The sequence below is a fragment of the Chryseobacterium sp. WLY505 genome, from assembly GCF_030846215.1.
Lineage (GTDB): Bacteria > Bacteroidota > Bacteroidia > Flavobacteriales > Weeksellaceae > Chryseobacterium.
Map to the genome: position 1 here is coordinate 115,344 of NZ_JAVCWI010000002.1, position 115,343 is coordinate 230,686.

The window sequence follows — 115,343 nt, forward strand, 5'->3', positions numbered from 1 at the left end:
GCTCATGGGGATTGATGTCTTCCACGCGGTTTTCCAATGCCAGGTGCATTACAGAAGCAAGATTGCTTTTGATGCTGCTGCAACGGAAAGGATATGAAGAGTTATTCATACGGTAAATCTGGTCGAAATAAAGAGTAGCCAGCTGGGCTTGTTCTTCCGTCAGGAAAATAACCGGCTTGCTCCATTCCTTGAACATCGAAGTTTTTTTAAACAGGTTAAATTCTGAATTTCCGTTAAAAAACTCCTGATTAAACAAACAGAAATATCCTTCCTGTACATCACTTTCGCACTCCCATGAATACGGGATACTGGGAGAAGGGAAAAATAAAGCAGGACCATCTATATACAGTTGATGCGCACCATAATGAATAGTTCCTTTTCCAATGATAAAGCTTATTTTATAATAATCACGACGGTTGTAAGGACTTTTGAAGCTACAATATCTCCTCATGGAAATATTGAAATGGGATTTTCCGGTTTCAAAATTCTCAGAATCAAATATTTTAATCTGATCTTTACGGATGCGTCTGTAATAATCTTCTATCGTTTCCAGCTGATCACTCATAGGTAAAAATTATAAAAATCAAAGATAGGGAAACTATTGCTTGCTTAAAATAATTTTAAATGAGATAATAGAAATAGTAATCATAGCTTTGCTCAATATTATCAATACTAAGGTAACTAACCATTTATTATAAACTATCTGTGCACATCTGTGAAATCTGCGGGCGAAAATAATTAAATTAACTTTTATTAATTTCCATTTCCAAAATATGCGATGGCAGTTGAAAAGGGCCAGTCTTTGAGCTTTCTACAGCTATAAAACCAGACTCTTTTAAAAAAACTGCAAGCGGATCATGATCTAATATATTGATCCATATAATATCCGTAAAGCTTACTGCTGATCTGCATTTTTTCCAAAGAGACTGTCTTGTTTCCGGAAAATCAAACTCTGAAAGAATTACAAAGCTGATTTCTGTAGCTCTTTTCCCTTCAGGGATTCCCGGGTGTAAAGAACCGCTTTTTATAATGCTGTATCCGATTGGCTTCTGATCAGCATAGGTCATAATCAGTTGGTTGGAGAGATCATTCAGGTCATTGATCATCTTTCTCGGATCTATTTCGTGCTGAATATATTTTTTGATGTCTTCCTCACTTACAAACTCTTTATGCAAGGTATAAACGGAAGAATCGATAATGGTTATAAGATCAGAAATTCCCTCTTCAGAACCCACTGTAAATTTTGAAATGATATCCATGAAATTTTTTTATTCAAAATTATAAGATTAATCCATTCAAAAAGGATACAGTTCACTAAAATATAATCGGTACAGAAAGGTATTTTTGTAAATTTGTTCAGTACAGTGTTGTGTTATGATGAAACCTTATAAGTATGAAATTTTTACGGATGAAATAGAGAAGCAGATCTACAGTGGAGTTTTACAGGAAAATGAAAGACTTCCTTCCGTTCGTGATATCAAAGAAAAATACAAACTGAGTACAAGTTCCGTACAAAGTGGATTTGAATACCTTATAATCAAAGGGTTGATCAGAAGTTATCCGCGGTCCGGCTATTTTGTCACAGGAATTCAGGAGGAGAATATTCCGGAAATAAAAACCAAGTTTCCGGCTGTAGTAAGGGATAAGGCATTTACAAAAAACATCATGCTTACTTCCAAAAGAACTTCAGAATTCAGTTCTTTCAATAGTGCAGCGCCGGGAGATCTTCTGATTCCGCAAAAGCTAATTCTCAGAACAATGCAGGAAGTCATTCGTGAGAAAGGAGCATCACTGCTCAGGTATTATCCTTCAAACGGACTGGAGTTATTAAGAAAACATATTGCAAAACAAATGGGAGCTTATGGCTGCATCTTAAATCCGGACGAAATAATTATCACTGATGGTGCTCTGCAGGCCCTTACAATTGCTTTGAAATCGGTTACAAAAGCAGGAGATGTAGTGGCAGTTGAGAGTCCATGTGTGTTTTCTGTATTGGAAGTGCTTGCTCATCTGGAGCTCAAGGTTATTGAGGTTCCTGTACATTATAAAACAGGCTTTGATACTGAATATTTTCAAAAGATCTGCAAGGAAAATAAGATCAGTGCTCTCGTAACGACTCCCAATTTTCATAATCCCACAGGTGTTGTAATGAATGATGGAGCAAAAAAAGAAATTCTGAGTATTGCAGAAACTCATCAGTTCTGTATTATTGAGAATGATATGTATTCCGATCTTTATTTTGAAGACGAAAGACCCAAGAGTATAAAGAGCTTTGATAAAAAAGGTATCGTGATGATGTATTCGTCATTTTCAAAGACATTGGCTCCAGGGATTCGTTTAGGCTGGCTATATGCCGGAAATTTTTATGCAAAATCCGAGAGAGTACGATTTGCGTTAGGGCGCACAGTTTCTCCCATTTACCAGGAACTGGTTCTGAAACTGCTGCAGGGAAGCAGTTATGAAAGACACCTTCGTGTATTCCGGAAAAAACTCAGTCAGCAGGCTGTTCAGATAGTGGATATTGTAAGAAAATCCTTTCCTGAAGGTTCTTATTTTCACAGACCGCGAGGAGGTTACAGTATTTGGGGGCAGCTTCCAGAGAATACGGATATGAAAAGATTTTATCAGTATTGTGAAGAACATCAGATTTTGTTTACTCCCGGACATACCTTTTCGTTCACTGATAACTACCAGTCTCATTTCAGGATTATTTTTGCCGAAAGAATTACCTCTGAAAGCATTGTTTTGTTAAAAAATGCAGGCAGGAAAGCAAAAGAACTGCAGTTTTGAACCATTAAAAATAAGTAAGTATGATAAGTAAATCAAATGGCTTTTCAATAAGCTTTTTTAAGAGAAGCTTGTTTGCTGTTTTTTTTGATTCTTATTGATTCTGAGTGGTTTATTTAAAAATTGATTACTTCTGCACATAAACCCCAGATATGTGGCTGATTTTCTACAATAATTTGATTTTATTTTAAAAATTAAATTGAATTTAAGAAAGACTCAGAAAAAATGATTAAATCCACTATTTTTTTTCGACACAATTAGGCTGGAATCACCATAAAACCTATATTTGCAGCCTAAATTTTTAAATAAATGAAAGAACTAATTGAAAAAATCAACGCAGAATTTGAAGCGTTCACAACTGAGGCAAACCAACAAGCGGAAAAAGGAAACAAAGCAGCTGGTACAAGAGCTCGTAAAGCAGCTTTAGAACTAAGCAAATTGTTCAAAGAATTCAGAAAAGTTTCTGTAGAAGAAGCTAAGAAATAATTCACCTTTAGCCGGCTTTTGAAGCCGGTTTTTTTATGCCTTAATAAAAGATATTTTAATATTAAATGTTCCAAGTTTTAAAATGGATTTTTCTAAAATTAAATATTTAATGTTAAATACTATTAAAGTATATTAAACTTCTGTTCTTCTAAGTGCTTCCAGGTCTATATTTGTGCTATTAATTAAAACTAATACAACACACAGCCATGAAGTCCTTTTATCTTCTGTTCATTTTCTTTTTCGGTTTTTTTTCCGCACAGAAATTAAGAGTAGTGGATTCCCAAAATGGAAACCCTATTCCCAATGCACGAATTATCCTGCAGGATCAGATCATTTACACCAATGAAGATGGTTTTGCTCCAGTAAACTCAGATGCTGTCAATTTTGAAGTCTCTGCTTCGGGTTTTCAAAAACAGAAAATATCCGTATTCAACGTTCAGGTAAAACTTAAACCTGTTTATAAAGATATTGGTGAGATCAAAATCATCGATGTAGATATCAAAAAAATATTTGAAGACATCAATAAAAATTATCATAAAAAATATTATGATGATCCTTCTCTTTATGACGTTGTATACAAGGAAAAAGGTTTTGATAACAATAAACTCTACTTTCTGGTCATTGCAGAAGCTAAGTTCTGGAGTAAAAATAACCAATATAATTTTAAAGATGGTCTACGTAAAAACTATGATGAAATCCTCCAGATGCAGCTGAATAACGTTAAATATCTGAAAAAAGTAAATACTGACAGTATTTTCACGGGAAAAACCAACGAGTTTTCTCATGAATATCTGGGAAACCTCTTCCTGGATTATGAACTTTACAGAACACTCCAGCATTTAAGAATGAAGGATTGTAAATATAACGGAAGGTTGATTTTTGAGGAAGGTGATGAACAGTTGATTACCTTTAAAATAGAGTCGGGAAGGGGAATTCAGATGAAAGGAGAATTTAAATATAATAAAGCAGACAAAGTGATTACTTATTTTGAAACGCATTATTATCAGACAGATTTTCCTACCATGAAGAAAATGACAACAGATGGAAGAGAATTTCAGTACAAACTTGGGGATGCCGCACTGATTTTTGATTTTTATAAGAAAGACGGTCTCTATGTACCTGCATTAACGAAGTTGGAAGGAGACGGTTTTACCGTTTTTTATAAAGATGAGACCCATGTAAGGAAATTCAGCCGTGAAATTATCTATACTACTTTTACCAAAACCGATAAGAAAGGACTTAATCCGAAGGTTGATTTTAATATCAGTATCTGGAATAATGTTCCTCTAAAAGAAGAGAAAGCCGGGACAACACTGCTCTCCAAAGAAGAACACGCGTTTCTCAATGAAAAATAAAGTGTCATTTCTAAAGGCCACAAGACTATCATATTGATGGTCTTTTTTTTATTAATTATAGCTGTTTTCGGAATTTTATTATTTCTTTTGGATGAAAACATTGATTATATAATTGAAAAGCCTCTTTTTTAGGCTTAATTTTTCAGTATCTCCCTAATTTCTTTTATCTTTAAACCAATCAATAAATAGTATGAGGATAAATAGATTTTTTGCAGTGCCTGCAGTAATGCTGGCTGCTCAGTTTTCATGGGCTCAGGTAAAGGTTGACCCAAAAGAAAGGCTTAACCCTATCGTAAAAAGTTTTGTAGATGAAGTAAATAATAATTCCCAGCTGGAAAATCTGGCTTCCGAACTGTTGGATGGGATCGGGCCGCGCCTTGTAGGAACTCCCGAAATGCTGGCCGCAAACGAATGGAGTGCCAATAAACTTCGTTCCTGGGGAGTAGATGCCAATCTTCAACAATTCGGAACATGGAAAGGATGGCAAAGAGGAACCACGCATGTTGATATGACGTACCCGCGCATAAAATCTCTTTCTGCAACACAACTGGCATGGAGTCCGGCTACTAGAAAAGCAATTGAGGCAGAAGTGATTATTCTTCCAAAAGTGTCTTCGAAAGCTGAATTTGATCAATGGCTTCCTTCTGTGAAAGGGAAAATTGTATTGATGGCACAGTATCAGAAGATAGGACGTTCTGATGAGCAGATTAAAGAATTTGCCACTCCTGAATTGTATGAGAAGCTGAAAGCTGAAAAAGATCAGGCGACCAAAGATTTTGCAGCGTATATAAAGAACATCGGATATGACAATAACACGCTTCCGGAAGCGTTGGAAAAGGCGGGAGCGGCAGGTATTGCCATTTCAAACTGGACCGGTATTATGGGAGCTAACAGAATATTTGGAGCGAAAACAACCAAAATTCCAATGATCGATATCGATGTGGAAGACTATGGAATGCTTTACAGAATGGCAGAAAAAGGAACTCAGCCTAAAATCAAAATTGATGCTCAGTCAAAAGTGCTTCCTGAAGCCAAAAGTTTTAATACAATCGGAATGATCAAAGGAAAGGAAAAGCCTGATGAATATGTGATTCTTTCGGCTCATCTTGACTCATGGGATGGAGCGCAGGGAGCTACAGATAATGGAACCGGAACAATTACCATGCTGGAAACCATGAGAATTCTGAAAAAGTATTATCCTAATAACAAGAGAACTATCGTTATCGGACTATGGGGAAGTGAGGAGCAGGGATTAAACGGCTCAAGAGGTTTTGTAGCCGATAATCCTCAGATTATTAAAGGTGTACAGGCTGCCTTTAATCAGGATAACGGAACAGGGCGCGTTGTCAATATCAGCGGGCAGGGATTTGTAAAGGCTTATGATTACGTAGGAAGATGGCTTGATGGCGTTCCAAAAGCAGTACGAGGGCATATTAAAACTGACTTTCCGGGAATGCCTGGCGGAGGAGGTTCTGATCATGCTTCGTTCGTGGCAGCAGGAGTACCGGGAATTTCTTTAGGTTCTCTGAACTGGGGCTATTTTGGATATACCTGGCATACAACGAAAGATACTTATGACAAGATCGTTTTTGATGAGGTTAAAAATAATGTGATTTTAACTGCCGCATTAGCTTATATGGCATCCGAAGATCCTGAATTCAGCAACCGTGAAAAAAGAGTAATGCCTCAGGATGAAAAAGGAGAGACTGTAAAATGGCCGGAAGTAAAAGAGCCTAGAAGAAGCTCTAAAGATTATAAATAGTTTTCTCTATTCGAAGCAATAAAAAAATGATATGATATTCTGATATCATATTCATCTTTGCCGTTATTGGCTAATAACATATATGTAATAATTAATGTTTTAGCCAATGATGGCATTTTTTATTATGAATTTTCTACAACATAAGATGTTGCGGGACTCTAAACCAAGGTAAGCAAGGGATAGATTAAGTATTCTTAATATGAATTATATATTTTAAATAGGATAATAAAAAGTATATTATTTTAATCAGGAATGAATTTCATAATAAATCTATAGAGAACGTGAGTTGATTAAATATTGAATAAACTTTTCCATTTTGCAACGGTATTGCGACTCAACTTAAAATGCAGCGCAAGCTGCGTATTATTAAGATAATTCTTTTTTTTGATATTCAAGAATTTTATAAATCGTTTCTTTATTGTAAGAGCGGTGTGACTGATTAGCCTTAAGGTTTTGGCTATAACTAAATATTATTTTATTAATTTCTATCACATCGAACGACGACAGATTTTTCTTCGCTAAAATTTTTGCACATGCATGTTTTTTCTCCGGATATTTCAGATCGACAAGATCACTGTAAATTTTTTTGTAATCAGGCGTCATTGAGGGAGATTGTTTATAATGATCCATTTGTAATGATGTTGATTTTATCAATTTATAGTCATTTTGGAGTTGTATCTGAAGACCAATAAATACCAGAGTTCATAAACTAACTAAAGAGGCGTCTCAACCAATCATAAGAATGCTTTCAATTTATGAAAATAATAAAGTAAACTGCTTTCGGACTTTACAATAGCTTTATTCTTTAATGCTGCTTATGACTCTAGTATCTGGTCTTGATATCAACTGTTTTTTTAAGCTAATAAAAAGTATATTATGTTTGTGTTTTCCTGTAAAAGTATACTTTCTGTTCTATATGCTGCAAAATTTTAGATACATCATTTATACAGCTTTTTTTCAATAGTAAAAAACTTAAAAAATCTACCATCAATACAGGGTAATTGCTTTTTAAAGTAATGTAGGGGTATTTGCTTGAAACCATGTGTGTTTCATTGTGATGTATGTGTGATGTATGTATTATTTAATACATCGCAAACCTTATTTTATACTTTTACGGCGAAACAAAAAGCAGTATGGAAAAAAAAATTGTATTAACCTTGTTAGTGTTATATTCTATCGGGATTTATTCCCAGGTCGGGATTAATACTATCAGCACTAAAATTACTCTGGATATAGCAGGAAATCCTACACAATCAGCTATAACGGACATTTGTATGGTATCAGGAATTACGGAGGCCCGGCTTAAAACAGAAAAGTATGCTTCTTCGGACCAGGGAGCTTTTGTTCTTGTTACCAACGCTGATATTGCTCCTCCGGTCAGATAGAGAATGTAGCTTCTTCAGGTTGCTTTTTCTTGATGTTAAAGTATAGACAAGCCTGATTGATGGAAATTTCGAAACTACCAGTTTTACCTTTATCAATATCTCTTCTAATGAAAAATTAGAACTCTGGATTCATTTCGATGGTTCTGCTGCTTGTAATGCACAGTCCGATTGATTGTTAAGGAGTTTTGATAGGTCATTAGTATGACTTTTAAAATACATAAACAATGAAAAATTTAATTATAATTTTAGTAGGTACTCTACTGATTTCTTCGTGTGCTGTAAATAACCCTCAAAAAGATATTCCTTATATACCGACAAGGAAATATTTTGTTAAAAATACATTTGATAATAAAGATTTTACTGAAAGAATAATTACTTCACAGGACGAGTTTGATCAGCTTTTTGGAACTGCAACAACGATGGGTGCTAATGGAAAACCAACCCCTATTGATTTTTCAAAAGAAAATGTTCTTGCTCTAATTTATCCCAGAACCAATCTGGAAGTGAAAATCACCCCTGTAAGTCTTCAGGAAAATGAACAGAATATTGTGTATTCTTATAAAGTGCTTGAGGGTACTCCACATGGTTTTATGACTATTCCCAACACCCTTATTATTATTCCCAAAGCCAATTCAAAAAAAATAATTTTTCATAAAATAAAATAATAATAAGGGGAAATATCTCCATATCAATTCAATATAGTATTGACAAAACCATATTTGAATATCCAATATGATCAGAGCGACTATAAAAAGAATATTCCAATTTTTAATGCTGGTCTTTGCCTGTCTGTCTGTTTTCACTGTCTTATTTTCACAAAATTATACTCCAGGGCAAATAGATAATGCATTAATCACTAAATCAGAAAATCTCAGAATAAGAGGACAAAAAAATGAGTTAATTGTTTTAAATCAAAAATATATTACTATTTCAAAAAATCAGAATTATCTGAAAGGGGAGATTTTAGGTTATATTAATATTGCCAATATGTATGCAACCATAGGTGACTATAAAAATTCTTTTTATTATTTACAGAAAGCTGAGAAAAAAATCAAAAAAATTAAGAATGCTTATTTATCTGCAAAACTTTACCAGGAATATGGACAAGTGAATTATGTTATTGGTTTATACATAAAAGCGCTGAAATATAATGCTCAGGCTATTTATTATGCTAAGATGATTTCCGGCCAGAAAGAAAAGGAAATATTATCTGGCATTTATGCAAACAGGGCAGATTTTCTGCATAATATTAAACAGGATGACTCGTCACTTATTTATTTGCATAAAGCATTGAAAATAAAATCAAGTCCTGTAATCAATTCATTAATAGCAGATTATTATATGGTCTATGAAAAAAATACGGATTCTTCTTCCTGTTATTTGAATAATGCCTTAACGTTATTGCAGAAAATGAATTACTGGAATATTCAAAGAGGGCAGACCTATTACTATTACGGTAATTTTCTTAATAAAAACAAAGAACATGAAAAAGCGTTACTGTATTATAAAAAATCTGTTGCCATTCTGGAAAAAACCGGGAGAGTGTATAATATTCCTCAGCTTTATAAAAAAATTTCAAGTACTTACGGGGTTTTAAATGATGAAGCGGAAGAAAAAGAATATCTTGAAAAGTATACTAAACTAAAAGATAGTTTGAACCGGGTCTCCAACGAAAGTGTAAACACATCAATTGATGAAATTATAAAAGAAAAAGAATCAGAAAATATTTCAAAGAAGACTATATTTTTAGTCTATAATATTGTAGTTTTTTGTCTTATTGTAATTTTATTCTTTGTTTATAGCCATTATCAAAAGAATAAAAATATTATAAAGCAGAAGGAACTGGAAACAGATGTGTTAAAGGAAAAGCTCAATCACTCTTGTGATTTTATAATCGATCTTGCTAAAAAAAATGATCCTAATTTTCTCAATAAATTTCAGGAAGTCTATCCGGACTTTGTTAGGGAATTGCTTACCATCAACTCTAATTTGTCAAAATCTGATTTAACTTTTTGTGCAATGATATGGTTGGGGTTTTCATCAAAAGAAATTGCACAATATACTTTTGTGGAACACCGTTCTGTTCAGAATAAAAAGCACAGACTGAGAAAAAAAATAAATATTTCTTCAGATGTTGATCTGTATCTGTTCTTTAAAAATTTATCTGATGAATAGACTGAGAAAGCATGAGATAAGCATATGCTTCTTTTAATTTTAAATATTGGGGTTTAAAGCCTTGTAGAGCCTGTTTTTTTAAATGAAGTATTTTTGATGTAGGTGGTTGTTTGTTGTAAAAATGGTACGATACTATAGTTTTGCATAAAATTTTATAAAATACAATATTAATGATGAAAAAGAAAGTTTTCCTGATCACAAGCATTTTTTGTTCCCTGTACTATCATTCTCAAGTGGGAATTAATACAGCTACTCCTATGAAAGACATGCATGTTAACGGATCTTTACAGATTGTCAATGAACTAAATGTGGGAGGAACGGCTTCTACTGCTGGTTCAGCTGGAATTGCCGGGCAGGTGCTTAAGTCTAATGGCCCAGGTACTGCTCCTTCATGGGAGTCTATTGCCGGTGTTCCCGGTTCTACAGGAACTGTTATTGCTGTAGACGGTAAGTTTTTGGTTGCCCAGGAAATCATAGTACAAATGACTAATGATTTTACGGTTACAGCTGGTTCCAATGGTGGTATTCCGGTTGCTATAGGAAGTTTAAATAATGAAATTGTAGATAATGAAAATCTGTATACAGGTTCACCATCCACTAATTCATTTAAAGTTTCTGCTGATGGAGTATATCAGATAATGATGAATGCACAGTTATCAACAACTAATGATGGTGCTCAACCCTCAATTCCTGTGCTAGGCATATGGGACGATACAATTGGTAGCTGGGTGGCACGTGTTAATGATGTTTATTGGGCAGGATCAAATTCTGGATCCGGAGGTGGACCAAAGCAAACCTACACTCTAATTACCTCGATTCCTATGTTAGCTTCTCATACCTATTCTTTCAGAATGTATAATACAGTGGATGTAACCATCAGATATTTAAGCTCAGGTGCTACAGGATCTGGTCCTGTTACCCAAATGTCTTTAAGAAGATTAAAGTAGAAAGATGGTAGTGTTTAATGATTTATTTCAATTCCTACCTAAAAAACAGACTAATTTTTTAGTCTGTTTTTTAGTGTTTCTATTTTTCATGTATTAATTTTTTACATGAACTTAAATGAATGATAGAGTATATGGGTATTAAAATGATATAATTAGGATGCAAATATTAAGTTGATCTCTCTTAGTTATTTTTATCCGTATACTTTGCGATCCACTTATACAGCGTGGTTTTTGGAATCTTATAATCATTTATTATTTCCAGCTTTGTTTTTTTTCCTGTTTCAATTTGTTCCAGGATAAATTCTATAATTTCCTTGGTGTAGATATTTTTTCTGAATTCAGGTAAAGAAGATTCTTTTTTCCGGGAGGCATTGGTCGAGATTTCCTTTTTAGGAGGAGAAAAGAGTATAAGATGCTGTGAGTAGGCGCGGAAAAAGTCATATTCTAACAGTTTACTCCATCTTAATAACTTGTCAGTTGTCAGATCTTTTTCAAGAAACATTTGTTCAATTTCAGATTCGGTACATTTCATAAAGCTGCATGCTCTTTGCATGTCCAGTGCTTCCTCCTGAAACTTAGCTTTAATAGTACTGCCAATATGTATTTGTTTAAAGTTCAAGATAAATGGTATTATATGATTAAAATTTATTTTCGCACAAATTGTAAAGCCTCAGGACTTCGTTGGGTTGATCTCAAAAAAGACCTGAATGACGCTGATATTATCATAGTACAGACATACAATATTAATTCCTACCTGAGAAGAGAAAAATAAGACTAAAATCTCTTCATCATTTTTGTCTGGTTCAAATTTAGCAATGATTATTTTCCTGTAATCAATTGGTCATACAGCATAAATACATCATTTTCTTATGATCAAAAAAAACTCCCGAAGAACGGGAGTAGCAACTTTGATCAGTAATATAGATCTCTTTAAAATCAAAAATGAAAACTGATTTTTTTATTAAAATTTTTTTAAAAAATTATTTTTTGTAGCATGTATAAAAAGTTTTAAGCGAAATTCTCAATCCGGCAAGAAACTTTTTTTGCTCTGGTTTATAAAACAAACTGTATCAATCAATATTCTTGTGATAAAGTTAGATTTGATATTTCATTTAAGCAAAATTTTACATACATCAATAGTACATCAATGGTACATCATTTGACCTTTTTTAACATATTGATAGGTTTTTTGGGGTATAAAAAACTTTTTTTGATAGAGAAAAAGAAGTTTTATCAGGCTTTAACTAATTTATTTTATTATTTATAGCATTCTAATTAATCAATTTATGATGGTTATAACAGTGATATGTTTTTTATTTTAACGAAAATTAGCAAAGATTTTGTAATTATATATTTTTTTTGTTTAGTTTTATGGAAACGAAATTGTAATGTGTAATGGGGTAAAAAAGTAATCTTATCCCGCCAAACCGTTTTAATGAATTATGATTGATGCCGTTTTTGTCACTTCAAAAACTTATAACCATTCTTATTAAATTTATTATGCAAACACTTAAGCTTACTCAGTTTTCAAAAATATTGCTAAGCATCCTGATGTATCTTTCATTGTCCGGTTTATTTTACTCTCAGACATACACCCCTCAATATATAGATAGTATGCTGTTGAAAGTTAATGAAGATCTAAGAGTAAGTGGTAGAAAGAAAGAAGTGATTGATCTTAATAACAAATTCTGCAATATTAGTAAAAAGCAGGATTATAAAAGGGGTGTGGTACTTTCATATATTAATCTGGGTAATATTTATGCTACCGTCGGAATGTATGACAAAGCGTTCCAGTACCTGCAGTATGCTGAAGAAAATGTTGAAGGAATTGATGATGATTATCTGCGTGCAAAATTATATCAGGAGTATGGTCAGGCTAATTATGTAATAGGTCTATATAAAAAGGCAATTCAGTATAATTCACGATCAATTTATTATGGAGAGCAAATAAAGAATAAGCGCGAGCGGGAAATTTTATCGGTAGTGTATGCGAACAGAGCTGACTTTTTAAGAGAAACCAATTCGGCTGATTCATCTTTAATTTATCTACATAAAGCCTTAGATGTAAAACCTACACCGGTTATCAATTCCACGATTGCTAACCATTATATGCTTTTTGATAAAAATGAGGATTCGGCTCAGGTGTATTTCAACAGAGCATTTTCACTTTTAAAGAAAAGAGATTATCTGGATCCTCAAAGGGCTCTTACTTATTTTTATTACGGGAATTTTTTATCTGAAAAGAAGGATTATACCTCGGCACTATACTACTATATCGAATCAGTAGAAATACTCAAAAAAACCCAGAGAATTTATCAGGTCCCTGTATTATATCAAACGATTGCTAAGACCTATAAAAATTTGCATAATGCCTCAAAAGAAAAAGATTATCTGGAGAGATATGCTCAATTAAATGATAGTCTGGAAAAGGTATGGGATGAATCCATAAATAGTTCTGTCGATAAAATGGCCAGGCAGAAAGAGAAAGATGACAGAGAAAAAAAGAATTCAACCCTATTGTATAACGCTATCGTTTTTGCCTTGTTGGGAATTATTATTGTTGTGTATTATGTATACAATAAAAGAATTGCTAAAAAACGTAAAATTATAGAGGAAAAAGAAGTGGAAACAGAATTTTTAATGAAAAAGATATCTGTTAGTGATGATACACTTATGTCTTTAGCCAAGAAAAATGAACCGTTATTTTTTAATGAATACCAAAGTGCTTATCCTGAATTGATTGAAAGGCTTTTGAAGATTAATCCCAACCTGTCCACCAATGAACTTTCTTTTTGTGCAATGATACAGCTGGGCTTTTCTTCCAAAGAAATTGCTCAATATGGATTCATGCAGCACAGATCCGTACAGACAAAGAAAAACAGATTACGAAAAAAATTACAGATTCCATCCGACGTGGATATATATTTTTTCTTACAAAATTTAAATTCAAAATAATACTTTTAACTGTACCTACGGGTATCCTTACAGCAGCTTATATGAAAATAAAAAGGCTTCCATGAAAAGAAGCCTTTGTGTTATAATTTAAATATGAACTTTCAGTTGTGAAAAGGTAGAAATTGCCGGTTCATACAGAGGATCAGCCAGTTTTCCAAACCCATATTTGCAGAAAATAAATGATAATTCATTGGATCTTGCTGAATCATAATCGGTTTGTGTATCACCAATGTATACGGTGTCTTTGGTGGATAGCTGATTTCTTTCCATGAGAAGCTGTATGTTTTCAGATTTGTTTTTTTGGGTCCGACCATGGGACTCAAAATCAGTAAACAGAGTATGGAATTGATAATAATTTAAAAATGATTCAATATAACCATCCTGACAGTTGCTTACTATGAAAAGGGAATAAGTGTGGGATAGGTTTTTTAAAGTATCTGCTACACCATCATATAAAATCCCACCTTTTAAGTGAAGTCTTTTATTTTCTTCTGCTACAATTTCAGAAAGGATTTCCCTGGCCTGAAGATCTGAAATGCCGGGAGTAATATCTTTTATAATATCATGAGCTAAAAGTCCCATGTATTGATTCATATCTTCAGGTTTTAATTCTTTTTGGAGCAACTTATGGCTGCCTAACACCTCATTCCATATATTGATGATTGTTGCTCTGGAATCCCATAATGTTCCGTCCAGATCGAAAATTAAATTTTTTGTATTCAAAATGACTGATTTGTGGTTTTTAAATAAAGTTACAATTGAAGATTACAAAATCATGCTCAGCTGTACTCTTTTTCTTGCCTCATCTACTTCCGTTACTTTTACACGAACATGCTGATGAAGTTTTACAACCTCATTGACGTCCGATACAAATCCTTCTTTCAGCTGGGAAATATGAACCAATCCGCTTTCTTTGATTCCAAGATCTACGAAACACCCAAAAGCGGTAATATTATTTACGATTCCCGGAAGAATCATACCTGCCTTTAAATCTTTGATGCTTTTAACATTTGGATCGAATTCAAATACTTTTGCTGCTTTTCTTGGATCTAGTCCTGGCTTTTCAAGTTCTTTTAAAATATCCTTAATTCCTAAGATTCCGACTTCACCTGTACTATAGTTATCTGGTTTTATGAGGGCTATTTTTTCTTTATTGGCAATCAGTTCAGTGGTTTTAATACCCAGATCTTTTGCCATTTTCTCTACGATTCCGTACGCTTCCGGATGAACAGCAGAATTATCCAGTGGGTTTTTAGCATTGGTAATTCTTACAAAAGCGGCAGCCTGCTGATAAGCTTTTTCTCCAAGTCGGGGAACTTTTTTAAGTTGTTTTCTGTCTTCAAATGCTCCGTTTTCAGTACGGTAGTTTACAATGTTTTCTGCCATTTTTTCTCCGATTCCGGAAACATAACTTAATAATGATTTGCTGGCAGTATTTAAATTAATTCCCACAGAGTTTACACATTTCATCACAGTGGAATCCAGCTCATTTTTCAGCTGAGTTTGGTCTACGTCATGTTGATACTGTCCAACCCCAATGGATTTCGCATCAATTTTCACCAATTCCGCCAATGGATCAGAAAGCCTTCTTCCGATAGAAACCGCTCCACGCACCGTTACATCGTACGACGGGAATTCATCTCTTGCAATTTTACTTGCAGAATAAACGGATGCTCCTGCTTCTGAAACTACAAAAACCTGCAAAGGTTTATCAAAAGCAATTTTTTTAATGAAGAATTCTGTTTCACGGCTTGCTGTTCCATTACCAATAGAAATTGCTTCGATATTATAAGCATTTACCATAGAACGTATTTTTTTCATAGCCATTCCGCTTTCGTTTTGTGGAGCGTGAGGATAGAGGGTTTCATTGTGTAACAAATCTCCCTTTTCATCCAGGCATACTACTTTACATCCGCTTCGGTATCCCGGATCTATTGCCAGAATTCTTTTCTCTCCTAAAGGTGGGGCAAGAAGGAGCTGGCTTAAGTTTTCAGAGAAAATTTCAATGGCTTTTTTGTCTGCTTTTTCTTTAGCTTCCTGTAAGGCTTCATTGGAAATAGCAGGTTCCAGAAGTCTTTTATAACTATCTTTTATGGCCAGTGCAATTTGTTCAGAACACTCATTATTGGATTTGATAATAGCCTTTTCAATAAAATCAATGGCTTCTTCCTTGTCTATTCCTACATTTGTTTTTACAAAACCTTCTGCTTCTGCTCTCAGCATTGCCAGAAGTCTGTGAGAAGGTGTTCTGCTAAGGCTTTCTTCCCATTCAAAATATTGGGAGAATTTCTGGGCTTCTTCTTCGTCTTTTTTAGCTTTTACAACCTTGGAGTTAACTACTGCTTTGCGCTGAAATAATCTGCGAAGGTTCTTACGGACATACATGTTTTCATTGATCCATTCTGCCATGATATCCCTTGCTCCCTGCAGGGCTTCTTCTTCTGAACTAACTTCATTATTAATGTATTTTGAAGCCAGAGAAAGGATGTCATTACTTTTCTGGCTCATAATGATTTTGGCTAAAGGTTCCAGTCCTTTTTCCTTGGCAGTATCAGCTTTGGTTTTCTTACGTTTTTTAAAAGGCAGATAAAGGTCTTCCAGCTCCTGGATGTCAAAGCTCTCTTCTATTCTCTGTTGAAGTTCGGGAGTTAATGCACTTTGTTCTGCTATCGATTTTAAGATAGATTCTTTTCTTTTAACAATTTCATCAAATTGCTTACTGATTTTTGAGATCTGCTCGATTTGCGTTTCATCAAGGTTCCCCGTTCTGTCTTTTCGGTAACGGGAAATAAAAGGAATGGTGCAGTCTTCAGATAATAATTGTAAAGTATTGTTGATGCTCTTTTCAGAAATATTGAGCTGTTTCTGTATAAATTCTACGGTCGTCATTGTTCTGTTTTCGGATAGCTAAAATAGGGTTTTGGAATGAGAAATAACAAATGCCGAATGAATTAATCTCTTAATTTTTTACTATTATATTATTCTTCTCCATTCACTTTTTGTTTTTGAATTAACTCTATTTTAATTGAATAAGAATTAATATTTAAATATACAGTTGTTCTCATTTCTCTTTTGTACTATTTTTCTATCTATGCTGAATTAAAAACCTAATAACTTATTGATATTAAATATGAAAAAAATATCTATCCTATTCATCTCCTGTTTATCTGTAGTATCTTGTATGTATACTGATTATGAAGAGCCTGAAAAATGTAACTGTGTGATACAGGAATATGAGCGAACTATAACCTTTAAAAATGATCATGATGGAACTTATACAGATTTTGCAGATACAGGATGGGTAGCTAAAGGAGATTCACAGAAAGATAATTCCGCTGACTGTTCCAGAAACGGGACGCAAAGGAATAATGAATTCTCAAGCAGTTATGATTCTCAATACAGATGGGATGTATATCGCAAATGGATGTATGATTGTAAATAATTTGGAGAATTTTATATTTCTTGATATATGTTAAGATAATGCTACGCAGGTTTTTCTATTTTTGTACCCGAAAACAACAAAATTTCAATAAACTTTTTTAAAACAGTTCAATATGAAAAAAATTAGCGTAATTGCATTAGTAGGAGTAGGATTGCTTTTGGCATCATGTGATAAAGGAAAAACAGCAGAAACTGCAGCTACGGCTCAGGAACAAACTGTAGCAGAGAGCAAAGGAGAAACACTGGCAGTAGATACAGTAGGTTCAGTAGTAAACTGGAAAGCTTTCCACAAAGGAGGAATGGCACCTCGTTGGGGAACACTTACAGTGAAGTCTGGAGATATCAGTGTTGATGGAGGACAAGTTGCAGCAGGAAACTTTGTGATTGATATGAACTCTATCAAAGTAGATCCGGCTTCAGTAACAGAAAAAGATAAAAAACCAGCTGATCTTGAGGCGCACTTAAAAAATCCTGATTTCTTTGATGTAGCGAAAAACCCTACTTCAGATTTCAAAATTACAAGTATTACAGATTTGAAAGAAGCACCAAAAGATGCTGTAGCAGGAGCTAATAAAACGGTAAGCGGAAACCTTACTTTATCAGGAAAAACAATGAATGTTACGTTCCCTGCGAAAGTAGAGGTGGCTGAAAATTCAGCAGCGATTCAGGCTAAATTTACTGTAAACAGAGCAGATTGGGGACTTAAATTCGGTACTTCTGAAGCAGATCCGGCAGAATGGATGATCAGTAAAGATATCGAGATTGCAATCGATGTAAAAGCTAAAAAATAAGTTATTTAAACTTTCAAACTTACAAGAGCTGTCTTCACGAAGACAGCTCTTTTTATTTAAAAATCTTTTTTGCTCAAATGGAAAAGAAAATTAATTGACAATCTTGGAGTTCTGAATTCTTACACAATATTCACTTCCCAGATATAAAGGATTTCCGTGCTTCTCAGACCAGAATCCATCCAGTACGTCTTTACTAAGGCAGCGGTATACAGCCACTCCTTTATAGATTTTATGATCTTCCCCTTCGTAGTGGAAGTTGATGACTAAAATATGGTCTTTATAAAATCCTGTCCCGTTTTGCTGATGGTCGCCAATTATCCATTGGGCAATAATGCGGTTGTTTTCATCAATAGTTAAGGTCAATATTCCATGATAAGATGGTTGGGAAGATTCTTCCTGATTACTCCCCTCGATTGAATAGCTTCCTGCAAGATCCTGTACTGTCATTGATTTATTTTTAAGAAGGACAAATGTAAAAAATCTTATTCTGATAAGACTAACAACATCGTAAATGGATCTAAATTTTAAAGTTGTTCCATGTACAAATTAAGCTTTACTTTTGCTGCAAATTAATTTTAGAATGATTTCTTTTCTCCTTATAGCCAATCTGATTACATTTGGTGTCTTTGGTTTTGATAAATGGCAGGCGCAAAAACATCAATGGAGAATTTCTGAGAACACTCTTTTATTATTCTCCCTTTTAGGTGGAATTTTAGGAGCGGCTTCCGGAATGGTCCTATTCAATCATAAAGTTTCCAAAAAATCTTTTCTCATGAAATTTATATTGGTTGTATTGATAGACCTGGTTGTGTTTTATCGATTGATAAGACATTGATATTAAAACTGTTAAAAGTTTTAATATTATGTCGGTTGTTGTGTTTTTTTTATATTTTTACGATACTAATAACAAATAAACAAACAACATGAGAAATCTTAGAAAAATTTCCAGAATTGAAATGAAATCAGTTCAGGGAGGAATTGTTAAAGGAATGGTAAAATGCAAAGATGCAGATACATGTGCCGTAAGATGGGGATGGGCGACCGGATTCTCCAGCAATTGTGCAGAATTTGACATCATATGCGGTGAACCACCCGTGATAGATCCATGCGAAATACAAGCTTGTGTATAAATAACTTAAAGAGTGTTTTTCGGACACTCTTTTTTATTGTCTTGTAAATAAGTATTTTAAACAAATTATTAAATATTTGGATAACTAAATATTTTTTCATTAAAAATCACTACTTTTGCACCCGTAAAAATCTTTTATGCAAAACATTAGAAATATTGCGATTATCGCACACGTTGACCACGGAAAGACGACTTTGGTTGACAAGATCATTCACGCTACCAACATTTTCAGAGAAAATCAGGAGAGTGGGGAGTTAATTATGGATAACAACGATCTTGAAAGAGAAAGAGGGATCACCATCTTATCCAAGAATATTTCTGTTACTTATAAAGACACAAAAATTAACGTAATTGATACTCCTGGTCACGCCGATTTTGGTGGAGAAGTAGAAAGAGTATTGAAAATGGCTGATGGGGTTATTTTGTTGGTGGATGCGTTCGAAGGGCCAATGCCACAAACAAGATTCGTACTTCAGAAAGCATTGGAATTAGGATTGAGACCATTAGTGGTTATCAATAAAGTAGATAAACCAAACTGCCGTCCGGATGAAGTTCATGATAAAGTATTTGATTTGTTCTTCAACCTTGATGCTACCGAAGAACAATTGGATTTCCCTACATTCTATGGATCTTCAAAACAAGGATGGTTCAACACTTCATTAGAGCAAACTGAAGATATTTTGCCACTATTAGATGGTATTTTACAATATGTTCCTGAACCGAAAGTAACAGAAGGAAATCTTCAGATGCAGATCACTTCTCTTGACTTCTCTTCTTTCTTAGGAAGAATTGCAATCGGAAAAGTGACAAGAGGTGAAATTAAAGAATCTCAATGGATCGGTCTTGCTCAGGCAGACGGAAAAATTGTAAAAGGAAAAGTAAAAGAACTTTACGTTTTCGAAGGATTAGGAAAGAAAAAAGTAACTGAAGTACAAGCTGGAGATATCTGTGCTGTAGTAGGTTTTGATGCTTTCCAGATCGGTGATTCTTTCGTTGATCTTGAAAATCCTGAGCCATTGGAAAGAACGGCAATTGATGAGCCTACGCTGAACATGACGTTCTCTATCAACAACTCACCTTTCTTTGGTAAAGATGGTAAATATGTTACTTCTAACCACCTGAAAGAAAGATTAACAAAAGAATTAGAGAAAAACCTTGCCTTAAGAGTTCAGCAAACTGATGATGCAAACACTTTCTTAGTATTCGGTAGAGGTATTCTTCACTTATCAGTTTTGATCGAAACAATGAGAAGAGAAGGATACGAAATGACTATTGGTCAGCCTCAGGTTATCTTCAGAGAAATTGACGGTGAGAAATGCGAGCCTTATGAATCTTTGGTTGTTGACGTTCCTGAAGAATTTGCTTCAAGAGTTATCGACTTGGCAACTCAGAGAAAAGGGGACCTTCACATTATGGAAACTAAAGGTGAAATGCAGCATATGGAATTCGAAATTCCTTCAAGAGGTTTGATCGGATTACGTTCTCAGATGTTGACAGCTACTGCTGGTGAAGCTATCATGGCACACCGTTTCACAGAATACAAGCCTTTCAAAGGTGCGATCCCAGGAAGAAACAATGGAGTTCTGATCAGCAAAACTACAGGTCCTGCTACAGAATATTCTATTGCTAAACTACAGGATAGAGGTAAGTTCTTCGTTGATCCGGGTGAGGAAATCTACACAGGAATGATCATCGGTGAACAAAACAAACCTGGTGACCTAGTAGTAAACATCGTTGAAGCAAAACAGTTGAACAACATGAGAGCTTCAGGAAAAGATAAAGATACTGGTGTTGCTCCGAAAATCTTATTCTCTCTGGAAGAATGTATGGAATACATCCAGGGTGATGAAGCGATTGAGGTAACTCCAAACTTCATCAGAATGAGAAAGAAAATCCTTTCTGAAGAAGAGAGAAAAAGAGTTGAAAGAGGAGCGAAAGCATAATCTAAAATCTTAAAATATAATAAAGCCTCGATTTTCGGGGCTTTTTTTCTATACCAACCCATTAAAATGCTTATTTTGGCATAATAATCTCTGAGAAATAAAAAATAAATTTAAAGTAGTTTTGTGACTATGAGAATGAATAAATTAAAACTTATCGTTTTATTGGGCGTTTTTGCATCTTACACCACCTCATGTTCCGTTCAGAACAATGTTGTAAAAACACCTTCCACAAAGAATCCGACAAAACCAATCAACAATACAAATCCTCCAAAAGTAAATCCGGTAGCGACGAAACCTGCAACAGGAACAGCGGCTTCAACGGAAGAAAATTTCAGAACCAATCTTCCGGAAATCAAAAGAGAATTTCGTGGAGCATGGATTGCCAGTGTTGCCAATATCAACTGGCCTTCAAGAAATGATCTTACAGTAGATCAGCAGAAAGCAGAAGCAATCAGCATGCTTGATATGCTGAAAGACAACAATTTCAATGCTGCTATTTTTCAGATCAGACCTTCAGCAGATGCTCTTTATACAAGTAACATCGAGCCATGGTCTTACTTTCTGACCGGAGAAACAGGAACTGCACCATATCCAAACTATGATCCGCTTCAATTTTGGATTGAAGAAGCTCATAAAAGAGGTCTGGAGCTCCATGTCTGGTTAAACCCTTACCGTGCTCATCATACCAACGGAGGTGCGGTAAATAAGCTGTCAATGGTCAATAAATTATCTGATATTGTTGTAAGGCTAAAGAATGGAATGTACTGGTTTGACCCTGCTAATCCGAAAACACAAGGTCATGTGTCCAATGTGGTGAAAGATATTGTAAAAAGATACGATATTGATGCTGTACATTTCGACGATTATTTCTATCCTTATGCTACTTACAACAAAGGAGCGGATTTTCCTGATAATGCAAGCTGGAATGCTTATGTAAGCAGTGGCGGAACCTTATCCAGAGCAGATTGGAGAAGAGACAACGTGAATAAATTTGTAGAGCGTATTTATAAAGAAATTCACGCAGAAAAAAATAATGTAAGATTCGGGATCAGCCCGTTCGGTATATGGAAACCAGGATATCCGGCAGGAGTTGTAGGATCTTCTCAATATGACGAATTGTATGCAGATGCTAAATTATGGTTAAATAAAGGCTGGGTAGATTATTTCTCACCACAGCTTTACTGGCCTATAGATTCCAAAGGGCAGAGTTTTGAAGGGCTGTTAAGCTGGTGGCAGTCTGAAAATACCATGAACCGTCATTTATGGCCTGGATTGAATACTGTTGAAATAAGAGTATCAGACCGTCCGGCTGAAATCAAAAACCAGATTGCAATTTCCAGAAATATCCTTAAAAATGATGCCGGAGAAATTCACTGGAGCATTGCCGGCTTGACCAAAAATGCCAATATGCTTCCCGCTCTGAAAAACGGACCTTACAGTGAAAAAGCATTAGTGCCGAAATCTCCATGGATTAAAGCTGTTCCCTTGCAGACTCCTACTTTGTTTATTGCTGATAACGGAAGCTTTGCTCAGACAAGCTGGAGTACAAAAAATGCTGCAGATGTCTTTCTATGGGTGCTTTTTACTCAATATAACGGAGTATGGCAAACAGAAATCTTAACGCTGGATACCCTTTCTAAAGACATTCCTAAACTTAAGGACGGCAAAAAACTGAATGCTGTGGCTATCAAAGCCATCGACAGATTAGGAAATGAGAGTGATTATACAGCAAGAAGAATTAAATAGTTAAGGTAAAACCTGCTAAAGAGGTCATTGCGAACTTTTATGTGAAGCAATTTCAGTAATAAATGTAAGAAACCGGTTCCCAGACAGAACCGGTTTTATTTTAGAATAACTATAAATTATTAATTTAAGTCGCTGAATGTCAGTTGGGTTTTAAAGGAGGTTTGAAATTTTTATACAGAATAATAACCTTATCGGAACTGTTTTTGCATGATTCATCCCATAATCACCAAAATATAACATTATGAATACTAAAAGACTTTCCGACAACATGGAAAAGGCACTCAGTGACCAGATGAACAAAGAAATTCACGCATCACACGTTTTTTTATCGTACGGAATTTGGGCTGATGATAAAGGCTATCAGGGTATTGCCAATTTCCTTTACCGCCATGCTCAGGAAGAAAGAAATCACTCAATCAAATTTATGGAATATATTCTGAACAGAGGCGGAAAGCCCAAGGTAGAAGCTATTCCTGCTCCTCCGGCAGATCCGGAAAACCTTACTGCTTGTTTTGACGGTGTTTTTAAGCATGAAGTTGATAATACCACCGCTATCTACAGAATTGCAGACCTTTCTATGGAAGAGAAAGACTGGGCAACATGGAATTTCATGCAGTGGTTTGTTCAGGAACAGATTGAAGAAGAAACATTGGCTCAGAATTTAATTGATAAATTAAAAATTGCCGGTGGTGACAGAGCTACAGATGAATCTTTGTTTACTCTAGATAAAACTTTACAGGAAGCACCGAATGATGTTCCGCTGGCTCAGAGTGCTACGGGAGATAATCCATAAAACAGCCGGTGAAACCAAACCATTTGAAAATCTGTCAGAATACTGGCAGATTTTTTTATTATGAAACTCCCTCAAAAATCACTATCTTTGCACACTCGTAATTCAAGGTTCTGAATTCAATGTTTAAAGTTGAAGATTCCTTGAGTTGCTCCTAAACCTTAAACTTTGAATTTTACAATATGAAATGTGGAATCGTAGGCTTACCGAATGTAGGTAAATCAACTCTTTTTAACTGTCTGAGCAATGCAAAAGCTCAATCAGCAAACTATCCTTTCTGTACTATTGAACCGAACCTTGGAACGGTTTCTGTACCGGATCAGAGATTGTTTGAACTGGAGAAAATCGTAAAACCTGAAAGAGTTTTACCCGCTGTAGTTGAAATTGTTGATATTGCAGGTCTTGTAAAAGGTGCCAGCAAAGGAGAAGGATTGGGGAACCAGTTCTTGGCTAATATCCGTGAGTGTGAAGCGATTATTCATGTTTTAAGATGTTTTGATAACGGAAATATCGTTCACGTAGAAGGTTCAGTAGACCCATTAAGAGATAAAGAAATTATTGATATAGAGCTTCAGCTGAAAGACCTTGAAACCGTAGGAAAAGTAGTTGAAAAAGCTAAAAAATTCATCAAATCTGGGAAGAAAGAAGATATTCTTACTTACGAAACCCTTCAGAATTTACAGAAATTCCTTGAAGATGGTAAAAATGCAAGAGAATTTGCTACTGATGATTTCACGAAATCAATTATCGGAGAAGTTCAGTTGTTGACAAATAAACCGGTTCTTTACGTTTGTAATGTAGATGAGAATTCTATCAAAAACGGAAATGAGTGGATTGCCAAGATTGAAGAAATGGCTAAAGGTGAAGGTGCTGAAGTAGTAGTACTGGCAGCGCAGATCGAAGCAGATATCAATGAGCTTGAAACATTCGAAGAAAGAGAAATTTTCCTTGATGAGCTAGGACTTACCGAACCAGGTGTAAACCGTTTGATCAGAAAGGCTTATGATCTTTTAAAACTTCAGACGTATTTCACAGCCGGAGTAAAAGAAGTAAGAGCCTGGACTATCGGACAGGGATGGACGGCTCCACAAGCTGCGGGAGTAATCCACACAGACTTTGAAAAAGGATTTATCCGTGCTGAAGTAATCAAGTATAATGATTATGTAAATTACGGTTCTGAAGTAAAGGTAAAAGAAGCAGGAAAACTTTCTGTAGAAGGTAAAGAATATATTGTACAGGATGGTGACATCATGCACTTTAGATTCAACGTATAAGAAAAGTATTAAAGTTAGTTATATTAAAAAAGCGCTTCCATGTATTTGGGAGCGTTTTTTGCGTAAAATTAATAATGTAGGCTGCCTGTTTATAGAATAGATACTTAAAATTACTGCTCCCTGAAGTAGAGAGCAGTATTTTTATTTTTAAAGTGGAATACCAATATCAAACCGGCATTTTGGCTCGATACAGGATGGAGAGAAAACTACACAGTTATTGACGATATCTGTACATTTTAACTGTGCCTGTCCAGTTCGGCACTCCGGTTCATAGCATGAAGGATGAATCTGTGCGCAAATACCTTGATGGCTGCATATCATCACACCTCCTTTAATGGTTTTCAACTCTTTTTTATTGAGTTTTTTACCATTATTTACATGTTTATTTCTCATTCGTGAAAGTTTTTATGGTTTAGTTTTTTATTGGCTACAATTCAATACCAGGCTGGCATTGTAATTCTGCACATGCAAAAGAATATTTCTTACAAGTCAGGTCTGGAAGAAGACACATCTCTTTTCCTCCAGTGATTACTCTCAATTGTTTTTTGTTCAGTTTTTTTCCGTGATTTAAATTTTTGTTTTCCATTGGTTTGATTTTTAATGGGTTAGTTTTAACGAAAATAATAAAAATAAATGAGTTATATCACTATGTATAGAAAAAATGGAAAAATTATACTGCATTATCTTTAATATTTGCGATAAATTTTAAATAAAATAAGCTATTACATTGAAATTTTAAACTATTTAGTATAGGTGCTTTTTGAAATTAAAAGAGTTTTAAATTCTGGTGAGCAATCTGTAATCATTTCAAAAAAGGTTGATTGATAAGTTCGTATATTTGAATTTTACAAATCATCTGCGATGGAAAAAGTAGCCCATACCTCACTGGAAGATTTTTATAAAGAGATGGCTGCCAAACTGGGCAAAGATCTTGAAAGTATTTTCCCAAAAGGACTTCACAAAGACATTGGTCATTTTAATGTTTTTGATATTGCCCAAACGATAGAAAGAGCAAAAACTACTTCTGAAATGCCTTATAACAGAAGGAAATACTATAAAATAAGCTTTATAAAGGGAAGAAATAGAGCAGAATACGCAGACAAAATTATTTCAATACAACATAAGGCGTTATTGTTTGCAACCCCTAAAGTTCCCTATCACTGGGTTCCTGAAGACCCGGATCAGTCCGGAAGTTTCTGTGTATTTACGGAAGACTTCTTCATTAAGGATAAATCTTATTACCATCTGGAAGATCTTCCTATTTTTCAGCCAGGTGGAGTTCCTGTTTTTGAAATTGATGACGAGCTTGCAGAAGAGATCGAAAGCCTCTTTAAGAAGATCAAAAAAGAAATAGATTCAGATTATGTATTTAAATATGATCTGATCAGAAACTATGTGTTGGAGCTGATTCACTATGGGCAGAAATTACAGCCGGTATCCAAAATATCAGCATCCAATGATGCTTCTATGAGAGTGGTTTCTTTATTTATAGAGCTGCTGGAGAGACAGTTTCCTATTGAATCGTGGGAACAGAGACTTCAACTGAAAACCGCAAAAGATTATGCAGACAGGTTGGCTGTTCATGTCAATTACTTAAACAAAAGATTAAAGGAAAGCACCGGAAAGACAACCACAGAATTTATTTCCGACCGGGTTATTCAGGAAGCTAAAATACTTTTAAAACAGACGAAATGGAATGTTTCAGAAATATCTTACGCTCTGGGATTTGAGGAGATTGCCCACTTTTCCAATTTCTTTAAAAGAAAAACTACGTTTACCCCATTGGAATTTCGTTCCTGATTTGAATTTTGCAAATTTCAGATTGATTCAAGCAAACACTTCAGTCTGAAAATATCCCAACTTTGTACCATCAAAATAATCAAAATACAATGAACACAAAAACAAATATTGCACTGGTAACCGGAGGAAGCCGTGGATTAGGGAAAAACTCAGCACTTAAAATTGCTCAAAAGGGATTAGATGTTATTATTACCTACAGAAGCAATAAAGAAGAAGCAGAAGCTGTTGTCAATGAGATCAAATCAATGGGAAGGAATGCTGTTGCATTTCAGCTTGACACAAAAGATATTAAGAGCTTTGATACTTTTGTGAAAAACGTAACAGATCACTTGCAGCAAAATACAGGAAGCACTCATATTGACTACCTGATTAATAATGCAGGAACAGCCCTATATTCGCCAATTACAGAAGTAACGGAAGAACAATTGGACGATGTGGTAGACATTCATTTTAAAGGAGTATTTTTCCTGACTCAAAAATTGCTGCCATTCATCAATGATGGAGGAGGAATTATTAATGTCTCTTCAGGGTTGGCGAGATTTGCGACACCGGGATCTTCTATTTATGGGTCGATTAAAGCAGGAGTAGAAATGCTGACGAAATACATGGCTAAAGAATTAGGTTCAAGAAAAATCAAAGCCAATGTCGTAGCGCCGGGAGCTATTGAAACAGATTTTGGCGGCGGAAGAGTAAGGGATAATGAAGAGATCAATGCCATGGTAGCAGGTGCTACAGCACTCGGAAGAGTAGGTCTTCCGGATGATATAGGTGGAGTGGTGGCATTCCTGTGTACAGAAGATGCAAGATGGATCAATGGACAAAGAATTGAAGTTTCAGGAGGAATGTTCCTATAGAACTTTAAAGGGCCAAAAAGCGAAATTTTTAATTTCCTTTTTGGCCTTTTTCACTATCTTTAACCTAGAGATCAGTCAATATGGTTAAAGAATTTCTTGATCAGTATCCGTACATTTTGTTGGGACTTGAGGCCCTTTATCTTCTTGGAGTCGTTTTCCTGGCAGGTAAGATCATTATGGATACCAGAAATACCAGCAAAACACTGGCTTACCTTCTGCTTATTATTTTTCTTCCGGTGGTTGGAATCATTATTTATTTTGTTTTTGGAGTCAACTTCAGGAAGAATCAATTTTATACCTTCAAAGTAGAACGGAATGAGCAGATATATCAAAAAGTACATCAATATATTGAAGAAACGCATCATAAAACACTGATTGCTCATCAGGAAGAATTGCAGAATTTTTTACTGACGGTTAATTTTCTTTACAGTGCCGGAAATGCACTCATTTCTCAGGGAAATCATACGGAAGTCCTGATCAATGGTGAGGCCAAATTTGAAAAAGTCTTTGAAGTGCTTGAAAAAGCAGTTCATCATATCCATCTGGAATATTATATTTATGATAATGACGAGGTCGGGAACAGGCTTGCTGATCTGTTGATGAGAAAAGCAAAGCAAGGTGTTAAAATACGTTTTCTCTATGACGATCTGGGAAGCGGAAAATTAGGCCGGAAGTTTTTGAGAAAGTTACAGGAAGCGGGAGTGGAAGTATCTCCGGTCAACAAAATTACTTTCAGACTTCTTGCCAACAGAGTGAATTACAGAGATCACAGGAAGATCATCATTGTAGATGGTACTGAGGTTTTTACAGGTGGCATCAATGTTTCGGATAAATACATCAATCCTAATCCAGAACAGTACTGGAGGGATGTTCATCTTTATATTAAAGGAGAAGCTGCAGTTTATTTTCAGTTTCTGTTTTTCAGCAACTGGGTTTTTGCCACTGAAAAGCTCCCCGAAATCTCAACATCGTATTTCGATTATAAAAAAACAGAAGCAGGACGTTCTCTCGTGCAGGTTGCTGCAAGCGGACCTGATACCAGACCTTCCATTATGTTGAGTACGAGCTCAGCAATTCTTTCTGCCCAAAAAAGAATCTATATTGTGACGCCTTATTTTATCCCTGTTGAAACGGTATTGAATGCCATAAAACAAGCTGGTCTTTCAGGACTTGATGTTAGGCTTATGGTACCAAAATCAGGAGATTCTGTGATAGTAAATGCCGCGGCCTATTCCTATTATGAAGAACTTCTGGAAAACAAAGTGAGAGTATTCTTTTACAAAAAAGGATTTATTCATGCCAAAACAATGATTGTTGATGACCATTTTTCGTCTGTAGGCACTGCGAATATGGATGTCAGAAGTCAGGAACTTAATTTTGAGGTGAATACATTAATCTTTGATCCTGAAATTAACCAGAAGCTTAAAAACCTTTTTATTGAGGATATGAATGATTGTGAAGAAATCTTCCTTGATACATGGAAAAAAAGGTCAAAATTCAAAGTTTTTTTTGAACATCTGGCCAGACTGCTTTCTCCGCTAATTTAAAATTCATCTGTGAATAGAAAATAAAAACTCCGGAAACATTTCCGGAGTTTTATATATCATTTCTTTACCTCTTTGTTTTTAATCAGGAAGTATTAAATCTTTGATAAATTCTCAAGAGCCTTTTCCAGGGTTTCCTGCTTCTTGGCAAAACACAACCTGATCACATTTTCATTCAGCTTGTTTTTATAAAACGAAGAGAAAGGAACGCTGGCCACCTTATGATTGATGGTAAGTTCTGAAGCAAAATCAAAATCATTTTTATCTGAAATCTTATCGTATTTCACTGCCTGAAAATAAGTTCCTTCACAATCCAGAAGCTCAAACGAAGTACCTGCAAGACCTTTTCTCAGAAAGTCTCTTTTTTCCTGGAAAAACTGATTCAGATAAGTATAATGCTCCTCATTTTTCATATATTCTGCCAGAGCCAGCTGAATAGGAGTATTTACACAGAATACATTGAATTGATGAACCTTTCTGAATTCATCCGTTAAGATTTTAGGTGCTGCGCAATAGCCTACTTTCCATCCGGTAACATGGAAAAGTTTCCCAAAAGAGGCTACAAGAAGGCTTCTTTCTTTCAATTCCGGGTATTTACAGATGCTTAAATGCTGTTTTCCATCAAAAACAATATTTTCATACACTTCATCACTCAAAATAAGAATGGAAGTGCCTTTCACCAGTTTTATAAGTTCTTGTAGATCATTCTCTTTCAGGATTTTTCCTGAAGGATTGTTAGGATTATTAAGAATGATCATCCTGGTTTTTTCACTGATAAGATTCTTTACTTCCGCCCAGTTGATTTCATAATCCGGAGCTTTCATTTCAAATCGTTTTACAATACCTCCGAAAAGTTCTACAGTAGGTTCATAGCAATCATAAGCCGGTTCAAAAATAATGACCTCATCATCTTTTTTGACAAAAGAGGCAATAGCGGTGAAAATAGCCTGGGTACCGCCAGCTGTAACTGTTATTTCAGAGTCCGGATGGTAAACTGCCTGATGGCTGTTTTCAATTTTTCTTGCAATTTCCTCCTTTAAGCCAATCATTCCGCCAAGAGGTGCATATTGGTTGAAGCCTTTTTTAATAAAATGATCTACATGATTTAATAATTCTGAATCTGGCATAAAATCAGGAAAACCCTGAGACAGATTGATGGCTTCATTTTCATTGGCAAGCTGAGTCATCTGACTGAAAATAGTAGTTCCTACATTGGAAAGTTTTGATAAAGGAAGTTGTATCATAAAAACAGTTTTGTGGATCGAATTTAAGGAAATAATTAAAACAGTCTGAACTTAGGGAGATAAAAATTAGAAAATTGCAGGTTTATTGAGAATGATGGAAAATTGTAAAATAAAACAGCCAGTTTCAGAATATAAAATAAACCTAAACATTTGTTTAAATTGTATTTTGAAAATTATGCTGCTTTTACAAAATAGCTTCATCATATTCAGATTCTGCTTTACTCCAAAAGTATATTTTCAGAACAGAGGTTAAAACTAAAATATTTTTACTAAAACAAATCGTTTTTCTATTCAATCTTTTTAAATGAGTTCTGAGATTCAGGTTTTTTCTCTCTATGCCATTCGTTCCATACTTTTGGATGCTATGGATTTCTTTTGGAATAAGGTATTTATAATTTCTTAGTTTATCCGTGAAGATTTTTTCAGGTTTAGCGCTGATTAAAGTTTTGACAACTGAATTCAATGTTTTGTTATTTCTTTTTCCAATATAAAATCCGGCGACCTCTTTACTTTGTTTATTAATGGCATACACCAGCCAGATCGTATTAGCTTTCTTTCTGACAAAAATTCTCATCTCATCCAATTCATAGGTTTGGTAAAATTTTATTGTTGGCCGAATAATTTTGTTTGCAATGGTCAGAATTCTTTTTAGTAGTGTGGTTGCAGAAATTTTCAGTATTCTTGCAGTACTGCGAATTCCTAAACCTTCTTTTGTCAGGAGAATAATTTTTTGATTGGTATTTTTTTCATAAGCGTTATACGTATAATTCAGAATGTTAATTGTTTTACAGGATTTACACTGATATCGTTGTTTCCCCCGACTTGTTTTCCCATATTTTATAAATCCGGAGTTCTCACCAACACATTTGGAACATTCATAAGTTTTAATCATCATTGAAGTGCTTTTTATTGGCAAAAATAAAACAGGCAATCCTATAGATTACCTGCTTTTAAATTATTTTATTTATAATTATCTTGGTCAGAGTCCATTAATATTGGAAACCAACATATTTGGAACATTACCGCGCTGCCACTGGCATTTTCAAGTAGTATTCAAAAATTAGAGTATTGAAAACCAATACTCTAATTTATTACCAACATGTTTGGAACATTACCTATTTTTTCTATTTTATTCGTGATTTTATATATCAAAATATAAACTTTTGTAATAGAAAGATAGATCCCAAAAAATTACTAGCTATAAAAACAGCTATTATGCAAACTATTATAGTACCTTTTTTATTCTTTTCTTCAGATAATTTATCAAATTGTTTACTATATTCTTTCCAAATATCTGTATGAATAAATGCAAAATAATGTAGTATAGAAAGAAATACTAAAGGAATCAATAAAATTATAAATATAGTATTAGTACTAAATTTTGTATGAGTTATAATAGCATAATAGTTTAAAATTGTTCCAAAAAACCAAAGTTCAAGGGCTAGTAATGCTATTCCTGCTTTAAAATCACTCCAAAACTCACCCCCAACTTTGTCAGAAGTATATATTATTGATTTATAAATCTTATAAAAGATATAATAATATGCTTTTTTTATTTTTTCCATAATTATATAGAGTATTGAAATTCAATACTCTATTATATTTATTAATACATTTTAAGAATATATTTTTGTAAATAATAAGCTGATCCAAAAAAATTAATTAGTATAAAAATAGCTATTATCCAAACTACTATAGTACCTTTTCTATTTTTTTCCTCAGGTAACTTATCAAATTGTTTGTTATATTCTTTCCACATATCTGTATGGATGAAACTAAAATAATTGATTACAAACAATATGATTAGCGGAATTAGTATTATAGGGCTTGTAATAGATATATCAAGTTTTTCATTAATTATGATAGAGTAATAATTCAAAAATGATCCTAAAAACAAAAGCTCAAGAGCCAGTAGTGCTATCCCGGCTTTAAAATCAGTCCAAAACTCACCACCAACCATTTCAGAAGTATATATTATTGATTTATATATTTTATAAAAAATATAATAATACGCTTTTTTTATTTTCTTCATAATTTTTGTTTATTTTGGTTCATGAGCTCCAAAAACATTTATTCTATAAGGTCCTGCCTGATTAAACCCTTCATCTAATTTTGTTTGCATAATATTACCATCATTAAAAATACCAGGCCAGCCTCCCGGGTAAAAACCATCTACGCCGAAATACACTGTACTAAGAGAAGCTCCAATTGATCCGCCCCAGTTACCTGCGGCACCAAATCCTGTATTTAATAAAAATTTTCCTGGAGAAATTTCCCCAGTTGTGACCCCAATAAGATCAACAGTAAAACCTAAAGCAAAAGAAGCATGACCTACTGTTTTAGCGACCCTTGCTATTTTAGAAACAGGTATTGTTGCATCAGTCATCGGCATCTTACCAAATTGGCTTAAGTTTCTGCCTGTTAACTGATAATTTCCAGCAATTCCTCTCCTTATACCTTGTGAATACATGTTATGAGAGTCAATAACTCCTGCGGTACCACCCAAAACTCCTGCAGTACCAAAAAACCAGTTTCCTTTTCCTGCAAGGCTATACCAATTATTTGATGCACTCTCTCCTAGTTTCATCATATGTCCCACCATTTCCTGAGCTGTATTGGCATCTCCTTCAGCACCTCCTGTCCACCAGCTCATATAGCCGTTTTTGGAAATAGTTGTATAGATTCCTCTTTTAGCCCATTCATTTCGAATTCCATCTAATAAGGAATAATCCATTGAGCCACCTCCTCCTGTCCAATGTGTATCATTATATACTCCTCCAAAGGAATAATCTTGCTGTCCTGAAAATGCCATGATGTTTGCCCGGGTTCCTTTTCCGCCACTGGCATAATAGGATAACATCCCATTTCCAAAACCCATAGAGCCGGGGTCTTTTTCTGCCGGCGACATGGCGCGCCTTCCATCAGGGTCTATAAAGCTTATCGGGTTATTCAAAGCATATGTATATGGTGAGAATCTTCTTGATGTCTCTGCCAATGGATCTATGACACCCCATCTTCCAATATCTGACATATACATCCTGGCACCGTAGTCACTCCAGCCGGTTTCCTTTTGTAATTCTTTACCGTTGTACTGGTAATTGTAGGCAGGATTTCCAGCCAAAGCATTATAGCCCTGATGCTTTAAACCAAAGGGATAATAATTGTTTTCTTCAAGAACTTCTGCGCTGCCAGCTGAGGATCTGGAGTAGCTTACCCGTACATTTCCTAAGTGATCTGTTTTTTACCAACATATCTGAAACACCAAGTATGATCTTCAATATTTTAGATAGCCTATTTTCTCTTTTCTTCCGTTCTGGCTATTCACAATATTATCTCAACTTTATATTTTCACTAATGTTTTTAAAATTAGAGTATTGAAAACCAATACTCTAATTTATTACCAATATGTTTGGGACATTACCAGTTTATTTATTGGCTCTTTTTAGACTGGGAGCATCTTGTGGAAGAACTAAACCTAAATATAATCTAAAATCAAAATATTTTTTTTTATTCGGCTCTAACCAACTGTAATAGGTATTTGTAAAACCATCTCTTCCAATGTATAAAACTTCATTGAAAGGATTAAAAGTATTTATTTTCTTAAAACTCCAATCAGGAAAATTAAACCTTCTTTTCGTAACCTCCATCATATAAAAGTTTAATAAAAACCTATTTTCAGCATTCCATACGGTTTTTTTTGCTCTTTCATCAATCATATCAATATCTTTTTCCGTCGGATTATAATTTACATGCAATTTAAAATTTTTATTAAATCGATCTAAAAACTCTTTAGACTTTTCTTCAATATTTTCAGGAGTTATTTTCTCAATTTCTTCTTGAGAATCAGTTTCTAGCTGTCCTAAGTTCAACGGTTTCAAAGAATCTATAATTTTAAGTGCTTCATCTTTATCATTGACATAAATTAAATAGTTACCAATCCATGGAATTATACAATAAATTTCTTGATCTTTATTTTTAGTACATGTTCTAAAATTTTCTTGATTTTGTTTAAAGAATATAAAATTAGAGGGATCATGTTCCTGTTTGCTTAAAATTTTATATGATTGTTGTGACATTATAAATGTATTTATTGTTAATGATGTAAATAAAAGAAATGTTTTCATAATTTAGAATTTTAATTTCCGGTTTTATAAACTGGTACTGCAGTATTAGACCCTGCTGTGGTTATAGGCTTTCCATCTAACATAAAATTAATATACATTGATACTCCTCTCATCTGATAAACAGACTTGTATTGTATTAAATCTATATTGTTAATTTCAGCATAATTTCTTAAACCTTTTGTCAAACTAACATCAAATGGAGTTACAATATATAAATTTCCAATATATGGTTCATCTGGAACTCCTAAACTAAGATTTGTTGTTCTTAAAGCTGATATTTCATCAGTTACTTGCGCAGTTCCGCATCCAATATTGTTAAAACTACATTTCATTTCATAAAAATTATATGCATTTACTATTGCTAAAGGGCTTAAAATTAATTCTTTTGAACGTGAGAAAGCTTCAACTGAATCAGGAATTGTGTTTAAAAACTTTTGTGCATTTTTCGAAAATCCATTACCTATATTAATCTCTCCCCAATTTATAAATTGTCTTTCGAAAAGATTTCCTAAATAATTTTGATCAGATCCAGTTAATTGATTTCTTTCCTTGCCTAAAATATATTTAGCATAAATTGATTTTGTAAGTGGTAAATATCCATTCTTTAAAATGCCGTATAGTGCGTCTGCATTTCCTCCGCTCAAAATGTACTCCTGAACAGAGGTAATTCCCATTGTACCTGAAACTATAATTCCAGAAGTACTTCCACCACCACTTCCTGTCCATGGTTTGGCGTCATATACTCCTCCAAAGGAATAATCTTGCTGTCCTGAAAATGCCATGATGTTTGCACGCGTTCCTTTTCCGCCACTGGCATAATAGGATAGCATCCCATTTCCAAAGCCCATAGAGCCGGGATCTTTTTCTGCCGGCGACATGGCTCTTCTTCCATCCGGGTCTATAAAGCTTATTGGGTTATTCAAAGCATATGTATATGGTGAGAATCTTCTTGATGTCTCTGCCAATGGGTCTATAACACCCCATCTTCCAATATCTGACATATACATCCTGGCACCGTAGTCACTCCAGCCGGTTTCCTTTTGCAGTTCTTTACCATTGTACTGATAATTATAGGCAGGATTTCCAGTTAAAAAGTTATAGCCCTGATGCTTTAAACCAAAGGGATAATAATTGTTTTCTTCAAGAACTTCTGCGCTGCCGCTGGCATTTTTAAAATAGCTTACCCGTACATTTCCTAAGTGGTCGGTATAGCTGTAAATATACTTATTATTTTTAAAGTTATAATAGCCTTCCGCAGTGGGTACAAACTGCAAAATCTGATCATTATACTGAAACCCATCCAGGTAGTCTGTAATAGTAGTGGTTTCCATATTGGCTTTGCCGGAACCGTAGGTATACATCTTTTTAAGCTTGGTTCCATCTGCTCTGTATACATATTTCGTATTGACATTGAAAAGCAGATTGTAATAATCCCGTGACTGATATAAAGAATTAAATTCTATACGATTGGGAAGATTCAGAAAATTGTAATCGATCTGTACTATTCCTTTATCCGTATGGTCTTTCATATTCCCGTTCTCATCATAGGAAATGAAAGCTCCTGAGGTGTCCGGGTAACCACTGTAGTTACCGGATGCATCGGTAACGGTATTAAGCCTGTTTCCGGTGTAATTATAAGTAAGGTTATCAATAAGCTGCGCCGTTCCTGACGATGATTTTCCGTTTCTCTGCAGCGAAGTGATATTACCGTTCACATCATAGCCTATGGTCTCATCGAAAAGTCCGTTTTGGGGTACTGATGCATCCGGTTCGGAATATATTCCTTTTTTTAACCTGTTTAAAGCATCATATTGATAATTATACTGTCTCAGAACCTGATCAGAGGCTGTTTTCCAGGTTACTTCTGTAATATTGCCGTTGTATTTCCCGGTAGAAGCCGTTGTATTCTGGGGATTGAAATACTTCAGCTTATACCCGAACAGCTTGGTACCCAACGCTGCCGGATCATTTACCTGGGTAAGGGCTCCACGAATATTGTAGGTGTAATCTATACTCTGCAGATTGTTGCCGACTTTTTTATTCGAAAGCTGCGAAATCTCATTGTAGGTATTTTCCGCCAATAATTCCTGTGGCAGGCTGTCTACCTGATGCCACTGTTTTTTCAGGCGGTTCCGGCTGTCATATTCAAAGGTCTGGGAGATCACTTTTTCAGTATCGGTACTGAGTCTTTTATGATATGCTTTGGTCTGCTGAACCACTCCTGCAAAATCCAACAGGGATTCTGCTCTGGTATAGCCCCCCAGATGGTTGATGGAATGGGTTCCTATCACTCTCCCTTTGACATCATACCAGATATAGCCTTTCGTCCAGCTGTCATCTTCAATATTTTTTACCAGATTCAGTACCGGAAGGCTTTTGGTACTTATGCTGTTTCCTGTTGAATTATCAGTTAAAACCGGCTGTCCGGACAGGGTAGCAGGAAAAGCAGGATTGAAGCTGTAGGACGGGTAGGTATCATAATAATTTAGTGATAATAATGTCACCCATTTGGCAGAACCGGGATAGGTGGTATCAGGATTATCATAGTACACATCCATGCCTTGTCTGTTGAACAATACAGAATTGGTGCGGTTTACATTATTGGAGGCTAATCCATTTACTTCACTCTGTTCTGCTACTCTTGTTCCTCCTGTGCTTATCCCGGTAATAGCCACTCTGCCAAACTTATCATATTTCGTATAAAGCCACTGTCCTTTTGCTCTCAGATTGGCATCCTGGGAAGCCACCAGCCGGTCTGCTTTATCGTACACCCTATATTCCCAGCCTTTCCCGGGAACTTTCTTTTCTACAAGCCTGCCCTCACCGTCATAGCGATACTGGTAGCAGAGGTTATCCAGCGTTGTCTGCGTTAATGCTCCAGACTGTATTGCTAAAGGCGGAATGACACATACCAGCTGTCCCAGATGATTATAAAGGTAATAGGTATCTCCATTGGGGGTATCGTTATTTTTACGAACCAGGAGCAGCTGTCCGTCCGTGTTTTTAAATTCTGTTGTGGTATTGCCATCCTCATCAGTCACAGTGTTTTTGATAAGCTGGCTGGCTCCGTATGTTCCGTTTTCACTGATGGTGGAAAATGTGGCATTATTCACCCAGGTAGTGGTAATGGTATACTTTTTCACCTCTCCGGCGACATTGGTACTATAAGTAAGGGTAAGGGGATGGGCAGCCCAGTCATTTCCCGGGGAAATCACCTGGTTTACCCTGCTTATAGGGGAATTTTCAAGCTTCTTCTCAGCATAGATTTTTTCTGATCCGTATTGGGCAGCAGCATTGGAGAGCGGTGCCGTGTAGATGGCTCCGTTTTGTGTTCCCGGCTGGGGAATGGGAAGATAATCTTTCACCTGTCTTCCAAAAACATCATATTCAATAGGGATCACCACATCTTTTCCGGAAGGAGTAGACTTTACATCCACTACCTGTCTGGGTCTGCCTAATCCGTCAAAATACTGTACGGTTAAAGTATTTTTTATACAGTCTGCATCCAGACAGGTTTTGCTGTAGATATAGTTTTCCGTAGGGCTCGGAGTTATCTGCGCAAAAGCAGATGTGGCTGCAGGCAGCATCAATGCCAGGATCATTACTTTTTTTATTTTTTTCATCGTGTGTTAGTTTTTATAATTGTATTTAAATTCTTTCAGCAGCTTTCCATTGGCATCCTCCACCTTTTCCAGCCTGCCGGCAGCATCATACCTGTAGGTTGTTTTCATACCACCAGATGAAATACTGTTGGTTATTCCCACCATTGGGTCGTAAGTGTAGGTAGTAACTGCAGAACTGCTCAATGCAGGGTCTTTACGCAGGTTTTCCAATGCCTGCAATAATGCCGGCTCATTGGCGGGATTATCGGCATCGGCGTTGGATGCTGCTATGACCGCTACGGTAGTCTGCAGGGCAATAACCTGGCTGTATGGCAGCCCCACGATTTTAGCGATGGGCTGTGTCTGATAATACCCCCAGATGGTAACGGCAGGGATATTATCCTTTCCCGTCATTTGGAGAAGGTTTCCTTTATTATCATACTGGTCCAATGTAGCTGCTGTCACCGGGTTCTGGTTCTGCATATTGTACACTGTCATGGAAGTGGGATACAGGTGGGAAGGGGCATCGTATCTGGTTTCTGCCTTGCTTACCAGTGCTCCGTCTACCTTCACTTCTGTACGGAGTGGTACGGAGAGCATCCCGGCATTCACCAGGCGGGTGTTGCCAAGGTCTGTGGCATAGCTGATCGTCTTCTCAGTCAGCCTGCCTTCTGGGGATGTTTCTTTTACCAGATAAGGCTGGAAATTCACAGGATTAAAAAAGGTCTCTGCTGTATTCTGCAGGCTGCTCCCATTACTGTAATACGTATTAGAAATACTTTTGAAAGATTTTACCCTCGATGCTTTTGAAGTATTTGAAAAACAAAGTGAATATTCCGGAGCGTTGCTGATCTCTTCCAGAACGTAATCTGTATTTTCATCGGAGACAAGCTGGTTCTGCTGGCTGAACACTTCTTTTTTGAAAAGAATCCCGGAAGAAGCAATATTAAAATAAGGCATGTACGATGGGGTATTGATGGAAGTATAATCAGCCGGCGTTTTGAAATAATACCTGGAATACCCTATATTTCCCGAGGATCCCCCATATATTTCTTTCACATTCTTATATAGGATAAAGGTATTGTCATAGTCCCATTCATCACAAACCTCACCTGCAAATGTACTCCCGCTGGAATCGTTGGAGCTGGCAAATGAATCATAGGCATACCCCATTGTTTTCTGCAAGCTGCCCAGGGCATCATAATATTGTATGCCAGCAATCCGAGCAGCTTCTTTTACAACACTTTTGTTTTTATAGGGGGTTGGCATATTGACAATGATATAGCTTTTAAGGGTCCCTTTCCCATTTCCTCTGCTGAACTTAAAAGTATAGGTGCCAGAAGATAAGGTATATTCCCTGATACCGGTAGAACAGCTGGTATAATTAAAAACCTCCGTTCCACTGGAATTCAGTAGTTTATATTCAGGATCTATGATGATATCTTCATGAGGATAATTGGAGATCACATAGGTTTCATCAATAGACTGCTTGATATAAAACTTCTTTGTTCCCGTTACCTGGAAGGTATAGCTCCTGCTTGTATTGGTGTCATAGCCGGTAGTGGAGACAAGGCTCAGATATTGCAGGGCAGGATCTGTAATGGTATTATTATCCAACTGAACATTGCTTTTGTTTGTATACACCTCATTGGCTTCAAAATTATAGATCACATATCCTTTTTCCGGCAATGTCATTTTTTTGAGTAGTCCAATGGTATAGGTATTGGGATTAACATCCAAGGGGTTAGAACATAAAAAGTTGCTGTACTCCCCGGCATTGGCTGAAGGACTATAAATGGTTTCTGAACCTTTTGTATCATATTCAAATGTCCGGGTTTCTGTAATCTGCTGGTTTTTATCCAGCTGATTAAGGGCAATCAGTATTCTTTTATCTTCATTGCTGTTCCCTGGAAATACAGCGCTATGGAAATCAGAGTATTGGAAAGTGTATTTCGAAATAAGGCGGGAAGCATTATCCCATAGTGAAACACTTTTGATCTGGTAAGGATCATCTTTCCCCTCAGCCTCAAGGCTGGGGGTATAGCTGTTTTCAAAAGTTACCTTCCCATACCGTGTAGTGACTGTATCCAGCTTACAATTCTGATAAAGCAGAGTGGTGGCTGAAGAGCTGGAATACTTACTGTTTTTCTGATAATTGAAACGGGCTGCCTCAACGCCGTTTTCATCTATTATTTTGCTAAGGAAAAATGCAGATTTATAATTGAAGCCCTGGGAACCTGTATCAAACCGGGAAATACTATAATCCTCAAAAATATACTTCATTCCTTTCTCATCCGTTATTGTAAAAGAGGTAAGAACCAGTGTGGCATTGTTTGAATCCCTTATATATTCAATCTTAACAGGATTTCCGGAAATATTGTTTAACGTAAAGGTATTGGCTGCTATATCCCTTACAAACTTGAACTTCCCGGAATTACCAGGAACATCATAGTAGTAGATATCATCAAATGCATTTTTTGTATAATTAGATTTCGCCGGATCTGAAAACGCCTCATCAACCTCGCCCTTAATCACCCTTGATATAACTCCGCCTTTCAGTAAAGACCAGCCAAGTCCTACCTCGCTTGCTGTTTTATTTTTTCCGGTATTATATACGTGGTAGCTCAACACTATGGGAAGTTCCATATCTTTACTACCTGTAGGTAATGTAAATAAAGGAACTGATATATTGGGTACTCCTGTTGATAATGAAACCGGGGTATTTACATAAGATGAAAACGATGAAACGGAGGGCATGGGTTCAGAAGTGTCCCCAAAGTTTTTTTCTATTTGGGAGCTTCCCCAAGTAAAAATTAATATAAATAATAAAGATATTTTTTTCATCATGGTTTATTTTTTAATGATTTTGGCATTTGCCATTTTGTTGGTATCCGTTTTAATGGTTACCAGATAAGCACCCTGAACCAAAGCCTGGGTATTAATCTTAGTGACTCTGTTTTTGGTTTTTATGCTCTGAAGCTGTCTTCCACTCATATCATATAAGAGAATTTCTGCATCCTTAAAATCAAAACCTATTTCTACATAAGCATAATCTGAAACAGGGTTTGGATAGATCTTGATGTCGTATTTCTCGATTAATTGATCAACCTGTTTGTCGCCCAGCTTTACAATCTTCCAGTTTTCTTTACCTAGCTCCTCTGCACTAGTTCCAGCCAGAACAATAGAACCGTCTCTGTTCAGTTTTAAATCAGAAAGCCTTTCTTCCTTCTTTCTGGATTCTCCTTTTACATGTTTTCTCCACTGCTCATTTCCGTTTTGATCCAAATACAGTATCCAGAAAGTCTCATCATCCGTTTCTATTCTTCCTTCAGCTTGAGTATAACCTCCTAATAAGATTCCTTTGGAAGATTTGTCATCTGCCGAATGAAGAACACTCATTCCCATCAGGACATCACGGTTTCCAAAATTGTAAGACTTTTGGAATTGCTCATTTCCATTTTCGTCTAAAGCAATGAGCCAAAGATCGGTTCCTTCTTCTGTTCCTACAGATCGGTTTCCTGATCGCTCCGAACGGCTTTCACCACCAATAATATAGCCTGATGAGGTCAAAGCTATGGCTCTCAAATGATCGTCACCTTTACCACCGTAGTTTCTTTCCCATTGAACCTGACCATTTTTTCCCAGTTTGACCAAATAAAAGTCTCCCTCGCCATAGTTTTCCGTTTTTTTTGTACCTCCGACACCACTTCTTGAATAAATTCCAAGTAATGCTCCTCCATCTTTCGTTGGAATCATCTTTTCTACTTCATCCAAACCCTTTCCGCCTAAAATCAATTGGGAGAGTTCTTTTCCGTCTTTATCAACTCTGGTAATCCAGACATCTTTGGAACCATAGCCTTTTGATGAATTTTGTACATTACCTGCAACAAAGAATCCTAAATCTGTAGTTTGAATGAGAGCTCTGGCTTCTTCATCAGAAGAGCTTCCCAAGGTTTTTTGCCATAGTTCATCACCGAATTCATTGATTCTGATCAGCCAGATATCTGAGCCTCCTTTGGAATCCTCTTTTTTGTCTAATCCTTTTCCGGAATAAGATGTTCCGGCCAGGAGAAATCCGCCCTCCTGCGTGGTAACAGTGGCTGACAGATAATCATGGTTTTGTCCTGCGAAGTATTTTTCCCAGGATTCTTTCCCTTGCTGGTCAAGTTTAATCAAATGAAAATCGTAGCCATTATTTGGCTGCTGGTGATTGGCTGCTTGCGACTGGCTTTTAGACTGTATAGAACTGCCTGTTATCAAATACTGTTGATCAATAGTTGTTGTAACCTGGCTTAGAAAGTCCTGTGTGCCGGACCTGATATCCTTTTGCCAGAGAGTTTCCTGGGCAGATACACCCAAGACTGTGCATAAGAATAATGCACTTAAGTAGTTTTTTTTCATATTCGGTTTTTTTAATGAGTGAATTTAAAATTATTTTTTAATTCCTGCCAGGGGGAAAACCCTGCATTTTTATCCGTGTTTTTACGGTATATGAATCTACCCCGATAAATACAATTTTTTCATATCATATTATTTTTTTGTTACAATTAATCTACTCCTTGTAATCTGAAGCAAAGCTATCACATCACTGCGACAGAACTTGTCGCATTTTAATAAACCTTATAATAAAGATTATTTCATAAACTTTTCTTAAAAATGCTAATTAATCTTCTTTGTCACAATTCTGATATGAATAAAATACAATTCCATTGGGAATAAAAATTTTATATAAAAAGATTACCTTTACATCTCAAAATTATCACATATGAATAACGGTATAGGTTTCAAAATAAAAAAATTAAGGGAGCAGAAAGAGATTTCTCAGGAAGATCTAGCATATCATTTAGAAGTTTCACAAAGCTATCTCAGCAAAATTGAAAACGGAGTAATAGAAAAGATAGATTTTCTTTTTATGCAAAAAGTATCAGATTTTTTTAAAGTTGAGCCCCAATATTTTCTGGATGATCAAATAGTTCAAAACAATACTGATAATAATCACAATTCTGCTGTTGGGAATATATATAGTACTGTTACAATACATAATACAATTTCTGAAAGTATTTTGGAAAACTTAATTCAAAACCAGGAACAACTTGGGAAGCAGCAGGAACAAATAACTCAGCTTATGAAAATACAGAATAAGTTGATAGAGAATCTGTTTAAGAAATAGTATAATGATAAGCAAGAGTTTTTATTATGCTTTTCATATGTGGAATAGATAATGGTATTTAATTAAAACAATTGACTTATCCCTTTAATTAGTACTCCATACTAATGATTAACAAAGGTTTTCTTATTGACAGCCCTTCGGGATGCTCAGATTGTGCACCCCGAACACCGACCGAAATTTTTAAGGGTTGTCAGGCTGAGCCTGTCGAATCTATTATTACTAAAAGAGACAGGTCAATGAAATTATTTGAACCATTAAGGATTTATAAGAATTGAAGAATTATTAAGGTAAAAGTTGAAGCTACTATTAAGCAGAATTGCTTTATTCATCTTAGATGAATCTTAACTTGCCTTAAAATCTTTATTATTCTTAATGGTTTAAAATGTATTCTGTTTTTTGACGCAAAGATATTATTGCTGTTCTTTTGATTACAGGAAGCAAAGAAAGAATCAACAAGTTGATTTTATGAAGCTGATGTAATAGCTTCAGGAATATAATTATTGACTTATCCCTTTAATTAATCCTCAATAGTCAGTTTCATAGTATAAAATAAATTTAAACATTTGTTTAAATTTTTCTTTTAAGTTAATGGAAAGATACTTACATTTGTTAGACAACAACCATAAAAACAATGACAATGAAGATTAAGAAGACAGAATTTCCTGAAAAATCTATTTTATCTCCGGAAAAAAAAGATTTCAATTATATCGATAGTTTTGAAGGAGAATTTGCGGATGGTGGCCGGAATATTGATATCTCAGAAGTAGGAAGAGCATTCTTTACAAGCGGGCCAAAATGGGGAAAGAAAATGTTTGCTTTCAGGAATAAAGCAGTGGGAATATTCGGGCTGAAGACCGGATCTGAAGCTGAAACAAGGCAAAAGGAAAAGGATTTTAAATGTGAAGTAGGAGAACGTGTGGGGCTTTTTAAGGTGTTTGATAAAACCAGCAACGAAATTGTTCTGGGAGAAGATGATAAGCACCTGGATTTCAGAGTATCTCTTTTAGTTGAAAAGAGTAAGGTGCATTCTGATGAAAATTCACTTACCATTTCTACTACCGTAAAGTATCATAACTGGCTGGGTGTGCTTTATTTTCTACCTGTACGACCTTTCCATAAGCTGATTGTTCCGGCTATGCTGAAAAATATGATCCGGCAGCTGCAAAAGAAGAAATTGCGTACCGTGTAAATATTGATATAAAATGACCATCCTCATCACAGGATGGTCATTGTTTTTAAGGGATAAAATTTAATAATAACTCAATATCCCGGTTGTTTAATTTATGATCCCTGAGATCTGTGATAAAAACAGGTTGAAAAGAATAAAATTATAGATAATGTGAGGAAACTAAATAAATTTTTCACATGATAATGATAATTTCGTAAATATATAATTTGATTAAGAATAATACAATGTTTATAGTACAATATTGAAAAAAAAACAAGATGAAAAAATTCGGATAATTTTGGACAATTTTGTACTTTTGTATGTTTGCTGAAATCATATATGTCACAAGAAATAAATCCAACCTACTCCGAAGATAATATCAGAACCCTCGATTGGCAGGAACACATCCGTTTGCGCCCCGGTATGTACATCGGGAAGCTCGGTGACGGTTCTTCCGCCGATGACGGTATTTATATCCTGTTAAAAGAAATCCTTGATAACTCTATTGATGAGTTCAGAATGAGATCAGGGAAAAGAATTGAAATAAAACTGGACGATGGCAAAGTTACCATTCGTGACTTTGGACGTGGTATTCCGCTGGGGAAAGTTGTAGATGCCGTCTCAAAAATGAATACCGGAGGTAAGTACGACAGTAAAGCGTTTAAAAAATCGGTAGGTTTGAACGGGGTCGGTACCAAAGCGGTAAATGCCCTTTCAGATTACTTCAGAGTTCGTTCTTTCCGCGACGGAAAAATGAAAGTTGCTGAATTCTCCCGTGGGATGATCACAGAAAACTTTGATGAGAAAGAAACTTCAGACAGAAACGGTACTGAAATTTCTTTTATTCCTGACGGAGAAATCTTCCTGCACTTCAAGTACAGAAAAGAGTATATCGAAAGAATGCTCCGCAACTATGCTTACCTGAATCCGGGACTTAAAATTCTTTTCAACGGAGAAACCTATTATTCTGAAAACGGTCTTAAAGATTTGTTGGAAGAAGAGCTGGAAAGCGATATCCTTTATCCGATCGTCCATTTAAAGGATGATGATATTGAGGTAGCCATTACCCATTCTGACAAATCACAGACAGAAACCTATTTCTCATTCGTGAACGGACAGAATACCACGCAGGGAGGAACACACCTTAATGCATTCCGTGAAGCGTATGTGAAAACAATTCGTGAATTTTTCAATAAAAGTTTTGATGCTTCCGATATCAGAAAGTCTATCATTGCAGCCATTTCGATCAATGTAGAAGAACCGGTTTTCGAATCTCAGACCAAAACAAAATTAGGATCTAATGACATGGGACCGAACGGACCTACCGTAAGAACATTCATTATTGATTTCCTGAAGAGTAAACTGGATAATTTCCTGCACAAAAATCCGGAAATAGCAGAAGCAATTCAAAGAAAAATATTAATTTCCGAAAGAGAAAGAAAAGAGCTTTCAGGAATTCAGAAACTGGCCAGGGAAAGAGCAAAAAAAGTATCTCTTCACAATAAAAAACTTCGTGACTGCAGACAGCATTATAACGATCAGAAAGCCGAAAGGAAAGGAGATACGCAGATCTTCATTACCGAAGGAGATTCTGCATCCGGATCTATCACAAAATCCAGAGATGTAGAAACTCAGGCTGTTTTTTCACTGAAAGGAAAACCGCTGAACTGTTATGGTCTTACCAAAAAAGTGGTATATGAAAACGAAGAATTTAACCTTCTTCAGGCCGCTTTAAATATTGAAGAAAGTCTGGAAGACCTGAGATACAATCAGGTAATTATTGCTACCGATGCCGATGTGGATGGAATGCACATCCGCTTGCTGATGATTACTTTCTTCCTGCAGTTCTTCCCGGATCTGATTAAAAACGGACATCTGTATATCCTTCAGACTCCGTTATTCAGAGTAAGGAATAAAAAAGAAACAAGATATTGCTATACAGAAACAGAAAGAATAAAAGCATTAAACGAACTGGGGAAAAATCCTGAAATCACGCGATTTAAAGGATTGGGAGAAATTTCTCCGGACGAATTTAAGCATTTCATTGGTAAAGATATCCGTTTAGAACCTGTAGTAGTGGGAAAAGACCAGACGATTGATCAACTTCTGGAATTCTACATGGGGAAAAATACACCGGACAGACAAACCTTTATCTTAGAAAACCTGGTAGTAGAAGATGATACTGATATTGATAAAAAAGAAATACTGAATGAAGTAGAAAATTAAAAAAAAACGTATAACTTAAAAGACTGGTTGTAAGGGCCATTGCAGACTGAAAAAAAGCACAATTTTGGATGAAGTAGGAAATTATAATACTTACACAGCCAAAAAAATAAAATGAGACTAAGTAACCGTAATAAAACATCAATTTATAACTCTCTGAGTACACTGCTTTTGATGACAGCAGTGTTTGGTATAACTGTATTCGCTGCTAATGAATACAGGTTTCATGCAATGGGGAAAGAAAGTTATTTATTAATTATTGTTCCTGTTTTGCTGCTGATTATCTTTTATATCAGTGGAAGACAGATTTTTGAATACGACAGTGATGGGGAAGCTTTGAATTTTAAAAACAGGAATATTATTCCCTTTTTAAACAAACCTCTTCACGACGAATTTCCAAAATACAAACTGATAAAATATGATGTGGTCAGTATTCTCTTTTTCAAAAGGTTATACATTACCGTTTCCAGTAAAAATAATGGATCTACCATACTCAAATACCAGATATCTTATTTGGGTAACAAAGAAATAAACGATTTAAAACTCTCTCTGAATAAAGTTGTGAAAACTAATAAAGAGAAAAAAGATAAAATAGATGACGACAGAAGAATATTCGCATGAGGGTGAAAGCTTAAAAAAAGTTTCCGGGCTGTATAAAGACTGGTTTCTTGATTATGCTTCCTATGTAATTCTGGATAGAGCGATCCCTTCAATATATGATGGTTTAAAACCCGTTCAACGAAGAATTATGCACTCCATGAGGGAGCTGGAAGACGGCCGTTATAATAAAGTGGCCAATATCGTGGGGAATACCATGAAATACCACCCACACGGTGATGCTTCCATTACAGATGCCATGGTACAAATCGGGCAGAAAGAACTGTTAATAGATACTCAGGGAAACTGGGGAAATATTTATACAGGTGACTCTGCAGCTGCTGCGAGATATATTGAAGCAAGACTGACCCCTTTTGCCCTGGAAGTAGTCTTTAATCCTAAAACTACAGACTGGACAAAGTCTTATGACGGAAGAAACAATGAACCTATTGATTTGCCGGTAAAATTTCCCTTGCTTCTTGCACAGGGAGTAGAAGGTATTGGAGTAGGACTTTCCACAAAAATCCTTCCTCATAACTTTAATGAACTTATTAACGCATCTGTAGCCTACTTAAAAGGTAAGAAATTTGAACTGTATCCGGACTTTTTAACAGCCGGTTATCTTGACGTTTCCGAATACAACGACGGGCACAGAGGAGGAAAAGTAAGAGCAAGAGCCAAAATTACCCAAACGGATAAGCATACATTAGTAATTTCTGAACTTCCTTACTCCAAAACAACAACGGATCTTATTGACTCTATTCTAAAAGCCAATGAGAAAGGAAAGATCAAAATCAAAAAAATTGAGGACAATACTTCAGATAAAGTAGAAATCCTGATTCATATTCATAATGATGTTTCACCGGATAAGACCATTGATGCGCTGTATGCATTTACAGACTGTCAGGTAACGATCTCTCCGAATGCCTGTGTGATTGTAGGTGATAAGCCAATGTTTCTTACGGTATCCGATATTTTAAAAACGAATACAGATCATACCGTTTCATTACTGAAGAAAGAATTGGAAATTGAACTCCATGAGCTTCAGGAAAGCTGGCATTTTTCTTCACTGGAAAGAATTTTCATAGAGAACAGAATTTACCACGATATTGAAGAAGTAAAAACCTGGGAAGATGTATTGAAAACCATTGATGCAGGATTAAAACCGCATACCAAACATCTTTTAAGAGCCGTTACAGAAGAAGATATCTTAAAACTGACAGAGATCAGAATCAAGAGGATTTCAAGATTCGACTTAGATAAATTTAAAGAAAATATTGCTTCGCTGGAAGGTAAAATAGAACAGGTAAAATACAATCTGTCTAACCTGATTGCTTATGCTATCGATTACTATTTAAATATTCAGAAAAAATACGGTAAAGACAAACAAAGAAAAACTGAGCTTAGAATCTTTGACACGATTGATGCAACAAAAGTAGCCGTAGCTAATGAAAAATTCTATGCGAATTTCGAGGAAGGTTTCATCGGAACATCTCTGAAAAAAGACCAGTATTTGTTCGACTGTTCTGACATTGATGATATCATCACATTCAGAAAAGACGGAAGTATGAAGGTGGTAAAAGTGGAAGCAAAAACTTTCATTGGTAAAGATATTCTTCATGTTGCCGTTTGGAAGAAAAACGACAAGAGAACCGTGTATAATATGATCTATCGCGAAGGAAGGGAAGGACCATACTATATGAAACGCTTCTCTGTAACCGGAGTAACCCGAAATACAGATTATCCGTTAGCTTCAGATAAAAAAGGATCTGAAACATTATATTTCTCAGCTAATCCTAATGGTGAGGCAGAAACAGTTACTGTATTGTTAAAGCCAAATCCGAGAATCAGAAAGAACAAAATGGAGATCAATTTCTCAGATCTTGCCATTAAAGGGCGTGATTCCAAAGGAAATCTGGTGACCAAGTATGCCGTAAAGAAAGTAGATATGAAGGAAGAAGGCGTTTCTACGCTCGCTCCTAGAAAAATCTGGTTTGATGATACGGTGAGGAGACTGAATGCTGATGTAAGAGGTACATTACTGGGAAGTTTCAAGGGAGATGATAAAATCCTGACCATCAATACAAACGGTGAAGTAAAACTGGTGTCTTTTGACTTGGGTAACCGTTTTGATGATGAATACCTGGTGTTGGAGAAATGGAGACCTGCACAGCCGATTACCTGTATTTATTACGACGGAGAAAAGGATATTTATTTCATTAAGAGATTCTTACTGGAAAATACAGTGAATGTACAGACTTTCATGCCTTCTGAACACCCGAAATCATTCATTGAAAATGTAATTGTTGCCAACGATGTTACTGCAGAAATTATTTTTGCAAAAGATAAAGGAAAAGAACGCGATCCGGAAACTATTAATATTGATGAATTCATAGCAGTAAAAGGAATAAAAGCTATTGGAAACCAGTTTACGAAATTCAAAGTAAAAGCCATCAATATTACCATTCCTGAACCTGTAGAAGAAGAGCCTGAAGTATACGAAGATCCAGAACCAACAGGCGAAACGGATGAAGATGGAGGAATGATTGGGGATTTGTTCCAGGGTGACGGAAATAATGAAAATGAATAGACTAAACTAAAGATGTCTGTTCAGATATAACATAAAAAGAACACAATGGATATAGTTGTTATCATTATCATTGCAGCCACATGTATTTTTAGTTACATGGGGTTCAATAATACAGCATTATTTGAAAAATATAAATTCAATGTCGGAGCAATTGCGAATCGTAAAGAATATGTAAGACTTATCAGTTCTGCGTTTCTGCATGCAGACTTTATGCACTTATTTTTTAATATGCTTTCTTTGTATTTTTTCCAGGGAGTCGTTATTAGTTTCTTTGGAGAAATAGGATTTCTGATTCTATATTTTGGATCAATGATTCTGGGGAATTTATTCAGTTTACAGATTTATAAAAACCAACCTTGGTATTCGGCAATTGGTGCGTCAGGTGCGGTTTCGGGAATCATTTTTGCTTCCATAGCCATGGCTCCGAATGAGATCAGTGTCAACTTCTTGCCAGGATGGTTATTTGGAACACTGTATTTTGGGTACTCAGTATATATGATGCTGAATCCTAAGCAATGGGATAATCTGGGGCATGCTGCTCACCTTGGAGGAGCATTTTTCGGGTTGGTTTACTCTATTGTAATGCATCCGCAGCTTGCCATGAGCAATATTCTTTTCTTAGGAATCATGTCACTTCCGTTAATTTATTTAGGATATGAAATTTTTGTAAGGAAGCGAATAGGATAAAAGACTATTTTTTAATCAAAATATCAAAACCAATGAACACATCAGGGTTAAACAGTTTCATCGTGATACTTATCTATGGTTCATTGGTTTTGCTTTCTCTGCTGAAGCTGGCCAATCCTTTACGGGTAAATCATAAAGCCAATTTCTGGTTCGGAATATTTCTCTTTCTGTGGTCTACCTTTTGGCTGGATGAAGTGCTGTTTCTCATCACCGGTTCAATAGTGGAATTTCATTCCCTGTTTTGGGTAAGGTTTATTCAGTTTTTTACCCCTATCGTTTTTTACTTTAGTGTACTTTTTTACACCAATCCTTCCTTTACTTTTAAACTTACAGATGTTAAGTTTTTAATCCTTCCTGTAGCTTTTCTGGTTTGTCTTGTATTGATCAAATTGGGCTATGTAAAACCATTTGAATATATCAGTATTATTCTGATCCTGATTCAGGCTCTCTTCTATACGGTACTTTCCTATATTACCATCAGGAAACATCAGAAAAAGATTCAGCAGTTTTCTTCCAATACCGAAGGAATCAATCTGAACTGGCTGGAATATATTATTCTGGTGCTCCTTATTGTGAATATCATCTACGTGATTTATAATCTGTTCTATGATCCGAAATCACTGAATTTCTTTATCAATGCCGTCTTTTTATCCGTTATTTATTGGGTAGGATATTATTCTATGAAACAGAAGGAGATTTATCCTTTAGAGGAAAAGCAGAGACAGGAACTGATCTCTATGGATGAAGATTCCGATCCAGAAGAAGTTAAAAGAAAACTGATCTCTGATGAAGAATTAGCAAAGATTAAAACATCACTGGAAGGGATTATGGAACTTCAAAAGCCTTATCTTGACAGCGAACTTAACCTTATCAAACTTGCCGAAATGCTGTCCGTTTCTACCCATCATTTGTCTTACGTCATTAATACAGGCTTTGGAAAAAATTTCTTCCAATATGTGAACGAATACAGAGTAGACTACGCCAAAAGACTTCTGAAAGAACCCAACAACAAATTATCCATTTTGGGGATTGCTTACGAATCAGGGTTCAATTCTAAAACTTCTTTTAATACAACCTTTAAAAAAGTGACCGGACAAACTCCTTCTGAGTTCAAAAAATAAGTTCCGGTTTATAAACTTTTACTTTTTTATGTTTCTAATCGATTGATTTGTAATTGATTGATTGTTTTTCATTTCGTGAGTTAAAATCGGTTCGGTCAGATAATCCGGAACATTTAAGCTTACCTTTCACCATAGTTTTGTACCCTAAAATGTAAACTTATGGATACCCAAGAATCATATGCAGTTGTCACGGGAGCCAGTCAGGGACTCGGAAAATCATTCGCTGAACATCTGGCGAAACAAAAGATCAATGTCATCCTTATCAGCCTTCCGGATCAGAATCTCAAAGAATTTTCTGAATATCTCAAAAGGGTGTATGAAGTAAAAATTCATTACTATGAAACAGATCTTTCAGTGCATGAAAATGTGATGAAGCTTACAGAATGGCTCAACAGCTCTTTTAATATTCATATTCTGATCAATAATGCAGGACTTGGCGGAACAAAGAAATTTACGGAAGCTTCTTCGGATTATATCAACACCATTTTACAGGTGAATGTCGCAGCCACTTCACTGATTACCCATCAGCTGCTTCCTAACCTTTTAAAACAACCCAAAGCCTATATCCTGAATGTTTCAAGTATGGCAGCCTTTTCACCCATCGGTTTTAAAACGGTATATCCAGCTTCTAAAAGCTTTATCCATTCATTTTCAAGAGGACTGCATGAAGAACTGAAAGATACCAATGTTTTTGTAAGTGTTGTGAATCCGGGAGCCATGAAAACCAATAAGGATGTTTGTGAAAGAATAGAAAAGCAAGGTCTTATGGGAAGATTAACCCTTTTAAATCCTGACAAAGTGGCTTCCTACTGCATCCGGCAATTGTTTAAAAAAGATTCCGTTATTATGGTGAACCCAATCAGCTGGCTGGTGATGAAAATTGTACCCATATGGATCAAGCTGCCTTTAATGACCCAGGCTATAAAAAGAGAAATCGAAGCATGAAAAAAGTGTGTGTAACCGGAGCAACAGGGCTTCTGGGAACTAATGTTATCCTTAAATTATTACAAAATGATTATTCTGTTATTGCTCTGGTGCGCCAGAAAAGCAGCTGGCTGGGCGAAGAAAACAAAAATCTGAAGCTGGTGGAAGCAGACCTTTCATCCGATATCTCAGCATTTCTTACCAATATCGACTGTATCATTCATATTGCTGCGGAAACACGCCAGAATCTCATCCGTTATGATGAATACAGAAAAGTGAATTACGAAGTAGTTGTGAATCTGTTTACCCAGGCAGAATTGATGGGTGTAAAGAAGTTTTTATTTGTAAGTACAGCCAATACCTTAGGATTTGGAACTACAGCCTTTTGGGGAAGTGAAAAAGCACCACAAATCTATCCTTTTACCCATTCGTTGTATGCGCAAAGTAAGCTCGCCGCTGAAGACTATCTTTTAGAAAACGGTAAGAATACGGACGTTATCATTGTTAATCCCACCTTTATGATCGGAGCATATGACAGCAAGCCAAGTTCCGGAAAAATCATCTTCTGGGCCTGGAAAAAGAAACTGGTTTTCTATCCGAAAGGAGGGAAGAATTTTGTACATGTGGAAGATGCAGCCAAAGGAATAGTAAAGGCTGTTGAAAAAGGAAAGAATGGAGAAAAATATCTTCTAGCGAATGAAAACTTAAGCTACATAGAGTTTTTTAAGAAAGTAAACCGGATTACCAGGCAAAACCCAATTATGATCCCTATTCCCAACAAACTTTTGAGTTTCCTTGGATTAATAGGTGATGGTTTAAGAAAATTAAAAATTAAAACGGATCTGAGTTCTGCCAATATGAAAGCCCTTCAGATTAATAATTATTATTCTCATCAGAAATCAATAGAGGAGTTGGGAGCTCAATACCAGCCTATTGATAAAGCGATCGAAGATGCTGTTCAGTATTTCATTGAAAACCCTGTCAGGAATAAAAAAACCAGCTCTTAAAAGCTGGTTTTTATAAGGTTATCTTGTGATTTTCTGAGTTACATTTTTATTGGAAATAACGCAGGTTTTGCTACAGTTATTAGTACTTGAAATATTAACCTGTACCAATGCCGGCAATGATCTGTATTCTTCCTTGTTGTAAGGCGCTTCAGTACCATTGCTTCCGCCTCCTTTAATATCATATTGTATCTGGGCTACTCCCGTGAATCCCGCTGCAGGTTTGAAAGAAAGCGCCCCGGTAGCGGGGAAATAGGTCCATGTTCCCTGGCTGTTGGTATAAACACCTCCTGTGATATTCGGAATCACAGCTCCGTTGTTATCCAGAAAACGGAACGAATTAAAATCAAGGTTGTTATACGAAAGTGTTGGCGGGTTTTGGCCACTTGCTGACGAATAAGCCGCATCATTAAGCAAAGGGTAGTAGATTGACTTGATCCCCGGGCAACCTGCAAACAAATCATCCGTTACTTCAGCAGCATAAGGTCTTGTAACCCCTAAGTTTTTCAATAAATGGATATTTTTGGCAGCTCCGGTAGAAGCGGCAAATCCAATTCTGAAAGTAGAAGGTGCTGAAGTATCCAGAGTTCTTACCGTACTGTTGGAAATGGTAGTCTCTGTATATTTCAGAGAAGTAGGATAGTAATAATTATCAATCACTTTTTCTTTCACTGTCCCATGCTGTATTTCCAGGGTTATATTGTAACCGCCGACAGGATTGGGAACTAATGTAATGTATGCTTTACGGAACCTTGCATCATTTTCATTTTGAGGAATTGTTGTTCCGCCACTTTCAATGCTGAATTGCTGAAGAGTCGTATTTTTAATGCCAATATACTTTCCTGTTGCCGTATCCAGATAAGCAGATCTGTTGCTGCTGGAAGGTGATGCATTGGTCGCTATGCTGTAAAGCAATGGATAGCCATTATATCCTGCAGGCTCAGCTGAAGACAGATATTGGTTTCCACGTTTTCCTCTTAAAGAAACATTGCTTCGCCCATCGGCTAGGCCTACTCCAAATATCCCATTTCTAACCCTTTCACCCTGGTTGAAACTTGTTTTAAAGTTTCCGAATTCATCCAGACCTATTCCCAGATAGGCTCCTCTCAGTCCTTCCGTAGATTCTCCTCCGCGTACAAAACTATATCCTAATCCTCCACCAAAATATCCGAGATTAAGCTGGTTTTTAGGGATAGATCCATCAACCAGGAATATAGAAATTCCGTCTCCTCCGTTAGTATTTCCACCATAAATCGCGAATTCAAACTCGAACTTGATTCCCTGGTCACTTTTGAAAATTTTATCGGCAAGTATTACTCCTCCTGAAATATTATTGACACTTCTGGTAAGCCTTAATCCGTCTGTCGTAAAGGTTGCATCATTCTGAACACCGCTGGTAGCTACTTTATAAGCTTCCTGGGGCTGCAATCCCTGAGTAAAGTTTACAAAATACGGATATCCGGTTCCCTGTTCGTTCTGTGCATAAATGCTTTGAGAAAAAATAAACAAGGGAAATGCAAACAGTAATCTTTTATATCGTAAAATTGAGCTGCTTTTTATCATCACTCAATTATTTAACAACGAAAACAATATTGATAAAAGAACAGTCCGTTGCTGCAGCTTTTACATCATAAGTCATTACCCCGTCATCAGAAATAGAAATATTACTGAATACATTAGGATCAGCATCCGTTACATAATAGTAAAGATCTTTACTGGACGGGAAAAAAGGAATTGAAGCGGGAGCACTGGTGCTCTTTGCTTTTGGAGAGCCAAACTGGGTTTTATACAAAGTATATAAATCTTTGGTTCGTCCAGTGGCTGTGGTGGAAGTGTCAAAAGAAACACTAGGCATATAAAACATTTTTACAGCATTATTGCTGATACAAAGCCAATCAGGTTTGGTAGGAGTTCCGATATTCTGACTCAGACATTTTTTGTCGGTATCATAGATCAGAAGTGAGTTGGCCGGATTCGCAATTGCATCTCTTTTGGCTGTGGTCAACCTGGGTATCAGCATCCCTTTATTGGGGCTGTAAACATCCAGAATCGCACTTTGATCAGGTGTAGATATATTAATCCCAACTTGAGCGAAAGTAAACGAGCTAGCTAAAACGATTGGTAGAAATAATTTTTTAATCATGATGTCTTAATAATTTTTTATCTGTGTGTATGTTTTTTTAGAAAAGAATGGTTGCTGGCTTAATTCTACAAAGGCAATAGTTACCACTGACAAATTCATTAAAACAATGAATTGTTGTGTTCAAATAATAGCCCAATGAGACCTTTTGTTCAAAAGCTCATCATCAGATACAGCCAGGATATTTATAAAGAAATATCTTATGCCTACCTGGGCAGTCGGTCGAAAAAATAAATTGATTATGTAGCCGTATAAGCTCTTAAATAAGTAAGATTCATATTCCCTCGTGTTTTTTGCAAATATACAAAGAAATATTCAGGCGTTTGTGTTTATAGAATTAATTCTAAACTTTTGTTAATAATTAACATATTTTGGTTTAAATTTTTACATAATTTATAAATCAGTAAGATTGTTTTTATTGTGCAAATCTTTCCATTCTATTAAGAAATCTTAAAAAAAAGATGCTGTTGACGTGTAGAAATTTTAAAATAAAAGAAAATATTATTCTTTTTAATATAAAGGGTTGAAAAAGAGACTATTTTGAAAAATTATTCAATGCATCATTCAGAGTGCCTACAAAATTGACATGTTTTGTTTTATTGCTTTCAAAAATAAAATCCTTCATGCTCTTACTTTCATATTTACTGAAATCACCTACAATAGCTAATCCTATACGATAGTTTGAGAACTTTTGAAGAATCTCTCCGGCCATTTTTGTTTTTAAATCAAAGAATTCAGAGGTGATGTTTTTTTCATGAAGAATAACTTTATCAAACCCTTCATAATAGATATTCCCCATAAGATCCAGTCCGTCCTGTGCAGACCGGATAATGATGTCTTCAGAAATAATTTCTGCAATTTTTATAGTGTTGATTTCGTGTGATTTGATGAACATGGTATTAATAATTAATTATTTCTTTCCATAAATAAACCGGTCGTTTTCAGATAAATCCTTCAATAATTGAGCGTTAGAAAAATCACGGTACAATTCCAGCGTTTCAGGACCCAGTTTCTGATTGATTTCTAAAAACAGCAGTCCTCCTTCTTTCAGATTCTTTTTGGCATCTTCCGCAATTTTTCTGTAAAAGATTAAGGCGTCTGAAGTAGGAGAGAAGAGTGCCATTTTAGGTTCAAATTCTTTCACGGAATCCGCAATTTCAATCTCTTCCTCAATCCCGATGTATGGAGGATTTGAAATGATGATATCATAATTTTCAGCCAGTTCAATATTGAGATAATCAGCATGGATGAATTGGATCTTCAATTGATGATATTCTGCATTTCTTTTGGCTGTTTTCAAAGCTTTTTCGGAAAAATCAATGGATGATACTTCCGCTTCCGGGAAATGTTTCTTTAAAACCAGAGGAATAATCCCGCTTCCGGTTCCTATATCCAAAATCTTTAAACCTTGAACATTAAACTTTGAATCTTTAATCTCCCTGATGGCCATCTCCAGCAGTTCTTCCGTTTCTGGGCGGGGAATCAGAACATTTTCATCCACAAAGAATTTCATTCCGTAAAATTCTGTTTCACCCAATATCTGCTGATAAGGCCGTCCGGTTTTAAGTTCCGAAACAAGATGATCAAGTTTTTCTTCATCATCAATCAGAAGTTCCTGCTCAGAGAACCTTCTTTGCTGAAACGGATCAAAACCTACGATCTGCTGAATGAATAAAGACGATAAAAACATACTTTCCGACTCTGTATAAAGGCCGGAAAGCTCTGTCCTGAAATATTTTTTAAATGCTGAAATTGTCATCTATCTTGTAAAAACCAGTTTTGTATCCGTAGACTTCTCTTCATCAATTCTGTATCCTTCATAGTTGAATGCTTTTACATCCTCCAGGGTTTTAGCGTTGGTTTCTGCACAGAATCTCACCACAAGGCCTCTGGCATGTTTGGTATACACAACAATAGTCTTCAGTTTTCCGTCTTTTAATTCATAGAAATCAAAATCAATTACGGTATGGTTCAGTTTCTTTCTGTCAATTACTTTCCCATACTCATTGCTGGCAAGGTGAAGCAGGATTTCTCCTTTTTTCATCTCAGAATTCAATTGTTCCGTAATCTTTTCTCTCCAGAATTCATACAGGTTTTTGTATTGCTCAAATTCAAAAGGACGACCCATTTCCAGCCTGTAAAGCATCACTTTATCAGAAGGTTTCAGTAAACCGTAAAGCCCGGAAAGCATTCTGTAGTTTTTCTGCAGATAATCTACAGCATTTTTATCCAGTGTTTTGGCATCCAGTCCTCTGTAAACCTCTCCTGTAAAGGCAAACATGGCGGGAGCAGATTCTTTCGCTGTAGGTTTGGATTTCCATTTTTGATTTCTTTCCCAGTTTTCATCAGCAAGCTTAGGGGATATTTCCATCAGCTCGGAAAGATATTTTGGCGATTTTTCTTTTAAATAAGATTGTATCAATGCTGCTTCTTCAATGAATCTTGGAGTAGAAGATTTCAACAGATCTGTTGAATTTTCCACATTCATTAATTTGGCAGGAGATGTTATAATTTTCATAATGTTAAAATACAGATAAGTGTTTAATATCAATAAAATTCATCATCATCATAGCAATAAAATCAATCATAAAATGACAGATGATCAGAACTTTAATATTTGAATAACGTTTATAAAATACAGCAAACACGATTCCGATAAAGAAAGGTCCGAGAACCTGGCTTATGGTACCGTAAGTACTATGTAAAATTCCAAATAAGACCGATGAAATAACAATTGCAACGGTGGGGTTGTTATAGATTTTTTCAAGCCTGGACTGTACATAGCCCCGCATCAGGAATTCCTCTACAATAGCAGCTGTAAGGCATGTAAAAATAACTAAAAAATAGTTATTTCTAAAAATAAGTACAAGGTTGAGAAGTTTAGTGCTTATTTTTTCCTCTATAAAAAACAGGATGACAGCATTCAGAATCCCTCCGCCAATCAAACAGATAAAATATAAGCTCAGTACAGCTTTGATATAAAATGCAGCTGAATATTTTTTCTCTTCTTTTAAGAAAAAAACGCTTTTCTCAATACAGAAACTGTAGAGAAATACAATGATAAGAATGATCCATAGTACAATTCTACTGAGGAAAAAATTGGTTACTGTGATTCCTTTTACTCCTGTTAATGTGGTAACAGCAGGAAAAGAGTACAGCATCGCTGCAGCTAAAATAACAAAAGTGAGTAAAATTCCTACAGCATATTTCCCGGTAAGACTCATAATCCAATACCTAAACCTTGAACTTTAAACTTTGAATTAAACGATTCCTTTCCCCTGACGGATAATCTCCGGTTCTCCTGAAGTAAGGTCTACAATGGTGGAAGCCACATTATCCCCATATCCTGAATCAATCACAATATCTACCAGGTGATCATATTTTTCTGCAATAAGTTCAGGATCGGTAGAATATTCGATAATTTCATCATCATCTTTAATAGAAGTAGATGCAATCGGGTGACCCAGTTTTTCAACAATAAGTTGTGGAATTGGATGGTCAGGAACACGGATACCAATAGTTTTATGCCCTTTATAAGCTAAAGGTAAACTTTTATTGGCTTCGAGAATGAAAGTAAACGGTCCGGGAAGATGACTTTTCAGAAATCTGAAAACGGAGGTATCGATAGGTCTTGTAAAGTCTGAAAGATGGCTGAGATCATTACAGATAATTGAGAATTTTGACTTCTCAAGCTTCATTTTTTTGAGCTGAGCCAGTTTTTCCATGGCTTTTATATCAAAAATATTACAGCCTAAAGCATAAATCGTATCAGAAGGATAGATAATCAGCCCGCCGTTGTTTAAAGTTTTAATAACCTCATTCACAAGATTTTCCTGTGGGTTGTCCGGATAAATTTTTAATATTTTTGCCATAAAACAAAGATACAAATAATAAAATAGTTTTCATAAAAGTCCTTTATTTAAAAGAAAAATTAGGATTTGTAAAAAATATTCGTACCTTTGCAATCCAATATCGCGGGATGGAGCAGTAGGTAGCTCGTCGGGCTCATAACCCGAAGGTCATCGGTTCGAGTCCGGTTCCCGCTACTAAGTAAGTACTTTCGGTAAGTACTCTAAAAATATACCGCGGGATGGAGCAGTAGGTAGCTCGTCGGGCTCATAACCCGAAGGTCATCGGTTCGAGTCCGGTTCCCGCTACTAAGCAAGTGTTTTCGGTAAGCACTCTAAAAATACACCGCGGGATGGAGCAGTAGGTAGCTCGTCGGGCTCATAACCCGAAGGTCATCGGTTCGAGTCCGGTTCCCGCTACTAAGCAAGTGTTTTCGGTAAACACTCTAAAAATATACCGCGGGATGGAGCAGTAGGTAGCTCGTCGGGCTCATAACCCGAAGGTCATCGGTTCGAGTCCGGTTCCCGCTACTAAACGAAAGAGAAGCAATATGTATTGCTTCTCTTTTTTATTTATTATCCAGTCATTGCGAACAAAGTGAAGCAATCTCAGGTCGGAATAATGTGAAGAGACAAACTTTTATAACTGAATTTACATTTTGGGTAAGACTCAAAGATTTTATCTTCGGTAAAGTAAATAGGGAGAAGGGTTATATGGTATGTACTACTGGTTTTTCCACAGCTTATATGCCTCTTTCATACAATGTCCGCAGGGACGATAGCCATTTTCTAAAGCTTCTTTTTCGTCTGCAAAGAAGATCCTGTTTTCTTTCTTCATTCTCTTTCCTGAGCGGCAGCTGAGCAATCCATAGATTTTCAGTTTTTTATTCCCTCCAAAAGAAATGTCTCGGTGGTCGATTTTACTTCTAAGACTTTCGGCTGTGATTTGAGAATGCTGAATCATAGTTCACTTATTTAATAATTAGGTGGTTGCATCGTGGAAAATAATACCTAGCGCATAACGGTTTCCTTCTCTCACTTCACTTACTCCATGTTTCATATTGACTCTGTAGTATCCTTTGGTTCCTTTTTCCGGTTTAAACTGAGTCGTAAAAATAAGGACATCTCCTTTTTTAGGTTTTAAAACAATAGCTTTTGACTGCGCTCTCGGAATCTGTTGGGTAAGGACAAACTCACCGCCTGTAAAATCTTTGTCGGGTTCGCTGAGCATAACAACAATTTGAATGGGAAAATAGATATCTCCATATAAATCCTGATGCAGCGTATTAAACCCACCTTTTCCATATTTCAAAATTAAAACCGTAGCTTTTTGCTGGCTGTTAAGATGGCACAGGTTCAGGAACTCCTGGTGCTCTAAAGGAAAATGAATGTCAATATCTAAAGCTTTAAACCACGTATTGGCAATAGAAGCCAGATAGGGATACATTGTTGTTCGTATAGTTTGAATGATTTCTGGTAATGGATAGGTAAAGTATTTATACTCACCCAATCCAAAACGGTGTCTGGCCATGACGACTGTTTTACGGTAAAGAGAAGAATGATCGTAATCTGCTTTTAATAGTTCACATTCTTCCCCAGACAACAGATCAGGAATGATGGCATACCCGTTTTGATGCATTTTTTCTGTAACGTTCTGCCAGTCTGTATTTTTGATTGTATGGACAATATTTTTCATTGGTTTGATTTTATTCTGCAAAAATCTATAGTTCCTCAGAACAACACAATCCGAAACGTGCGATATTCATTGCGTAGTTTATAAAAGATCAGAGTAAGTCTGTCTGGACTATGGTTTTAATATGATTCTGGATGATATCACTGGTCCTGTTTAAAGCTATTTTTGCCCTGTTAAATAAAAATAGATATAACGATGAATTACATGATTAAAAAGGCAAGTCTTGAGGATCTTGATGAAACGGCTGAATTGTTCAACTTTTACCGTATTTTTTACAGGCAGGAATCAGATGTAGAAAAAGGGAAGGCTTTTCTCAAAGAACGGTTTTTAAACAGTGAGTCTGATATTTTCCTTGCTGTAGCAGACGGAAAAGCCGTAGGATTCGTGCAGCTTTACAAATTATTTCATTATACCAGATTACAAAAACAATGGCTGTTAAGTGATCTTTTTGTTCATCCTGATTATAGAGGAAAAGGACTTTCTGTGGCATTAATTGACCGTAGTAAACAATGGTGTGAAGAAACAGGAGCATGCGGGCTGATGCTTGAAACAGAAAAGACGAATGATATAGGAAACCAATTATATCCACGCTGTGGGTTTGAATATGACGGATTGCATAATTATTACCATTGGTGGAAATAGAATAAAGCCGCTAGAAGATGACCTTTTTTTGCGGTATTTTACTTCTATAATGATAAGTAGTATTAGTTCTACAGTTCTTAACACTTAATTCTACAGGTATTTTCAACCAGCAGAAGGGTATAATCCTATTTTTGTAAAGCTCTTACAGATCATGGGTAGGACAGTTGATCTGTAGAGCGTATGCAAAAAAATCTCTGCCTAATTTTCTACTTTTTCCCCACGGTTTTATGATTAGTACCACAAAACTGCTTTTTCCGGCGGAGATTTTTTGCTTTTGAATAAAAAAAGAGAACGACGATGGTCATTCTCTTTTTTTATTCTTAAAATATATTTAAATATTATTGAGCCAGTTGAGCGTAAGGAGTAAGCTTGTTGTCATCAGACATTGTCTGTCCTAAAAAGTCTCTTTTCTGATCCGCTTTCATTCTGCCGGCTGCATCGTTTGCATTGAAATAAGCTTCGCTTAGTTTTGTAGCAATATCAGCAGGTTTGAATTCAAATTTTGTATCTCCTTCAACTCCTAAATATCCGTTCTTTCTTGTAAGGTTGGTAATATAATTGTTGTAATTGATCATTGTACCTCTCAACATATTGTTGTGATATTCCATACATTTCTTAGCTTTTTTGGAAGAATTGTTCAGGATACAGTTTTTCATATTGTTTCTGTATAAAAACCATTCAGATTCTAAAATACCATATTCTCTACCCAGAGCAATCTTCCCGTTATTCACAATATTATTATCTCCTTCTTTGGTAGCGATCGTCTGAAGATGCTGAATAACCAAAGGAACGGTAGCTTCAATTTTTGATTTTGTATCTTTTAATATGCTAAGATCGGCAGCAGGAGAACCCTTCTTTTGTGCTGTAGTAACGTTAAAAATAAGCAGTAATAGTACAATCAGTAAATTATATCTTTTCATGAGAAATTTTTAAAGCACTAAAATAAATATAATTTCCCGGTTAAAACAAATTCATTTTAATTTTATTTAATAAAAATTAACAAGTTTTAAGAATTTACCTCTGAAATGCTTCTTTTTCTATCGATTAAGCAGGCTGTATTTTCACTCTCTTAAAAATTTAATATATTTTAACTATTTTTATTTCATTGATTATCAGATAATTAATATTACGTAGGTGTTTATCACTAAAAAAATAGTTGTTTGATTCGATTTTATTTCTACATTTGTATAACTAATTTCTTAGTGATAGTAATATCGAAGGGTTTATATCACTATAACTGATAAATGAACAGGATATGAAAATTCAGACTTTAACAAAAGCAGAAGAACAGGTAATGCAGTATTTATGGAAAATAGAAAAAGGATTTCTAAAGGATGTTCTTGATCTTTTTCCGGATCCCAAGCCCCATACCAATACAGTCTCTACCATTCTAAAAGTATTGAAGGACAAAGAATTTGTAGACTATCGTGTCCATGGAAGACAACATGAGTATTTTCCACTTGTTTCAAAAGAACAATACTCAGGGAAGACCATAAAAAGTCTTGTGAAGAACTATTTCAAAGGTTCTTACAAAAGTGCCGTTTCATTTTTGGTAGAAAAAAATGAAATGACAGTAGAAGATCTTGAGATGTTATTAGATGAACTCAAAAAGAAAGACTAAGACCTATGGAAGCCATACTTTTATACTTTGGGAAAACTATTTTATGTTCAGGTGTAACATTTTTGTATTATCAGTTGTCATTAAAAGACAAGACATTCCATCATTATAACAGATTTTATCTGCTGGGTGCGATTGTGATATCACTTTTGTTACCACTCATCAGAATAGATGATTTTACGATAGAGGTAAATAATGATATGTATATGCTTCTTGACAAGATTCAGAATTTTAACACAGAAAAAAACATAGACAATGGTAACCTTTATTTTAACATTATTTTTTCAGCTCTGGGACTGGTTTCTCTCTATTTTTTAGGGAAGCTGTTGTATGGGATTTTCAAAATCCAGCAGTTTAAAAACCAATTTCAGAAAGAAAGTTTTGACGGGATCAATTTTTACCGTACAGACCTTACCGAAGCTCCATTTTCTTATTTTAAAAACCTGTTCTGGAAGAATACAATTACCCTGCATTCTGATATCGGAAAACAGATTTTAAAGCATGAAATGGTACATATTGAGCAGAAACATTCCTTTGATAAGATCTTTATCGAGATGGTAACTTCTGTTTTCTGGTTCAATCCGTTCTTTCATCTCATTAAAAGAGAAATTAATTTAATCCATGAATATCTGGCTGATAAAAAAGCCGTAAAACAATCGGACACCAAAGCATTTGCGCAGATGCTTTTAGCAAGCCACTTTTCCGGAACACAGTTGCCTGTTACCAGTCCGTTTCTAAGTTCAAACCTTAAAAAAAGACTTAAGATGTTACAAAAACCAAAAACCAAGTTCGGATATGCGCGAAGAATTTTTGCCTTACCGGTAGTATTCTCTATTGCTTTTGCTTATCTGGTAAATGCCAAAAACAGAGAAATTGAAGAGACAAACCTTTCTATAAAAAAAGCAGTTTCAGAAATCAAGAAAGATACGATACGACCTGAAAAATCGGCTCAGGGAAAAATTGCGGAACTGAAAACCTTATCGCCTGAAGACCAGACAAAAATTGCAGGGCTTGAAAAGAAAATAAAAGAAAAAGAGAAAGAGCTGAAAGGATTGGATCCCGAAAGTGATCTCTTCAGCGATAAAATAGAAGAAATAAGCAATCTGGCTTCAGAGATAGGAGAAATTGCTTCAAAAGTTGAAGTGGATAAGTATTTCAATTCTGCTGAATGGAAAAATCAAATGAAGGAACTTGAAAATATGGATCCTCTTGATAAGAAAGAACTTCGCAAAATAAAAAGAGCAGCTAAAAAAGCGGGAAGAGAGGCTGCAAGAGCAGTAAAACACATCGTTCCGCCCACACCGCCTAGTGCACCAGATGCACCTCTGGCGCCAATTGCTCCAGAAGCTCCACTAGCCCCAAAGGCTCCCAAAGTAGTTTACTTTAAAAATAATAACACCGTTTATTATAAGGATCTGAGTGCTAAAGAAAAAGAAGAAGTACGAAAAGCAATGGCGGAAGCCAGAGATGCGATGAAAGAAGCGGTAAAAGCCAGAGTGGAAGGTGAAACATCAAGAGCTGAAGGAGACAGAATCAGAGTGAAGGCTGAAAGAATCAGAATTGATGGGGAAAAAATCCGAAAACAAGTTGAAAAAGCCCGTGCAGAAGCAGAGAAAAGATCTGTCAGCTTTAGAAACGGAGCATTTATTAAATTTGACGGTAAACCTGATGTTATTGTAATGAATGCTGATTTTATCAAAAAGGATGGCAACGGAAATATTGCCATGAATGGGGTGAAAAATTTCAGAATAAGCGGTAATGATGATGTACAATACAAGTATTATATTGACGGAAGAGAAGTTTCTAAGGATGATGTAAACTCATTGGATACAAGCAATATATCGAAAGTTAATGTCAATACTCAGAAAAAAGGAGATGTTAAGCAGGGGGAAATAAGAATCGAAACAAAGAAATAAAGTTCCATCAGGCTTTGTCAGTTTCAGATTGGCAAAGTCTTTTTTAAACATACATTATGAAAAGTAAAATTCTATTTTTTTTATTTCTGGGTGTGCTTGCCAGTGCACAGGTTAACAGGTTTTTTTATGAATATAAGTTTATTCCGGATTCCAATAATAAGGAAGATGTAAAGACCGAAATGATGTTGCTCGATATCGATAAAGACGGATCAAGCTATTACAGCCGAGATAAATTTGTATCAGATTCTATTGGAAAGGCAGAACTTGAAAAACAGTTAAAAGCCGGAGGCGGAAATATCAGTGTTAACAGACGGGAAAAGCCCGGGCAGGTTTCTTATAAAGTGACCAAACAATATCCTGATTTCAAAACCTATCTTTTCAGAAGCGTTTCCACTGATAAATATAAAATAAAAGAAGACCAGAAACCGGAATGGAAAATATTACCTGAGAAACAGAAAATAGGAGAGTATCAGGCTCAGAAAGCCACTGCCAGCTTTGGAGGCAGGGAATGGATAGCCTGGTTTACGACAGATCTTCCTTTTCAGGATGGACCCTATGTTTTTTACGGACTTCCCGGCCTTATCGTAAAAATTGAGGATACTACCGGATCTCATATCATGACAATGAAAGGTAATAAAACGATTAATACTCCGGCCGGTGAATCGGAAATGCAGATGCCTGATCATGTAAAAGTATTGGGAATAGGCGGAAAAGAGCTGGAAGTAACGAAAGATCAATTTAAAAAAGTATGGAAGTCGTATGTAAATGATCCTGCTAAAAATATGAGAGAAATGATGATGAAAAATGGCGATGGCAATACTAAATTTAGTTTCAAGGTGAGAACAGGAGACGGCAAAGAAATCTCAGATCCCAATCAGGTACTTAGGGAAATAGAAAAAAATACTAAAGAAGCCCTAAAAAAAGATAACAATCCCATTGAACCGGATCTGGTAAATTAAAATTATATTTTCTAATATTTACAGGATGGCAAACGTGTCATCCTGTTTTTGTTTGACAAAAGTAGTCAAACAAAATGTGACAAATATCAATTCATGATGTTATATTATATTTTTTATCTTTCAATAAGCAATAAGCAATAAGCAATAAGCAATAAGCAATAAGCAATAAGCAATAAGCAATAAGCAATAAGCAATAAGCAATAAGCAATAATAATCAACGTTATATCTTATGACAGAAAAGGAAAAATGTGCAGCCGGGCTTTTATACAATGCCAATTATGATAAAGAACTGATTCAGGAACGTATTGCCTGCAAAGATCTGTGCCAGGAATATAACGGTCTGAAAAACTCAGATACAGAAAACAGAGACAGACTGCTTAGAAAGATTATTGGCAGTAGTAAAGAAAATATCTGTATAGAACCCAATTTCTGGTGTGATTACGGATATAATATAAAAACAGGAGAGAATTTCTATGCCAATCATAACCTTGTTATTCTCGATTGCGCTACTGTAGAATTTGGTGATAATGTCTTTATTGGTCCCAACTGCAGCTTTTATACAGCGGGCCATCCGCTTGATGTACAGCAAAGGAATGAGGGACTGGAATATGCACATCCGATCAAAGTAGGTCATAATGTATGGCTGGGAGGAAATGTGGTGGTACTTCCGGGTGTTTCTATCGGAAATAATTCGGTGATTGGAGCGGGAAGTATTGTTACAAAGGATATTCCGGATAATGCAGTAGCCGTGGGCAATCCATGTAAGGTTGTTAAACTTATAACAGAAAAAAACTAAAAACTATAGTAAACTAACCATGAAAAAAATGATCACTCTATTCAGCCTTATATTGGCTGTAATGACTAGTGCACAGAATCAAAGATTTATCTACGAGTACAAATTTATCACAGACTCTACCGCGAGAGATAAAGAGCTAAGTGAAACCATGTACCTGGAAGTAGCCTCCAAAGGATCCAAATTTTACAGCAAAGATTACTTCCAGTCCGACTCCACGATGAGGGCTATTACTGAAAAAGATACTGAAAGCTTACATATTAACCTCGGAAATTTTAAGTTTAAAGGCAAAATACGCTACAACATTGAAAAAATGTATCCTGAATATTCCACCAACTTCTTTACTACTCTGGGTTCTGATGAATATCAGGTAGAGGAAAAGAGAAAACAGAACTGGACAATTCTTCCCGAAAAAGAAAAAATAGGAGAATTTAGTGCACAGAAAGCTGTTTGTGATTTTGCCGGCAGAAAATGGACGGCATGGTTCACTACAGATCTTCCCATTCAGGACGGACCGTACAAGTTTTATGGACTTCCGGGATTGATTGTAAAAGTGGAAGATAATACCCATTCTCATTCATTCGAATTAAAAGGCAGCCAGAAACTTCCGGCTGGATATGAATGGAAGAGTACTAAAGATAAACAGCGTTATCATACCCTTATCACACTCAATGAAGCTAAATTTAAAAAAGCGTTTAATGATTACCGCCAGGATCCTATGAAGAGTCAAAAACAAATGCTGGCACAGGGCACCATCATTGAGATGAGAGACAGTACAGGAAAGATACTGGACCCGGTACAGGCAAGCAGAGATCAGGAAGCTGTGGCGAAAGCCAATATTAAAAAACAGAATAATATTCTTGAACTGGATCTGCTGAAATAAACTTAAAACATAAAAAAATAAAATCCCGGAACAACGTTCCGGGATTTTTTATATCTGAATAAGGATCAGTGATTATGCTAATTTCTGAGAATCTGCAATAAACTGAGCCAGTCCGCTGTCTGTTAATGGGTGCTTCAATAAGCTCAAGATCGGAGGAAGTGGAGATGTGATAACATCTGCTCCGATTTTAGCACAGTCGATGATGTGCATAGAGTGACGGATAGAAGCTGCTAAGATTTCAGTTTCGAACATATAGTTATCGAAAATTAATCTGATTTCCTGGATAAGGTTCAGACCGTCTGTAGAAATATCATCTAATCTTCCTAGGAATGGAGAAACATAAGTTGCTCCTGCTTTTGCTGCCAAAAGAGCCTGTCCCGGAGAGAAGATCAAAGTACAGTTTGTTTTGATACCTTTATCAGAAAAATATTTTAAAGCTTTGATTCCGTCTTTGATCATCGGAATTTTAACAACGATATTCGGGTGAATAGCAGCCAATTCGTCTCCTTCCTTAATCATTTCTTCATACGTTGTAGAAAGAACTTCCGCAGAAATATCTCCGTCTACAAGTTCGCAGATCGTTTTATAATGGTTTTTGATCGCTTCAGCTCCCTGAATTCCTTCTTTTGCCATTAATGAAGGATTGGTAGTTACACCATCTAAGATCCCAAGATCTCTTGCTTCCTTGATTTGCTCTAAATTAGCTGTGTCAATAAAAAATTTCATTTTGATAAATAGATTTATTGATACAAAGATAGGGAATTAATTGGGTTCTGAGGTATGAATTTTGAGTTACAGAGTTAAGAGTAAGAGAGTTTGAGTGTAGGAGAGTTTGAGAGTGAGAGAGTTTGAGTAATTGAAAAAAATAATTGTATGTTGATCTTAAATCAAATAGTTATTTTTGCTTCTGGCTTCTGGCTTCCAGCTTCTAGCTTCCAGCCTGACTAGTTTAAATTTATCATCCATGAAAAACAACAGTTTCACCGCTACATTGGAAATTATAGGAATTAATCCTTTTGTTTTTATTCCTGAAGAAATTCTGGAAGAGATTTTTAATGAATCAGGGAGAAATAAAAGTCCCATCGCTGTAAAAGGGACGGTAAATGGGAAAGAATTTAAGCAGAACCTGATGAAATATCTGGGAGAATGGAGACTGTATGTGAACCTGACAATGCTGAAAAACTCTCCGAAAAGAATCGGAGAAACTATTGAGGTTGTTCTGGAGTTTGATGATTCTGACAGAAGTATTTCTATCCACCCGCAATTGGAAAAAGCAATTAAAGAAAGTACTCTGGCAACAGCAAATTTTGAAAACCTGATTCCTTCAAGAAGACATGAGCTGATCCGGTATATCAATAATTTAAAAACAGAAGCCAGTATTCAGAGAAATATTGAGAAAATTATCAGACATCTGCATGGGGAAACAGATTTTTTCGGAAAGATGATTGAGTAGGATCATAGCAAGACAAAATTTCAAATAATACAATGTCGCTGATGAAGCTTTATGATATCCATGCGCTTAGAAAGAATCAATTTCATTGATTCCATCCTTTGCTTCCTCAAAAATTTAACAACATTTACTCGATCTTTGCGTTAAATTTAGATCATGATTTTTGATATTAAAACATATATAACTAAACAAAAAGACCGGAAAATTTTTCCGGTCTTTTTTATTTACTAAGAATTTAATGTTTTGCTAAGCTTTACAGCATCCTCATTGGTTGGGTCATACTGTATCGATTTTGCAATGTGTTCTTTTGCTTTATTAGGATCAGTTTGCTGTTCTGTAAAGGCAAGATAGAAATAAGCGTATGCAAGATTTTTCTTATTTTGCTCTACTTCTTCAGGTTTTACTGTTGCAATATACTTTTCGTAAGCAATTTTTGCATTGGCATCATCTTTTGCAGACTGATAGGCGTAGGCCTGGCTGTAATAAGATGGGGCCCAGTCTGGTAATAAAACAGACACTTTCTTCCAGGTATCAATGGCATTGGGCCAGTCTGAAGCTTCCTGGTAGGCATTAGCCAGTTTTGCTAATGATTCTGCATCTTTTGGATTGGCTGCAATCTGTTTTTTAAGACCTTCAATAGTTGGGTTTGCTGATTGGCTTGTGGAAGCCGACGTTTCCGGCTGCGTTGTTTGTGCGTTTACAAAACTTACACTTCCCGCTAGTATTAAACCTAAAAATAGACTTCTACTATTAATTTTACTCATTTTCATAATCTTATATTTTAAATTCAAAATCTAAAATTCAATAATAATTCCACAAAATCTTAAATTTTAGAGGCTTTAAGTTTTTTTAGAAAATATTAACGGGAAATAGTATTTTTTTAGTTTAATTTTTGATTCGTTCATCTTTGAACTTATCTTTGTGATTCATTTTTTTATTAATATTTATAATTTCGCCATATGAACATTATATTAGCCTCGACATCCACACTTTTTGGTGGAGAATATCTGGAATACTTAAGAGAAGAATTAATCCAATTATACAAGGGAATTGACGAAATTGTATTTATCCCTTTCGCAAGACCAGGCGGGATTTCTCACGATGATTATACTGCCAAAGCACGTTCTTTCTTTGAAACCATCCATATAAAAGTAAAAGGACTTCATGAATTTGAAGATAAAAAAGAAGCCATTCATCAGGCAAAAGGGTTCTTTACCGGAGGCGGAAACACTTTTTTATTGGTTAAAACATTACACGAGGAAGGACTGATGTCTGTCCTGAAAGAAAATGTATCAGGAGGAAAAGCTTATCTTGGATGCAGTGCAGGCAGCAATATCGGAGGTCAGAATATGAAAACGACAAATGATATGCCCATTGTATATCCGCCAAGTTTCGACTGTATGGGATTGGTTCCTTTCAATATAAATCCGCACTATCTTGATCCTAATCCGGATTTGAAACATAATGGAGAAACCAGAGAAACCCGTATTCAGGAATTCCTTACCCAAAATGATATCAAAGTGGTAGGACTTAGAGAAGGGAACTGGATCAGAAGAACAAATGATTCTATTACTGTGGAAGGAAGTGAGCTGACAAGGATTTTTGAAAAAGGGAAAGAGCCTTACGAAATAGAAGCAGGAAGCAGACTTTAATGAACAAAGAAGAAATCGACCTTTTTATAGAACGTAATCTGACTAATTTTTCAGTAAACAGTACGGGATGGAATGACCTGATCTGCAACTTGCTGCATGAATTTGCTGTTGCAGGCTGGAATAGGGATCATCGTGTCTTTGGAAAAGAAAAGTTTGGTGAATTGAGATGCTATACCTATTCTGAAGATGAAACGCTCAATGACAAACTTAAAAAAATCAAAAGTAAATATTCGGAACTGTCTGTCAGGACGTGTGAGATCTGTGGAGAAGAAGGTAAGATGAGAACAATCGGTTCATGGCAGACCACATTGTGCCTGAATCACTTTCTGGAACAGCAGCCCGTTATTGAAATTGATGACAACCAGAATGTCAAAAGAGGCAATGAGACTGTTCTGAATATTCAGAATATTGTTAAAGCTGAGGTAGAATATGATCTTCAGAGATTGTGTCTTTACACGGGACAGATTGATTGGGAAGGAAAGAAATATTTTTCATGGCAGGAGCCTAACTACTATCTGCTTTTAAAAACAATTCCTTTATCATTGTTTCCAAAAGACAGACAGCAGGAAATTTCTACCTTGTTTCAAAGCTTGACTGGTTGTGAAATATGCGGTTATAAAGCTGTGCACCAAAGAAATTGTCTGCGCTGTCATCATGAACCCTGGAATGATTCCGGATATTTTGTTCAGGATTATGGTGATAAATCAAATTATATCAAAGAATGCCAGATGGATATTTTCATAGATGAAGACGATTATGAGAAATATTTTAAACATGATCGTTCATTTGAAAAATCTCCTGACCATCAGATTCTTTTCACTTCCGATGATCTCACTGAGTATAAAAAGCTTTTATTTTAACTATATTTGATTAGAATTAAATAGAGCAAAAGGTTCAGCTGCCGGCCAGCATCAATAGTTTTGCGAACTGTATCTGATACCTGCTTGCTTAGATCCAAACAACAATGCAATGAAAAAAACACTTGCTGTTCTTGTGCTTTCTGTACAGATAGTTGCTGCACAGAATATAGCCCAAAAATTAGATAAAGTAACAAAGGATCTTATGGATTCTTCAGGAGCAGTATCCTCCGGTTTATCTTTTTATGTTTCCGATGAAAATGGCAATTTTGTATATGAATATCAAGGAAATAAGGGGCTTTCTACTGCTTCTACACAAAAGATTTTCACGGCAGGAGCAGCACTTGAAACATTAGGAAAAAACTATACTTTCACCACCACTTCAAGCTATTCCGGAAATATCTCCGGAGGAACGCTGAACGGTAATCTTTTCATCAGCTCCAATGGTGATCCTACATTAGGAAGCTGGAGGTATGATGGCTATAAACCCGAAAATTTTAAAAAGAAACTGATTGACGCTATTAAAAATTCAGGAATCTCAAAAATATCCGGTGATCTGGTGATTGACGATTCTTATTTTGACCATCAGACGATTCCGGGAGGCTGGCCATGGGACGATCTTGGCAATTACTACGGAGCCGGAGTTTGGGGAGTCAACTGGAAAGAAAACCAGTTTGATATCAATATCAACGGAACCGATTTTAAAAGCTTTTCTTATCCGCTGGAAGGTGTGAAGTGGCTCAATGATCTTAAAACAGGCGGAAGCTCTGATCAAAGTCTGATTTTTACAGCTCCTCATTCTGATGTTGCTTTGATTAATGGAATGCTTCCGGCAGGAAAAACAGTAACCGTTTCCGGTTCTACTCCTAATCCGCCCCTCCAATTAGCCACAGAAGTAAAACAATGGCTGAAGGAATCCGGAATTGAATTGTCAGGAAAAGCAGTCACGAATTCTCAACTTGAAATAGAAGGAAAACAGGCTTTAGCAGCTCCTAAAAATAATATTATCCTTACTTATCAGTCTCCAACGCTGGATAAAATTGTCTATTGGTTTTTAAGAAAAAGTATCAATCTTTACGGAGAAACGCTGATTAAAACTTTAGGAAAAGAGAAAAAAGGAAATTCAGGTTTCAAAAGCGGCGTTTCTTATCTGAAAGAATTCTGGAAATCAAAGGGAATTAATCCTAATATGATCAATTTTGCGGACGGAAGCGGACTTTCTCCACAGAATTATGTGTCCGCAAAAGCTGAAGTTCAGGCTCTTTTATATGCTAAAAAACAATCGTGGTTTGAAGCGTACTATGATGGATTTCCGGTTCAGGATAATGGAATGAAAATGAAAAGCGGAACGATGAGAGATACCAAATCTTTCGCAGGATACCACACCGCAAAAGATGGGAAAAAATATGTATTTTCGATTATCATCAACAATTATCAGGGAAGTGGAAATACAGAGCTGCAGAAAATCCTGAATGTTTTAAAATAAAATTTAATGAAAAATCGTCCGCTTCTGTCAAGAATCAATAATTTTTTCGTTTTTGCATTGCTTACATTGGTGGTTGTAGCATTAATTGTTTCATCTAATTTTCTTATTAAAAACTTAAGAGAAAAAGAGGCTGAAAGAATAAAAGTTTTTGCTACAGCAATAAGAATTCTACAGGATAATCAACAAAAAAGTTCAGAAACTCAGGAGCTTCTCTTTGCAATTCTTACGGAGAATGATCAGATTCCGTCAATACTTACAGACGAAAATAAACAACCATTTTTGTTTGAGGGAAGCTCACGAAATATTGCTAAGGAGATTTTGGCTGATCCTAATGAACTGAACAATCTGATTACTAAAATGGAAAGTCATTATAATCCTTTTGAAATTGAAGTTGCAAATGGAGATAAACAACTTGTTTTCTATGATAACTCAGAACTGCTTAATAATTTAAGATATTACCCCTATTTTTTAGGATTATTCATATTAGCTTATCTGTTATTTTCATTTTGGTTTTTAAGAACGATAAAGAAAACAGATGAAGGGTATCTTTGGGCAGGTTTGGCTAAGGAAACGGCTCATCAGATTGGGACTCCTCTGTCTTCTATGATTGGGTGGATAGAAATTATGAAGCTTGATAATCCGGATTCAGATGGCGTACATGAGATTGAAAAAGATATTGAAAGACTGAGAACGATTTCAGAACGATTTTCAAAGATAGGCTCTATTCCTGAGTTAAATGACAGAAATTTTAGTGAAACTATTCAGGAGAATTATGATTATTTAAAAACAAGAATCTCCAGAAAAATCAATTTTACACTTAATTTACCTACTTATACTGTGCTGGTTCCTCATAACAAAATTCTGATGAGCTGGGTGATTGAAAATCTGGTGAAAAACGCCGTGGATGCGATGAAAGGAGAAGGCGCTATCACCATGTCTGTTTTTGAAAGAAATAAAAATATTCTCATTGAAGTAAAAGACAATGGAAGCGGGATGACAAAGCAGCAGTCTATAAATGCTTTTAAACCAGGCTATTCTACTAAGAAAAGAGGTTGGGGGTTAGGATTGTCTTTAGCGAAAAGAGTAATTCACGAATATCATAATGGTGATATTAAAATTGCCCAAACCGACGTGGGTAAGGGCACTACTTTTAGAATTATTTTAAGGAAATTAGTTTGATGAATAAACTGGGTTTCCAATAACATTAAAATAGGTAACAGAACCATCAGACCATTCAATTGCATAGTATTTACTATATATCATTTGGCCACCAGGAGTACCGGAACAATATCCATAAAACATTGTTGTTTTAACTTTATACTTTTCTCCATCTAAAAGTCCTCCATAAAAATTAAGCATTTGTTTTCTTGTTAGATTTTTCATAATTAAGTGTTTAATGTTAGTGTTTTAAATATAATATTTTTATGGTTCAAATCTTAAATTCATAACTTTTTATAATTAATTTATATTCTTTATGTGTATTATTTTTAAAATCATCCTATTAGTTTATACAACATGAACATTTGACTTTAAAAAGGTGAATAATTTGTTGGGTGCAGAATAAGTATTTGATAAATAATATGACAAAATAGATGAAAACTACATTTAAGTAAAAAAACATTTTACAAATAAGAAACCTAACAGGTTTTCAAAACCTGTTAGGTTTGCATCAAGTCATCTTAGACTTGTTTAAAATGCTCAACTTGAAGAAAATAAAAAGCGGGGAAAATTTCCCCGCTTTCTCTTTATTTTTTACCAGTAAGCCACTGGGTTTGTAGTTTCAGTTCTTCCGGAGTCGGATTTGTCTTGAATGTAGGCGTTTCCATGGTCATTTTATCCAGAACGGCCTTTCCTTTTAAGGTCATTTTCTCTTTCTTACCGGCATTATCTCTTAAAATAGTTACCGTAACTTCCTGTCCTTCTTTGATGGTTCTCGTATAACCAATAAAGTCCTGTACCTTTTTGATATCTACCGTTCTTCCGTCTAAAGCAAGTACCTGGTCTGTGATTTTAAATCCGATACTTTTTGCAAATGGAGATAATGCAGAATGATCGTCAAAAGCAAAAGCATTGGTCTTTTCATCAAAACCAGTCTGGTTGGGATCTTTGATAAACCAGAAAAGAGGCTGGCTTTCCTGTTTTTTAATATCTACGCCCACCATGCTCAGATATTGTGCATAAGGGGTTGGCTGGTTTCCTGCAATATATGTGTTATAGAAGTCTTTTACCTGAGGATATCCGGTTACTGTTACCAGTTCGTCAATCAGCTTATCATCTTTGAAAGGTTTGTTTTCACCAAATCTTTGAGACAATTTTCTGATCATATCACGATATCCCATTTCTCCGTTGGACAGTTTTCTAAGCTCGATGTCTAAACACATGGCTAAAAGAGCTCCTTTCTCATATACATTTCTGTACTGATCTTTATAAGGCTCTACCAATACATTTTTACTCATTACCGTAAATGGCATTGTATCATCATAGCTCTTGGAGTTGGAAATTTTTTCACCGATTCTTTCAAGGAACTGATCTTTGTTGATCAATCCTTCCTGAATCTGGAATAGGTTGGCAAAATATTCCGTTCCGCCTTCGTACATCCATAAGTGCTGAGACATTTTTGGATCTGCATAGTCGAAATAGTGAATCTCTTCAGAGTGGGTCTTCAAAGGGTTTACAGTATGGAAAAACTCGTGGGAAACCACATCTGTAATGGTATTGTCAATAGCATCTTTCGGCATAGCTTCAGGAAGAACTACACTTGTAGACTCGTGATGTTCCAACGCTCCGAAACCCTTTACTGTAGGGCCGTCACCACCGGAAAGATAAAGCATGATGGCATACTTTTTATTCGTGTTCATATCCCCCAGGAATTTCTTCTGGGCAACAACCATTTTTTCAAGATTGTCTTTAAAATCTGCGGCTTTGTATTTTCCTGTCGGAGAATATACACCCAGTACAAGATCCATTCCTCCGGCATTGAAGGTAATATAATCCGGTTTGGTGTACATTAACGGAGAATCTGTTACTTTAGCATAGTTGGCAAGAGTATAGGTATCCGTATTATCTGATTTATCCTGATCTACCAATGCTGTGGTTCCATAGAAATCAGTTGGTTTCTGAACCACCAGCTGATAAGGAACATCCTGCATATTCTCAATGTATCCTATGAATCCATGAGTATTGATCATGAATACTTTTCCTTCTTCAATATCAGTACCTGAAGGAGAAAATACAGCTTTATGCTTTGATGTATCCAATTCATCATCAAAACTATCATTCACAAGATATGAGATTTTGGAAAGTGCCTGAGCATTTTTCAATGAATAGGTATTGTCGTTTACTTTAGTATAAGTAAGTTCTTTTCCTTTATTATCGTAAAATTTGATTCCTTCAATGAATCTTCCGTAGTCGTCTACAGAATATGTACCTGGAACCGTTTTGGGGAAATGAAATTTAATATCACCGGATTTCATTTTCGGGAATTCCATGGTAACGGCTACTTTATCATCTTTTACATTAACAAGGTCAATGGTGGTTTTTATAGACTGAGCATTTGCTAAAAAAGCAGCAAAAATACCAAGGCTAAGTACTGTTTTTCTCATTAGGTTTAAATTAATAGTTAAATAGTTGCTTTTTTTCTGAGTTTGTTACGGAAAAAGTATTAAACTTTTCTTAAAGTTTTGATATCAAAAAGCGAAAAGGCAAATTTGCGGGTGTGCAAATCTGCCTTTTTTCTTTATTGAGTATTCTTATAATTGATGTAATAGTTCGGGTTTAACTCAACAGGAATGTTCTTTCTAAGCTTTACGGTCTGCCATTCTTCTGTTGGATTTATGGTCTGATCTCCATTGATGATGATAGGTAATTTCAGGTTTTTTACCACATCTGTATATCGGAATTTTAAAGTGTCACCATCCTGAGTATACTCCAGGGTTGGTATTTTAATGGTTCTCAGATACTGATCAAAGACCGTTGAAAAATCAATTCCTGATTTTGAGGAAATATAATTTTCTACCTGTTGCGTGGTAACCGTCTGATGATAAAAATCTTTATTCAAACCTCTTAAAATCTGTCTGAATTTTTCATCATTATTGATCACCTGTCTTATCGTGTGAAGCATATTGGCTCCTTTCGGGTACATATCTCCGCTGCCTTCATTTCTTACCCCGTACTGGCCAATAACTGGAATGTCATTGTCTATCAATTTCCTGATCCCCTGAACATAGATGTCAGCAGATTTTTTGTCCATATATTTTTCTGTGAAAAGAGTCTCGGAGTAGTTCGTGAAACTTTCATGAATCCACATATCAGCCTGGTCTTTTGCTGTAATGTTGTTGGCGAACCATTCATGGCCGCTTTCATGAATAATAATGAAATCCCAGTTTAGCCCAACTCCTGTCCCGGAGAGATCTCTGCCAAGATATCCGTTCTGATATTTATTTCCATAGGCTACATTACTCTGATGTTCCATGCCAAGGTGAGGAGATTCTACAAGTTTGTATGAATCTTCATAAAACGGGTACGGACCAAACCAGTATTCAAAAGCTGATAGCATAGGTTTTACCTGTTCAAACTGTTTTTTTGCCTTGTCCAGATTATAGTCAATTACCCAATAATCCAGATCCAGTTTTCCTTTTTCACCCTCAAATGTATCTTTGAAGTTTACATATTTTCCTATACTCGGGATAATGGAGTAGGCATTGATAGGATTTTTAACCTCCCAGGTATAAGTGGTTTTACTGCCGGTTGTTTTTTTATCAGTAAGTCTGCCGTTCCCCACACCCACCAGATCATTAGGCGTTACAATTTTCATAATGATCCCGTTATCAGGTTCATCACTCCATATATCTTTGGTAGGAAGCCAGATTGAAGCTCCTATTCCTTCGTCAGCAGCAGTCATCCATGGATTTCCTTTTTCGTCTTTCGTGAAAACCCAGCCGCCATCCCACGGTGCTTTTTTGGCTATGGTAGGCTTTCCGGAATAGGTGACGTTAATGGTATATTTTTCGCCTTTTTTGAATTTCTTATTCGTTGTAATGAAGATAAAGTCTCCATCCTGCTTATAATTGGCAATAGGAAAATTCCCTTCCACCTTATCCGCTTTCATCGGCTGTTGAAGATCAATCTGAAAAACAGGATTGGTAACATCTTTTATAATCTCAAAGCTGATTTTATTATTTCCTTTGATACTTTTCTGCTCAAAATCCGGTTCTACGGAAAGATCATATTTTTTGACATCCCAAAAATTTCTGAATTCAGTATTGGAACCTTTTAAAGTATCCTGTTTGGTGAAAACCTTATCCTTTTCAAAGAACTGTCCGAAAACCAGCCCTGACGCAAATAAGAGTGTATATGACAATTTTTTCATTTAAACGTATATTAAATCTTTTCAAAAGTATAAAATTAAATTAATAGCACATGCCGGAAATCAAATTAAATACAGATTTTAAGAAGACATAAAAAAAGCCCGGTCATTGCCGGGCTATAAAAAAACTGGTTAGGTTTTATTTTTTGATGAATTTCAGGTTTGAAGTCGTTCCTTTATCTTCAATTGAAATAATATAAGCTCCTGTACTTAGTTTTGATACGGAGATTTTATTGTCATTGATCTGGCCGTTCATTACTTTCTGACCCGCCATATTCGTAATGATAAACTGAGCTTTAGGTGAGATCTGAGTTACATTCAATACATCACTTGCCGGGTTAGGGTAGATCTGGATTGAGTTCTTATCTTTCACCGTCTCACTGGTAGAAAGCTGTTGCTGAATCAATACCGGATAATCCTCAACTTCACCATATTGCTGGTTGCTGCATCCGCTGTTTGGCTGGCTTTCATATCCTAATACAACTCTCATAATTACGTTTCCTCCCGTATAAGCATCTGCCGGTACGGAGAATGTTCCGGAAACAGGTGATATGGTACTAGCTGCGCTGGTATAGATGACTTCAGAAGAAGAGAATACTCCGTCTCTGTTAAAATCTATCCATGCTGTTACTCCGTCATTGTACTGAGCACTTGTCCATCCTTTGGTTATGCTTACATTATTCCCTGTAGATCCGGACATAAGGGTAATCAGTTTCGATGGGTCTGTGGTATAGTCTGTGTAAGGTGTATTGCTGCTGCTGTTTGAAACAGGGCTCATTCCGGCACCGGTTACTGTAACATTGGAAATATACTCGTCAGCAGCATTTGTTCCTGTGATTGAACACTTTGCAAATGGAGACGTTGTAAAATTCGTTGATGCTGAATAAGCACCAACCGAAGCACTACAAACATTGGCTACCTGTACTTCATATTGAGTAGCTTCTGTAAGCCCTGAAATAGTATAAGAATTTGTTGAAACAGGAACAGTAGTCCATGTTGCTGTTCCTACTTTTCTATACATTACAGAGTATGTTGCTCCTACTAACGCTGTCCAGTTTACAGATGCTGAAGTTCTTGTAATACCGGTTACTGTAATTCCTGTTGGAGCAGATGTTGTACAAGCACTTGCAGAGGCAGATACGGTAGCATTTCCAACAGCGTAGAATACATTATCAATGGCGCTTACTCTTATTTTTACGCTGGCACCTGTTGCCAGAGAAGAGAAAGAAAACGGCTCAGATCCGTCATTAGCTGTAGATGGGCTGATAACTGTCCATGTCGTTCCATTGTCTGTAGTATAATCTATTTTAACGTTTTGAACATTATATGGAGAATTATTGGTATTTACCACATCCCAGGTAACCGCTCCAGGTGTATTATTGTAAACCGTAGTTGAAGTTACTTTGAAAGGACCTTCATTTCCTATGTCCACCTTCATCAGGCTGCTCTGTGTCTGTTGTTGTGCAGCATCCGGATTATTATCCCTCACGGTTACTTTGAAATTCATCGTTCTTGGGATATTGGATACAGTTTCCCAGTCTACTGCACTGGTAAGAGTACCGTTAAGAACATTGGTGAATTTAGGGAAGTAACGAGTAGGCGAGGTTGTAGGCATCAATGATCTGAAATTTGCCCCATTATTTCTGGTTGCACTCACGGGTCCAAAAGCAGATGTAGCCAGATCATATTGTTCCCAGGTATAAGTCATAGGGTCATTTTGTGTATCTGTTGCAGAAGCTGTTAGCACAAAAGCTGTTCCTTTAGGGATCATTTTATTAGCCATTGGCTGTATAGAAGGAGGTGTATTGGCCACATTCGTAATAACTCCACAGTCCTGAGTGTTGACATATGCACCTACTTCTTCAATGTTTTTAGTATGAAAATAAGCATCAGAATGCATCTGAACATTATAGTTGGTAATACCGGCATATCCCATAATTGAAGATCCTGATCCCGGCTCCATGTGGGCTCCATGTAAAGCAATAGACATCGTGTGTGCTGCACCGAATTGGTGTCCGATTTCATGAGCTACAAAATCGATATCATAATTATCTCCAAAAGGCTGATCCGGAGTAGAAGGAGAAGTTATTCCTGCTCCTTTGGAAGTAGCATCATTGTTGTTTGCAGGATTTCTGCAGACATTTCCTACATCTCCGGCACTTCCGCCGCCACCTCTGTGGCCAAAGAAATGTCCTATATCATAGGCGGCATTCCCTACACCGGCAGTATTGGTAAGCGTTTGCTGAAGCTGCAGGTTCCATGCGCCAGGCGCGCTATAGGTTCCGTTTGAATTGGTGATTACATTTGAATACGGGTCAGTAGCGGGATCTGCAAATATAAGTTGGGGAAGATCCTGTACAATCATATGGATTCCAAAATCTTTTTCAAAAACCCCGTTTACACGGTTCATGGTAGCATTAATACGGGCTGCAGCCAAAGGAACACTTCCGGCAAGTTGCGTATATTCACCATTTACGGAGATAGCAATTCTGTAGGTTCTGTATTTTTGTTCATTACTTTTATTAGCGTTCCCTAAACCCTTTAAAACGTTTTTTGTTTTAAGCAGCTTATTCATTTCTTTCTTTGCCTTCTCAGGCTCAGCAGTTCTGCATTCGAAAGGATCTTCATGAGATTTGTTGGATTTGAAAAAGACTCCATACACATCCTTTTCTTTATTGATGGGTTCTATGAATTCATATTTTCCTGTATCTGTATTGAATGTCATAGACTGAAAATCGTTGGGTGCTGTACTGAACCGGATTTGTTTATGCGGATTATCCAGCCCGATACCTGCATATGCTCCCAATTCATATCGGTCCGCCATAGACTTTTCTACTACCGGCGAACTGTACACTGAAAACCTTTCAATTCTTCCATCTGCCGTAGGGATAGAAACAATTACAGCGTTTCCTCCTTTTCCTGCTTCAGGAGCATTTTTTAGTTGATTTCTTAATGCAGAAAGATCAAATTTGTAGGCATATTCTACCTTTACTTCTTTTCTTACCTGCGTAACTTTCTCTGAGACTGGTTCCCAGCGTTGTGCCTGCAGACCACCCAGACTTAAAGCCAATGCACAGACGAAAATAATTCTCTTTTTCATATTTTTTTATTGATTGTTATTTAGGTTTTAAAGATAGTTTATTTTTTCAAATCTTTAGTTAGTGATACATTGTTAATTTCTCTAAACTTTATAATTTTAGTTAAACTTTATCGTTGTTTTTAATTATATTAAGAATAAATATAATTAAGGTTGATTTTTTTAATAAAAAAAGCGCTACCATTCAATTGAATAGTAGCGCTTAAGCTTTTATTTAGTAAAAAATACCGTTTATTTCTGTACTGCCGGAAGATTTCCGTTGCTCTTCTGGACTTTTTTATAAGTGAAGGTACACATCATAATACTGAACTCATATAAAATAAGCAGCGGGAACGCGGCCATCAGCATACTCAAAACATCTGCCGGAGTAATGATTGCTGCTACCACCATAATCAAAACGATAGCATGACGACGGTAGGTCTTCATAAATGTAGGGGTAAGAATTCCAATGCTCGTAAGGAAGTAGATCAAAATAGGGAAAAGGAAAATAACGCCCATACCCAAAACCACCTGTAAAAATAAAGTGGTATAATCACTTAAATCATAAAGCGGAACGATAATATCCGAGATTTTAAAAATAACCCCGAAATTAACGGCAAACGGCAGAATCAGGAAATAACCGCATAATACTCCGGTCATGAAAAGAATCCATACCGCATTAATAATATAAATAGAATTCTTTCTTTCTCTTGGATGCAAAGCAGGACCAATAAAACGCCACAGTTCCCATACGATATACGGAAATGCAGCCACCATTCCACCAAAAATTGAAACAGCCATCATTACATTGAACTGCTGATACAATCTCTGTACACGAACCGGGAAGTCCTTTGGAAGATGAATACTGTCTTCTCCTAAAATCATTCTTGAAAAATGATTAACAACTCTGAAGGTCGGGAAATCATTTCTGGTGGGCCCAAAAAAGATATGGTCCATTATCCAGTTGATATTAAAACCAACCACAAAAGCCGCAATTATGATAGCAATAATCGAACGGATCAGATGCCCTCTTAATTCTCCTATATGTCCCAGAAAGGACATGTCTTTACCATCACTCACAGAATACAATTTTTAAAGCGCAAATTTATAAAAAAAATGACAGAAGCAAGAGTCTGCAGGTTATTAGTTAAATTTTACTTTTAATCTGCCAATTATCTTTTATTTATTAACCTCCAACTTCTGAATTTTTATCTTCTAGTTAATCCCTTCATCCAGCAGTTTATGCAGGTCTATAATCCCGAAATATTTTCCGTTTTCTGTTACTACCAGCTGGCCGATATTATTTTCTTTCAGAACTTTCATGGCTTCTTTTGCCAGAGCTTCTTTTTCGATAGTTCTTGGACGGGCAGACATAATATCTTTAGCCGATACCTTGCTGATATCTTCTCCTTTCATCAGCATTCTTCTTAAATCTCCATCTGTGATCACCCCAATAATCTGATCTTCATTGGTTACTACAGTGATTCCGTGGCTTGAGGCACTGATGGAAATGATGACATCTCTTATGGAAGAATTTTCTGTTACCTCAGGCTTTTGGGAAGATAAAAACTGTTCTACTTTAGAAGTAAGATTCTTTCCTAAGCTTCCTCCGGGGTGAAATTTAGCAAAATCATTAGCTTTGAAATCATTCAGTTCCATTAAAGCAACAGCTAAAGCATCTCCCAAAGCCATTTGTATAGTTGTAGAACTTGTAGGAGCCAGTTTATTCGGACAAGCTTCAACGTCCACATGAGTATCCAGAATAACTTCTGAAAATTCAGCCAGTTTACTGGTTTTATTTCCTGTCATTCCTATTAAAGCCGAAGAATAATCCTTTAAATAAGGGACAAGATTGGCAATTTCAGGAGAGTTTCCGGAATTCGAGATGCATAAAACAACATCCTGTTTCTGAATGACTCCAAGATCTCCATGAATAGCTTCCGAAGCATGCAAAAACTGAGAAGGCGTACCCGTAGAATTCAGGGTTGCAACAATTTTGTTACCCACGTGGGCAGATTTTCCTATTCCCACCACAATCAGCTTCCCTTTCGCTGAGTGAATAATCTCCACAGCCCGCGCAAATTGGTCATCAATTCTGTTTTTTAATTTTTCTAGTTCAGAAATTTCTATTTCTAAAGTGCTCTTTGCAATTGATATAATGTTGGTTCTATCCATTTTACGATGATAAGGTATACAAAAAAGTTCCTAAAAAACGTTATATTTTAAAAAGAATATTTAATATAAATTTTATTTTTTATAAATTCGTTCGCTTTTATTTTAAGCAGAATTTTTATAACTTTGGGTGTGATGCAAATTTAGCAATAGAAAATTAGATGAGCGCAAAAAAAGCCAATTTATCAGGCGAATTGAAAAAGTATTTTGGGTTTTCTACATTTAAGGGCCAGCAGGAACAAATTATAGACAACCTATTGAATGGGAAGGATATATTTGTTTTAATGCCTACAGGTGGCGGAAAATCATTATGTTACCAGCTTCCGGCTCTTATTTCGGAAGGGACAGCAATCGTAGTTTCGCCCTTAATAGCGTTGATGAAAAATCAGGTAGATGCCGTGAACGGCCTTTCATCCGATGATGGAGTAGCCCACGTGCTGAATTCATCATTAAACAAAACGCAGACCAAACAGGTTTTTGACGATATCAAAAGCGGCAAAACCAAACTTCTGTATGTAGCTCCTGAATCATTAATTAAAGATGATTACCTGGATTTTTTGAAAGAAGTGAAAATTTCCTTCTTTGCTATCGACGAGGCTCACTGTATTTCAGAGTGGGGACATGATTTCAGACCGGAATACAGGAATCTGAAACAGATTATTGACAAAATCGCCAATGTACCGGTGATTGCTTTAACGGCTACGGCAACTCCTAAGGTTCAGGATGATATCCAGAAAACTTTAGGAATGACCAATGCATTGGTCTTTAAAGAAAGCTTCAACCGTCCTAATCTATATTATGAAGTATGTCCTAAAATTAATGTAGATAAGGAAATCGTAAAATTTATCAATCAGCATAAAGGAAAATCAGGAATTGTTTATTGTCTGAGCCGTAGAAAAGTGGAAGAATTTGCCCAGCTTCTGCAGGTAAACGGGATCAACGCCCTTCCTTATCATGCTGGACTGGATCAGAAAGTGAGAGTGGCAAATCAGGATAAATTCCTGATGGAAGAAGTAGATGTAATTGTGGCTACCATTGCCTTCGGGATGGGAATTGATAAACCGGACGTACGTTTTGTAATTCATTACGACTTCCCAAAATCACTGGAGAGCTATTACCAGGAAACCGGTAGAGCAGGAAGAGATGGAGGCGAAGGTCATTGTCTCGCATTCTATGATCCGAAAGACATTGAAAAACTCGAGAAATTCCTGGCTCAGAAACCCGTTTCGGAAAGAGAAATCGGATTACAGCTTTTGAATGAAGTGGTAGGATATGCTGAAACTTCCATGAGCAGAAGACAATACATTCTGTACTATTTTGGAGAAAGTTTCGATCCGGTAAACGGAGACGGAGCCAAGATGTGTGACAATTCATCCAACCCGCCAAAATTAAAGGATGCTACAGCAGATTTAAAAAAGGCGCTGGAGCTGATCAGTGATACAGGAGAAAAGTTCAAGTCTAAAGATCTGATATCCGTCATTGTAGGAAAAGAAAATGCAGTGACGAAATCCTATAAACTTGAACAAAGTTCTCACTTTGGCTTTGGAAAGGATGAAAAAGATAATTACTGGAAAACAATTTTAAGACAGGCCACTGTTCAGAATTTTTTACAGAAAGATATTGAAACCTATGGGGTTTTAAAAATTACAGAAAAAGGAAAAAATGTCCTGAATGGCCAATCTAAAGACCACTTTTTAATTGCTGAGGACCGTGAATTTGATCTTACCCAGGCAAAAGCAGAGAGTGATCAGGTACAGCAGCAGGCTGGAGGAGGACTGGATCAGAACCTTTTTAACTTGTTGAAAGAATTAAGAAAGAAAGTAGCCAAAAAACATGGAATTCCACCATACACCGTATTTATGGATCCAAGTTTGGAGGATATGACGGTTCAGTACCCAATAAGTGTAGATGAGATCACCAAAATCTATGGGGTAGGGGAAGGAAAAGCCAAAAAATACGGTAAAGAATTCGCAGATTACATCAAAACATACGTAGAAGATAACAATATCGAACGTACTCAGGATATGGTATTGAAGCAGGTGGCCAATAAATCCAGCCATAAAGTTTTCATTATCCAGAGCACTGATAAAAAGATTGACCTTGAAGATATAGCAAGAGCTAAGAACCTTTCTATGGATGAACTTCTGAAAGAAATGGAAAGGATCGTTTATCAGGGAACAAAGCTGAATATCGACTATTATATTGAAGATAATTTTGATGAAGACATTGTAGACGGATTCATGGAATTCATGAACGAATCTGAAAGCGACAGTATGAAAGTATTGCTGGATGAATTCGGGGATGAATTATCTGATGAAGAAGTGAGAATGTTGAGAATTAAATTTATCAGTGACGTAGCTAACTAAAATGATTTTAAACAATAACGAAATAATTAAAAAAGAAATTCTTCCTAAGAAGAGTTTCTTTTTTAATATGACAGAAAAGTTGAGAACAGCTTTTTCTGTATTCTACCTTGCAATTGGTGTGTTTTTTATTACGAGTAGCTTAAATTCCAGTTTTTGGCTCTTTTCAATAATAGGGGTTGGGGTTTTTTGTAATGCTTTATACGTTACTTTTTTCAGATGGATTGTAAAGTATTGGAAAGTGAAAAATAACTATTATGTAATTACAAACCAAAGGATAGCTATCGTTGAAAAGGGAAGCGGGAAGGTTCTAAAATATAAAGAACTGAATGAAATAAAGGAGGTAAACGCCGAAATGAATACCAATCATTTTGGGAATATCATTTTTGGAGAGCCTGAAAGTTTTTTTGGTAAAGATGATGAGAGTTTTTCTTTTTTTAGAAGAAGAGGAGTCAATTTTACTGAAGATAAATATGCCTTTCTAAGTGTTGAAAACATTAACGAAATTATACCTTTATTTAACGAAATGGGCTTAAAGGTTAACAAAACTTTTTACTAACTTTACATTGATGAAAAAAATATCTGTCATATTTATTCTGCCGGACTTAGAAACCGGGGGCGCAGAAAGGATTGTTACCACAATAGCGAATCATCTTTCCAGAGATAGGTTTGAGCCTAAGATTTTGCTGTTACGTAAACAAGGCGGATATTTGAATTTTCTGAAAAAAGATGTCGAAATTATCGATATCAATACCGAAAGAATAAGACATTCTTTAAAACCCATTTTAGGAGAAATCTATAGAAGAAAACCAGATATTGTATTCTCCGGTTTTGGTGAAGTGAATGCTTATTTGTCCCTGTTCATAAAACTTTTTCCGAGAACAAAATTCATTGCAAGGGAAACCAATGTTGTCACACAGCATGTAACGCGTAAAGAGATTAAATTTTTCTATAATTTTTACAATAACTATCAGAGAATCATCGCTCAAAGTGATGATATGATGAAGGATCTTGTGGATAATTTTAATATTAAAAAGAAAAAAATTGTCAAGATCAATAATCCTGTAGACTTTGACTTTATTGAAGATAAAATGTCTATTTCTTTAAAACCGGAATGTTTCAAATACAATTATAAAAATGTAGTGGCCATTGGAAATCTGTCTTCCAGAAAAGGGTTTGATAACCTGCTGAAAGTTTTTTCAAGGCTGAAGAATGAAAACATTATGCTTCATATTTTAGGTGATGGAAAAGACAAAGATCTTCTGCTTCAGACAAAAGAGCTTTTAGGATTGAAAAAAGTGATTTTCCACGGCAGACAGGAAAATCCCTACCAATATTTGAAATATGCAGATTTATTTGTTCTTTCTTCACGATACGAAGGTTTTCCCAACGTTCTTCTGGAAGCAGGAGCGTGCGGAACCTATTCTTTAGCCAACAACTGTCCCGGAGGAATCAATGAGATCATCCAGCATAATGTAAACGGTGAAGTTGCCAATATTGAAAACTATGATGGCTTTGCCCAACAGATTGTGAACGTTCTTCAGAATAACTATAACAGAGACGCCATAAAAAACTCTATTAAATCAAGGTTCTCTAAGAATATTATTATGGATAAATATGAAAAGGTTTTACTGGATTTGATCAAACCTTGATAGCCCCATTTGTTTTGTAGGGTGTTAATTTCTTACTTTTGGAGCTATAAATTTTATCTGAAAACCAATTTTTCATCCATGAATAAAATCCAGAAATTAGGATGCGCCTGTGAGAAACCGAACTCCAGTTATACCGAATATAGAAGCTCAGCATTAGGAATTGATCATACCAACGGAAGATATGGAGAAGTAACGATTCAACAGTGCAAGTTGTGCCAGAGAATATGGATTCATTATTTTGTGGAATATGAGCATTATTCCAAATCAGGAAGATGGTACAAAGGAATTGTTTCAAAAAAAGATCGTCCTCACATTACTCCTGAAAATGCAGTGGAATTTCTGGAAAGCCTTGAATGGTATGTGTATGGTGGTTCGTTTTTTGAAAGTACAGGCGAATTCGGACAGGGAAAATTGAATGTGTAGTATTTGACTGATTTATAATATCAAACCCATGAAACCATTTATCATTGTTATTTTGATGCTGAATGCTGTTGTAATGACGGCTCAGCAGAAGTCCATCTCCAGAAAAGAATTGTTAAAAACAGCTCTTGATCAGAAAGTGAAATCTACAGAGATTCAGGAAATAACAATGGCTGCCGGACAAGGAGCACCTGAACATCTGCATCCCTGTCCCGTTTTGGGAATCATCAATTCCGGTGAAGCTGTTTTTCAGATCGAAGGACAAGAGAAAGTAGTACTTCATGAGGGCGATGCTTTTTACGAACCTAAAAATGTGAAAATCCTTCATTTTGACAATGCATCATCTGAAAAACCCCTTGTCTTTACCGCAATCTACCTGAAGAAAGGGAATGAGGAAAATATAAAGTTCATAAAATAATACTTTTCATCAAACTAAAGCATATAATTATCATTTTTAAAATTGATAAAACTCACTTTGGTGCTTGGTAATTTATATGTAAATTTGTGAGAATTAAGATAGATAATAATAAACAAATTCATAGAATAACATGAGTCAATTCGATGTTACCGTAATAGGTTCTGGTCCCGGTGGTTATGTTGCTGCTATCCGTGCAGCACAATTAGGTTTCAAAACAGCAATTATTGAAAAATATTCAACTTTAGGCGGAACTTGTCTTAACGTTGGATGTATTCCGTCAAAAGCGCTTCTTGACAGCTCTGAGCATTTCGAAAATGCAAAACACAATTTTGCAGGTCACGGAATCATCATCAATGAGCCGCAAGCGGATATTGCAAGAATGATCGAGCGTAAAAACGAAGTGATCAAGCAGAATACAGACGGAATCAGCTATCTGATGAATAAAAATCAGATTACTGTTTTTGAAGGAGTAGGAAGCTTCGAATCTGCTACTCAGATTAAAGTAACAAAAAACGACGGTTCTTCTGAAACAATCGAGTCTAAATATACCATCATTGCAACAGGTTCTAAACCATCTACACTGCCTTTCATCTCTTTAGATAAAGAAAGAGTGATTACTTCTACGGAAGCTTTAAACCTTAAAGAAATTCCTAAGCATTTAGTAGTAATCGGAGGTGGAGTGATCGGTCTTGAGCTAGGGTCTGTGTACCTAAGATTAGGAGCTCAGGTGACTGTTGTTGAATTTATGGATAAAATCATCCCTGGAATGGATGGAGCTTTAAGCAAAGAATTGACTAAAGTTCTTAAAAAACAAGGAATGAAGTTTATGCTTTCTACTGCGGTTTCTGCAGTTGAAAGAAACGGAGATACTGTAAAGATCACTGCTAAAGATAAAAAAGGAGCAGAAGTAGTAGTAGAAGGAGATTACTGTTTAGTTTCTGTAGGTAGAAAACCTTACACAGACGGTCTTGGACTTGAAAAAGCAGGTGTAGAGCTTGATGAAAGAGGAAGAGTAAAAGTAAACGATCACTTACAAACCAATGTTGCTAATATCTATGCAATCGGTGACGTTATCAAAGGTGCGATGTTGGCTCACAAAGCTGAAGAAGAAGGAGTTTTCGTAGCTGAAACATTGGCAGGACAAAAGCCTCACATCAACTATAATTTGATTCCTGGTGTTGTTTATACATGGCCGGAAGTTGCAGGAGTGGGTAAAACTGAAGAGCAGTTAAAAGAAGAAGGTGTAGCTTACAAAGTAGGATCTTTCCCAATGAGAGCTTTAGGTAGAAGCCGTGCAAGTGGTGATATCGACGGTCTTGTGAAGATTATTGCAGACGAAAAAACAGATGAGGTTTTAGGAATGCACATCGTAGGAGCAAGAGCTGCTGACCTTATTGCTGAAGGAGTAATTGCTATGGAATTCCGTGCAAGTGCTGAAGACATTGCAAGAAGTTCTCACGCTCACCCAACCTATGCAGAAGCGATCAAAGAAGCTGCATTGGATGCTACGGCAAAAAGACCTATTCATATGTAATATTTGATTAAAAGATTTAATCATTTAAAATAGTATAAATTAAAGGCTGTTTCCTTATGGAAGCAGCCTTTTTGGTGGTGCTTTTGGCATGAAAATGGACATGGTTTTGCAAAATTTCATGTATGAAAAAGATTTTTATCAGTGGGATGCTTTTGGCGGGAATCAGTTCATGGGCACAGGAAGCAGGAAAGGCAGGAGAATTATTAAAAAATGAGGCTTCTACTACAGAAATGAGAACCTCTAAAAGTCCTGATGAAAGAAATAAAACTTTCGATCAGCCGGGATCTGGAAATACTCCAATTCCTCAGAGAAGAGGAAATGAAAATAGAATGAAAAATCCTAATTATCAGTGGAATAAAAACTACGGTTATGCAGAAGTTTTTCTGAGAATTCCCGAGCAGGGATTTTTTACTGTGGAAGTTGGCGATCAGATGATGGCAAACGGTTCCGGAAAGTACAGATTCTTTGATCTTTCATCAGGGAGAATGCCCATTTCAATCTATGAGAATGGTTTTCTGATCTACAGAACAACACTCATGCTTCGGAACAACAACCGAATGGTATTGGATTTCTTTACCAACGAAGGTCTCTATCTCCTGGATTCGTATCCTGTACAAAATCAATATGGATTTAATGACTGGAACGATATCTGGAACAATCCTTACGGAAATCATTCCGGAGACTGGTCTCTTCAGGGAAATGTGATGGATAATCATTCTTTCCGTCAGTTTTTTGATATGATGATGAACAATGAGAGTTTTGATGAAGGGAAAATTAAGATGATCAATCAGCAGATGCGTACCTCTATGTTTACCTCAGCACAAATAAGAGATCTGGTGAAAGCACTCAGTTTTGATAATAAGAAATTGGCACTCGCCAAATCGATGTACCGTAATTGTGCAGATAAAGACCGTTATTTCTTGGTTTATGATGCTTTTGATTTTGAAAGCAGCAAGCGTGAGCTGATGGATTATATTTCGAACTTATAATATTCAACAGAAACGGGCTTTAGCCCGTTTATTTTATACAATCAATCCGCTGGCTTTAGCCAAAACATATTTTTTAAAACATAACGTTTTTTGTAGCCTCATAACTTTTTATAAAGCCCTTAAAAGAATTATAATTATATAGACTAGGATAGCATCTTCAAATTTCCGTACCTTTGTCAGCTAATTTTATCATCAATGCAACTCGGAAAAACTCAAACTTTAACAATTTCAGAAAAAATTAATTCAGGATGGATCCTTGTGGATGAATCCGGTGAAAAGGCTTTTCTACCTAAAATCTTTATTCAGGATGAAAAAGAAACAGGTGAGGAGGTTGAAGTTTTTGTGTATCAGGATGACGATAAATTAAAAGCAACTACTGAGATCCCATTGGCAGAAGTAGGTGAATTTGCGGTAATGAGCTGTGTACAAAGTCTTCCAAGCGGAGCTTTTATGGATTGGGGAATCATTAAAGATTTATTTATCCCTTACAAACAGCAGAAAACGAAAATCATTGAAGGGAAAAGATACCTGGTCTATATTTACGTAGACGAAGATATGGAACTGATTACCGGTACTACGAAATTCAAGAGAAATCCTCAGTATGATGAGCTTCCATTCAAAAAAGGAGACAAGGTAGACCTGATCATGATGAATGAAAGTGAACTGGGCTGGAATGTGATCATCAACAAGCGATACATTGGTTTGATCTATGCTTCCGATGTTTTCAAAAAACTGTATCCGTTGTCAGAAGAAACAGGATTTATCAAAGCGATCCGTGAAGACGGTAAAATAGATGTTTCTTTACAGCCGGAAGGTTTTGAAAACATTGATGAGTTCAAACAAAAGATTCTGAACAAACTGGAAGAAAACTACGGACTTCTGTATGTATCTGATAAATCTTCACCTGAAGAGATTAAGGATGAACTTCAAATGAGTAAGAAAAACTTCAAGAAAGCAATCGGAGGGCTTTATAAAGATAAAATCATCGATATCTCAGACGATAAGATCAAATTATTATAAAATAAAAAAACGGGCAGAAATTTCTGCCCGTTTTTTGTTACTCTCTGTTTTTAATCAGAAGCCATCCGTTGTAGGTTCTCCCATCAGAAACTTTTATGGTATACCAATAATTTCCTGTAGAAATAGGATGTGATTCATATTTCCCATCCCACTGAAAGGGACTCTTTTTAATAATTTCCTTATAGATCACAGCACCTCTTCTGTCATATAAACTTACCTCTGTTCCCGGATAATTTTCCAATCCAGCAATTCTCCATGTATCATTGATTCCATCACCGTTGGGACTGATTGCATTGGGTATATTGAAAATCGAGAAGTTCTTCTGCCCGATAATACATCCGGATTTTGTTCTCACATACACTGTATATTCTCCCATATTTAAATTAGTAAATATATTAGAATCCTGCCATGTGAGATTATCTAAAGAAAACTCATAATTTCCGCTCTGAGAAAGAATTACAGTTGCTGTATTGTTTGTAATATTCACAGAAACAATATGAGCCAAAACAGAATAACTCACCTGGGTAGAGCTTGTACTTTCACATCCGAAAACGTTGGTTACTTTCACAGTGTATGTTCCCGGAGTAGATGCTGTAATGGTTTGAGTTGTTGCTCCCGTATTCCATTCATAAGACTTAAATCCCGGACCCGGATCTAAAACAACTGATTTTCCTTCACAGAAATCAAGGGTAACAGGAAGCAGAACAATAGGTTTTGGATTAAGAGTAAGATTTAATCTCACCACTTTAAAACATCCGTCCGGAGTTGAAACCCTTACATGGATAAGAGTTGTCCCGACATTTAAAACATAAGCTGAAGGATTTGAAATAGGGTTTCCTGCAGTATCAGTATACGTGAAAATATAATTCCCCGGATTAGTAATAATACTAGCTTCATAAGAGTGAAGATTAACAACCATAGAATTGGCAGTAGTCGTATTACATTGTACATGCGTAATGTCTTTTGCGGGCACATTATTGGTAGATAAAGTTACTGTAATTGCCAGTTTTTCAGATTCACAGTTGTTTATTGTTTGGGTTACAAAGTACGTTTGTCCGCTTACAAGAGGAGCGGTCACTGGAATTACATTTCCTGCTGCATCATAAAATTTAAGGAATGTTCCTGTTACTACAATCTTTTCTATTGTAGGATTTGCAGAAGCACAGAAATCCTGATTAACATTTGCTGTCGGCTTAGGAGTTGTATTTACTGTTATCTGAACTGCTGTTTTATTACTTTCACATCCGTTAATAGTCTGAGAAGCATAATAATTTTGTCCATTAACAAGAGCAGTTGTTGCAGCTAAAATATTTCCCGCTGCATCATACCATTTTATATTCTGTCCAGCGATCTGAATATCAGAAATTTTTGGATTATTGGTAGCACAGAAGGTTTGATTTAAGCCAGCAACAGGCGATTGGGTTGCAGTGATGACCACTGTTTGATTTTGTGTTACAATATTTCCATTCCCATCATCATAGGTCCAAAAGATTGTGTAGGTTCCCGGAACCGAATACGTAAGAGGAGCGGGAGTGGTTGCTGTAACTGTCCCTGCGCAATTGTCTGTGGCTGTAGGAAAAGACGTGATAACAGTATTGCAGTCTCCCGTTATTGTCGGAAGTTGTGCTACATTAGGAACAGGTGGTGTATTATCCCCTACAACAACATGTATTGAAAAATTACCGTCGCACCCGTTTGTTGTTCCTGAAATATGACAGGTATATATCCCGGAATGAACAGTTGAAGAATTAGGAATTAAAGGATTCTGCTGGTTGGATGAGAATCCATTAGGCCCCGTCCAGTTGTATACAGTTCCTCCTGAGGCATTGAGTTGAATATCAGATCCGATACAGATGTTTTGACTAGAGTTTTGTGGAATATTGTTGCATTTTTCCATTTTTAGTAAATAGCCATCCATGTTTAATTGGTTGCCATTGATAGCATGGAGAAAAGACTGATTAGGAGATGGGTCGAAATCACAATGCCAGTCAAAAGTTCCAATATAATAATAATCATTACTCTTGTTTACTGTTTGGTATATTCGTGAGACGGAATTGGGGAAATTATACGTATCCGACCCGATTTTAAAAGAATTTTTGTATTGTCTGTTTGTATCAAAGGAAATCGTACAGCCTTCTATATATCCATTTCCCTTAGTGATCATATTGGTGGCAATGTCTGGATTGGCATCAAAACTTTTATCAAAGGTTCCGCTTACGTGAATTTCGTTATTATCATCACAGTCTAATCCAAAAATTACAAGTGGGAAATGTTGTCCTGTATTTATATATTTTTTTACATCCAGCAGAGTATTACTGGTGTCGAACCATAATAAATAAACACTTAAATAAGTATTTGATGAGAGCAGATACTGATTGCCAGAGGGATCTACGTCAATCGGAAGAAACTGGGCCTGCCAGTGCCCTGAAACAATCAGTTTATCATTTTTATCAATGGTAATCCTGGAAAAACTCTGGTCCTGTAATTCGCCAGACCAAATCAGGTTCCCCACAGAAGAGTATCTCTTTAATACATATCCTCCCGGACCATATAGAGTGTTCATGGCAAAATAAACATCATTATTGGAGTTTAAAGCTATTTGGCCTTCTATACCACCTGTTATTTTTTTTAACCATTCAACCTGTAGGTTGGGCTGAAGTTTTATGATATAGGTGGCCGCTGAAGAATTTGTATCATTAAATGGAGTATTTGAAGCTTGTGAAAATATAAGATTGGAAAAAGCAAATGTACTTATGTATATATTGCCGTTATCATCTACGGAAAAAGATTGAGGAGTAGAGTTGGTTATCTCAGCTTCATTAATAAGTGTTCCATTGGTATTTAAAATCGTCACAGTAGTATATCCATTGATAAACATACCTTGTTGTGAAGACTTGCTTGTTAATGCATATACTTTTCCATTTTTTACTTTAAGATCATAATCATAATCATTATGCATATTGCTGATTTTATGACTCCATAAGTAATTCCCATTACTATCCAGTTTGATAATAAAAGTAGTTCCATAGGTACCGGAACTTGAGTAATTGGTTGGAACTATGAGTTGTACATTAGGCCCCGGATCAGCATCAATTCCGCTGAATCCAAGTGTTCTGCCTAACAGATAGATATTACCTTCATCATCTTTATCAATTTTGGTAATAAAATCATCATAATCAGTATAGCTTTTAAATTGTTTTACCCAGGAAAAATTTTGTGAAAATAGAAGTATCGTGCTCAAAAAAGAGAACAGCGAAAGAATTTTCTTCATCGGTTAGTAATTTTTGCGGCAAAGATATAAAAATAGGTTTCTTATTGAATAATAAGTAATCGTAAACTTTCATTCATAAACATGATCGATGTCATGACATTTTTGTTTAATTTTTTTGTTTAACAATTTTGTCAAAAATATTTTTTACTATAAATTTGCACAAATTTGTTTAACAAAAATGTCAAATCAAGCAAAAAAAGACCAAACACAGGAATTGATCAAGGAGACAGCGAAGAATTTATTCTTTGTGAAAGGAAAATTTGATGCTACTACGCAGGAGATTGCAGATGCAGCCGGAGTGAACAGAACCCTTATTAATTACTATTTCCGTTCAAGAGATAAGCTTATCCAGATCATCTTTGATGAAGCACAAAGAGTAGAACAGGAAAAATCGAAGATCATTCAGAATTCTGATCTGCCTTTTAAAGAAAAGATCAGTCAGTTCATAGAAAGCAGCCTTTCTACCAGTCTTCAGTATCCGTATCTGGAAACGTATATCGTGTCCCAGATCAATAAAGGAACCTGCCATCAGAGAGAAATTGAAGAAGATATCCTGAACGATATGTACAAGGATATTGAAAAAGAAATGGAATTGGGAAATATTGAGAAAATGGCACCCGTTCAGTTTATTCTGAATATGGTTGCGCTATTGGTGTTCCCAAGTGCAATAAGACCATTATTTATGGAAAATCTTTTAATTAATGATGAAGAATATGATAAGATTATTTCTGAAAGAAAAGAGATTATTATCAATATGTTGTTCAAAAACTAAAAAAAACTAAAGTATTTCTGAAAATGATTCGTCAAATAGAAATAAATAATGACTGAAAATTAAATAAAAAATAAACGAAGTATAAAATTATGAATAGAAAACGTATAACTGCTACAAAGCTAAAAATTGGGATAGCTTCAGCATTTATGATTTTCGGCTCAACACTGATGTCTGCCCAGCAGCAGGTTTCCCTGCAGGAAGCAATAAAACAGGCACTCCAGAATAAAGCAGAAGCTAAAAAAGCTGCTTTACAGATCAAAAAAGCCGAATACAAGATTGATGAAGCCAGAGCCGGCGCCCTTCCACAGGTGAGTGCAACGGCAGGTTTAACCTATAATCCGATTATTCAGGAATCTTTACTGGAATTTGGAGGAGAGAAAATCAGAGCTCAGTTTGGGCAGCCCTGGGGTTCAACAGCTTCTGTGCAACTTCAGCAGGCGATTTTTGATCAAAGAGTATTTACAGGATTGAAAGCAGCAAAATCAACAAGAGAATTTTATGTGCTGAATGCTCAGTTAACCAATGAACAGATTATTGAAAATGTAGCAACAGCTTATTATCAGGTGTTCGTACAGGAAGAAAATCTTAAAACGGTAACTGCCAGCTATGCCAATACTGAAAAAGTAAGAAACGTTATTAAGAGTCTGGTTGATAATGGTTTGGCGAAATCGATTGATTTAGACAGAACCAATGTTCAGCTTACCAATATTGGTTCCAATAAGCAGGCCTTAATCAACTCTGTGGAACTTTCAAAGAATGCACTGAAGTTTTATATGGGAATCCCCATTTCTACAGATATCGAGCTTGAAGAAAAACAAATCGAACCAAAGCCAGAGCTGATTGCGAGCAGCGTAAATCTTAATAATCGTACAGAGATTAAGGTTTTAAATAAAAACAGGGAACTTTTGGTTTTCAATAAAAAAGCCACTGAAGCTTATCTTTATCCATCAGTAAATCTTACGGCAAACTACGGATGGGGAGCAAACGGAGCAAAATTTCCGTTGACCAATGGTCTTAGTAACGGCGTTCTTTGGAGCGATTATTCAGCAATTGGCTTGAATGTAAATATTCCTATTTTCACGGGAGGAGCTACAAAAGCGAAGATCAACCAGGCAGAAATTGATATTCAGGATATAGATCAGGATATTCAGAAGACTCAGCTGAGCTTAGATCTTGATTATAAAAATGCAGTCACCAATATGGAAAATGCACTGATTAATATCGAAAGCATGAAAGATAATGTAGGATTGGCAGAAAGAGTTCAGAAAAATACTCAGTCGAACTATCAGTATGGCCTGGCAACGCTTACAGAAGTACTGGATTCTGAAAATGCTTTAACGCAGGCAAAACAGAACTATTCCAATGCATTGTTAGATTACAAGCAGGCAGAGATTAAGCTGATAAAAGCTAAGGGTGAACTAAACACACTACAAAACTTATAATAAACTAAAATGAAAAAAACTTTAATATATATCATCGTAGCAGCTGTACTGGTAGGGTTAGCCGCTTACAAGATTGCCGGTAACAAAGAAAAGCAGACGCAGGAAGTAAAAGAAGTTGCCAAGCAGGTAGATAAAATCAACGTTAATATTGTAACCGTTACAAGAGAAAATATTGATACAGACTATTCAGCCAACGGTACCTTTATTCCAAAACAGGAAATGAACCAGTCTTCTGAAATCTCAGGACGTATCGTAAGCGTTTTGGTGAAAGAAGGTTCAAGGGTAGGAGCAGGACAGGTTTTAGCAACGATCAAAAAAGATGCTATCGAAGTGGATGTTACCCAGGCTCAGAACAATCTGCAGAATGCTATTATTGATAACCAACGCTATGAGAACGCATATAAAACAGGCGGAGTTACAAAACAACAGCTTGACAACTCAAGACTACAGCTGAAAAATGCTCAGGCAGCAGTAAGAGCGCAAGGTGTAAAAGTAAATGATACAAGCATCCGTGCGGGAATCAGCGGTACCATCAACAAGAAAATGGTTGAACCTGGAACAGTAGTCTCCCCTGGAACGTCAATGTTTGAAATCGTAAATATCAACAGCCTTAAACTTTCTGTTTTAGTAGATGAAAGCCAGATCGGAAAAATCCAGTTAGGCCAGGAGGTTCCGATTAAAGTAAATGTTTTACCTGAAGATTCTTTTGTAGGGAGAATTACTTTCATCGCTCCTAAAAGTGATGCTTCTCTGAATTTCCCTGTGGAAATTGAAGTACAGAACAGAGGAAACCTGAAAGCGGGTATGTATGCAACTGCTAAATTCAGTACAAATAACGGTGCGGAAACTCAGAACATGCTGACCGTTCCTGCAGAAGCGTTTGTAAATGGAGTAAGCTCAGGACAATTATTCGTTGTTCAGAATGGAGTTGCTAAATTGATCAAAGTAACCATCGGAAAAGTTTACGGAGATAAAGTTCAGATTTTAAGCGGCTTGAATGGAGGAGAACAGGTAGTAACGAGCGGACAGATCAATTTGGACAACGGATCTAAAGTGAACATTATAAAGTAGCAGATCTATGAAGTTAGCAGAAATATCGATCAAAAGACCCTCGCTGGTAATTGTATTATTTACAATTCTGACGTTGGGAGGTATCCTGAGTTATACGCTCATGGGGTACGAATTGATTCCGAAGTTTGAAACCAACATGGTAACCATTTCTACGGTCTATCCGGGAGCTTCACCTGCAGAGGTGGAAACCTCCGTAACCCGAAAAATTGAAGATGCCGTAGGTTCTTTGGAAAACGTTAAAAAAGTAGAATCTTCTTCATACGAAAGCTTATCCGTAATCATGGTTCAGCTGAACGATGGAGCCGATGTAGACTACGCTTTGAATGATGCACAGAGAAAGGTAAATGCTATTCTGGCAGACCTTCCGGAAGATGTAAAAGCACCGTCTCTGAATAAATTCTCCTTAGATGATTTACCGATTATCACGATGAGTATTTCATCGGATAAACTGAACAGTAAGGACCTTTATGACTTATTGGATAAAAAGATTGAACCTATTTTCTCCCGTGTAAACGGTGTGGCTCAGGTGGACCTTGTAGGTGGACAGGAGAGAGAAATTCAGGTAAATCTTGATGAGAAAAAGTTACAAGGGTACGGACTTTCAATCGGAGACGTACAACAGGCCATTCTTTCATCAAACTTAGATTTCCCGACAGGAAGTTTGAAGACGAGAACTACAAAATCTACGATCAGACTTTCAGGAAAATATAAATCTACTGAAGAAATGAACAATCTTGTTGTTTCCAATAAGAATGGAGCACAGGTACGTTTATCTGATATCGCAACAGTGTTCGACTCTCAAAAAGATGTGGAGAAAGTAGCGAGATTCAATCAGTTTCCTACTATTTTGATGCAGGTTAAAAAACAATCTGATGCCAATGCGGTAGCAGTATCTGAAAGTGTTCAGAAGACCATTAAAACAGTAGAAGAAGCTTATAAAGTTCAGGGAGTAAAAGTGAAAATCGTAAACGATACGACAGAATTTACCCTAGAATCAGCCAACCACGTTATTTTCGACTTATTCTTAGCGATTATCCTCGTGGCAATTGTAATGTTATTATTCCTTCACAGTATCAGAAACGCATTCATCGTAATGGTTTCTATCCCGGCTTCATTGGTGGCAGCGTTCATCGGAATGAACCTGATGGGATATACTTTGAACTTAATGAGTTTACTGGGACTATCTCTTGTGGTAGGGATCCTGGTGGATGACGCGATTGTGGTACTGGAAAACATTTACCGTCATATGGAAATGGGTAAAAGTAAGATCAGAGCAGCGTATGACGGAGCTTCAGAGATCGGATTTACCGTTGCTGCGATTACTTTAGTAATTGTGGTGGTATTCTTACCAATCGCAATGAGTTCAGGTCTTGTAGCCAATATCCTTGCACAGTTCTGCGTCACGGTAGTTATTGCCACCTTGTTATCATTGTTGGCTTCATTTACCATCATTCCATGGTTATCATCTAGATTCGGTAAACTGGAACATTTAACAGGTAAAAACTGGTTTGAGAAATTCATTCTTTGGTTTGAAGGATTAATTGACAAGTTTACACACTGGATCACAGGAATTCTTGAATGGTGTCTGAAAACGACCTTAAGAAGAATTTCAACCGTAGTGATTACATTTATTGTTTTAATCAGTTCATTCATGCTGGTAGCATTTGGATTCATTGGAGGTGAGTTCTTCCCGCCAATCGACCGTGGCCAGTTCCTGGTACAAATGGAATTGTCAAAAGATGCAACCGTTGAGAAGACAAACCAGTTAACATTAGAGGTTGAGAAATTCTTAAGAAATGATAAAGATGTTGTAGATCTTATTACAACTGTCGGACAGCAGTCTACAGGTTTTGGTGGAGCTCAGGCAACCACATACCAGTCTGAGGTTCAGGTGAACTTAACAGATAAGTCTGAACGTACTGAAAGTACCAACATCAAAGCTGCAAAAATTAAAAGACAGCTGGAAGAGAAATTTACAGGAGTTGAGTTTAAAACAGCTCCGATCGGGATCATGGGTGCTGAAAATGCTCCAATTGAAATGGTGGTAACTGCTCCGGATAACGCTATGGCAGTAAAAGAAGCAACAAGAATCCTTGAACTATTGAAAAAAGTTCCTGGAGCAGTAGATGCAGAATTGTCAACAGATACAGGTAGCCCTGAAGTTCAGGTAAGTATTGACAGAGATAAAATGTCTGCTTTAGGTTTAAACCTTTCAAGTGTAGGACAGACGATGCAGACTGCATTCAACGGAAATACAGACGGAAAATTCAGAGCCGGAGAATATGAATATGATATCAATATCCGTTTCGGAGATGTGAACAGACAGTCTATTGATGACGTTAAAAACCTTATGTTTACAAACCCTCAGGGACAGCAGGTTCGTTTAAGCCAGTTTGCTAACGTGGAAATGGGTTCAGGACCAAGTTTGCTTGAACGTAGAGATAAATCTCCATCTGTAAAAGTAAGAGCTAAAGCTGTTGGTAGACCGGTAGGTGACGTAGCCAATGAGTGGGCGAATCAGTTCATGAACAGCACCAAAAAACCTGTAGGTGTAGATTACATCTGGAGTGGAGATATGGAAAACCAGCAGGAAGGTTTCGGTACGTTAGGAATTGCATTATTGGCAGCTATCGTATTGGTATACCTGGTAATGGTTTCACTATATGACAGTTTCGTCTATCCTTTCGTGGTATTGTTCTCAATCCCGTTAGCGATGATCGGGGTAATGGTAATTCTTGCCTTAACGGCCAACTCACTGAATATCTTCACGATGTTAGGGATGATCATGTTGATTGGTCTGGTAGCGAAGAATGCGATCCTTATCGTTGACTTTACGAATGCAAGAAAAGCAGCTGGTGCCAATACTCACGATGCCTTGGTACAAGCCAACCACGCCCGTCTTCGTCCGATCCTGATGACTACCATTGCGATGATCTTCGGTATGTTACCGATCGCATTGGCAACAGGGGCCGGAGCTGAGATGAACAAAGGTCTTGCATGGGTAGTAATCGGTGGTTTGACATCATCACTATTCCTTACATTGATCATTGTACCGGTAGTATACTCTCTATTTGACTCTGTTCTAAGGAGAATGGGTAAAGATACTAAAGTAGACTACGAGGCTGAAATGAAAGCAGATTACATACACAGAGAACTAAATGAAGACGGATTTACTCCTAAGCATTTAGACAAATAAATTAAACCTTTAATTAACCGAAAGCGCTTCAGATTTTCTGAGGCGCTTTTTTGTTGATATTTGATGATTTAAAATTGGATTATATAGGTTTGGGCTAAAGCCGTTGGATGGTTTTTATTATTGTAAATGGGCTAAAGCCCATTTCTATTGATGATTAATTATATCGCAATAATTTCCGAATGATATTTGTTAAGAGAAAATAAGTTGTTTTTAAGTTGAATTACCGGTTTGTGCCATTCTGAACACAGACTAAAAGTCTGCGAACGTAGTTCATCAATGTAGTGAAGAATCTCATGGGTTTGATTACAACTGAGATTCTTCCTTCGTCAGAATGACAAACGGAAATTGTTAACTTTTGACTCATTCAATAGGAGCGGGCTTTAGCCCGCTTAAATTTATAACAGCCAATATTGGCTTTAGCCAAAACATAACATCCGGTTTTGGCAACAAAAAAGCTCCCGGTAAAACCGAAAGCTCTTCTATATTGTGGTAGAAAAAATTAATCTGCCATAGCCTCTCCGGACTTTCTGTAAACGAAGTTTCCGTAGATATGTCTTCTTGCAAAACGGCTTGGCGAATCAGCGTTGATCATTTTGATGTATGTGTTTCTAGGAACACCCATATATTCATACATATTTCCGTTCAGGTGCTGAACCGTTAAAATTGATTTCTCCAGATAGAAATCCTGAATATTAGATTTTGTAATAGTCTCAGTATATTCTTCTTTATATTTTTCCTGTGTTTCCGGATTAATACTTACCAAAAAGTGGTAGGCCTCAATCACAGACTTACTTTTTTCTTCAGCTTCCTGTTTTCCTGCTTCATCATTAATGAATTTGTCAGGATGGGTATCTTTCATCACATTTCTGTAAATCGTCTTTAATTCTCTTAACGTAACGTTTTTATCAACTCCAAGAAGGGTTCTGTGTTCACCAATTTTTTTCATATCTCTAATCCTTATTTTCGGGGTGCAAAATTACGGATTTTAATCTGATAAACCATAACTTATTCATTATTAATTTATTTGAATATTTTTGAACTTGGAAATTTATGATAGATAGGGGTAGGTGAAGAGCGTAAAATTAACTTCCACAGCTAATTAAATGCTGAATACAAATTTTTATTCAGTTTAAAATAAATGAATCCATTTTTGAAATCAATCACCGTATTGAACCTTTTTAAAAACTGATTGCCAAAAAATCCCGCCATTTTTTCTGTGGAATCAATTCCTTCTGTAGAACCGGAAAGGGTAATTGGAAGGTTATAAAGATACTTCTGAGCGAATCTTACCGCCGGACAAAGAACAACAGGCATTTCATATACAGAGCCGTCAGAACCTCTTGCTGTGGCTTTACCTATTGTTTTCATGGTTGTTACCAGAACATTCTTTTTTGCAAAAGGAGAAGCAATCGTAAGCACATCATCCGCTCCGCTGTCGAGCCCAAAGAATCCTGAGTATTCTTTATCATTCACAATGATACTGCTTTCTACGGCAGGGTAGTTGTCGATCATATGGAGTTTTACCTTTTCATAGTCTGTTAAATCCACAGACCGGTCATCTTCTTCATAAAACCGGATTTCATTTCTATGATAATCTATTTCAATGAGTTTTCCTTTCATCAGATCCGTTCCGAAAACCCCATCAAAATAGGCAGATTCATAAGGAATAAGAGTAAATTGTATTTCTTTTTTCTCGAAATCTCCAAACTGTACTGTATTATGACTGCTGTAATCTACAGTATTCAGTCCGTTAGAACCTTTGTTTTCAGATTTTCCATCAATTTTCAGCGGGATCTTTTTCTTTGAATTGCTGTTAATGACGGAGCCATCCGCACCGGTATCAAAAAGGAATTTAATACTGTCGGTTTTATTCACTTTACCATACACATACACGGAATTGTTTTCCAGAGAAAAGGGAAGGATAGTAGGTGTTTTTTGAGCTGGTACTGTTATGGACAATACCAAGGTCAGGAGAATAACAATTGACTTCATGGAGTAGTTTTAAAGGCGAAAATAGAGGGAATGATCACTTTCACAAAGAAATAACAAGCCATTAACCCTCTTTTAACCGTTCCTTAACCGTTCCCTGCAAACTTTACCAAAAAAAACAGCACCCGATCTGAGTGCTGCTATTCTATTTTTTTATGATTAAGTCTTTCAATCTTTTTAATGAGTCTACGGCTGATCACAAGTTCTCTTCAGCTTGGTGAAAATCTTATCAAACTCCTTGTAAGAGGTCTCTTCATTATCACGCTTTTGTCTGAAACTGCTGTTGGCACAGTTGTGAAAACCCAGACCAATCATATCGATTAATGCATAATCTTCTTTTTGAGGATCATTCATTTTGGCATCAAATCTTGCCATTACCCCCTTTGGATCAGCATTATTTCTGCTTTTAAGTTCAGTGTATGTTCTCCATGCTGCAAACATCTTTTCTCTGTCGGGAGAGGATATAGCATCAATCTGTTCTCTGCAGGTATCGTAATATTTACTGTTTTTCAATGTGAAAGGATCAGAATACGCAAGGATTTCCTCCTTATTGAGCTGGTATTCATTTTCAAAAGAATCAATGGTTTCTTCCATTAATTTTTTCCATTGGGGAAGATCAATTACTTTAAGGCTGTACAATTCCTTTTTCTTTTCTTCATACTGCTTTTCCAGCTCCTGTAGATAAGTTTCTCTGTTTTTACGGATTTCTTCCAGCTGGGCAATTTTAAAAACAGGCTGCGTATCAAATACAACGCCATTGAACTGATACAAAAGTTTATTGATCCCGTCTATTTCTTCTTTTTTATATTTGGCCGGGTCAAAATACCCTTTATTGTCACAGTTAAAAGTCTGATAGCTGTAAGGGGTCAGATTGTTTGCCTTTGCAGGAGTTTTTTGCCCCCAGATAGTAATGGATAAGGCCAAAGCAAGCCCAATCATCATTTTGTTCATGTACATAACCTGTTGAAAGAATCCGGATTTTTTGAATTTCTATGCAAAATTAAGGCTTTAAATTCGAAATATGAAGGATTAAATAGATTTTCTCAATGGTTTTTGCAAATTTTATATGAATTTTATACTGACAATTTTATGTTTTAGAAATTCAGGAACCTTAAATTCTAAAAAATGGATAGTAATAAACTGATACAGAGTTGTTTTTGTTAATAATAATTACTTACTTCAACAAGATTATAATCCGGATCACGGAAGTAAACCGATTTGATTTTTCCTACCGCTCCGGTTCTGTCTACAATCCCTTCAATGATTTCTATATTCTTCTGTCGGAGTTCTTCCATTACCTGATGAACATCTGTCTCTGCAATGAAACAAAGATCAGCAGAACCACAGGTTGGAGTCTTTGCTTTAGGTTCAAATTCATGCCCTTTCTGATGCAGATTAATCTTTTGATTTCCAAAAATGAGTGCTTTTCTGTTGTCTCCAAAAGTAACGACTTCAAATCCCATAACATGAGTATAAAATTCAATAGTCTTTTCAATATTTGCCACCGTTAAAACAAGATGGTCGAGATTTTTAATTTTCATACATTAATTTTTAGATAATAACGCTGATCAAAATTAAGTCTATTCAGAAGGTTATTGTCCTTTAATTGATTGTTTTTTTAGATTTAAAATAATAGATTTACAGACATTAACATGAAGCCATGATTTATTATTTTTTTCTTCTTTTTATTATTGCCGTTTTGGGAGGAATCTCTTATCTGATAATGCGTTTTTTCAAAAGATGGACCCGGAATAACAAATATGGATTGATTTTCGACTGTTTACTATTTCTTGCGGCATTTTTTCTGGTGTCATTCCTCAGTCTGTGTATTTTCTTTTCTACGGTTGATTTTTCGAGGTAATAAAGTTTCTTTTCTGAAGATTAAATAAGCAACAAAAAGATTGATTATAAGAGCTGCCCATACATTCAAACCATAAAAAAGTTGGTAGTCATGACGGGTTTCATGATAAAACAGATTTTTAATAATTCTGAAGGTAATGGCTGTGGTGGTGACCGCATAACTTAAGATCATATACATTCTGTGTGCGTTCACATTCCCATTTTTGATACAAAGTATGGCGGCAACAGTGAAATAAGCCCAAAGGACATCCTGGATCAGAAATCCTGTAATTCCGATAATGCCGCCATTGGAAAAAAGTCCCAATACAAAGCATGCCGGAACATTGATGATTAGAATATTATAAACATATATTTTCCCAATTATCTTATGAAGGTTTTTGTTTTCAGTCAAAAACCGATTTGAAAACTGGGTAAGACCCGCCAGAAGACAAAGCGTTATGGAAAAGATATGGATATAGAAAAAAGTCATCCAGTACGGATTGTTCACTACCTGCTGCTTAAAAGCCAGAAATCCTATGTTTTTTTCAAGAGAAGTATACTGGGAAATGGTTTTCAGCATCAGAATACTGAAAAGAAGGACCAAAAATAAAGCACTTACTTTAATGATCTTTATTCCCAAAGGCTTCATAGGGTATAAACGATTAATCTTCCAGTACGGCTCTGATCTGTTTTTCCAGATCTTCCATGTTTTCAAATTTTCTCAATTCCAGTGACTTTCCTGAAGATCTGAGCTCTGCAATAATATCAAGGATTAATTCTAAAGGCTCGGCTTCGTAGCCAAAAAGATGACTGTCGAAATTAGTTCCTACCAATAACCCGTCACTATTCATTCCCAGACACCAGTTTTCTACAAACTCGTTGAGAGGAATAGAAGAAGTTTCAAAATGATTCCACTCGTTTTGTATGCATGATTTTGCTCTGGCAGCATCAGACCAGAAACAAATGATCTGTACCTCTTCACCGTCTTCATATTCTGACTCGTTGGAATAGGTGGTTGCATAGCCATTGCCATCTCTTAGAGCATATACTGTTTCTGTCTCAGTAATTTTTTTAATGAAGTCTTTATGACGGTTTTCTATCGTAATATGATCTTGAAGCATTTTTTTGAATTATAAATTATAAGTGATGAGTGATGAGTGATGAATAGCAGGTCTTATGAAATTTCACTCCTGTTGATATGAATAATTTCGGGATTTTGACCATCAGAATCTCTTTTAGATCTACCATAAAGCCCTATTTCAAGATCATTCGGAGAATCACTGTCCAGTTCGGAAGGATGTACATATGTATACATACCATATCCATGCCCCGAAACCAGCCAGCCTTCAGTAAGGCTTAAATGAATTACATTGAAATCGCCGGCAGGACCTCCGGCATAAACCGGACCGAATTCTTTCATCAATTGTAATGCTTCTTCTTTCACATCCTTAATGATACTGATATCATCAAAAATAATATAAGTGCCATTTTCAAAAAGGACCCAATCCTGAAATTTGGGATTAATAGCAAGCTTCACATGTTCAATCATCTGTTAATAGTTTAAATATGAGTGATAAGTTAATGTTTTTATTTAAATATGAGGTTTTCAAATATCAATCATCATTGATTGCTACATGATTCCTTTGATCCTCAAATGTTGCAGAAGCATAATGGTTTTTGCATCTTTGATTTCTCCGGTATCAATCATTTTCAGGCTTTCTTCAAATGATAATTCCAGAACATCAATATTTTCACCTTCTTCTTCCAATCCACCTCCGTCATTGATTTTCATTTCATTTGAATACGCTGCAATGAAGAAATAAAGAATTTCCGTTACAGATCCGGGCGACATATAGGCTTCAAATACCTTTTCAACTTTGGAAATTTTATACCCGGTTTCTTCTTCAGTTTCTCTTTTGATACAGTCTTCCGGATTATCATTATCCAAGAGTCCGGCACAGGCTTCAATGAGCATTCCTGTAGAATTTCCGTTGATATAAGTAGGTAACCTGAATTGGCGGGTAAGAATAACGGTTTTTGAATCTGTATTGTAAAGAAGAATTACAGCTCCGTTTCCGCGGTCATACGCTTCTCGGCTCTGGGTTTCTGTTGTTCCGTCCTTTTTTAAAACAGAGTAAGTAACCTTGTTTAAAGTATACCAGTTGTCTGAAAGGATTTCCGTGTTTAATAGAGTTATATTCGGGTTTTTCATGAGAATATTTTCTGTGTTATAATAAATGGTATTAGAGTTTTATAATTAATTTTTTTTGAATTTACTTCTTTAATAAGTCTTTTAAAGCGTTCTCCAGATCCGGAAATTTGAAATGGAAACCTGCATCCTGAAGTTTCTTTGAGGAAGCTCTTGAACCTTCCAATATAGCAGTAGCCAGCTCTCCGAATAAGAGTTTCAGCACAAATCCGGGAACATTAGGCATGAATAGTGGTTTTTCAAGTACCTGGGCAATTTTTTTTGTAAGATCTTTATTGGTGGCATGCTGTGGAGAGACTGCATTATAAGCGCCATCCATTGTAGGGTTTTTTAAAGCAAATTCATAAATAGAACAGATGTCTTCAAGATGAATCCATGGCATGTATTGCTGTCCGCTTCCCAATGGAGATCCGATATAATATTGAATGGGAGGGATCATTTTCTTTAAAGCTCCGTCTTTTTCAGAAAGCACTACAGCAGTGCGTATTTTGACCACTCTTTCTGCCAGATCCTGTTCCTTAAAATCGTCAGCGGCTCTTTCCCATAAAACAACCACTTCACTTAGAAAATCGTTGCCTGGTGGATCGGTTTCGGTATAAATTTTTTCTGAAGTTTTTGTACCGTAAAAATTAATACCCGAAGCTGAAATAAAAGACTTTAGCTTAATCTTGTTTTTTCTTAAAGTTGTTCGCAGTAGTTCGGCGGAATCTACACGGCTGGAAATCAATTCTCTTTTTCTTTCCGGAGTCCAGCGCTTTTCTGAAATATTGGCACCTGCAAGATGAATAATGTGGGAAACATTGTCAAAGGCCGTTTCATCTATTGTTTTTTTTTGGACATCCCATTCATATTCATGATCATGCACTTTTTTTCGGGTCAGAAACCTGATTTCGTATTCCTTGCCTATTTTTTTTGCCAGTTCTTTGGCAATCATACCGCTGGCACCGGTAATCAGAACAACTTCTTTCATAGTATTATCTTTGTGGTGGGTAGTTATGCCTGATTTTTTACAATCAGTACAAAATCATCTTCCAGAAGTTTATATCCGTAATCATAAATGAATTTGTATTCAGAGCCGTTTTTATAAACTTTCAGGTTGGTAAAATAATCGAAATCAAAACCTAAGCCATCCAGTCTGGATTTTGGGACTTTTGTTTTACCATCGGTATTTATTTCCATCAGGATACGGTAATTCTTGCGAAGTTTGTTATTAACATTCCGCATCAGATTACTGGAATCCTTATTTTGCTTATTGTTATAGGCGTTCCGGCAGGCATCGTTGCAGAATTTTTTATCTGATCTTCCGATGATTTTCTCGCCACATTCCAGACAATTCATGATTTTTATTTTAAGTGATGTTTGTGTCTTTTTTTCAGCAGTTTTTTGAACATGCTGTGGGTAGGATAGCTTCTGTTGGGTGTAATATTATTAAAAAATAATGCAACAATCAAAAGAATAATGCATCCGGAAAGAACAGGGGAGAGAACATACCAATATCCTAATTCCGGAATTTTTCCTGTAGAACTTACCGCAATCAAAGCAGTAGCTCCACCTGGCGGATGCAACGTTTTTGTATACTGCATCAAAACAATGGAAAATGCGACAGCCAAAGGGGCTGAAAGCCAGATGATATCCGGAACAAACTGATATACAGTAACTCCTACCAATGCCGAAAGAACATGTCCGCCGATAAGATTTCTCGGTTGTGCCAGTGGACTCTGTATCGCTCCATAAATAAGAACACTCGATGCCCCAAAAGAACCGATCAGGAATATATTCTCCGTTTCTGCCAGCGAATGAGACTGGATAAATGCAATGATCCCGATCCCAAAAAATGCGCCTAAAAATGACCAGAAATGCTCCTTGTAATCAACAAGCGTCTCTTTATAGATCACATATTTTGAAACTCTGAATGTTCTTTTGATGGTCTTCTTCATTTACTCTTCTTTATTTTTTATAATTTGAATTAAATTGTCTGCAAACGGACGGGTGTACGTTCCGTTTTCATCGTGATCGGGATCTAAAATGGTGATCTCTATTCCAAAGCACAAGGGGTTTTCGAATAAAGGCTCCAGCATTTCTCTGATATCATCATAACTGATTCCGTCTTCCATTCTGCTGTCTACGGCGGGCATGATTTCATCTTTCAGAATATCTACATCAAAATGAATGAAAAATCCGTCCAGGGCTTTGTTATTTACCATTGTCAGAAAGTCTTCAGCCGTTTTTCTGAAACCATTTTCTCTGAGGTGATAAAGGTCAAAATAATGAATATTGGAATTGATAATCTGATCAACATATTCTTTATCATCAGTTTCTGCATTTCCACAGCAGAATATGTTTTCCTCGGAAAGGTAAGGCTTTAAACCGTCAATATTAGTCAGTTTCTGATGTCCGGTACCAGTAATAATGGCGAGATCCATTCCTGCCGCTCCTCCCGTTTCAGAAAGTTCGGGTGGGATGAAGTCTGTGTGCCCGTCAAGATAAAAAAGTCCGAAATTTCCGAGTTTTTTCAGAGCGATGGCATTTCCTATGAGAATGCTGCAGTCGCCTCCAAGAATAATATTGAATGTATTCTTTTCGTAATGATGGAGAATACAGTCAGCCTGTTGTTTAGCATATTCAATAACCTGATCTGCATTTCGCACTTTTGATTCCTCATCAAAGTCCATAGAATATTCAGGAGCTTCCAGTCTGAAAACGTTGGCAGGATTAATTCTGCTATGAAAACCAAATTTTCTGAGCCATTCCGGAAGTTTTCGAACTCCGGGTTCCGTCTCATATTCCTTTTTGGTAAGTCCCAAATTGAGAGGAAACTCAAAAATATTGATGCTCCTTTTCATAGATGAATTTTCACAAAGATAAGGAATTATCCGTTTGTAAATGGATAATTGAAAAAACGCTGATCAGGGGTTCGATATATTTTATGAAAACAAAATAATTATTTATGAGATAAATTTTTAAAACTTTTAAGCCTGTTTTTTTATTTCTATATGTTTCGAAAAATTCAATATTCATCAATGTTTTTGCGTAAATATTTATTCATAAAGCTATATTGTTATGTATAACTATCTTGTTTTTATATAAATAAATGTAATTTTTATTTCACCGTATTGTGTTTTTTTGTAATTTTGATATCAACATTCAAAAAAACAAACCATGAAAAAATCCAATTTATTACTCAGTTTTCTGTGTTCTTCATTTATTTTTGGACAGGTAGGGATCAACACCACATCTCCGCAAGGAGTTTTAGATGTTACATCAGCTAATTCAGCAGTTGTACTCTCCAGAAATGCCAATCCTCCTGCCAATGTAACCACACCTACTGCGGGAATGATCATCTACGATTCCACCAATAAGACCTTAAGGTATTATAATGGCACCCAATGGAGTACCGTAATTTCTTCGCAAACATTAACAACAGCCAATGAAGGAGTGGTTAAGTTAAATAGTGGAGCAGGTGTGAAACCCTTCTTTGCCTTCAAATCTTCAGGAGGAGTTCCTTTAATGACGTATCAGAATGTTGTTTATCAGACACCGATGAACATTGTGACAGATTTTGCTGCACCACCTACCACCACATGGCCTGAAAATATTACCAGTCCGGTACCCGGAGATATATACAACCCTACTTCAGGACAGTTTTTGGAAAACCCTATTGCAGGTCAGGTTCATATGTGGAGGGTTATTGTAAGCTATGCCAATAAGAATAATGGTTCTGTAGCATTTGTGACAGTAAACCTTTCCAATCCACTTCCTCCTTCAACATTTTCCATAGATCAGACTGCTGTTGCTCCCAACGGGGTAACATCCGGAAATCTTGTTTTTTATCTGGTGAGTGTTGCCGATCCTTTATCTATAGGTACCGGGTATCTTATTAAAATAAAATCTGATACAACATTAGATGCTACTATTGATAGTGTAACAAGGATTTCTCAAGCCAAAGATTAATCTCATTATTAAAGCTTATTTTCAAACTTGACAAAAGTCAGACAAGAACAAACTCATCAGGTTTGTTCTTGTTTTCATGCTCAGTAATTATAACTATCAGATTAAACCAATACTTATTATGGAAAAACAAGCCGTTAAACCTGAGTTTACTTTTAAAATGTATGAAATATTAGGAGGCTTATGGTTAACCGGATGCGTAAAAACAGCTGCTGAGCTCAATATCGCAGATTGGCTGGCCTCTGGTCCGAAAACAATTTCCTTCCTTGCAAAGGAAACACAATCACATGAAGCCCAACTGTACCGGGTAATGAGAGCGTTGTGTGGCGCAGGAATCTTTGAAGAATCAGAAAACAAAACTTTTACTTTGAATGATTTTGGAGCTGCCCTGCAAACTGACGTGCCAGGAACAGCAAAAAACTTTGTATTAACCATTATGAATGAACACTTTCCTGGTTATGGAGACCTGACATATGCAGTTCAGAAAGGGAAAATACCATTTGAACATATTCATGGGAAAGATCTTTGGGGTTTTTATAAAGAATTTCCTGAAATAGGGGAAAACTTTGGTAAAGGAATGACAGGAATGTCCGGCATGGAACTGAAAGGGATTATAGAAAACTATGATTTTAAACCTTATAAAAAAATTGTCGATATAGGAGGTGGTAACGGAGTAATGATCCATGCCATTCTGAATAATGCTCCGGAAAGCTCTGGGATTATCTTTGATGAAGCCAATGTGATTGAAAAAACAATTAAGATGATTCCTGAAAATCTGAAAGAAAGATGTTCTGTAGCTACAGGAAGTTTTTTTAATGAAGTTCCTCAGGGAGCAGATTTATATACCATGAAATGGATTATGCATGACTGGAGTGATGATGAATGCGTACAGATTCTTAAAAACTGTTATAATGCAATGGCTAAAGGGGCAAAACTACTAATCATAGATGCCGTTATCCCGGATGATTCCTTAAATAAACCCCATATGGCCAAACTTCTGGATATTGTTATGCTGGCTTGCCTTACCGGAAAAGAAAGAACTTTAAGTGAGTTTAAAATGATCATTGAAAAAGCAGGTCTTCAGTATAAGCAGCTTATTCATATTGGAACAGAAGCAAAAAGCATTGTGGAATGTGAAAAAATATAAATTTCAAATTTTAGTTGCATGATTAAGTAGGAAGGGTGCTCAATAATTTTGTTGAGTGCCTTTTTTGTTGGATTTTTTTAGATGAAAGCCAGAACAGAAAATTTTCCACATAATTTAAAATTTATATTCTTATTTAATTATAATGAGAAATTATATCTTACAGATATTATATAACATTGTAATTTTAAATTTGAATGTTTTTTTATTTAAACTTCTGTTTTTTTAGGTGTTTAACATAATAAAAATAATTCACATAACATTTGATTTATTTTATAATTTTATAGTGCTTTTTAAATTTATTATGAATCATTTAAAAAAACAAATTATGAAAAAAACAATTTTATTAGGTGCTATTTTATTAGCTGGTGTAGATCCGGTTTCCCTTTCAGAACCTCTTGCGGTACTGTTGTAAATGTAACGCAGACAGAGGGATATACTATGGAGCAAGTAACAAGCTTTTTAAACTTTGTCAATTATAATGAATGTGGTACTAGGCCCAGAGGAATAACGCTCTATATTCATTAATTACTCTGATTCAGATTTTCTGGCAAAGCATAAATATGTTTTGTTTGTATTATTTAAATTATGAAAATTTACTACAACCTGTTTTTCTTTTTCATTATAATCATCGTTAAATCTCAAGGAGGGTTTAATGTTGTATATGAAGCTGATTATAAATTGGTTTATAAAAATCAAACTAAAAATGCGATTATTCAGGATGCTGCGTTTGCTCTTTTAATGAACGAAAAAGAATCTTATTATAAAAATATGAATCAATATGTTGGGGATTCCCTTCGTTTTGAAAAAAAGTTTCATGAAAACAGCCCGATTGAAGAACAAATGAAATACACTTCTGACTTTCCGGAAAATATAGGAACAACAACAGGAAAGATTTATGTAACTTTTAAAACATCTAATGAATACTTTAAATATGAAGAAACAAATACTATCAATTGGCAACTTATAAATGAATTCAAAACAATTGGAAAGTATAAATGTCAAAAAGCTATAACAAAGAAATATGGCAGAACCTGCCTTTTTTACCAAAGAAATACCCTTTTCCTTTGGTCCATATAAATTAAGTAAATTACCAGGGTTGATTATAGAAGTATTTGATGACAAAGATGATTATCATTTTATGATGTATAATTTCAGAAAAAGGAAGTATTATTGTAATTCTGCCAATTTACATCCTAATGCTAAACTAGTAAAAAAAGAAAAAATATTTGATTATCGACGAAAAGAATTAACAGATCCTACACTTTATAATAAATTCATTGAAGATACTGAAGAACGTCGTTCTCTCCTTAAAAAGGCTGGTGAAAGAGCAAAAAATTACAATCCAATTGAATTAAATATATAATAAAAAAACATCTTTAAATAGATGTTTTTTTATTTATTCAGACATGTTGATCTGATAAATAGCTGTTAATCCCGAAGTCACAGGAGACAGACTGTTATCCTGTAGATAATTTCCGGCTTTAAAATAAACCAATTCGGACTTCCAGCTATCTCCAAAATGGAAATTAGCCGCCTGCTGATTTACTTTTACCAGAACATCAGAATTGTTTTGCTGGATGCTGTAATCAAATATTTGACCCAAAGAAACATTTTTCTGAAGCGTAATTCTTTCTTCTTTATCATTCACTTCTTTTTTGAAACCTGCCTGAATCTCGCCATTATTCCACCATATTTTTAAGGCTTCAGTACCCTTGGAATTTCCATGAATCTGTCCGATGATCATTTTCCCCGTTCCCGGTTGCTGCAGGACAGCCATTTTTACATGTAAACTGTGCTGATTCTCAAAATGCCATTCTTTGATCTGGCGCAATTCTGTTCTTGGGTAATGAGATCCTTGAGTAGCTTTCCCAGCAGAAGAACAAAAGAAACGTATA

The 115,343-nt window shown here is 36.0% G+C and carries 105 protein-coding genes, 4 tRNA genes and 1 pseudogene (2 of these 110 cut by a window edge); 60 read left to right on the top strand and 50 right to left on the bottom strand.

Going from position 1 to position 115,343, the window contains the following annotated elements:
* Positions 1-565, bottom strand: the 5' portion of a protein-coding gene (locus tag RAH34_RS05930) for an AraC family transcriptional regulator (protein ID WP_114822428.1). Its footprint begins 350 nt before the window's first position; only the first 565 of its 915 coding nucleotides appear in the window; it begins with the start codon at positions 563-565; its stop codon lies off the left edge, out of view.
* Between the two features lie 178 nt (positions 566-743).
* Entirely contained in the window at positions 744-1,259 is a 516-nt protein-coding gene (locus RAH34_RS05935) for a hypothetical protein (RefSeq protein ID WP_306595496.1), read from the bottom strand.
* A 115-nt stretch (positions 1,260-1,374) separates the two neighbouring features.
* On the opposite strand from RAH34_RS05935, the gene RAH34_RS05940 reads away from it, so the two are divergent.
* From RAH34_RS05940 to RAH34_RS05955, 4 genes are all read left to right on the top strand, one after another.
* On the top strand, positions 1,375-2,790 hold the full coding sequence (locus RAH34_RS05940) for a PLP-dependent aminotransferase family protein (RefSeq protein ID WP_306595497.1): 1,416 nt from the start codon (positions 1,375-1,377) through the stop codon (positions 2,788-2,790).
* A gap of 306 nt (positions 2,791-3,096) precedes the next feature.
* Positions 3,097-3,273: a histone H1 gene (locus tag RAH34_RS05945; RefSeq protein WP_002978882.1), complete on the top strand. Its 177-nt coding sequence runs from the start codon at positions 3,097-3,099 to the stop codon at positions 3,271-3,273.
* 206 nt (positions 3,274-3,479) lie between these two features.
* On the top strand, positions 3,480-4,628 hold the full coding sequence (locus RAH34_RS05950; protein WP_306595498.1) for a carboxypeptidase-like regulatory domain-containing protein: 1,149 nt from the start codon (positions 3,480-3,482) through the stop codon (positions 4,626-4,628).
* Positions 4,629-4,818: 190 nt separating this feature from the next.
* Entirely contained in the window at positions 4,819-6,390 is a 1,572-nt protein-coding gene (locus RAH34_RS05955) for a M28 family peptidase (RefSeq protein WP_306595499.1), read from the top strand.
* A 366-nt stretch (positions 6,391-6,756) separates the two neighbouring features.
* Here RAH34_RS05955 and RAH34_RS05960 read toward each other — a convergent pair whose 3' ends face one another.
* Positions 6,757-7,020 (bottom strand): helix-turn-helix domain-containing protein, encoded by a 264-nt coding sequence (locus RAH34_RS05960; protein ID WP_306595500.1) that lies wholly within the window; start codon positions 7,018-7,020, stop codon positions 6,757-6,759.
* Between the two features lie 503 nt (positions 7,021-7,523).
* Here RAH34_RS05960 and RAH34_RS05965 point away from each other — a divergent pair.
* The 4 genes from RAH34_RS05965 to RAH34_RS05980 all read left to right on the top strand — a co-directional run bounded on the left by RAH34_RS05965 (position 7,524) and on the right by RAH34_RS05980 (position 10,897).
* Positions 7,524-7,775: a hypothetical protein gene (locus RAH34_RS05965; protein ID WP_306595501.1), complete on the top strand. Its 252-nt coding sequence runs from the start codon at positions 7,524-7,526 to the stop codon at positions 7,773-7,775.
* Between the two features lie 224 nt (positions 7,776-7,999).
* Positions 8,000-8,440, top strand: a complete 441-nt coding sequence (locus tag RAH34_RS05970) for a hypothetical protein (protein ID WP_306595502.1) — start codon at positions 8,000-8,002, stop codon at positions 8,438-8,440.
* A gap of 67 nt (positions 8,441-8,507) precedes the next feature.
* Entirely contained in the window at positions 8,508-9,950 is a 1,443-nt protein-coding gene (locus RAH34_RS05975) for a LuxR C-terminal-related transcriptional regulator (protein WP_306595503.1), read from the top strand.
* Positions 9,951-10,120: 170 nt separating this feature from the next.
* Positions 10,121-10,897, top strand: a complete 777-nt coding sequence (locus tag RAH34_RS05980; RefSeq protein ID WP_306595504.1) for a hypothetical protein — start codon at positions 10,121-10,123, stop codon at positions 10,895-10,897.
* Positions 10,898-11,078: 181 nt separating this feature from the next.
* Here RAH34_RS05980 and RAH34_RS05985 read toward each other — a convergent pair whose 3' ends face one another.
* Entirely contained in the window at positions 11,079-11,516 is a 438-nt protein-coding gene (locus tag RAH34_RS05985) for a transposase (protein ID WP_114822418.1), read from the bottom strand.
* Between the two features lie 881 nt (positions 11,517-12,397).
* Between RAH34_RS05985 and RAH34_RS05990 the strand changes: the two genes are divergently transcribed.
* Positions 12,398-13,852: a LuxR C-terminal-related transcriptional regulator gene (locus RAH34_RS05990; protein WP_306595505.1), complete on the top strand. Its 1,455-nt coding sequence runs from the start codon at positions 12,398-12,400 to the stop codon at positions 13,850-13,852.
* Positions 13,853-13,939: 87 nt separating this feature from the next.
* On the opposite strand, the gene RAH34_RS05995 is transcribed toward RAH34_RS05990, so the two are convergent.
* Together RAH34_RS05995 and RAH34_RS06000 are read right to left on the bottom strand one after the other, a co-directional pair.
* Positions 13,940-14,575: an HAD family hydrolase gene (locus RAH34_RS05995; RefSeq protein WP_306595506.1), complete on the bottom strand. Its 636-nt coding sequence runs from the start codon at positions 14,573-14,575 to the stop codon at positions 13,940-13,942.
* Positions 14,576-14,617: 42 nt separating this feature from the next.
* Positions 14,618-16,741, bottom strand: coding sequence for a Tex family protein (locus RAH34_RS06000; RefSeq protein ID WP_306595507.1), 2,124 nt, complete (start codon positions 16,739-16,741; stop codon positions 14,618-14,620).
* A gap of 241 nt (positions 16,742-16,982) precedes the next feature.
* On the opposite strand from RAH34_RS06000, the gene RAH34_RS06005 reads away from it, so the two are divergent.
* Both RAH34_RS06005 and RAH34_RS06010 read left to right on the top strand, forming a co-directional pair.
* Complete coding sequence (locus RAH34_RS06005; protein WP_306595508.1) at positions 16,983-17,294, top strand: hypothetical protein; 312 nt, start codon at positions 16,983-16,985, stop codon at positions 17,292-17,294.
* Positions 17,295-17,406: 112 nt separating this feature from the next.
* Positions 17,407-18,084 carry a YceI family protein gene (locus tag RAH34_RS06010; protein WP_306595509.1) on the top strand — a complete coding sequence of 226 codons (678 nt, stop codon included), beginning with the start codon at positions 17,407-17,409 and terminating at the stop codon, positions 18,082-18,084.
* Between the two features lie 90 nt (positions 18,085-18,174).
* On the opposite strand, the gene RAH34_RS06015 is transcribed toward RAH34_RS06010, so the two are convergent.
* On the bottom strand, positions 18,175-18,531 hold the full coding sequence (locus RAH34_RS06015; protein WP_114822412.1) for a hypothetical protein: 357 nt from the start codon (positions 18,529-18,531) through the stop codon (positions 18,175-18,177).
* A gap of 133 nt (positions 18,532-18,664) precedes the next feature.
* Between RAH34_RS06015 and RAH34_RS06020 the strand changes: the two genes are divergently transcribed.
* From RAH34_RS06020 to ychF, 6 genes are all read left to right on the top strand, one after another.
* Entirely contained in the window at positions 18,665-18,919 is a 255-nt protein-coding gene (locus RAH34_RS06020; protein ID WP_306595510.1) for a DUF1294 domain-containing protein, read from the top strand.
* A gap of 88 nt (positions 18,920-19,007) precedes the next feature.
* Positions 19,008-19,214, top strand: coding sequence for a hypothetical protein (locus tag RAH34_RS06025; protein WP_114822410.1), 207 nt, complete (start codon positions 19,008-19,010; stop codon positions 19,212-19,214).
* A 136-nt stretch (positions 19,215-19,350) separates the two neighbouring features.
* Entirely contained in the window at positions 19,351-21,156 is a 1,806-nt protein-coding gene (gene typA, locus RAH34_RS06030) for a translational GTPase TypA (protein WP_114822409.1), read from the top strand.
* A gap of 129 nt (positions 21,157-21,285) precedes the next feature.
* Positions 21,286-22,902: a glycoside hydrolase family 10 protein gene (locus RAH34_RS06035; RefSeq protein ID WP_306595511.1), complete on the top strand. Its 1,617-nt coding sequence runs from the start codon at positions 21,286-21,288 to the stop codon at positions 22,900-22,902.
* A gap of 241 nt (positions 22,903-23,143) precedes the next feature.
* Positions 23,144-23,695, top strand: coding sequence for a ferritin (locus RAH34_RS06040; RefSeq protein WP_114822407.1), 552 nt, complete (start codon positions 23,144-23,146; stop codon positions 23,693-23,695).
* A 179-nt stretch (positions 23,696-23,874) separates the two neighbouring features.
* Positions 23,875-24,966, top strand: coding sequence for a redox-regulated ATPase YchF (gene ychF, locus RAH34_RS06045; RefSeq protein ID WP_306595512.1), 1,092 nt, complete (start codon positions 23,875-23,877; stop codon positions 24,964-24,966).
* 147 nt (positions 24,967-25,113) lie between these two features.
* Here ychF and RAH34_RS06050 read toward each other — a convergent pair whose 3' ends face one another.
* Both RAH34_RS06050 and RAH34_RS06055 read right to left on the bottom strand, forming a co-directional pair.
* Positions 25,114-25,359, bottom strand: coding sequence for a bacteriocin (locus RAH34_RS06050; RefSeq protein ID WP_306595513.1), 246 nt, complete (start codon positions 25,357-25,359; stop codon positions 25,114-25,116).
* Between the two features lie 34 nt (positions 25,360-25,393).
* Positions 25,394-25,552: a hypothetical protein gene (locus tag RAH34_RS06055; RefSeq protein WP_185144379.1), complete on the bottom strand. Its 159-nt coding sequence runs from the start codon at positions 25,550-25,552 to the stop codon at positions 25,394-25,396.
* A gap of 275 nt (positions 25,553-25,827) precedes the next feature.
* Here RAH34_RS06055 and RAH34_RS06060 point away from each other — a divergent pair, with 275 nt between their 5' ends.
* The 3 genes from RAH34_RS06060 to cls all read left to right on the top strand — a co-directional run bounded on the left by RAH34_RS06060 (position 25,828) and on the right by cls (position 29,167).
* Entirely contained in the window at positions 25,828-26,766 is a 939-nt protein-coding gene (locus RAH34_RS06060) for an AraC family transcriptional regulator (protein ID WP_306595514.1), read from the top strand.
* An 89-nt stretch (positions 26,767-26,855) separates the two neighbouring features.
* A complete protein-coding gene (locus RAH34_RS06065) occupies positions 26,856-27,620 on the top strand; it encodes an SDR family NAD(P)-dependent oxidoreductase (protein ID WP_306595515.1) in 765 nt (254 codons plus the stop codon).
* A gap of 80 nt (positions 27,621-27,700) precedes the next feature.
* On the top strand, positions 27,701-29,167 hold the full coding sequence (cls, locus tag RAH34_RS06070; RefSeq protein ID WP_306595516.1) for a cardiolipin synthase: 1,467 nt from the start codon (positions 27,701-27,703) through the stop codon (positions 29,165-29,167).
* A 92-nt stretch (positions 29,168-29,259) separates the two neighbouring features.
* Here the strand turns inward: cls and RAH34_RS06075 are convergent, their stop codons facing one another.
* The 9 genes and pseudogenes from RAH34_RS06075 to RAH34_RS06115 form a co-directional block, all read right to left on the bottom strand.
* A complete protein-coding gene (locus RAH34_RS06075) occupies positions 29,260-30,408 on the bottom strand; it encodes a methionine aminotransferase (RefSeq protein ID WP_306595517.1) in 1,149 nt (382 codons plus the stop codon).
* Between the two features lie 184 nt (positions 30,409-30,592).
* Complete coding sequence (locus tag RAH34_RS06080) at positions 30,593-31,303, bottom strand: IS1 family transposase (RefSeq protein ID WP_228412063.1); 711 nt, start codon at positions 31,301-31,303, stop codon at positions 30,593-30,595.
* 253 nt (positions 31,304-31,556) lie between these two features.
* Entirely contained in the window at positions 31,557-31,973 is a 417-nt protein-coding gene (locus RAH34_RS06085; protein WP_306595518.1) for a hypothetical protein, read from the bottom strand.
* Positions 31,974-32,014: 41 nt separating this feature from the next.
* Positions 32,015-32,440: a hypothetical protein gene (locus RAH34_RS06090; RefSeq protein WP_114822399.1), complete on the bottom strand. Its 426-nt coding sequence runs from the start codon at positions 32,438-32,440 to the stop codon at positions 32,015-32,017.
* 870 nt (positions 32,441-33,310) lie between these two features.
* Positions 33,311-33,646, bottom strand: a pseudogene (locus RAH34_RS06095) (RHS repeat-associated core domain-containing protein); the annotation flags it as partial.
* Between the two features lie 187 nt (positions 33,647-33,833).
* Entirely contained in the window at positions 33,834-34,532 is a 699-nt protein-coding gene (locus RAH34_RS06100; RefSeq protein WP_306595519.1) for a hypothetical protein, read from the bottom strand.
* Positions 34,533-34,543: 11 nt separating this feature from the next.
* Positions 34,544-38,155, bottom strand: a complete 3,612-nt coding sequence (locus RAH34_RS06105) for a DUF6443 domain-containing protein (RefSeq protein ID WP_306595520.1) — start codon at positions 38,153-38,155, stop codon at positions 34,544-34,546.
* Between the two features lie 6 nt (positions 38,156-38,161).
* Positions 38,162-40,981: an RHS repeat domain-containing protein gene (locus RAH34_RS06110; protein ID WP_306595521.1), complete on the bottom strand. Its 2,820-nt coding sequence runs from the start codon at positions 40,979-40,981 to the stop codon at positions 38,162-38,164.
* 3 nt (positions 40,982-40,984) lie between these two features.
* A complete protein-coding gene (locus tag RAH34_RS06115) occupies positions 40,985-42,535 on the bottom strand; it encodes a T9SS type A sorting domain-containing protein (protein WP_306595522.1) in 1,551 nt (516 codons plus the stop codon).
* Between the two features lie 364 nt (positions 42,536-42,899).
* On the opposite strand from RAH34_RS06115, the gene RAH34_RS06120 reads away from it, so the two are divergent.
* The 9 genes from RAH34_RS06120 (at position 42,900) to RAH34_RS06160 (ending at position 53,621) form a co-directional block, all read left to right on the top strand.
* Positions 42,900-43,304, top strand: a complete 405-nt coding sequence (locus tag RAH34_RS06120; protein WP_306595523.1) for a helix-turn-helix domain-containing protein — start codon at positions 42,900-42,902, stop codon at positions 43,302-43,304.
* Between the two features lie 637 nt (positions 43,305-43,941).
* Entirely contained in the window at positions 43,942-44,493 is a 552-nt protein-coding gene (locus RAH34_RS06125) for a DUF2867 domain-containing protein (RefSeq protein WP_114822442.1), read from the top strand.
* Between the two features lie 318 nt (positions 44,494-44,811).
* Positions 44,812-46,698, top strand: coding sequence for a DNA topoisomerase IV subunit B (locus RAH34_RS06130; RefSeq protein WP_062675146.1), 1,887 nt, complete (start codon positions 44,812-44,814; stop codon positions 46,696-46,698).
* Between the two features lie 111 nt (positions 46,699-46,809).
* Positions 46,810-47,316: a hypothetical protein gene (locus RAH34_RS06135; protein ID WP_114822397.1), complete on the top strand. Its 507-nt coding sequence runs from the start codon at positions 46,810-46,812 to the stop codon at positions 47,314-47,316.
* On the top strand, positions 47,291-49,882 hold the full coding sequence (locus tag RAH34_RS06140; RefSeq protein ID WP_306595524.1) for a DNA gyrase/topoisomerase IV subunit A: 2,592 nt from the start codon (positions 47,291-47,293) through the stop codon (positions 49,880-49,882). The genes RAH34_RS06135 and RAH34_RS06140 overlap by 26 nt, the downstream gene beginning before the upstream one ends.
* A 45-nt stretch (positions 49,883-49,927) precedes the next feature.
* The gene (locus RAH34_RS06145; RefSeq protein WP_034696498.1) at positions 49,928-50,569 is read left to right on the top strand and encodes a rhomboid family intramembrane serine protease; all 642 of its coding nucleotides are present in this window, start codon (positions 49,928-49,930) and stop codon (positions 50,567-50,569) included.
* Positions 50,570-50,601: 32 nt separating this feature from the next.
* Complete coding sequence (locus tag RAH34_RS06150; protein ID WP_306595525.1) at positions 50,602-51,690, top strand: AraC family transcriptional regulator; 1,089 nt, start codon at positions 50,602-50,604, stop codon at positions 51,688-51,690.
* A 159-nt stretch (positions 51,691-51,849) separates the two neighbouring features.
* Positions 51,850-52,635, top strand: coding sequence for an SDR family oxidoreductase (locus RAH34_RS06155; protein WP_306595526.1), 786 nt, complete (start codon positions 51,850-51,852; stop codon positions 52,633-52,635).
* A complete protein-coding gene (locus RAH34_RS06160) occupies positions 52,581-53,621 on the top strand; it encodes an NAD-dependent epimerase/dehydratase family protein (RefSeq protein ID WP_306595527.1) in 1,041 nt (346 codons plus the stop codon). The genes RAH34_RS06155 and RAH34_RS06160 overlap by 55 nt, the downstream gene beginning before the upstream one ends.
* 18 nt (positions 53,622-53,639) lie before the next feature.
* Here RAH34_RS06160 and RAH34_RS06165 read toward each other — a convergent pair whose 3' ends face one another.
* From RAH34_RS06165 to RAH34_RS06195, 7 genes are all read right to left on the bottom strand, one after another.
* Positions 53,640-55,181: a hypothetical protein gene (locus RAH34_RS06165; RefSeq protein ID WP_306595528.1), complete on the bottom strand. Its 1,542-nt coding sequence runs from the start codon at positions 55,179-55,181 to the stop codon at positions 53,640-53,642.
* 7 nt (positions 55,182-55,188) lie between these two features.
* A complete protein-coding gene (locus tag RAH34_RS06170) occupies positions 55,189-55,761 on the bottom strand; it encodes a hypothetical protein (protein WP_114822391.1) in 573 nt (190 codons plus the stop codon).
* Positions 55,762-56,293: 532 nt separating this feature from the next.
* Positions 56,294-56,653: a DUF4180 domain-containing protein gene (locus RAH34_RS06175; protein WP_114822390.1), complete on the bottom strand. Its 360-nt coding sequence runs from the start codon at positions 56,651-56,653 to the stop codon at positions 56,294-56,296.
* Positions 56,654-56,668: 15 nt separating this feature from the next.
* On the bottom strand, positions 56,669-57,517 hold the full coding sequence (prmC, locus tag RAH34_RS06180) for a peptide chain release factor N(5)-glutamine methyltransferase (RefSeq protein ID WP_306595529.1): 849 nt from the start codon (positions 57,515-57,517) through the stop codon (positions 56,669-56,671).
* The gene (gene yaaA / locus RAH34_RS06185; protein ID WP_114822388.1) at positions 57,518-58,276 is read right to left on the bottom strand and encodes a peroxide stress protein YaaA; all 759 of its coding nucleotides are present in this window, start codon (positions 58,274-58,276) and stop codon (positions 57,518-57,520) included. It abuts the gene before it with no gap.
* Positions 58,277-58,280: 4 nt separating this feature from the next.
* On the bottom strand, positions 58,281-58,982 hold the full coding sequence (locus RAH34_RS06190) for a CPBP family intramembrane glutamic endopeptidase (RefSeq protein WP_306595530.1): 702 nt from the start codon (positions 58,980-58,982) through the stop codon (positions 58,281-58,283).
* A 36-nt stretch (positions 58,983-59,018) separates the two neighbouring features.
* Positions 59,019-59,630 (bottom strand): L-threonylcarbamoyladenylate synthase, encoded by a 612-nt coding sequence (locus RAH34_RS06195; RefSeq protein WP_114822386.1) that lies wholly within the window; start codon positions 59,628-59,630, stop codon positions 59,019-59,021.
* Between the two features lie 101 nt (positions 59,631-59,731).
* On the opposite strand from RAH34_RS06195, the gene RAH34_RS06200 reads away from it, so the two are divergent.
* The 4 genes from RAH34_RS06200 to RAH34_RS06215 all read left to right on the top strand — a co-directional run bounded on the left by RAH34_RS06200 (position 59,732) and on the right by RAH34_RS06215 (position 60,137).
* Positions 59,732-59,804, top strand: a tRNA-Met gene (locus RAH34_RS06200).
* A 38-nt stretch (positions 59,805-59,842) separates the two neighbouring features.
* Positions 59,843-59,915, top strand: a tRNA-Met gene (locus tag RAH34_RS06205).
* A 38-nt stretch (positions 59,916-59,953) separates the two neighbouring features.
* Positions 59,954-60,026: transfer RNA gene (locus RAH34_RS06210), tRNA-Met, on the top strand.
* Positions 60,027-60,064: 38 nt separating this feature from the next.
* Positions 60,065-60,137, top strand: a tRNA-Met gene (locus tag RAH34_RS06215).
* A gap of 193 nt (positions 60,138-60,330) precedes the next feature.
* Here RAH34_RS06215 and RAH34_RS06220 read toward each other — a convergent pair.
* Complete coding sequence (locus tag RAH34_RS06220) at positions 60,331-60,570, bottom strand: Ada metal-binding domain-containing protein (protein ID WP_306595531.1); 240 nt, start codon at positions 60,568-60,570, stop codon at positions 60,331-60,333.
* Between the two features lie 18 nt (positions 60,571-60,588).
* On the bottom strand, positions 60,589-61,302 hold the full coding sequence (locus RAH34_RS06225; protein ID WP_306595532.1) for a 2OG-Fe(II) oxygenase: 714 nt from the start codon (positions 61,300-61,302) through the stop codon (positions 60,589-60,591).
* 192 nt (positions 61,303-61,494) lie between these two features.
* Between RAH34_RS06225 and RAH34_RS06230 the strand changes: the two genes are divergently transcribed.
* A complete protein-coding gene (locus RAH34_RS06230) occupies positions 61,495-61,941 on the top strand; it encodes a GNAT family N-acetyltransferase (RefSeq protein ID WP_306595533.1) in 447 nt (148 codons plus the stop codon).
* Between the two features lie 338 nt (positions 61,942-62,279).
* Here the strand turns inward: RAH34_RS06230 and RAH34_RS06235 are convergent, their stop codons facing one another.
* Positions 62,280-62,861 (bottom strand): hypothetical protein, encoded by a 582-nt coding sequence (locus RAH34_RS06235; RefSeq protein ID WP_306595534.1) that lies wholly within the window; start codon positions 62,859-62,861, stop codon positions 62,280-62,282.
* A gap of 335 nt (positions 62,862-63,196) precedes the next feature.
* Here RAH34_RS06235 and RAH34_RS06240 point away from each other — a divergent pair, with 335 nt between their 5' ends.
* The 5 genes from RAH34_RS06240 to RAH34_RS06260 all read left to right on the top strand — a co-directional run bounded on the left by RAH34_RS06240 (position 63,197) and on the right by RAH34_RS06260 (position 68,110).
* A complete protein-coding gene (locus RAH34_RS06240; RefSeq protein ID WP_114821256.1) occupies positions 63,197-63,562 on the top strand; it encodes a BlaI/MecI/CopY family transcriptional regulator in 366 nt (121 codons plus the stop codon).
* 5 nt (positions 63,563-63,567) lie between these two features.
* Positions 63,568-65,475, top strand: coding sequence for a M56 family metallopeptidase (locus tag RAH34_RS06245; RefSeq protein WP_306595535.1), 1,908 nt, complete (start codon positions 63,568-63,570; stop codon positions 65,473-65,475).
* Between the two features lie 56 nt (positions 65,476-65,531).
* Positions 65,532-66,434, top strand: coding sequence for a GLPGLI family protein (locus tag RAH34_RS06250; RefSeq protein ID WP_306595536.1), 903 nt, complete (start codon positions 65,532-65,534; stop codon positions 66,432-66,434).
* 229 nt (positions 66,435-66,663) lie between these two features.
* Entirely contained in the window at positions 66,664-67,230 is a 567-nt protein-coding gene (locus RAH34_RS06255) for a sugar O-acetyltransferase (RefSeq protein ID WP_306595537.1), read from the top strand.
* Between the two features lie 19 nt (positions 67,231-67,249).
* Entirely contained in the window at positions 67,250-68,110 is an 861-nt protein-coding gene (locus RAH34_RS06260; protein ID WP_114821261.1) for a GLPGLI family protein, read from the top strand.
* Between the two features lie 72 nt (positions 68,111-68,182).
* On the opposite strand, the gene fsa is transcribed toward RAH34_RS06260, so the two are convergent.
* Complete coding sequence (fsa, locus tag RAH34_RS06265) at positions 68,183-68,836, bottom strand: fructose-6-phosphate aldolase (protein WP_047094862.1); 654 nt, start codon at positions 68,834-68,836, stop codon at positions 68,183-68,185.
* A gap of 238 nt (positions 68,837-69,074) precedes the next feature.
* On the opposite strand from fsa, the gene RAH34_RS06270 reads away from it, so the two are divergent.
* Positions 69,075-69,563 (top strand): YdeI/OmpD-associated family protein, encoded by a 489-nt coding sequence (locus RAH34_RS06270; RefSeq protein WP_114821262.1) that lies wholly within the window; start codon positions 69,075-69,077, stop codon positions 69,561-69,563.
* A gap of 224 nt (positions 69,564-69,787) precedes the next feature.
* Here the strand turns inward: RAH34_RS06270 and RAH34_RS06275 are convergent, their stop codons facing one another.
* Positions 69,788-70,324: a tetratricopeptide repeat protein gene (locus RAH34_RS06275; protein WP_228411995.1), complete on the bottom strand. Its 537-nt coding sequence runs from the start codon at positions 70,322-70,324 to the stop codon at positions 69,788-69,790.
* Positions 70,325-70,519: 195 nt separating this feature from the next.
* Here RAH34_RS06275 and pepE point away from each other — a divergent pair, with 195 nt between their 5' ends.
* From pepE to RAH34_RS06295, 4 genes are all read left to right on the top strand, one after another.
* Positions 70,520-71,212, top strand: a complete 693-nt coding sequence (pepE, locus tag RAH34_RS06280; RefSeq protein ID WP_114821264.1) for a dipeptidase PepE — start codon at positions 70,520-70,522, stop codon at positions 71,210-71,212.
* A complete protein-coding gene (locus RAH34_RS06285) occupies positions 71,212-72,072 on the top strand; it encodes a hypothetical protein (protein ID WP_306595538.1) in 861 nt (286 codons plus the stop codon). The genes pepE and RAH34_RS06285 overlap by 1 nt, the downstream gene beginning before the upstream one ends.
* 109 nt (positions 72,073-72,181) lie before the next feature.
* Positions 72,182-73,555 (top strand): D-alanyl-D-alanine carboxypeptidase/D-alanyl-D-alanine-endopeptidase, encoded by a 1,374-nt coding sequence (gene dacB, locus RAH34_RS06290; protein ID WP_306595539.1) that lies wholly within the window; start codon positions 72,182-72,184, stop codon positions 73,553-73,555.
* A 6-nt stretch (positions 73,556-73,561) separates the two neighbouring features.
* Positions 73,562-74,734 carry a HAMP domain-containing sensor histidine kinase gene (locus RAH34_RS06295; RefSeq protein ID WP_114821267.1) on the top strand — a complete coding sequence of 391 codons (1,173 nt, stop codon included), beginning with the start codon at positions 73,562-73,564 and terminating at the stop codon, positions 74,732-74,734.
* Here the strand turns inward: RAH34_RS06295 and RAH34_RS06300 are convergent.
* The 6 genes from RAH34_RS06300 to RAH34_RS06325 form a co-directional block, all read right to left on the bottom strand.
* Positions 74,726-74,938 carry a hypothetical protein gene (locus tag RAH34_RS06300; RefSeq protein ID WP_114821268.1) on the bottom strand — a complete coding sequence of 71 codons (213 nt, stop codon included), beginning with the start codon at positions 74,936-74,938 and terminating at the stop codon, positions 74,726-74,728. The two genes, RAH34_RS06295 and RAH34_RS06300, sit on opposite strands and share 9 nt — an antisense overlap.
* Positions 74,939-75,300: 362 nt before the next feature.
* Positions 75,301-77,157 carry a PDZ domain-containing protein gene (locus tag RAH34_RS06305; RefSeq protein WP_306595540.1) on the bottom strand — a complete coding sequence of 619 codons (1,857 nt, stop codon included), beginning with the start codon at positions 77,155-77,157 and terminating at the stop codon, positions 75,301-75,303.
* A 134-nt stretch (positions 77,158-77,291) separates the two neighbouring features.
* Positions 77,292-78,923 (bottom strand): M1 family metallopeptidase, encoded by a 1,632-nt coding sequence (locus RAH34_RS06310; protein ID WP_306595541.1) that lies wholly within the window; start codon positions 78,921-78,923, stop codon positions 77,292-77,294.
* Positions 78,924-79,059: 136 nt separating this feature from the next.
* A complete protein-coding gene (locus RAH34_RS06315) occupies positions 79,060-82,020 on the bottom strand; it encodes a reprolysin-like metallopeptidase (protein ID WP_306595542.1) in 2,961 nt (986 codons plus the stop codon).
* A 228-nt stretch (positions 82,021-82,248) separates the two neighbouring features.
* Entirely contained in the window at positions 82,249-83,076 is an 828-nt protein-coding gene (gene tatC / locus RAH34_RS06320) for a twin-arginine translocase subunit TatC (RefSeq protein WP_183037386.1), read from the bottom strand.
* Between the two features lie 135 nt (positions 83,077-83,211).
* Positions 83,212-84,171: an SIS domain-containing protein gene (locus RAH34_RS06325; protein WP_306595543.1), complete on the bottom strand. Its 960-nt coding sequence runs from the start codon at positions 84,169-84,171 to the stop codon at positions 83,212-83,214.
* Between the two features lie 158 nt (positions 84,172-84,329).
* Here RAH34_RS06325 and recQ point away from each other — a divergent pair, with 158 nt between their 5' ends.
* The 8 genes from recQ to RAH34_RS06365 all read left to right on the top strand — a co-directional run bounded on the left by recQ (position 84,330) and on the right by RAH34_RS06365 (position 92,564).
* Positions 84,330-86,534: a DNA helicase RecQ gene (gene recQ, locus RAH34_RS06330; protein WP_306595544.1), complete on the top strand. Its 2,205-nt coding sequence runs from the start codon at positions 84,330-84,332 to the stop codon at positions 86,532-86,534.
* 1 nt (position 86,535) lies between these two features.
* Positions 86,536-87,090 (top strand): hypothetical protein, encoded by a 555-nt coding sequence (locus RAH34_RS06335; protein WP_306595545.1) that lies wholly within the window; start codon positions 86,536-86,538, stop codon positions 87,088-87,090.
* Between the two features lie 10 nt (positions 87,091-87,100).
* Positions 87,101-88,183: a glycosyltransferase gene (locus RAH34_RS06340; protein ID WP_306595546.1), complete on the top strand. Its 1,083-nt coding sequence runs from the start codon at positions 87,101-87,103 to the stop codon at positions 88,181-88,183.
* 78 nt (positions 88,184-88,261) lie between these two features.
* Positions 88,262-88,606 (top strand): hypothetical protein, encoded by a 345-nt coding sequence (locus RAH34_RS06345; protein ID WP_162800931.1) that lies wholly within the window; start codon positions 88,262-88,264, stop codon positions 88,604-88,606.
* A gap of 28 nt (positions 88,607-88,634) precedes the next feature.
* Positions 88,635-89,021, top strand: coding sequence for a cupin domain-containing protein (locus RAH34_RS06350; RefSeq protein ID WP_114821276.1), 387 nt, complete (start codon positions 88,635-88,637; stop codon positions 89,019-89,021).
* 130 nt (positions 89,022-89,151) lie between these two features.
* The gene (lpdA, locus tag RAH34_RS06355) at positions 89,152-90,555 is read left to right on the top strand and encodes a dihydrolipoyl dehydrogenase (RefSeq protein WP_114821277.1); all 1,404 of its coding nucleotides are present in this window, start codon (positions 89,152-89,154) and stop codon (positions 90,553-90,555) included.
* A 122-nt stretch (positions 90,556-90,677) separates the two neighbouring features.
* The gene (locus RAH34_RS06360) at positions 90,678-91,544 is read left to right on the top strand and encodes a DUF4476 domain-containing protein (RefSeq protein WP_306595547.1); all 867 of its coding nucleotides are present in this window, start codon (positions 90,678-90,680) and stop codon (positions 91,542-91,544) included.
* Between the two features lie 195 nt (positions 91,545-91,739).
* Positions 91,740-92,564 (top strand): S1 RNA-binding domain-containing protein, encoded by an 825-nt coding sequence (locus RAH34_RS06365; protein WP_306595548.1) that lies wholly within the window; start codon positions 91,740-91,742, stop codon positions 92,562-92,564.
* 37 nt (positions 92,565-92,601) lie between these two features.
* Here RAH34_RS06365 and RAH34_RS06370 read toward each other — a convergent pair whose 3' ends face one another.
* Positions 92,602-95,835, bottom strand: coding sequence for a T9SS type B sorting domain-containing protein (locus tag RAH34_RS06370; RefSeq protein ID WP_306595549.1), 3,234 nt, complete (start codon positions 95,833-95,835; stop codon positions 92,602-92,604).
* Between the two features lie 178 nt (positions 95,836-96,013).
* Between RAH34_RS06370 and RAH34_RS06375 the strand changes: the two genes are divergently transcribed.
* From RAH34_RS06375 to RAH34_RS06390, 4 genes are all read left to right on the top strand, one after another.
* Positions 96,014-96,607 (top strand): TetR/AcrR family transcriptional regulator, encoded by a 594-nt coding sequence (locus tag RAH34_RS06375; protein ID WP_114821281.1) that lies wholly within the window; start codon positions 96,014-96,016, stop codon positions 96,605-96,607.
* A gap of 89 nt (positions 96,608-96,696) precedes the next feature.
* Positions 96,697-98,049 carry a TolC family protein gene (locus RAH34_RS06380; protein ID WP_306595550.1) on the top strand — a complete coding sequence of 451 codons (1,353 nt, stop codon included), beginning with the start codon at positions 96,697-96,699 and terminating at the stop codon, positions 98,047-98,049.
* Positions 98,050-98,058: 9 nt separating this feature from the next.
* Positions 98,059-99,120, top strand: a complete 1,062-nt coding sequence (locus tag RAH34_RS06385) for an efflux RND transporter periplasmic adaptor subunit (protein WP_062675100.1) — start codon at positions 98,059-98,061, stop codon at positions 99,118-99,120.
* Between the two features lie 7 nt (positions 99,121-99,127).
* On the top strand, positions 99,128-102,316 hold the full coding sequence (locus RAH34_RS06390) for an efflux RND transporter permease subunit (RefSeq protein WP_306595551.1): 3,189 nt from the start codon (positions 99,128-99,130) through the stop codon (positions 102,314-102,316).
* A gap of 499 nt (positions 102,317-102,815) precedes the next feature.
* On the opposite strand, the gene RAH34_RS06395 is transcribed toward RAH34_RS06390, so the two are convergent.
* From RAH34_RS06395 to RAH34_RS06450, 12 genes are all read right to left on the bottom strand, one after another.
* The gene (locus RAH34_RS06395) at positions 102,816-103,262 is read right to left on the bottom strand and encodes a KTSC domain-containing protein (protein ID WP_047429652.1); all 447 of its coding nucleotides are present in this window, start codon (positions 103,260-103,262) and stop codon (positions 102,816-102,818) included.
* Positions 103,263-103,411: 149 nt separating this feature from the next.
* Positions 103,412-104,308, bottom strand: coding sequence for a retropepsin-like aspartic protease (locus tag RAH34_RS06400; RefSeq protein WP_306595552.1), 897 nt, complete (start codon positions 104,306-104,308; stop codon positions 103,412-103,414).
* A 183-nt stretch (positions 104,309-104,491) separates the two neighbouring features.
* On the bottom strand, positions 104,492-105,256 hold the full coding sequence (locus tag RAH34_RS06405) for a hypothetical protein (protein WP_114821285.1): 765 nt from the start codon (positions 105,254-105,256) through the stop codon (positions 104,492-104,494).
* 209 nt (positions 105,257-105,465) lie between these two features.
* A complete protein-coding gene (locus RAH34_RS06410; RefSeq protein WP_114821286.1) occupies positions 105,466-105,846 on the bottom strand; it encodes a VOC family protein in 381 nt (126 codons plus the stop codon).
* A gap of 269 nt (positions 105,847-106,115) precedes the next feature.
* Complete coding sequence (locus RAH34_RS06415; protein ID WP_306595554.1) at positions 106,116-106,859, bottom strand: DUF2306 domain-containing protein; 744 nt, start codon at positions 106,857-106,859, stop codon at positions 106,116-106,118.
* Positions 106,807-107,265, bottom strand: coding sequence for a DUF2750 domain-containing protein (locus RAH34_RS06420; RefSeq protein ID WP_306595555.1), 459 nt, complete (start codon positions 107,263-107,265; stop codon positions 106,807-106,809). Before RAH34_RS06420 ends, RAH34_RS06415 begins: the two co-directional genes overlap by 53 nt.
* Before the next feature lie 53 nt (positions 107,266-107,318).
* Entirely contained in the window at positions 107,319-107,693 is a 375-nt protein-coding gene (locus RAH34_RS06425; protein ID WP_228411997.1) for a hypothetical protein, read from the bottom strand.
* Positions 107,694-107,774: 81 nt separating this feature from the next.
* Entirely contained in the window at positions 107,775-108,356 is a 582-nt protein-coding gene (gene nudK / locus RAH34_RS06430; RefSeq protein WP_306595556.1) for a GDP-mannose pyrophosphatase NudK, read from the bottom strand.
* Between the two features lie 61 nt (positions 108,357-108,417).
* Positions 108,418-109,323, bottom strand: a complete 906-nt coding sequence (locus RAH34_RS06435) for a TIGR01777 family oxidoreductase (protein WP_306595557.1) — start codon at positions 109,321-109,323, stop codon at positions 108,418-108,420.
* A gap of 23 nt (positions 109,324-109,346) precedes the next feature.
* The gene (locus tag RAH34_RS06440) at positions 109,347-109,691 is read right to left on the bottom strand and encodes a hypothetical protein (protein WP_034695532.1); all 345 of its coding nucleotides are present in this window, start codon (positions 109,689-109,691) and stop codon (positions 109,347-109,349) included.
* 5 nt (positions 109,692-109,696) lie between these two features.
* On the bottom strand, positions 109,697-110,290 hold the full coding sequence (locus RAH34_RS06445; RefSeq protein WP_114821291.1) for an HPP family protein: 594 nt from the start codon (positions 110,288-110,290) through the stop codon (positions 109,697-109,699).
* Complete coding sequence (locus tag RAH34_RS06450; RefSeq protein ID WP_306595558.1) at positions 110,291-111,196, bottom strand: arginase family protein; 906 nt, start codon at positions 111,194-111,196, stop codon at positions 110,291-110,293.
* Positions 111,197-111,512: 316 nt separating this feature from the next.
* Here RAH34_RS06450 and RAH34_RS06455 point away from each other — a divergent pair, with 316 nt between their 5' ends.
* The 4 genes from RAH34_RS06455 (at position 111,513) to RAH34_RS06470 (ending at position 114,811) form a co-directional block, all read left to right on the top strand.
* Positions 111,513-112,304 (top strand): hypothetical protein, encoded by a 792-nt coding sequence (locus RAH34_RS06455; RefSeq protein ID WP_114821293.1) that lies wholly within the window; start codon positions 111,513-111,515, stop codon positions 112,302-112,304.
* 118 nt (positions 112,305-112,422) lie between these two features.
* Positions 112,423-113,448, top strand: coding sequence for a methyltransferase (locus RAH34_RS06460; protein WP_306595559.1), 1,026 nt, complete (start codon positions 112,423-112,425; stop codon positions 113,446-113,448).
* A gap of 585 nt (positions 113,449-114,033) precedes the next feature.
* The gene (locus RAH34_RS06465) at positions 114,034-114,525 is read left to right on the top strand and encodes a hypothetical protein (protein ID WP_306595560.1); all 492 of its coding nucleotides are present in this window, start codon (positions 114,034-114,036) and stop codon (positions 114,523-114,525) included.
* Positions 114,470-114,811 (top strand): GLPGLI family protein, encoded by a 342-nt coding sequence (locus RAH34_RS06470; RefSeq protein WP_114821296.1) that lies wholly within the window; start codon positions 114,470-114,472, stop codon positions 114,809-114,811. The genes RAH34_RS06465 and RAH34_RS06470 overlap by 56 nt, the downstream gene beginning before the upstream one ends.
* 33 nt (positions 114,812-114,844) lie before the next feature.
* Here RAH34_RS06470 and RAH34_RS06475 read toward each other — a convergent pair whose 3' ends face one another.
* A protein-coding gene (locus tag RAH34_RS06475) for a polysaccharide lyase family 7 protein (RefSeq protein ID WP_306595561.1) crosses the window boundary here: on the bottom strand, positions 114,845-115,343 show its 3' portion. The gene runs 227 nt beyond the window's last position; only the last 499 of its 726 coding nucleotides appear in the window; its start codon lies off the right edge, out of view; its stop codon occupies positions 114,845-114,847.

Excerpts from the sequence above, each read along its gene's own strand:
- RAH34_RS05935 (WP_306595496.1), bottom strand. The coding sequence starts at position 1,259 with ATGGATATCATTTCAAAATTTACAGTGGGTTCTGAAGAGGGAATTTCT.
- RAH34_RS05940 (WP_306595497.1), top strand. The coding sequence starts at position 1,375 with ATGATGAAACCTTATAAGTATGAAATTTTTACGGATGAAATAGAGAAG.
- RAH34_RS05945 (WP_002978882.1), top strand. The coding sequence starts at position 3,097 with ATGAAAGAACTAATTGAAAAAATCAACGCAGAATTTGAAGCGTTCACA.
- RAH34_RS05950 (WP_306595498.1), top strand. The coding sequence starts at position 3,480 with ATGAAGTCCTTTTATCTTCTGTTCATTTTCTTTTTCGGTTTTTTTTCC.
- RAH34_RS05955 (WP_306595499.1), top strand. The coding sequence starts at position 4,819 with ATGAGGATAAATAGATTTTTTGCAGTGCCTGCAGTAATGCTGGCTGCT.
- RAH34_RS05960 (WP_306595500.1), bottom strand. The coding sequence starts at position 7,020 with ATGGATCATTATAAACAATCTCCCTCAATGACGCCTGATTACAAAAAA.
- RAH34_RS05965 (WP_306595501.1), top strand. The coding sequence starts at position 7,524 with ATGGAAAAAAAAATTGTATTAACCTTGTTAGTGTTATATTCTATCGGG.
- RAH34_RS05970 (WP_306595502.1), top strand. The coding sequence starts at position 8,000 with ATGAAAAATTTAATTATAATTTTAGTAGGTACTCTACTGATTTCTTCG.
- RAH34_RS05975 (WP_306595503.1), top strand. The coding sequence starts at position 8,508 with ATGATCAGAGCGACTATAAAAAGAATATTCCAATTTTTAATGCTGGTC.
- RAH34_RS05980 (WP_306595504.1), top strand. The coding sequence starts at position 10,121 with ATGATGAAAAAGAAAGTTTTCCTGATCACAAGCATTTTTTGTTCCCTG.
- RAH34_RS05990 (WP_306595505.1), top strand. The coding sequence starts at position 12,398 with ATGCAAACACTTAAGCTTACTCAGTTTTCAAAAATATTGCTAAGCATC.
- RAH34_RS06000 (WP_306595507.1), bottom strand. The coding sequence starts at position 16,741 with ATGACGACCGTAGAATTTATACAGAAACAGCTCAATATTTCTGAAAAG.
- RAH34_RS06005 (WP_306595508.1), top strand. The coding sequence starts at position 16,983 with ATGAAAAAAATATCTATCCTATTCATCTCCTGTTTATCTGTAGTATCT.
- RAH34_RS06010 (WP_306595509.1), top strand. The coding sequence starts at position 17,407 with ATGAAAAAAATTAGCGTAATTGCATTAGTAGGAGTAGGATTGCTTTTG.
- RAH34_RS06015 (WP_114822412.1), bottom strand. The coding sequence starts at position 18,531 with ATGACAGTACAGGATCTTGCAGGAAGCTATTCAATCGAGGGGAGTAAT.
- RAH34_RS06020 (WP_306595510.1), top strand. The coding sequence starts at position 18,665 with ATGATTTCTTTTCTCCTTATAGCCAATCTGATTACATTTGGTGTCTTT.
- RAH34_RS06025 (WP_114822410.1), top strand. The coding sequence starts at position 19,008 with ATGAGAAATCTTAGAAAAATTTCCAGAATTGAAATGAAATCAGTTCAG.
- typA (WP_114822409.1), top strand. The coding sequence starts at position 19,351 with ATGCAAAACATTAGAAATATTGCGATTATCGCACACGTTGACCACGGA.
- RAH34_RS06035 (WP_306595511.1), top strand. The coding sequence starts at position 21,286 with ATGAGAATGAATAAATTAAAACTTATCGTTTTATTGGGCGTTTTTGCA.
- RAH34_RS06040 (WP_114822407.1), top strand. The coding sequence starts at position 23,144 with ATGAATACTAAAAGACTTTCCGACAACATGGAAAAGGCACTCAGTGAC.
- ychF (WP_306595512.1), top strand. The coding sequence starts at position 23,875 with ATGAAATGTGGAATCGTAGGCTTACCGAATGTAGGTAAATCAACTCTT.
- RAH34_RS06050 (WP_306595513.1), bottom strand. The coding sequence starts at position 25,359 with ATGAGAAATAAACATGTAAATAATGGTAAAAAACTCAATAAAAAAGAG.
- RAH34_RS06055 (WP_185144379.1), bottom strand. The coding sequence starts at position 25,552 with ATGGAAAACAAAAATTTAAATCACGGAAAAAAACTGAACAAAAAACAA.
- RAH34_RS06060 (WP_306595514.1), top strand. The coding sequence starts at position 25,828 with ATGGAAAAAGTAGCCCATACCTCACTGGAAGATTTTTATAAAGAGATG.
- RAH34_RS06065 (WP_306595515.1), top strand. The coding sequence starts at position 26,856 with ATGAACACAAAAACAAATATTGCACTGGTAACCGGAGGAAGCCGTGGA.
- cls (WP_306595516.1), top strand. The coding sequence starts at position 27,701 with ATGGTTAAAGAATTTCTTGATCAGTATCCGTACATTTTGTTGGGACTT.
- RAH34_RS06075 (WP_306595517.1), bottom strand. The coding sequence starts at position 30,408 with ATGATACAACTTCCTTTATCAAAACTTTCCAATGTAGGAACTACTATT.
- RAH34_RS06080 (WP_228412063.1), bottom strand. The coding sequence starts at position 31,303 with ATGATGATTAAAACTTATGAATGTTCCAAATGTGTTGGTGAGAACTCC.
- RAH34_RS06085 (WP_306595518.1), bottom strand. The coding sequence starts at position 31,973 with ATGGAAAAAATAAAAAAAGCATATTATTATATCTTTTATAAGATTTAT.
- RAH34_RS06090 (WP_114822399.1), bottom strand. The coding sequence starts at position 32,440 with ATGAAGAAAATAAAAAAAGCGTATTATTATATTTTTTATAAAATATAT.
- RAH34_RS06100 (WP_306595519.1), bottom strand. The coding sequence starts at position 34,532 with ATGAAAACATTTCTTTTATTTACATCATTAACAATAAATACATTTATA.
- RAH34_RS06105 (WP_306595520.1), bottom strand. The coding sequence starts at position 38,155 with ATGAAAAAAATAAAAAAAGTAATGATCCTGGCATTGATGCTGCCTGCA.
- RAH34_RS06110 (WP_306595521.1), bottom strand. The coding sequence starts at position 40,981 with ATGATGAAAAAAATATCTTTATTATTTATATTAATTTTTACTTGGGGA.
- RAH34_RS06115 (WP_306595522.1), bottom strand. The coding sequence starts at position 42,535 with ATGAAAAAAAACTACTTAAGTGCATTATTCTTATGCACAGTCTTGGGT.
- RAH34_RS06120 (WP_306595523.1), top strand. The coding sequence starts at position 42,900 with ATGAATAACGGTATAGGTTTCAAAATAAAAAAATTAAGGGAGCAGAAA.
- RAH34_RS06125 (WP_114822442.1), top strand. The coding sequence starts at position 43,942 with ATGAAGATTAAGAAGACAGAATTTCCTGAAAAATCTATTTTATCTCCG.
- RAH34_RS06130 (WP_062675146.1), top strand. The coding sequence starts at position 44,812 with ATGTCACAAGAAATAAATCCAACCTACTCCGAAGATAATATCAGAACC.
- RAH34_RS06135 (WP_114822397.1), top strand. The coding sequence starts at position 46,810 with ATGAGACTAAGTAACCGTAATAAAACATCAATTTATAACTCTCTGAGT.
- RAH34_RS06140 (WP_306595524.1), top strand. The coding sequence starts at position 47,291 with ATGACGACAGAAGAATATTCGCATGAGGGTGAAAGCTTAAAAAAAGTT.
- RAH34_RS06145 (WP_034696498.1), top strand. The coding sequence starts at position 49,928 with ATGGATATAGTTGTTATCATTATCATTGCAGCCACATGTATTTTTAGT.
- RAH34_RS06150 (WP_306595525.1), top strand. The coding sequence starts at position 50,602 with ATGAACACATCAGGGTTAAACAGTTTCATCGTGATACTTATCTATGGT.
- RAH34_RS06155 (WP_306595526.1), top strand. The coding sequence starts at position 51,850 with ATGGATACCCAAGAATCATATGCAGTTGTCACGGGAGCCAGTCAGGGA.
- RAH34_RS06160 (WP_306595527.1), top strand. The coding sequence starts at position 52,581 with ATGGATCAAGCTGCCTTTAATGACCCAGGCTATAAAAAGAGAAATCGA.
- RAH34_RS06165 (WP_306595528.1), bottom strand. The coding sequence starts at position 55,181 with ATGATAAAAAGCAGCTCAATTTTACGATATAAAAGATTACTGTTTGCA.
- RAH34_RS06170 (WP_114822391.1), bottom strand. The coding sequence starts at position 55,761 with ATGATTAAAAAATTATTTCTACCAATCGTTTTAGCTAGCTCGTTTACT.
- RAH34_RS06175 (WP_114822390.1), bottom strand. The coding sequence starts at position 56,653 with ATGTTCATCAAATCACACGAAATCAACACTATAAAAATTGCAGAAATT.
- prmC (WP_306595529.1), bottom strand. The coding sequence starts at position 57,517 with ATGACAATTTCAGCATTTAAAAAATATTTCAGGACAGAGCTTTCCGGC.
- yaaA (WP_114822388.1), bottom strand. The coding sequence starts at position 58,276 with ATGAAAATTATAACATCTCCTGCCAAATTAATGAATGTGGAAAATTCA.
- RAH34_RS06190 (WP_306595530.1), bottom strand. The coding sequence starts at position 58,982 with ATGAGTCTTACCGGGAAATATGCTGTAGGAATTTTACTCACTTTTGTT.
- RAH34_RS06195 (WP_114822386.1), bottom strand. The coding sequence starts at position 59,630 with ATGGCAAAAATATTAAAAATTTATCCGGACAACCCACAGGAAAATCTT.
- RAH34_RS06220 (WP_306595531.1), bottom strand. The coding sequence starts at position 60,570 with ATGATTCAGCATTCTCAAATCACAGCCGAAAGTCTTAGAAGTAAAATC.
- RAH34_RS06225 (WP_306595532.1), bottom strand. The coding sequence starts at position 61,302 with ATGAAAAATATTGTCCATACAATCAAAAATACAGACTGGCAGAACGTT.
- RAH34_RS06230 (WP_306595533.1), top strand. The coding sequence starts at position 61,495 with ATGAATTACATGATTAAAAAGGCAAGTCTTGAGGATCTTGATGAAACG.
- RAH34_RS06235 (WP_306595534.1), bottom strand. The coding sequence starts at position 62,861 with ATGAAAAGATATAATTTACTGATTGTACTATTACTGCTTATTTTTAAC.
- RAH34_RS06240 (WP_114821256.1), top strand. The coding sequence starts at position 63,197 with ATGAAAATTCAGACTTTAACAAAAGCAGAAGAACAGGTAATGCAGTAT.
- RAH34_RS06245 (WP_306595535.1), top strand. The coding sequence starts at position 63,568 with ATGGAAGCCATACTTTTATACTTTGGGAAAACTATTTTATGTTCAGGT.
- RAH34_RS06250 (WP_306595536.1), top strand. The coding sequence starts at position 65,532 with ATGAAAAGTAAAATTCTATTTTTTTTATTTCTGGGTGTGCTTGCCAGT.
- RAH34_RS06255 (WP_306595537.1), top strand. The coding sequence starts at position 66,664 with ATGACAGAAAAGGAAAAATGTGCAGCCGGGCTTTTATACAATGCCAAT.
- RAH34_RS06260 (WP_114821261.1), top strand. The coding sequence starts at position 67,250 with ATGAAAAAAATGATCACTCTATTCAGCCTTATATTGGCTGTAATGACT.
- fsa (WP_047094862.1), bottom strand. The coding sequence starts at position 68,836 with ATGAAATTTTTTATTGACACAGCTAATTTAGAGCAAATCAAGGAAGCA.
- RAH34_RS06270 (WP_114821262.1), top strand. The coding sequence starts at position 69,075 with ATGAAAAACAACAGTTTCACCGCTACATTGGAAATTATAGGAATTAAT.
- RAH34_RS06275 (WP_228411995.1), bottom strand. The coding sequence starts at position 70,324 with ATGAGTAAAATTAATAGTAGAAGTCTATTTTTAGGTTTAATACTAGCG.
- pepE (WP_114821264.1), top strand. The coding sequence starts at position 70,520 with ATGAACATTATATTAGCCTCGACATCCACACTTTTTGGTGGAGAATAT.
- RAH34_RS06285 (WP_306595538.1), top strand. The coding sequence starts at position 71,212 with ATGAACAAAGAAGAAATCGACCTTTTTATAGAACGTAATCTGACTAAT.
- dacB (WP_306595539.1), top strand. The coding sequence starts at position 72,182 with ATGAAAAAAACACTTGCTGTTCTTGTGCTTTCTGTACAGATAGTTGCT.
- RAH34_RS06295 (WP_114821267.1), top strand. The coding sequence starts at position 73,562 with ATGAAAAATCGTCCGCTTCTGTCAAGAATCAATAATTTTTTCGTTTTT.
- RAH34_RS06300 (WP_114821268.1), bottom strand. The coding sequence starts at position 74,938 with ATGAAAAATCTAACAAGAAAACAAATGCTTAATTTTTATGGAGGACTT.
- RAH34_RS06305 (WP_306595540.1), bottom strand. The coding sequence starts at position 77,157 with ATGAGAAAAACAGTACTTAGCCTTGGTATTTTTGCTGCTTTTTTAGCA.
- RAH34_RS06310 (WP_306595541.1), bottom strand. The coding sequence starts at position 78,923 with ATGAAAAAATTGTCATATACACTCTTATTTGCGTCAGGGCTGGTTTTC.
- RAH34_RS06315 (WP_306595542.1), bottom strand. The coding sequence starts at position 82,020 with ATGAAAAAGAGAATTATTTTCGTCTGTGCATTGGCTTTAAGTCTGGGT.
- RAH34_RS06325 (WP_306595543.1), bottom strand. The coding sequence starts at position 84,171 with ATGGATAGAACCAACATTATATCAATTGCAAAGAGCACTTTAGAAATA.
- recQ (WP_306595544.1), top strand. The coding sequence starts at position 84,330 with ATGAGCGCAAAAAAAGCCAATTTATCAGGCGAATTGAAAAAGTATTTT.
- RAH34_RS06335 (WP_306595545.1), top strand. The coding sequence starts at position 86,536 with ATGATTTTAAACAATAACGAAATAATTAAAAAAGAAATTCTTCCTAAG.
- RAH34_RS06340 (WP_306595546.1), top strand. The coding sequence starts at position 87,101 with ATGAAAAAAATATCTGTCATATTTATTCTGCCGGACTTAGAAACCGGG.
- RAH34_RS06345 (WP_162800931.1), top strand. The coding sequence starts at position 88,262 with ATGAATAAAATCCAGAAATTAGGATGCGCCTGTGAGAAACCGAACTCC.
- RAH34_RS06350 (WP_114821276.1), top strand. The coding sequence starts at position 88,635 with ATGAAACCATTTATCATTGTTATTTTGATGCTGAATGCTGTTGTAATG.
- lpdA (WP_114821277.1), top strand. The coding sequence starts at position 89,152 with ATGAGTCAATTCGATGTTACCGTAATAGGTTCTGGTCCCGGTGGTTAT.
- RAH34_RS06360 (WP_306595547.1), top strand. The coding sequence starts at position 90,678 with ATGAAAAAGATTTTTATCAGTGGGATGCTTTTGGCGGGAATCAGTTCA.
- RAH34_RS06365 (WP_306595548.1), top strand. The coding sequence starts at position 91,740 with ATGCAACTCGGAAAAACTCAAACTTTAACAATTTCAGAAAAAATTAAT.
- RAH34_RS06370 (WP_306595549.1), bottom strand. The coding sequence starts at position 95,835 with ATGAAGAAAATTCTTTCGCTGTTCTCTTTTTTGAGCACGATACTTCTA.
- RAH34_RS06375 (WP_114821281.1), top strand. The coding sequence starts at position 96,014 with ATGTCAAATCAAGCAAAAAAAGACCAAACACAGGAATTGATCAAGGAG.
- RAH34_RS06380 (WP_306595550.1), top strand. The coding sequence starts at position 96,697 with ATGAATAGAAAACGTATAACTGCTACAAAGCTAAAAATTGGGATAGCT.
- RAH34_RS06385 (WP_062675100.1), top strand. The coding sequence starts at position 98,059 with ATGAAAAAAACTTTAATATATATCATCGTAGCAGCTGTACTGGTAGGG.
- RAH34_RS06390 (WP_306595551.1), top strand. The coding sequence starts at position 99,128 with ATGAAGTTAGCAGAAATATCGATCAAAAGACCCTCGCTGGTAATTGTA.
- RAH34_RS06395 (WP_047429652.1), bottom strand. The coding sequence starts at position 103,262 with ATGAAAAAAATTGGTGAACACAGAACCCTTCTTGGAGTTGATAAAAAC.
- RAH34_RS06400 (WP_306595552.1), bottom strand. The coding sequence starts at position 104,308 with ATGAAGTCAATTGTTATTCTCCTGACCTTGGTATTGTCCATAACAGTA.
- RAH34_RS06405 (WP_114821285.1), bottom strand. The coding sequence starts at position 105,256 with ATGAACAAAATGATGATTGGGCTTGCTTTGGCCTTATCCATTACTATC.
- RAH34_RS06410 (WP_114821286.1), bottom strand. The coding sequence starts at position 105,846 with ATGAAAATTAAAAATCTCGACCATCTTGTTTTAACGGTGGCAAATATT.
- RAH34_RS06420 (WP_306595555.1), bottom strand. The coding sequence starts at position 107,265 with ATGCTTCAAGATCATATTACGATAGAAAACCGTCATAAAGACTTCATT.
- RAH34_RS06425 (WP_228411997.1), bottom strand. The coding sequence starts at position 107,693 with ATGATTGAACATGTGAAGCTTGCTATTAATCCCAAATTTCAGGATTGG.
- nudK (WP_306595556.1), bottom strand. The coding sequence starts at position 108,356 with ATGAAAAACCCGAATATAACTCTATTAAACACGGAAATCCTTTCAGAC.
- RAH34_RS06435 (WP_306595557.1), bottom strand. The coding sequence starts at position 109,323 with ATGAAAGAAGTTGTTCTGATTACCGGTGCCAGCGGTATGATTGCCAAA.
- RAH34_RS06440 (WP_034695532.1), bottom strand. The coding sequence starts at position 109,691 with ATGAATTGTCTGGAATGTGGCGAGAAAATCATCGGAAGATCAGATAAA.
- RAH34_RS06445 (WP_114821291.1), bottom strand. The coding sequence starts at position 110,290 with ATGAAGAAGACCATCAAAAGAACATTCAGAGTTTCAAAATATGTGATC.
- RAH34_RS06450 (WP_306595558.1), bottom strand. The coding sequence starts at position 111,196 with ATGAAAAGGAGCATCAATATTTTTGAGTTTCCTCTCAATTTGGGACTT.
- RAH34_RS06455 (WP_114821293.1), top strand. The coding sequence starts at position 111,513 with ATGAAAAAATCCAATTTATTACTCAGTTTTCTGTGTTCTTCATTTATT.
- RAH34_RS06460 (WP_306595559.1), top strand. The coding sequence starts at position 112,423 with ATGGAAAAACAAGCCGTTAAACCTGAGTTTACTTTTAAAATGTATGAA.
- RAH34_RS06465 (WP_306595560.1), top strand. The coding sequence starts at position 114,034 with ATGAAAATTTACTACAACCTGTTTTTCTTTTTCATTATAATCATCGTT.
- RAH34_RS06470 (WP_114821296.1), top strand. The coding sequence starts at position 114,470 with ATGGCAGAACCTGCCTTTTTTACCAAAGAAATACCCTTTTCCTTTGGT.